Source organism: Parasphingorhabdus sp. JC815, from assembly GCF_040717415.1.
Taxonomy (GTDB): Bacteria; Pseudomonadota; Alphaproteobacteria; order Sphingomonadales; family Sphingomonadaceae; genus Parasphingorhabdus.
In genome coordinates this window covers 631,132-746,474 of record NZ_JBFEFM010000001.1, presented here as the reverse complement: position 1 = coordinate 746,474, position 115,343 = coordinate 631,132, and the positions used below count along the sequence as shown (strand labels likewise).

The 115,343-nt window shown below is 50.3% G+C and carries 113 protein-coding genes, 5 tRNA genes and 1 other RNA gene (2 of these 119 only partly in view); 57 read left to right on the top strand and 62 right to left on the bottom strand.

Annotated elements, in window-relative coordinates:
• The 3 genes in view from AB1K62_RS03570 to AB1K62_RS03560 are tightly spaced (at most 31 nt apart) and all read right to left on the bottom strand, a layout consistent with a single transcriptional unit that may run on beyond the window.
• Positions 1 to 463, bottom strand: partial view of an N-acetylmuramoyl-L-alanine amidase gene (locus tag AB1K62_RS03570; protein WP_367001308.1) — the 5' portion only. It extends 224 nt beyond the left edge of the window; 463 of the gene's 687 nt are visible here — the first part of the coding sequence; its start codon is at positions 461 to 463; the stop codon falls past the left edge of the window.
• Between the two features lie 31 nt (positions 464 to 494).
• A complete protein-coding gene (locus AB1K62_RS03565; RefSeq protein ID WP_367001306.1) occupies positions 495 to 1,136 on the bottom strand; it encodes a histidine phosphotransferase family protein in 642 nt (213 codons plus the stop codon).
• 28 nt (positions 1,137 to 1,164) lie between these two features.
• Positions 1,165 to 1,596, bottom strand: a complete 432-nt coding sequence (locus tag AB1K62_RS03560) for a M67 family metallopeptidase (protein ID WP_367001305.1) — start codon at positions 1,594 to 1,596, stop codon at positions 1,165 to 1,167.
• A gap of 16 nt (positions 1,597 to 1,612) precedes the next feature.
• On the opposite strand from AB1K62_RS03560, the gene AB1K62_RS03555 reads away from it, so the two are divergent.
• From AB1K62_RS03555 to mtgA, 3 genes are all read left to right on the top strand, one after another.
• The gene (locus tag AB1K62_RS03555; RefSeq protein WP_367001303.1) at positions 1,613 to 2,566 is read left to right on the top strand and encodes an RluA family pseudouridine synthase; all 954 of its coding nucleotides are present in this window, start codon (positions 1,613 to 1,615) and stop codon (positions 2,564 to 2,566) included.
• Between the two features lie 75 nt (positions 2,567 to 2,641).
• Positions 2,642 to 3,550: an RNA polymerase sigma factor RpoH gene (rpoH, locus tag AB1K62_RS03550; protein WP_367001302.1), complete on the top strand. Its 909-nt coding sequence runs from the start codon at positions 2,642 to 2,644 to the stop codon at positions 3,548 to 3,550.
• 85 nt (positions 3,551 to 3,635) lie between these two features.
• Positions 3,636 to 4,328, top strand: a complete 693-nt coding sequence (gene mtgA / locus AB1K62_RS03545; protein WP_367001301.1) for a monofunctional biosynthetic peptidoglycan transglycosylase — start codon at positions 3,636 to 3,638, stop codon at positions 4,326 to 4,328.
• Between the two features lie 89 nt (positions 4,329 to 4,417).
• Here the strand turns inward: mtgA and clpX are convergent, their stop codons facing one another.
• The 7 genes from clpX to gatC form a co-directional block, all read right to left on the bottom strand.
• Positions 4,418 to 5,689 (bottom strand): ATP-dependent Clp protease ATP-binding subunit ClpX, encoded by a 1,272-nt coding sequence (gene clpX / locus AB1K62_RS03540; protein WP_367001299.1) that lies wholly within the window; start codon positions 5,687 to 5,689, stop codon positions 4,418 to 4,420.
• A 140-nt stretch (positions 5,690 to 5,829) separates the two neighbouring features.
• Positions 5,830 to 6,456 carry an ATP-dependent Clp protease proteolytic subunit gene (locus tag AB1K62_RS03535; protein WP_367001296.1) on the bottom strand — a complete coding sequence of 209 codons (627 nt, stop codon included), beginning with the start codon at positions 6,454 to 6,456 and terminating at the stop codon, positions 5,830 to 5,832.
• Between the two features lie 228 nt (positions 6,457 to 6,684).
• Complete coding sequence (tig, locus tag AB1K62_RS03530) at positions 6,685 to 8,262, bottom strand: trigger factor (protein ID WP_367001294.1); 1,578 nt, start codon at positions 8,260 to 8,262, stop codon at positions 6,685 to 6,687.
• Positions 8,263 to 8,315: 53 nt separating this feature from the next.
• Positions 8,316 to 8,400 (bottom strand) — tRNA-Leu (locus AB1K62_RS03525).
• A gap of 101 nt (positions 8,401 to 8,501) precedes the next feature.
• Positions 8,502 to 9,998, bottom strand: coding sequence for an Asp-tRNA(Asn)/Glu-tRNA(Gln) amidotransferase subunit GatB (gene gatB / locus AB1K62_RS03520; RefSeq protein ID WP_367001291.1), 1,497 nt, complete (start codon positions 9,996 to 9,998; stop codon positions 8,502 to 8,504).
• Positions 9,999 to 10,089: 91 nt separating this feature from the next.
• Entirely contained in the window at positions 10,090 to 11,574 is a 1,485-nt protein-coding gene (gatA, locus tag AB1K62_RS03515) for an Asp-tRNA(Asn)/Glu-tRNA(Gln) amidotransferase subunit GatA (protein ID WP_367001290.1), read from the bottom strand.
• Positions 11,574 to 11,861, bottom strand: coding sequence for an Asp-tRNA(Asn)/Glu-tRNA(Gln) amidotransferase subunit GatC (gatC, locus tag AB1K62_RS03510; RefSeq protein WP_367001289.1), 288 nt, complete (start codon positions 11,859 to 11,861; stop codon positions 11,574 to 11,576). Before gatC ends, gatA begins: the two co-directional genes overlap by 1 nt.
• 129 nt (positions 11,862 to 11,990) lie before the next feature.
• Here gatC and AB1K62_RS03505 point away from each other — a divergent pair, with 129 nt between their 5' ends.
• The 4 genes from AB1K62_RS03505 to AB1K62_RS03490 are packed head-to-tail and all read left to right on the top strand — an operon-like array spanning position 11,991 to position 15,862.
• The gene (locus tag AB1K62_RS03505; protein WP_367001287.1) at positions 11,991 to 13,157 is read left to right on the top strand and encodes a DUF3089 domain-containing protein; all 1,167 of its coding nucleotides are present in this window, start codon (positions 11,991 to 11,993) and stop codon (positions 13,155 to 13,157) included.
• On the top strand, positions 13,157 to 13,621 hold the full coding sequence (ruvX, locus tag AB1K62_RS03500) for a Holliday junction resolvase RuvX (RefSeq protein WP_367001285.1): 465 nt from the start codon (positions 13,157 to 13,159) through the stop codon (positions 13,619 to 13,621). The genes AB1K62_RS03505 and ruvX overlap by 1 nt, the downstream gene beginning before the upstream one ends.
• Before the next feature lie 19 nt (positions 13,622 to 13,640).
• Entirely contained in the window at positions 13,641 to 14,645 is a 1,005-nt protein-coding gene (locus tag AB1K62_RS03495) for an aspartate carbamoyltransferase catalytic subunit (protein WP_367001284.1), read from the top strand.
• Positions 14,636 to 15,862: a dihydroorotase gene (locus tag AB1K62_RS03490; protein ID WP_367001282.1), complete on the top strand. Its 1,227-nt coding sequence runs from the start codon at positions 14,636 to 14,638 to the stop codon at positions 15,860 to 15,862. Before AB1K62_RS03495 ends, AB1K62_RS03490 begins: the two co-directional genes overlap by 10 nt.
• A 22-nt stretch (positions 15,863 to 15,884) precedes the next feature.
• Here AB1K62_RS03490 and AB1K62_RS03485 read toward each other — a convergent pair whose 3' ends face one another.
• The 3 genes from AB1K62_RS03485 to AB1K62_RS03475 are packed head-to-tail and all read right to left on the bottom strand — an operon-like array spanning position 15,885 to position 18,749.
• Positions 15,885 to 17,228 (bottom strand): SPOR domain-containing protein, encoded by a 1,344-nt coding sequence (locus tag AB1K62_RS03485; protein WP_367001281.1) that lies wholly within the window; start codon positions 17,226 to 17,228, stop codon positions 15,885 to 15,887.
• A 36-nt stretch (positions 17,229 to 17,264) separates the two neighbouring features.
• Positions 17,265 to 18,008: a hypothetical protein gene (locus AB1K62_RS03480; RefSeq protein ID WP_367001279.1), complete on the bottom strand. Its 744-nt coding sequence runs from the start codon at positions 18,006 to 18,008 to the stop codon at positions 17,265 to 17,267.
• 18 nt (positions 18,009 to 18,026) lie between these two features.
• A complete protein-coding gene (locus AB1K62_RS03475) occupies positions 18,027 to 18,749 on the bottom strand; it encodes a ParA family protein (RefSeq protein ID WP_367001277.1) in 723 nt (240 codons plus the stop codon).
• A gap of 306 nt (positions 18,750 to 19,055) precedes the next feature.
• Here AB1K62_RS03475 and AB1K62_RS03470 point away from each other — a divergent pair, with 306 nt between their 5' ends.
• Positions 19,056 to 20,120 (top strand): SPOR domain-containing protein, encoded by a 1,065-nt coding sequence (locus AB1K62_RS03470; protein WP_367001276.1) that lies wholly within the window; start codon positions 19,056 to 19,058, stop codon positions 20,118 to 20,120.
• 17 nt (positions 20,121 to 20,137) lie between these two features.
• On the opposite strand, the gene serB is transcribed toward AB1K62_RS03470, so the two are convergent.
• Complete coding sequence (gene serB, locus AB1K62_RS03465) at positions 20,138 to 21,019, bottom strand: phosphoserine phosphatase SerB (protein WP_367001274.1); 882 nt, start codon at positions 21,017 to 21,019, stop codon at positions 20,138 to 20,140.
• Between serB and miaA the strand changes: the two genes are divergently transcribed.
• The 6 genes from miaA to AB1K62_RS03435 all read left to right on the top strand — a co-directional run bounded on the left by miaA (position 21,012) and on the right by AB1K62_RS03435 (position 28,525).
• On the top strand, positions 21,012 to 21,950 hold the full coding sequence (gene miaA / locus AB1K62_RS03460) for a tRNA (adenosine(37)-N6)-dimethylallyltransferase MiaA (RefSeq protein WP_367001272.1): 939 nt from the start codon (positions 21,012 to 21,014) through the stop codon (positions 21,948 to 21,950). The two genes, serB and miaA, sit on opposite strands and share 8 nt — an antisense overlap.
• Positions 21,951 to 22,100: 150 nt before the next feature.
• Positions 22,101 to 23,846: an acetolactate synthase 3 large subunit gene (locus AB1K62_RS03455; RefSeq protein WP_367002054.1), complete on the top strand. Its 1,746-nt coding sequence runs from the start codon at positions 22,101 to 22,103 to the stop codon at positions 23,844 to 23,846.
• Positions 23,846 to 24,361 carry an acetolactate synthase small subunit gene (gene ilvN, locus AB1K62_RS03450; RefSeq protein ID WP_367001270.1) on the top strand — a complete coding sequence of 172 codons (516 nt, stop codon included), beginning with the start codon at positions 23,846 to 23,848 and terminating at the stop codon, positions 24,359 to 24,361. Before AB1K62_RS03455 ends, ilvN begins: the two co-directional genes overlap by 1 nt.
• A 124-nt stretch (positions 24,362 to 24,485) precedes the next feature.
• Positions 24,486 to 25,505, top strand: a complete 1,020-nt coding sequence (gene ilvC / locus AB1K62_RS03445; RefSeq protein WP_367001268.1) for a ketol-acid reductoisomerase — start codon at positions 24,486 to 24,488, stop codon at positions 25,503 to 25,505.
• 295 nt (positions 25,506 to 25,800) lie between these two features.
• On the top strand, positions 25,801 to 27,462 hold the full coding sequence (leuA, locus tag AB1K62_RS03440) for a 2-isopropylmalate synthase (protein ID WP_367002053.1): 1,662 nt from the start codon (positions 25,801 to 25,803) through the stop codon (positions 27,460 to 27,462).
• A gap of 91 nt (positions 27,463 to 27,553) precedes the next feature.
• On the top strand, positions 27,554 to 28,525 hold the full coding sequence (locus AB1K62_RS03435) for a nitronate monooxygenase family protein (protein WP_367001266.1): 972 nt from the start codon (positions 27,554 to 27,556) through the stop codon (positions 28,523 to 28,525).
• Between the two features lie 66 nt (positions 28,526 to 28,591).
• Here AB1K62_RS03435 and mltG read toward each other — a convergent pair whose 3' ends face one another.
• The 3 genes from mltG to AB1K62_RS03420 form a co-directional block, all read right to left on the bottom strand.
• On the bottom strand, positions 28,592 to 29,563 hold the full coding sequence (gene mltG, locus AB1K62_RS03430; protein WP_367001263.1) for an endolytic transglycosylase MltG: 972 nt from the start codon (positions 29,561 to 29,563) through the stop codon (positions 28,592 to 28,594).
• Between the two features lie 7 nt (positions 29,564 to 29,570).
• Complete coding sequence (gene fabF / locus AB1K62_RS03425; protein WP_367001261.1) at positions 29,571 to 30,824, bottom strand: beta-ketoacyl-ACP synthase II; 1,254 nt, start codon at positions 30,822 to 30,824, stop codon at positions 29,571 to 29,573.
• A 169-nt stretch (positions 30,825 to 30,993) separates the two neighbouring features.
• On the bottom strand, positions 30,994 to 31,230 hold the full coding sequence (locus AB1K62_RS03420) for an acyl carrier protein (RefSeq protein WP_367002052.1): 237 nt from the start codon (positions 31,228 to 31,230) through the stop codon (positions 30,994 to 30,996).
• Between the two features lie 97 nt (positions 31,231 to 31,327).
• Between AB1K62_RS03420 and AB1K62_RS03415 the strand changes: the two genes are divergently transcribed.
• The gene (locus tag AB1K62_RS03415; RefSeq protein ID WP_367001260.1) at positions 31,328 to 31,474 is read left to right on the top strand and encodes a hypothetical protein; all 147 of its coding nucleotides are present in this window, start codon (positions 31,328 to 31,330) and stop codon (positions 31,472 to 31,474) included.
• Here the strand turns inward: AB1K62_RS03415 and fabG are convergent.
• On the bottom strand, positions 31,471 to 32,214 hold the full coding sequence (gene fabG / locus AB1K62_RS03410) for a 3-oxoacyl-[acyl-carrier-protein] reductase (RefSeq protein WP_367001258.1): 744 nt from the start codon (positions 32,212 to 32,214) through the stop codon (positions 31,471 to 31,473). The two genes, AB1K62_RS03415 and fabG, sit on opposite strands and share 4 nt — an antisense overlap.
• Before the next feature lie 57 nt (positions 32,215 to 32,271).
• The gene (gene fabD, locus AB1K62_RS03405; RefSeq protein WP_367001256.1) at positions 32,272 to 33,207 is read right to left on the bottom strand and encodes an ACP S-malonyltransferase; all 936 of its coding nucleotides are present in this window, start codon (positions 33,205 to 33,207) and stop codon (positions 32,272 to 32,274) included.
• Positions 33,208 to 33,341: 134 nt separating this feature from the next.
• Between fabD and AB1K62_RS03400 the strand changes: the two genes are divergently transcribed.
• From AB1K62_RS03400 to AB1K62_RS03370, 7 genes are all read left to right on the top strand, one after another.
• Positions 33,342 to 34,742: a phosphotransferase family protein gene (locus tag AB1K62_RS03400; protein WP_367001253.1), complete on the top strand. Its 1,401-nt coding sequence runs from the start codon at positions 33,342 to 33,344 to the stop codon at positions 34,740 to 34,742.
• Position 34,743: 1 nt separating this feature from the next.
• Complete coding sequence (locus AB1K62_RS03395; protein WP_367001251.1) at positions 34,744 to 36,009, top strand: acyl-CoA dehydrogenase family protein; 1,266 nt, start codon at positions 34,744 to 34,746, stop codon at positions 36,007 to 36,009.
• 297 nt (positions 36,010 to 36,306) lie between these two features.
• Complete coding sequence (gene rpsF / locus AB1K62_RS03390; protein ID WP_367001250.1) at positions 36,307 to 36,687, top strand: 30S ribosomal protein S6; 381 nt, start codon at positions 36,307 to 36,309, stop codon at positions 36,685 to 36,687.
• A gap of 21 nt (positions 36,688 to 36,708) precedes the next feature.
• Positions 36,709 to 36,933 (top strand): 30S ribosomal protein S18, encoded by a 225-nt coding sequence (gene rpsR / locus AB1K62_RS03385; protein ID WP_108810187.1) that lies wholly within the window; start codon positions 36,709 to 36,711, stop codon positions 36,931 to 36,933.
• Positions 36,934 to 36,944: 11 nt separating this feature from the next.
• The gene (gene rplI / locus AB1K62_RS03380; protein ID WP_367001248.1) at positions 36,945 to 37,598 is read left to right on the top strand and encodes a 50S ribosomal protein L9; all 654 of its coding nucleotides are present in this window, start codon (positions 36,945 to 36,947) and stop codon (positions 37,596 to 37,598) included.
• An 89-nt stretch (positions 37,599 to 37,687) separates the two neighbouring features.
• Positions 37,688 to 38,755, top strand: a complete 1,068-nt coding sequence (locus tag AB1K62_RS03375) for a hypothetical protein (protein ID WP_367001246.1) — start codon at positions 37,688 to 37,690, stop codon at positions 38,753 to 38,755.
• On the top strand, positions 38,739 to 39,395 hold the full coding sequence (locus tag AB1K62_RS03370; RefSeq protein ID WP_367001244.1) for a Fe2+-dependent dioxygenase: 657 nt from the start codon (positions 38,739 to 38,741) through the stop codon (positions 39,393 to 39,395). The genes AB1K62_RS03375 and AB1K62_RS03370 overlap by 17 nt, the downstream gene beginning before the upstream one ends.
• A 1-nt stretch (position 39,396) precedes the next feature.
• Here AB1K62_RS03370 and folE read toward each other — a convergent pair whose 3' ends face one another.
• Together folE and AB1K62_RS03360 are read right to left on the bottom strand one after the other, a co-directional pair.
• The gene (gene folE / locus AB1K62_RS03365) at positions 39,397 to 40,017 is read right to left on the bottom strand and encodes a GTP cyclohydrolase I FolE (RefSeq protein ID WP_367001240.1); all 621 of its coding nucleotides are present in this window, start codon (positions 40,015 to 40,017) and stop codon (positions 39,397 to 39,399) included.
• 217 nt (positions 40,018 to 40,234) lie between these two features.
• Positions 40,235 to 40,663: a DUF4168 domain-containing protein gene (locus AB1K62_RS03360; RefSeq protein ID WP_367001238.1), complete on the bottom strand. Its 429-nt coding sequence runs from the start codon at positions 40,661 to 40,663 to the stop codon at positions 40,235 to 40,237.
• A gap of 381 nt (positions 40,664 to 41,044) precedes the next feature.
• Between AB1K62_RS03360 and AB1K62_RS03355 the strand changes: the two genes are divergently transcribed.
• Entirely contained in the window at positions 41,045 to 41,656 is a 612-nt protein-coding gene (locus AB1K62_RS03355; protein ID WP_367001235.1) for an outer membrane beta-barrel protein, read from the top strand.
• Positions 41,657 to 41,903: 247 nt separating this feature from the next.
• Here AB1K62_RS03355 and AB1K62_RS03350 read toward each other — a convergent pair.
• From AB1K62_RS03350 to AB1K62_RS03330, 5 genes are all read right to left on the bottom strand, one after another.
• Positions 41,904 to 41,980, bottom strand: a tRNA-Arg gene (locus tag AB1K62_RS03350).
• 61 nt (positions 41,981 to 42,041) lie between these two features.
• The gene (gene ppdK, locus AB1K62_RS03345) at positions 42,042 to 44,723 is read right to left on the bottom strand and encodes a pyruvate, phosphate dikinase (RefSeq protein WP_367001234.1); all 2,682 of its coding nucleotides are present in this window, start codon (positions 44,721 to 44,723) and stop codon (positions 42,042 to 42,044) included.
• 3 nt (positions 44,724 to 44,726) lie between these two features.
• A complete protein-coding gene (gene glyS, locus AB1K62_RS03340; protein WP_367001233.1) occupies positions 44,727 to 47,093 on the bottom strand; it encodes a glycine--tRNA ligase subunit beta in 2,367 nt (788 codons plus the stop codon).
• Complete coding sequence (locus tag AB1K62_RS03335) at positions 47,090 to 47,236, bottom strand: hypothetical protein (protein WP_367001231.1); 147 nt, start codon at positions 47,234 to 47,236, stop codon at positions 47,090 to 47,092. Before AB1K62_RS03335 ends, glyS begins: the two co-directional genes overlap by 4 nt.
• Complete coding sequence (locus AB1K62_RS03330; RefSeq protein WP_367001229.1) at positions 47,233 to 48,156, bottom strand: glycine--tRNA ligase subunit alpha; 924 nt, start codon at positions 48,154 to 48,156, stop codon at positions 47,233 to 47,235. Before AB1K62_RS03330 ends, AB1K62_RS03335 begins: the two co-directional genes overlap by 4 nt.
• Positions 48,157 to 48,421: 265 nt before the next feature.
• On the opposite strand from AB1K62_RS03330, the gene AB1K62_RS03325 reads away from it, so the two are divergent.
• The 7 genes from AB1K62_RS03325 to AB1K62_RS03295 all read left to right on the top strand — a co-directional run bounded on the left by AB1K62_RS03325 (position 48,422) and on the right by AB1K62_RS03295 (position 54,346).
• Positions 48,422 to 49,390: a TraB/GumN family protein gene (locus tag AB1K62_RS03325; RefSeq protein WP_367001226.1), complete on the top strand. Its 969-nt coding sequence runs from the start codon at positions 48,422 to 48,424 to the stop codon at positions 49,388 to 49,390.
• A gap of 54 nt (positions 49,391 to 49,444) precedes the next feature.
• Positions 49,445 to 50,359 (top strand): TraB/GumN family protein, encoded by a 915-nt coding sequence (locus tag AB1K62_RS03320; protein WP_367001223.1) that lies wholly within the window; start codon positions 49,445 to 49,447, stop codon positions 50,357 to 50,359.
• A 34-nt stretch (positions 50,360 to 50,393) separates the two neighbouring features.
• Positions 50,394 to 51,191 carry a thioesterase family protein gene (locus AB1K62_RS03315; RefSeq protein ID WP_367001222.1) on the top strand — a complete coding sequence of 266 codons (798 nt, stop codon included), beginning with the start codon at positions 50,394 to 50,396 and terminating at the stop codon, positions 51,189 to 51,191.
• 135 nt (positions 51,192 to 51,326) lie between these two features.
• A complete protein-coding gene (locus tag AB1K62_RS03310) occupies positions 51,327 to 51,995 on the top strand; it encodes a 50S ribosomal protein L25/general stress protein Ctc (protein ID WP_367001221.1) in 669 nt (222 codons plus the stop codon).
• An 89-nt stretch (positions 51,996 to 52,084) separates the two neighbouring features.
• Entirely contained in the window at positions 52,085 to 52,657 is a 573-nt protein-coding gene (gene pth, locus AB1K62_RS03305) for an aminoacyl-tRNA hydrolase (RefSeq protein WP_367001219.1), read from the top strand.
• Positions 52,658 to 52,768: 111 nt separating this feature from the next.
• The gene (gene ychF, locus AB1K62_RS03300) at positions 52,769 to 53,869 is read left to right on the top strand and encodes a redox-regulated ATPase YchF (protein WP_367001216.1); all 1,101 of its coding nucleotides are present in this window, start codon (positions 52,769 to 52,771) and stop codon (positions 53,867 to 53,869) included.
• 30 nt (positions 53,870 to 53,899) lie between these two features.
• Positions 53,900 to 54,346, top strand: coding sequence for a MaoC family dehydratase (locus tag AB1K62_RS03295; protein ID WP_367001214.1), 447 nt, complete (start codon positions 53,900 to 53,902; stop codon positions 54,344 to 54,346).
• Positions 54,347 to 54,355: 9 nt separating this feature from the next.
• Here the strand turns inward: AB1K62_RS03295 and mutL are convergent, their stop codons facing one another.
• Positions 54,356 to 56,167, bottom strand: coding sequence for a DNA mismatch repair endonuclease MutL (gene mutL, locus AB1K62_RS03290; protein ID WP_367001212.1), 1,812 nt, complete (start codon positions 56,165 to 56,167; stop codon positions 54,356 to 54,358).
• Positions 56,168 to 56,341: 174 nt separating this feature from the next.
• On the opposite strand from mutL, the gene AB1K62_RS03285 reads away from it, so the two are divergent.
• From AB1K62_RS03285 to AB1K62_RS03260, 6 genes are all read left to right on the top strand, one after another.
• On the top strand, positions 56,342 to 57,382 hold the full coding sequence (locus tag AB1K62_RS03285) for a rod shape-determining protein (RefSeq protein ID WP_367001211.1): 1,041 nt from the start codon (positions 56,342 to 56,344) through the stop codon (positions 57,380 to 57,382).
• 44 nt (positions 57,383 to 57,426) lie between these two features.
• Positions 57,427 to 58,341, top strand: a complete 915-nt coding sequence (gene mreC, locus AB1K62_RS03280) for a rod shape-determining protein MreC (protein ID WP_367001209.1) — start codon at positions 57,427 to 57,429, stop codon at positions 58,339 to 58,341.
• Positions 58,341 to 58,856 (top strand): rod shape-determining protein MreD, encoded by a 516-nt coding sequence (gene mreD / locus AB1K62_RS03275; RefSeq protein ID WP_367001207.1) that lies wholly within the window; start codon positions 58,341 to 58,343, stop codon positions 58,854 to 58,856. Before mreC ends, mreD begins: the two co-directional genes overlap by 1 nt.
• A complete protein-coding gene (gene mrdA, locus AB1K62_RS03270) occupies positions 58,853 to 60,799 on the top strand; it encodes a penicillin-binding protein 2 (RefSeq protein ID WP_367001206.1) in 1,947 nt (648 codons plus the stop codon). The genes mreD and mrdA overlap by 4 nt, the downstream gene beginning before the upstream one ends.
• A gap of 3 nt (positions 60,800 to 60,802) precedes the next feature.
• Positions 60,803 to 61,915 (top strand): rod shape-determining protein RodA, encoded by a 1,113-nt coding sequence (rodA, locus tag AB1K62_RS03265; RefSeq protein ID WP_367001204.1) that lies wholly within the window; start codon positions 60,803 to 60,805, stop codon positions 61,913 to 61,915.
• 51 nt (positions 61,916 to 61,966) lie between these two features.
• Positions 61,967 to 62,042 (top strand) — tRNA-Lys (locus AB1K62_RS03260).
• 64 nt (positions 62,043 to 62,106) lie between these two features.
• Here the strand turns inward: AB1K62_RS03260 and AB1K62_RS03255 are convergent.
• From AB1K62_RS03255 to AB1K62_RS03205, 11 genes are all read right to left on the bottom strand, one after another.
• A complete protein-coding gene (locus tag AB1K62_RS03255; RefSeq protein WP_367001202.1) occupies positions 62,107 to 62,358 on the bottom strand; it encodes a hypothetical protein in 252 nt (83 codons plus the stop codon).
• Complete coding sequence (locus tag AB1K62_RS03250) at positions 62,355 to 63,602, bottom strand: type VI secretion protein ImpB (RefSeq protein WP_367001200.1); 1,248 nt, start codon at positions 63,600 to 63,602, stop codon at positions 62,355 to 62,357. The genes AB1K62_RS03255 and AB1K62_RS03250 overlap by 4 nt, the downstream gene beginning before the upstream one ends.
• A 256-nt stretch (positions 63,603 to 63,858) precedes the next feature.
• Positions 63,859 to 64,131 (bottom strand): HU family DNA-binding protein, encoded by a 273-nt coding sequence (locus AB1K62_RS03245; protein ID WP_367002051.1) that lies wholly within the window; start codon positions 64,129 to 64,131, stop codon positions 63,859 to 63,861.
• Between the two features lie 239 nt (positions 64,132 to 64,370).
• Positions 64,371 to 66,806: an endopeptidase La gene (gene lon, locus AB1K62_RS03240; RefSeq protein WP_367001198.1), complete on the bottom strand. Its 2,436-nt coding sequence runs from the start codon at positions 66,804 to 66,806 to the stop codon at positions 64,371 to 64,373.
• 113 nt (positions 66,807 to 66,919) lie between these two features.
• Complete coding sequence (locus AB1K62_RS03235; RefSeq protein WP_367001196.1) at positions 66,920 to 67,255, bottom strand: YbaB/EbfC family nucleoid-associated protein; 336 nt, start codon at positions 67,253 to 67,255, stop codon at positions 66,920 to 66,922.
• Positions 67,252 to 69,048, bottom strand: a complete 1,797-nt coding sequence (locus tag AB1K62_RS03230; protein ID WP_367001195.1) for a DNA polymerase III subunit gamma/tau — start codon at positions 69,046 to 69,048, stop codon at positions 67,252 to 67,254. Before AB1K62_RS03230 ends, AB1K62_RS03235 begins: the two co-directional genes overlap by 4 nt.
• 75 nt (positions 69,049 to 69,123) lie before the next feature.
• Positions 69,124 to 69,218, bottom strand: an RNA gene (gene ffs, locus AB1K62_RS03225) — signal recognition particle sRNA small type.
• 86 nt (positions 69,219 to 69,304) lie between these two features.
• The gene (gene bla, locus AB1K62_RS03220; protein WP_367001194.1) at positions 69,305 to 70,201 is read right to left on the bottom strand and encodes a class A beta-lactamase; all 897 of its coding nucleotides are present in this window, start codon (positions 70,199 to 70,201) and stop codon (positions 69,305 to 69,307) included.
• 2 nt (positions 70,202 to 70,203) lie between these two features.
• Positions 70,204 to 70,545 carry a 2Fe-2S iron-sulfur cluster-binding protein gene (locus tag AB1K62_RS03215; RefSeq protein ID WP_367001193.1) on the bottom strand — a complete coding sequence of 114 codons (342 nt, stop codon included), beginning with the start codon at positions 70,543 to 70,545 and terminating at the stop codon, positions 70,204 to 70,206.
• A complete protein-coding gene (locus AB1K62_RS03210) occupies positions 70,542 to 71,660 on the bottom strand; it encodes a cysteine desulfurase family protein (protein WP_367001191.1) in 1,119 nt (372 codons plus the stop codon). The genes AB1K62_RS03215 and AB1K62_RS03210 overlap by 4 nt, the downstream gene beginning before the upstream one ends.
• A gap of 1 nt (position 71,661) precedes the next feature.
• Complete coding sequence (locus AB1K62_RS03205; protein ID WP_367001189.1) at positions 71,662 to 72,735, bottom strand: cysteine desulfurase family protein; 1,074 nt, start codon at positions 72,733 to 72,735, stop codon at positions 71,662 to 71,664.
• A 145-nt stretch (positions 72,736 to 72,880) separates the two neighbouring features.
• Between AB1K62_RS03205 and AB1K62_RS03200 the strand changes: the two genes are divergently transcribed.
• Positions 72,881 to 73,537 (top strand): alpha/beta hydrolase, encoded by a 657-nt coding sequence (locus AB1K62_RS03200; RefSeq protein ID WP_367001187.1) that lies wholly within the window; start codon positions 72,881 to 72,883, stop codon positions 73,535 to 73,537.
• 4 nt (positions 73,538 to 73,541) lie between these two features.
• Here AB1K62_RS03200 and AB1K62_RS03195 read toward each other — a convergent pair whose 3' ends face one another.
• Positions 73,542 to 73,766: a hypothetical protein gene (locus AB1K62_RS03195; RefSeq protein WP_367001186.1), complete on the bottom strand. Its 225-nt coding sequence runs from the start codon at positions 73,764 to 73,766 to the stop codon at positions 73,542 to 73,544.
• 168 nt (positions 73,767 to 73,934) lie between these two features.
• Here AB1K62_RS03195 and AB1K62_RS03190 point away from each other — a divergent pair, with 168 nt between their 5' ends.
• Positions 73,935 to 74,684, top strand: coding sequence for a hypothetical protein (locus tag AB1K62_RS03190; protein WP_367001184.1), 750 nt, complete (start codon positions 73,935 to 73,937; stop codon positions 74,682 to 74,684).
• 138 nt (positions 74,685 to 74,822) lie between these two features.
• Here AB1K62_RS03190 and AB1K62_RS03185 read toward each other — a convergent pair whose 3' ends face one another.
• Entirely contained in the window at positions 74,823 to 76,418 is a 1,596-nt protein-coding gene (locus AB1K62_RS03185) for a phosphoenolpyruvate carboxykinase (protein WP_367001182.1), read from the bottom strand.
• 313 nt (positions 76,419 to 76,731) lie between these two features.
• Here AB1K62_RS03185 and AB1K62_RS03180 point away from each other — a divergent pair, with 313 nt between their 5' ends.
• From AB1K62_RS03180 to AB1K62_RS03145, 8 genes are read left to right on the top strand one after another with little or no spacing between them, the layout of a single operon-like run.
• Positions 76,732 to 77,436 (top strand): response regulator transcription factor, encoded by a 705-nt coding sequence (locus tag AB1K62_RS03180; protein WP_367001181.1) that lies wholly within the window; start codon positions 76,732 to 76,734, stop codon positions 77,434 to 77,436.
• A complete protein-coding gene (locus AB1K62_RS03175) occupies positions 77,390 to 79,042 on the top strand; it encodes an ATP-binding protein (RefSeq protein WP_367001180.1) in 1,653 nt (550 codons plus the stop codon). Before AB1K62_RS03180 ends, AB1K62_RS03175 begins: the two co-directional genes overlap by 47 nt.
• 14 nt (positions 79,043 to 79,056) lie before the next feature.
• Positions 79,057 to 79,512: an HPr kinase/phosphatase C-terminal domain-containing protein gene (locus AB1K62_RS03170; RefSeq protein ID WP_367001178.1), complete on the top strand. Its 456-nt coding sequence runs from the start codon at positions 79,057 to 79,059 to the stop codon at positions 79,510 to 79,512.
• The gene (gene rapZ / locus AB1K62_RS03165; RefSeq protein WP_367001176.1) at positions 79,509 to 80,438 is read left to right on the top strand and encodes an RNase adapter RapZ; all 930 of its coding nucleotides are present in this window, start codon (positions 79,509 to 79,511) and stop codon (positions 80,436 to 80,438) included. The genes AB1K62_RS03170 and rapZ overlap by 4 nt, the downstream gene beginning before the upstream one ends.
• A 5-nt stretch (positions 80,439 to 80,443) precedes the next feature.
• Entirely contained in the window at positions 80,444 to 80,848 is a 405-nt protein-coding gene (locus tag AB1K62_RS03160; RefSeq protein WP_367001175.1) for a PTS sugar transporter subunit IIA, read from the top strand.
• Positions 80,845 to 81,123, top strand: a complete 279-nt coding sequence (locus AB1K62_RS03155; protein ID WP_367001174.1) for an HPr family phosphocarrier protein — start codon at positions 80,845 to 80,847, stop codon at positions 81,121 to 81,123. The genes AB1K62_RS03160 and AB1K62_RS03155 overlap by 4 nt, the downstream gene beginning before the upstream one ends.
• Before the next feature lie 37 nt (positions 81,124 to 81,160).
• Positions 81,161 to 81,973, top strand: a complete 813-nt coding sequence (locus tag AB1K62_RS03150; RefSeq protein ID WP_367001173.1) for an RNA methyltransferase — start codon at positions 81,161 to 81,163, stop codon at positions 81,971 to 81,973.
• 53 nt (positions 81,974 to 82,026) lie between these two features.
• Positions 82,027 to 82,452 (top strand): hypothetical protein, encoded by a 426-nt coding sequence (locus tag AB1K62_RS03145; protein WP_367001172.1) that lies wholly within the window; start codon positions 82,027 to 82,029, stop codon positions 82,450 to 82,452.
• 26 nt (positions 82,453 to 82,478) lie between these two features.
• Here the strand turns inward: AB1K62_RS03145 and rmuC are convergent, their stop codons facing one another.
• From rmuC to recR, 3 genes are all read right to left on the bottom strand, one after another.
• Positions 82,479 to 83,885: a DNA recombination protein RmuC gene (rmuC, locus tag AB1K62_RS03140; protein ID WP_367001171.1), complete on the bottom strand. Its 1,407-nt coding sequence runs from the start codon at positions 83,883 to 83,885 to the stop codon at positions 82,479 to 82,481.
• Positions 83,886 to 83,996: 111 nt separating this feature from the next.
• On the bottom strand, positions 83,997 to 84,554 hold the full coding sequence (gene def / locus AB1K62_RS03135) for a peptide deformylase (RefSeq protein WP_367001170.1): 558 nt from the start codon (positions 84,552 to 84,554) through the stop codon (positions 83,997 to 83,999).
• 48 nt (positions 84,555 to 84,602) lie between these two features.
• A complete protein-coding gene (gene recR / locus AB1K62_RS03130; RefSeq protein ID WP_367001168.1) occupies positions 84,603 to 85,205 on the bottom strand; it encodes a recombination mediator RecR in 603 nt (200 codons plus the stop codon).
• Between the two features lie 344 nt (positions 85,206 to 85,549).
• Here recR and fmt point away from each other — a divergent pair, with 344 nt between their 5' ends.
• Entirely contained in the window at positions 85,550 to 86,512 is a 963-nt protein-coding gene (gene fmt, locus AB1K62_RS03125) for a methionyl-tRNA formyltransferase (protein WP_367001165.1), read from the top strand.
• Between the two features lie 132 nt (positions 86,513 to 86,644).
• On the top strand, positions 86,645 to 87,388 hold the full coding sequence (gene truA, locus AB1K62_RS03120; protein ID WP_367001163.1) for a tRNA pseudouridine(38-40) synthase TruA: 744 nt from the start codon (positions 86,645 to 86,647) through the stop codon (positions 87,386 to 87,388).
• Here the strand turns inward: truA and AB1K62_RS03115 are convergent.
• From AB1K62_RS03115 to AB1K62_RS03060, 12 genes are all read right to left on the bottom strand, one after another.
• Positions 87,385 to 89,280 (bottom strand): XrtA/PEP-CTERM system amidotransferase, encoded by a 1,896-nt coding sequence (locus tag AB1K62_RS03115; protein WP_367001160.1) that lies wholly within the window; start codon positions 89,278 to 89,280, stop codon positions 87,385 to 87,387. The two genes, truA and AB1K62_RS03115, sit on opposite strands and share 4 nt — an antisense overlap.
• A 10-nt stretch (positions 89,281 to 89,290) precedes the next feature.
• Positions 89,291 to 90,847, bottom strand: coding sequence for an exosortase A (xrtA, locus tag AB1K62_RS03110; protein WP_367001158.1), 1,557 nt, complete (start codon positions 90,845 to 90,847; stop codon positions 89,291 to 89,293).
• Positions 90,844 to 92,079, bottom strand: a complete 1,236-nt coding sequence (locus tag AB1K62_RS03105; protein ID WP_367001156.1) for a TIGR03087 family PEP-CTERM/XrtA system glycosyltransferase — start codon at positions 92,077 to 92,079, stop codon at positions 90,844 to 90,846. Before AB1K62_RS03105 ends, xrtA begins: the two co-directional genes overlap by 4 nt.
• Before the next feature lie 17 nt (positions 92,080 to 92,096).
• Entirely contained in the window at positions 92,097 to 93,170 is a 1,074-nt protein-coding gene (locus AB1K62_RS03100) for a FemAB family XrtA/PEP-CTERM system-associated protein (protein ID WP_367001154.1), read from the bottom strand.
• Positions 93,167 to 94,000 (bottom strand): XrtA system polysaccharide deacetylase, encoded by an 834-nt coding sequence (locus AB1K62_RS03095; RefSeq protein ID WP_367002050.1) that lies wholly within the window; start codon positions 93,998 to 94,000, stop codon positions 93,167 to 93,169. Before AB1K62_RS03095 ends, AB1K62_RS03100 begins: the two co-directional genes overlap by 4 nt.
• Before the next feature lie 91 nt (positions 94,001 to 94,091).
• Entirely contained in the window at positions 94,092 to 95,321 is a 1,230-nt protein-coding gene (locus AB1K62_RS03090) for an XrtA/PEP-CTERM system-associated ATPase (protein WP_367001152.1), read from the bottom strand.
• Between the two features lie 29 nt (positions 95,322 to 95,350).
• Positions 95,351 to 96,955 carry a hypothetical protein gene (locus tag AB1K62_RS03085; RefSeq protein WP_367001150.1) on the bottom strand — a complete coding sequence of 535 codons (1,605 nt, stop codon included), beginning with the start codon at positions 96,953 to 96,955 and terminating at the stop codon, positions 95,351 to 95,353.
• An 8-nt stretch (positions 96,956 to 96,963) separates the two neighbouring features.
• Positions 96,964 to 97,914, bottom strand: a complete 951-nt coding sequence (locus AB1K62_RS03080; RefSeq protein WP_367001148.1) for an AAA family ATPase — start codon at positions 97,912 to 97,914, stop codon at positions 96,964 to 96,966.
• A gap of 9 nt (positions 97,915 to 97,923) precedes the next feature.
• The gene (locus tag AB1K62_RS03075; RefSeq protein ID WP_367001146.1) at positions 97,924 to 99,456 is read right to left on the bottom strand and encodes an XrtA system polysaccharide chain length determinant; all 1,533 of its coding nucleotides are present in this window, start codon (positions 99,454 to 99,456) and stop codon (positions 97,924 to 97,926) included.
• Between the two features lie 62 nt (positions 99,457 to 99,518).
• Positions 99,519 to 100,172 (bottom strand): XrtA/PEP-CTERM system exopolysaccharide export protein, encoded by a 654-nt coding sequence (locus AB1K62_RS03070; protein WP_367002049.1) that lies wholly within the window; start codon positions 100,170 to 100,172, stop codon positions 99,519 to 99,521.
• Between the two features lie 211 nt (positions 100,173 to 100,383).
• Positions 100,384 to 101,610: a pyridoxal-dependent decarboxylase, exosortase A system-associated gene (locus AB1K62_RS03065; protein ID WP_367002048.1), complete on the bottom strand. Its 1,227-nt coding sequence runs from the start codon at positions 101,608 to 101,610 to the stop codon at positions 100,384 to 100,386.
• Position 101,611: 1 nt separating this feature from the next.
• On the bottom strand, positions 101,612 to 103,168 hold the full coding sequence (locus AB1K62_RS03060) for an acyl-CoA ligase (AMP-forming), exosortase A system-associated (protein WP_367001145.1): 1,557 nt from the start codon (positions 103,166 to 103,168) through the stop codon (positions 101,612 to 101,614).
• Positions 103,169 to 103,197: 29 nt separating this feature from the next.
• On the opposite strand from AB1K62_RS03060, the gene AB1K62_RS03055 reads away from it, so the two are divergent.
• From AB1K62_RS03055 to AB1K62_RS03040, 4 genes are read left to right on the top strand one after another with little or no spacing between them, the layout of a single operon-like run.
• A complete protein-coding gene (locus AB1K62_RS03055; protein WP_367001144.1) occupies positions 103,198 to 104,238 on the top strand; it encodes a GNAT family N-acetyltransferase in 1,041 nt (346 codons plus the stop codon).
• A gap of 45 nt (positions 104,239 to 104,283) precedes the next feature.
• Positions 104,284 to 104,556: an acyl carrier protein gene (locus tag AB1K62_RS03050; RefSeq protein WP_367001142.1), complete on the top strand. Its 273-nt coding sequence runs from the start codon at positions 104,284 to 104,286 to the stop codon at positions 104,554 to 104,556.
• A complete protein-coding gene (locus AB1K62_RS03045; RefSeq protein WP_367001141.1) occupies positions 104,553 to 105,272 on the top strand; it encodes a hypothetical protein in 720 nt (239 codons plus the stop codon). Before AB1K62_RS03050 ends, AB1K62_RS03045 begins: the two co-directional genes overlap by 4 nt.
• Entirely contained in the window at positions 105,272 to 106,090 is an 819-nt protein-coding gene (locus AB1K62_RS03040) for a hydrolase 1, exosortase A system-associated (protein ID WP_367001139.1), read from the top strand. Before AB1K62_RS03045 ends, AB1K62_RS03040 begins: the two co-directional genes overlap by 1 nt.
• On the opposite strand, the gene trxB is transcribed toward AB1K62_RS03040, so the two are convergent.
• Positions 106,091 to 107,056, bottom strand: a complete 966-nt coding sequence (gene trxB, locus AB1K62_RS03035) for a thioredoxin-disulfide reductase (protein ID WP_367001138.1) — start codon at positions 107,054 to 107,056, stop codon at positions 106,091 to 106,093.
• Positions 107,057 to 107,337: 281 nt separating this feature from the next.
• Between trxB and AB1K62_RS03030 the strand changes: the two genes are divergently transcribed.
• Entirely contained in the window at positions 107,338 to 107,526 is a 189-nt protein-coding gene (locus AB1K62_RS03030; protein ID WP_367001137.1) for a DUF3008 family protein, read from the top strand.
• Positions 107,527 to 107,646: 120 nt separating this feature from the next.
• Entirely contained in the window at positions 107,647 to 107,844 is a 198-nt protein-coding gene (locus AB1K62_RS03025) for a CsbD family protein (protein WP_367001135.1), read from the top strand.
• Positions 107,845 to 107,979: 135 nt separating this feature from the next.
• On the opposite strand, the gene AB1K62_RS03020 is transcribed toward AB1K62_RS03025, so the two are convergent.
• Positions 107,980 to 108,056, bottom strand: a tRNA-Pro gene (locus AB1K62_RS03020).
• 259 nt (positions 108,057 to 108,315) lie between these two features.
• Here AB1K62_RS03020 and AB1K62_RS03015 point away from each other — a divergent pair.
• Complete coding sequence (locus AB1K62_RS03015) at positions 108,316 to 108,759, top strand: hypothetical protein (RefSeq protein ID WP_367001133.1); 444 nt, start codon at positions 108,316 to 108,318, stop codon at positions 108,757 to 108,759.
• Between the two features lie 72 nt (positions 108,760 to 108,831).
• On the opposite strand, the gene AB1K62_RS03010 is transcribed toward AB1K62_RS03015, so the two are convergent.
• The 4 genes from AB1K62_RS03010 to AB1K62_RS02995 form a co-directional block, all read right to left on the bottom strand.
• Positions 108,832 to 109,197: a hypothetical protein gene (locus AB1K62_RS03010; protein WP_367001130.1), complete on the bottom strand. Its 366-nt coding sequence runs from the start codon at positions 109,195 to 109,197 to the stop codon at positions 108,832 to 108,834.
• 309 nt (positions 109,198 to 109,506) lie between these two features.
• Positions 109,507 to 109,583 (bottom strand) — tRNA-Ile (locus AB1K62_RS03005).
• A gap of 129 nt (positions 109,584 to 109,712) precedes the next feature.
• Entirely contained in the window at positions 109,713 to 110,711 is a 999-nt protein-coding gene (locus AB1K62_RS03000; RefSeq protein ID WP_367001128.1) for a polysaccharide deacetylase family protein, read from the bottom strand.
• 36 nt (positions 110,712 to 110,747) lie between these two features.
• Positions 110,748 to 112,478, bottom strand: coding sequence for a HAMP domain-containing sensor histidine kinase (locus AB1K62_RS02995; RefSeq protein ID WP_367001125.1), 1,731 nt, complete (start codon positions 112,476 to 112,478; stop codon positions 110,748 to 110,750).
• A gap of 174 nt (positions 112,479 to 112,652) precedes the next feature.
• Here AB1K62_RS02995 and AB1K62_RS02990 point away from each other — a divergent pair, with 174 nt between their 5' ends.
• The gene (locus AB1K62_RS02990; RefSeq protein WP_367001124.1) at positions 112,653 to 113,123 is read left to right on the top strand and encodes an Lrp/AsnC family transcriptional regulator; all 471 of its coding nucleotides are present in this window, start codon (positions 112,653 to 112,655) and stop codon (positions 113,121 to 113,123) included.
• A gap of 124 nt (positions 113,124 to 113,247) precedes the next feature.
• On the opposite strand, the gene AB1K62_RS02985 is transcribed toward AB1K62_RS02990, so the two are convergent.
• Positions 113,248 to 114,570 (bottom strand): hypothetical protein, encoded by a 1,323-nt coding sequence (locus AB1K62_RS02985; protein ID WP_367001122.1) that lies wholly within the window; start codon positions 114,568 to 114,570, stop codon positions 113,248 to 113,250.
• 226 nt (positions 114,571 to 114,796) lie between these two features.
• Here AB1K62_RS02985 and yaaA point away from each other — a divergent pair, with 226 nt between their 5' ends.
• Positions 114,797 to 115,343: the 5' portion of a peroxide stress protein YaaA gene (gene yaaA / locus AB1K62_RS02980; RefSeq protein WP_367001120.1), read on the top strand. Its footprint extends 212 nt past the window's final position; 547 of the gene's 759 nt are visible here — the first part of the coding sequence; it begins with the start codon at positions 114,797 to 114,799; the stop codon falls past the right edge of the window.

Below are 115,343 nucleotides of genomic sequence, written 5' to 3'. Positions count from 1 at the left end.
CAATGCCATGTCTTGCAAGCCTGTCCCAATCAAATAATTCACCCGGGTCCTGTTTTCGGGCAGGCGCCAGATCACTATGGCCAATGACATTGGTGGGCGTGATATCATGCCGTTTGACAATTTCATGAGCAAGCCGTGTCACGGCGTCCATCTGTTCCTCAGGGAACGGTACATAGCCCCATTCATGCCCGGGATTGACGATTTCTATACCGATGCTAGCGCTGTTAACATCTTTGATACCGCGCCAATATCCACGACCTGCGTGCCAGGCCCGTTGATCTTCCTTCACCATGTGCACAATCTGACCATCTTCGGTAACAACATAATGTGCGGAAACCTTGGCATCAGGATTGGCTAGCCAGTTAATCGCGGATGCGGCATCTTTCATGCCGGTGTAATGCATGACAAGGATAGTTATCGGCAGTTTGCGTTCATCAAAATTGGGGGAAGGAGTCCAGATCATGTCCATGTTCAAAACTCTAATTCTTCACAAACTATGAAACAGATATTGCGCCGAGCAAAAGTTCGGTGTCCGATGGAGGAGATATTCTTAAGTCACCGCCATTTTCGCACGATAATTCACGCACCATCCATGCTGCCGCTGTTCGTGCAGTCAAATCAGATTGCGGTAACACACCTTCCAGCGCAGCACGGACACCCTCGTCCAGTGCGATTTTAGAGCCTTCGGCACGGACAACCACTTCAATACCATTATCACCCCGTTCGGCTCCAATATCCAGCTGACCGCCACGTACCAGCGTCTCTCTGGCAATTAGAGCAAGGTTGAGTAGTATCTTGATCGCCTTTTTGGGAAGCGTTCCAGTTTGAACTGCCCAGCCCAGGGTAATTTTGCCCTGAGGACCGACCAGACTTTCGACCAGTTGTTTCGCCTCTGCCGGGTCAACTTCATCACCGAATCCACCGGCTGCACCAAAGGCCAGACGGAAATATTTCAGCTTGTCTGCCGATGCTCTGGCGCTGTCGGCGAGTAAATCAAGACAACGATCTCGCATAGCCGGATCGGTTTCATCCTCAAGAAGCTCGAGCCCGTTATTGATTGCGCCAACCGGACTGAGCAGATCGTGACATAGTTTGGAACAAAGTAACGCAGCAAGATCGACACCGGATTGGGACATGGAAATTAGGCCTTATAACTTGTAAAACTCAACTTTCCGCTGTTTGGCCGTTTGTGCTATCGCAATCAAGGGGGATCGGGTCAAACCGTCCAAATATTTGACCATTTGCAACAGCTTGCCATGCCGCCACCTCATCTCCATTAGTGATCAGCCATATACGGCCATCCGGTGCAGCCATGGAGGCATCAGTCTGAGACGGCTCTACGCTTCCTGCAGGATGAGAATGGAAATAACCGATAATCGCTTTGCCGCCCTCCCGCATGTTCCGTTCTGCGGCAATCAGGGCTGCGGGATCAATTTCAAAAAACTTTTGCTTATCTACTGCAATATTTTTCGTCGGAGAAGCGCGTTGGATCACTCTGCCCTCACCAAATAGCAGGCCGCATGCCTCTTCAGGGGCAACAGCTTTGGCATAGCGCAGCAAATCATCCAATATCGTGCTTGATATGATTAGTGTCATAGACCACATCTAGGCGATGACAGCGGGACATTCCATCAAATCCGGCATAGTGCCCGAAATAGAGAAAAAACAACGGCTCGATGCCGCATTGGCCGGCTTGTTTGATGATCTCTCACGAGAGCGAATCAAACAGTTGATAACCAATGGAAATTTGTTGATTGAAGGTGCCACTTGCACGGACCCGTCATCTAAAAAATGTGCAGGAAGAGCCTTTGCTCTAACAGTGCCCGAACAGATTGATGGCCCGGCACAGGCCCAGAATATACCACTGGATGTGGTGTATGAAGATGACCATCTTATCATCGTCAATAAACCGGCGGGGCTAGTGGTTCATCCCGCCGCCGGTCATCGGGACGGAACGCTGGTCAATGCGCTACTTTATCACTGCAATGGACAGTTATCACGCATGGACGAACCGACACGCCCCGGAATCGTTCACCGGATTGACAAGGACACATCGGGGCTGATGGTTGCGGCCAAAACAGACAGGGCGCACGATGGGCTCGCTGCGTTATTTGCTACCCATGATATTGAGCGGCGATATCTTGCCATCTGTAATGGCCGACCCAATCCACCATCAGCAACCATTGAAGGTAATATTGGCCGCAGCAACACGCATCGCAAGAAAATGGCTGTGGTCGGCGATGATAAGGGTAAGGCTGCGATCACCCATTATACTATAAAAACACCATTAAATGGCGCTACTTTGATAGAATGTGCCCTGGAGACTGGTCGCACGCATCAGGTGCGCGTTCATATGGCTCATATCGGACATAGTCTTATCGGTGATCCGCTTTATGGAACTCGTCGAAAATCATTGCTTGCCAGCAGAAAAGATATTCAATTTTGCCGACAAGCGCTCCATGCTGCTACACTTGGATTTGTTCACCCCATATCGGAAAAAAAATTGTTATTTAACTGTAACTTTCCATCCGATATGCAGGAACTATTCAGTAAGTTGCGCGTATAGTATAATGATACTATAGTGATTACGACCAATGGGTGCTTGATGAGGCCCGGCGGTAAACAAAGAAAAGGAACAAAAATGGCTAATATTGGCAATGTTCCGGCAAAAATCCCTGCCTTAGGGGGGGATGCAAGCCTGAACCGTTATCTTTCGGAAGTTCGCAAATTTCCGTTATTGAAACCCGAACAAGAATATATGCTGGCGAAGCGCTATGCTGAACATAAAGATCAGGAAGCCGCAGCCCAGCTTGTAACGTCCCATCTACGACTCGTAGCGAAAATTGCCATGGGCTTTCGTGGCTATGGGCTGCCTGTCTCGGATCTGATTTCCGAGGGTAATGTCGGCCTGATGCAGGGCGTGAAGAAATTTGAACCCGATAGAGGTTTTCGCCTGGCTACTTATGCAATGTGGTGGATTCGCGCGTCAATACAGGAATATGTATTGCGTAGCTGGAGTCTTGTGAAAATGGGGACCACAGCGGCACAGAAAAAGCTTTTCTTTAACCTGCGAAGGATGAAGAATACTCTTGAAGCTTTTGAAGATGGCGACCTGTCCCCTGAGGATGTGAGCAAGATTTCCACCGATTTGGGTGTGTCCGAGCATGAAGTGGTCAATATGAACCGGCGCATGTCTATGGGCGGTGACGCTTCATTAAACGTACCTCTGTCCGAAGATGGTGATGCAGGTCAATGGCAGGACACATTGGAAGATGATGGACCGTTGCACGATCAGCAAATCGCTGATGCTCAGGAAGCCGATTTCCGTCATGAAATGCTCACCGAAGCGATGGGATCACTTAATGAGCGCGAGCAGCATATTCTTGCTGAGCGACGTTTGTCAGAGGACCCTAAAACGCTAGAAGACCTCAGCAAAGTTTATGATGTGAGTCGTGAACGGATAAGACAGATCGAAGTCCGAGCGTTTGAGAAACTGCAAAAAGCGATGCTCCGTATTGCAGGTGAAAAGCAGCTGCTTACAGCTAGTTAATCTCATAACTTCTTAAATAATCTAAGCATTATAACGCCCCAAAACAGCGATTGTTTTTGGGGCGTTTCTTGTTTAATCGACCATTATGACAACCAGAAAACGCAGCTTTCCCACTCGTATAATCTTGCTGCTTTTCCGGTTATCTATTTATTTCATTCTGGTTACGTTGCTGTGGGTCGGGCTATATGTCTTTCTTCCTCCACCAGTGACGGCAACTATGTTGATGGATGATAATGGCATAACCAAGGATTGGATATCGCTCAGCGATATTTCACCCAATCTGACCCGTGCAGTCATTGCGGCAGAAGATAGTAAGTTTTGCAGCCATGACGGTTTTGATAAGCAAGCCATTTTTAAGGCCATTGAGCATAACCGTCAGGGCAAACGGATCCGCGGTGGATCGACCATATCCCAACAAACCGCAAAAAATGTTTTTCTGTGGCAAGATGGCGGCTATTTTCGCAAAGGGCTGGAGGCTTATTTTACATTTTTGATTGAGAAAATATGGGGAAAGAAACGGATTATTGAGGTCTACCTGAATGTCGCGGAAACTGGAATCGGCACTTATGGAGCCCAGGCGGCTGCACAGCGCTACTTCAAGAAAGACGCATCAGCGCTAACCAAATTTGAATCAGCGCGTATCGCCGCGGCCCTACCTTTACCCAAAAAAAGAGCTGTAAATGGTGCTCGTGGTTTTACGCGGCGTTACGGCAACACGATTGCGGCACGAATCAATGTTGTGAAAAATGAAGGCTTAGATGATTGCGTTTATAAATGAATCTTTACGCGTGGTATCTGTCCACGAAATCGCTTCCATCAAATAAGCGGTTCCATCCGAATATCACTTATACAGGCATATAATGCTTCTTAAGCCGCATCCTCTTTCTTGGACTTGACGCTTTTCGCAATCACTTTCACGGGTTCCTTCGTTCCGGCAACGACATCTTTGTCGATAACAATCTCGTCAACACCGTCGAGATCAGGCAAATCGAACATCGTATCAAGAAGAATATTCTCTACAATGGACCGCAGACCACGCGCGCCGGTCTTCCGTTCAATCGCCTTATTACCAATGGCGACTAAAGCATCATCAGTGAACGTCAGTGCGACATCTTCCAGTTCAAACAATTTCGCATATTGTTTGACCAGCGCATTTTTCGGTTCTTTCAATATCTGAACCAAAGCGTCAATATCGAGATCTTCCAAAGTAGCAATGACCGGCAAACGGCCAACAAATTCCGGTATCAAACCAAATTTCAGCAAATCTTCGGGTTCACCCTGTTGTAGAGTTTTGCCAATTTTGCGTTCTTCCGGTGCAGAAACATGGGCACCGAAACCAATAGATTTCGCCTCAAGGCGATCACCAATAATTTTTTCGAGACCAGCAAACGCGCCGCCACAAATAAACAGGATATTTGTTGTATCGACTTGCAAGAATTCTTGCTGAGGATGTTTGCGACCACCTTGTGGAGGCACACTAGCCGTTGTGCCTTCCATAAGCTTCAACAAGGCCTGCTGAACACCTTCGCCCGATACATCACGCGTAATCGACGGGTTTTCTGCTTTGCGGCTAATTTTGTCTATCTCGTCAATATAGACGATACCGCGCTGTGCTTTCTCGACGTTGTAATCGGAAGCTTGCAACAGTTTCAGGATGATATTTTCAACATCTTCTCCGACATAGCCTGCTTCGGTCAACGTCGTGGCATCAGCCATCGTAAAGGGTACATCAAAGGTCTTTGCCAAAGTTTGCGCCAATAAGGTTTTACCGCAGCCGGTCGGACCAACCAGCAAGATGTTTGACTTGGCAAGTTCTATATCGCCAGATTTTGCAGCATGATTAAGGCGCTTGTAATGATTGTGCACAGCTACTGACAAAACCCGCTTTGCCCGATCCTGACCAATTACATAGTCGTTCAACACGTCACAAATTTCTTGCGGCGTTGGCACTTCACCGTCTTTTTTGCCGGTTATCGCACCCTTGGTTTCTTCACGAATGATGTCATTGCAAAGCTCAACACATTCGTCACAAATAAAGACTGTGGGTCCGGCAATAAGCTTACGGACTTCATGCTGGGATTTGCCACAAAAAGAGCAATATAATGTGCTCTTCGAATCAGATCCCGTCAATTTCGTCATAAAAAGTCCTCAAAACTAGGCTGGAAATGTCAATTTAACCTTCATGCCACAAAATGCTACAGCTTTCTTTGCTGTGTTTTCCGACAATTGCTCAATATATCAATAGCGGCTTAATTTTCATTAAGGGCAGAGCTAACAACTTATTTACTATCTTCGTCAGCAGGTTTTGGCCGTTTGTCATAAACTTCATCAACAATGCCAAAAGCTTTGGCTTCGTCCGCTTCCAGAAAAGTGTCGCGATCCATTGCTTTTTCGATTTCTTCTAACGCCTTGCCTGTATATTTCGCATAGAGTTCATTCATCCGCGAACGAATCCGCAAAATTTCTTTAGCTTGAATCTCAATATCAGACGCCATGCCCTGTGCGCCGCCAGATGGCTGATGGACCATGATCCGCGCATTGGTGGTTGCCATACGCATGCCCGGTTCTCCAGAAGCCAGCAAAAAACTGCCCATAGAAGCCGCCTGGCCCACACAGACTGTTCCTACACGCGGACGAATATATTGCATGGTGTCATGGATAGCCATGCCAGCTGTCACAACGCCGCCGGGAGAATTGATATAAAGATAAATATCCTTATTCGGGTTCTCCGACTCCAGAAAAAGCAACTGCGCCGTGATGATAGAGGCCATATTATCCTCGACCTGCCCGGTAACGAAGACAATCCGCTCACGCAAAAGACGAGAGAAAATATCAAAACTGCGCTCACCGCGGTTAGATTGCTCAATAACTACGGGAACAAGGGCATCAACAATCGGATCATGCATAGTAATTTAGTGCCTTCTGTGAAAATCAGGATATTAAAATAGGGACACCATAAACCAGAGTCCCCATATGTCGGAACCTACATCGGTGTAACTCGAACAATGTTCAAGTCGGTTAAGGATTTTTTCCCAATCAATTTGCCATTTGTAATCAATTCGGCAACCAATTTAGCACAGATATACGCAAAACTCTTTATCCGACGCGAGCTGTCTCGCGCCGGATAAAATAAATTATTTCTTTGCAGCAGATTTCTTCGCCGCTGGTTTCTTGGCTGTCTTTTTCGCCGCAGGCTTCTTAGCTTTTGCTTCATCGGTCTCTTTTTCAGCAGACTTCTTTGCAGGAGCTTTTTTTGCTGTAGCTTTTTTAGCAGGAGCCTCTTTGTCAGCAGTCTTTTTGGTAGTTTCTTTCTTGGCTGCCGGTTTTTTCGCTGCTGCTTTTTTGGCTGGAGCCTTTTTCTTGGCTGGTTTTGATTCGGATTCGTCTTCGGCTTCGATTGCCGCTTCCAATTCTTCGCGGGTTACTGTTTTTTCAGTAATCTCAGCCTTGTCAAAAAGAAAATCCACAACCTTGTCTTCATACATGGGGGCACGAAGCTGGGCAGCTGCCATCTGATCCTGTTGAATATATTCGACGAAACGCTGGCGATCCTCTTCACGATATTGCTGTGCGGCTTGCTGAATCAGCATGGACATTTCCTGCTGGCTGACTTCCACACCATTGGCCTGACCAATTTCGGAAAGAAGCAGACCCAAGCGAACACGGCGGACGGCGATATCGCGATATTCGTCCTTTTCGTCCTCCATTTCTTTTTTTGCTTTTTCAGGATCTTCATCCTGAGCCGCTTCCTGTTCCAGCTGTTGCCAGATCTGGTTAAACTCGGCCTCTACCATTGAGGGGGGCACCTCAAAATCATGTGATTCTGCCAATTGATCCAGCAGCTTGCGCTTCATGTGAGTACGCGTCAAACCGTTAAGTTCCTGCTCAATTTGCCCTTTGAGCAACTCACGCAGTTGATCAATGCCTTCAAGACCCATGGATTTAGCCATTTCATCATCGGCTTTTGCTTCTTTTGCAGTCTGCACTTCCGCAACGACAACATCGAATGTCGCATCTTTGCCCTTTAGGCTTTCGACATTATAGTCTTCCGGGAAAGTCACTTTGACGAGAACTTCGTCATTGGCCTTTTTTCCGACCAGTTGATCTTCAAAACCGGGAATCAGGCGGCCAGAGCCAAGCTCGATCGCCATGCCCTCACCTTTGCCGCCATCAAATGGCACGCCATCAACCTTGCCTTCGAAATCAATCAAGCACTGGTCGCCAATTTTTGCTTTATGGCTTTTGGGTGCAGTCTCAAACTGTTTCTGGCTCTCTGCAAATTTCTGCAAAGATTCTTCCACTGTTTTTTCGTCCGCTTCCACACGCAGGCGTTCAAGTTTCAGGCCATCAACAGACGGAGTCGGCACATCCGGCAAGACTTCCAGTTCAACCTTAACTTCGGCGTCTTTACCAGCTTCATAGCCCTCACCAAGAGTAACGCTCGGCTGCATCGCAGGGCGAAGTTTATTGTCGGCAATAGTTTTTTCGACACTTTCTTGCACTGTGCTACTCAAAGCATCCTGCATCAGGGCATCATTGTGCATTTTTCGCACCAGATTAGCTGGAACCTTGCCTTTGCGGAAACCGGGCATGTTGACCTGCGGTGCCAGTTTCTTGACCTCATTATCGACGCGGGTTTCAATGTCCTTCGCGGTGATTTTGATGTCATAGGCCCGTTTAAGACCCTCGTTCAGCGTTTCAACAATCTGCATGATTACCCTTTAATGCCTTCATAATTTCTATTTCGACCAGTTTTCTTGTGTAGTGGTGCGGGCGAAGGGACTCGAACCCCCACACCCGAAGATACCAGAACCTAAATCTGGCGCGTCTACCAATTCCGCCACGCCCGCACGAGTTACACTTTCAAACAACTATCGAATTTTGATTGACGCGTGCGCCTAGCGGATCGTTACCAAAAGGGCAAGTCGCTTTGCGCTATCGCATCTCTATTTTAGCCAGCGTCACCGAGTGACTTTTTCAACAACTCATTCACTACCTGTGGATTGGCCTTGCCTTGCATCGCTTTCATCGTCTGACCAACAAAGAAACCGAACAGCTTGTCCTTGCCGCCGCGGTATTCAGCAACCTTGTCTTCATTTGAGGCCATGACATCGAGAATAACTTTCTCAATCGCGCCAGTATCAGATTCCTGCTTCAAGCCTTTCTCTTCAACAATTTTAGCTGCACCATCACCAGTTTCAAGCATTATTTCGAATACTTGCTTGGCAATTTTTCTTGAGATAGTGCCATCTGCAACCAATCCTAAAAGCTCAGATGCTTGCTGCGGCGAGACAGGGCTTTGTTCAATAGAAAGTCCCATTTTATTTAACGCACCAAATAGCTCGGACGTAAGCCAATTGGCAGCCGAGCTAGCAATTTTTTCCGGCTCGTCTGTTGTTTCTAATAATTGCTCAAACCATAATGCTGTTTCATGCTCTGCGGTCAGCACCGCTGCGTTATAGGCGCTGAGACCTAGAACATTTTTATAGCGCGCCCGCTTTTCATCAGGCAATTCTGGCAGGCTGGCTTTACAATCAAAGATAAAATCATCTTCAAGTTCCAGCGGCAACAGATCCGGATCAGGGAAATAACGGTAATCATGTGCGTCCTCTTTGGAGCGCATGGAACGTGTTTCATTTCTATCCGGATCAAACAGCCGTGTTTCCTGAACCACGTCCCCTCCGCTTTCAATGACGTCGACCTGACGCTGAGCTTCATATTCGACGACTTGCTGGATAAACCGCAGCGAGTTGACATTCTTTGTCTCTGTCCGAGTCCCCAGTTTATCGCCGGGTTTGCGGACGGAAACATTGACATCCGCACGCATGGAGCCTTGCTCCATATTACCATCACAACTGCCGACATAGCGCAGGATTGATCTTAGCTTCCGTACATAAGCTGCTGCTTCTTTGGGGGATGTCATATCCGGCTTGGACACTATTTCCATCAACGCAACACCGCAACGGTTCAGATCGACATAGCTCATAGTCGGATGCTGGTCGTGCATCAGCTTCCCGGCGTCCTGCTCGATATGGATGCGCTCCACACCTATTGTTTTGCCATGTGCGTCGGGATCTTTCTCATCGAGAGAGATTTCGATTTCCCCTTCCCCCACAATCGGGTGATAAAGCTGGGAAATCTGATAGCCCTGCGGGAGATCGGCGTAAAAATAGTTTTTGCGGTCGAAACGCGAATATTTGTTAATCTGAGCATTGATTGCAAGGCCGGTGCGAACCGCTTGCCGCACACATTCCTTGTTCAAAACCGGCAACATTCCCGGCATCGCGGCATCAACCAGACTGACCTGCGTGTTCGGTTCGGCGCCAAACTCTGTCGAAGCCCCGGAAAAAAGCTTGGCGTTAGAGGTAATCTGCGCGTGCACTTCAAGCCCGATTACGACCTCCCACTCACCGGTTGCACCCTGTATGCGATATGTTGATTCAGTCATTCTATATTCCCGTTAAGGCTGATGCTTTTTGAAGCATCCGCAACAATCCTTAAAGCGTCCTTCGATTTGTTCAGGACGAACGGATATCCTATCACCACCACTGCTCTGGTTTCGCAACAAAACCGGCACGTTCTTCCAATGCCAGACCGGCGTTAAGCACAGTCTGTTCATCGAGAGCTTTACCGATAAGTTGTAATCCCAGCGGAAGTCCCTGCCTGTCCAATCCTGCTGGTACTGACATCGCAGGCAAACCAGCCAAGCTGCTAGGAACGGTGAAAACATCGTTCAGGTACATGGCAAGCGGATCGTCGTTTTTCTCACCCAATCCAAAAGCTGCACTGGGCGCTGTGGGCGTTAGCAGCAGGTCACAGCTTTCCCATGTTTTGTCAAAGTCCTGTGCGATCAATGTCCGGACCTTTTGCGCCTGCGTGTAATAGGCGTCATAATAGCCGGCAGACAATACATAGGTGCCTATCATGATCCGGCGTTTTACCTCTGCTCCAAAACCGGATTCGCGGGTTGCAGCATACATATCCTGAAGCCCTGCCCCGTCCGGCAAGTCACGCATTCCGTAGCGTACACCGTCATAGCGTGCGAGATTGGATGATGCCTCTGCCGGTGCAATAATATAATAAGCGGGCAAAGCATATTTTGTGTGGGGCAAAGACACTTCAACAATATTCGCGCCAGCATCCTTAAGCCACTCAATGCCTTGCTGCCAAAGGGCATCTATTTCTGGCGGCATATTATCCACACGATATTCTTTTGGAATGCCGATACGTTTTCCCGTAAGATCACTATTCAAGGCAGCTTCCCATTCGGGAACCGGCAAATCGAGTGAAGTAGAATCTTTGGGATCAAAACCAGCCATTGCTTCTAACATGATAGCGCAATCACGCACATCATGAGCCATCGGTCCCGCCTGATCAAGTGAACTGGCAAATGCAATTGTGCCCCAGCGTGAGCAACGGCCATATGTTGGTTTGAAACCGGTAATCCCTACGAATGCAGCGGGTTGACGGATGGAGCCGCCAGTATCAGTGCCGGTTGCTGCCGGACAGATGCGACCGGATACAGCCGCAGCGCTACCGCCGGATGAGCCGCCGGGCGCAATGTCCACATTACTCCCGTCATTACGTCGCCATGGTGAAATAACATTACCAAAAGCACTGGTTTCGTTGGATGATCCCATTGCGAACTGATCCATATTCAGTTTGCCGAGCATACCTGCGCCTGCCTTGAACAGATTCGCCGAAACAGTGGATTCATATTGCGGTGTAAAACCGTCCAGGATCAGGCTGCCGGCTGTCGTCGCGACTCCGTTGGTACAAAACAGGTCTTTCATGCCAATCGGAACACCGGCCATTTTGCCGAGTGTTTCGCTCGCTGCTTTTGCTTTGTCGGTCGCATCTGCAGCCGCCAGCGCATGATCGGGTGTTTCAACCAGAACCGCGTTTAAGGGTTTTGCCGCGCTAACCCGCCCGATAAATGTCTCTGCGACTTCCCTGGCGGTAAAATCGCCTGATACGATACCACTGCGGATGCCCGCGATACCCAGTTCAAATATCTCTGCCATTATTCAATCACCTTCGGAACACCAAAGAAGCCATGTTCCGCTACCGGAGCATTGGCCAATATTTTGTCACGCATATTTCCGTCATTTACCACATCTTCACGGAGGCGTAATTTATTGGGGATCACAGCAGTAGTCGGCTCGACTTTGGAACAATCTACTTCTCCCAATTGCTCGACCCATCCCAAAATATTATTAAGCTCTGGTACCAGGGCATCTGTTTCGGCTTCTGTCACGGCAATGCGCGACAAACTTGCGATTTTTTTAACGGTTTCTCTATCGACTGACATATTTCATTCTTTATCGGTTCATTTTTTTTCGGGTATTAGTGCAGAATATTGTGTACGTCGCGCCGCTAGCACTGGCGCGAGGCTGCTTCAAGTTGAATGAGCGGTTTAGCCTATAATGGAGTAAAATAATTGGCGCGTAAGTTTCTTTATTTAGTCGCTACCCTTATCATTCTTTTCATCGCTGGAGCGTTTATACTTCGCATTTATGGCGAAGACTTGGCAGAGGTGGTTTTTGTACCAAGCATCGAGTTTCAGCCACAAAAAGTGCTGGAAGACAATGTCTATGCGGATATTTCCATGTGGTATGCACACCCCAATATCAAAAAGGGCAATCCGGCTCTTTGGTTACCCAAAGACGAGGAAACAGGCGCGCCTGCCTCAAATGACACTCAAGATGGTGTAAAGCTGAAAAAACTCGCATTTAATGGCAATCAACGCGCAGCAATATTTTTTGTCCATCCGACTTCCTTTATCAACAAAGAGAAGTGGAATGCTCCTTTGGGGCACAAAGAATCTGAAGACCGCGCAAAAATTTTTCTTCGTGGGCAGGCAAGTGCCTTTAATCATGTCGGCGATGTGTGGGCACCGCGGTACCGGCAAGCTACTCTTGGTGCATTCCTGACTGATAAGATAGAGGGGCAGCAAGCATTGGATGCCGCTTATCAGGATGTGCTACAGGCTTTTGACTATTTCATACGTGAAACTCCCGATGACCGCCCGATCATTTTAGCCGGACATAGCCAGGGTAGTTTGCATCTTACCAATGTGTTGAAAGACCGGATCGCCGGAACGCCGTTGGCTAACCGGATTGTTGCTGCTTATATTGTAGGATGGCCGGTTTCGGTAGAAGCTGATGTTCCTGCTCTAGGGATTGATGTGTGCGAGGAGGCCGATCAATACAATTGTCTGCTTAGCTGGGAAAGCTTCGCTGAACCTGCTGACTATGGCCGCATTATCGATGCGTATAACACAACTATCGGCTTTAATGGTGAGCCACGCAAAGATACTAAATTACTGTGTACCAATCCGGTAAATGGTGACATCAATTCCGCATCTTCTGCGGAACAAAATCTTGGTACATTGGTCCCTAATGGCGATCTGAGCGATGCACAGCTGATCAAAGGCGCTATTCCCGCACGATGCGATGATCAGGGATTCCTTCTTATCGGTGACCCTCCTGAAATGGGTCCATATACCCTGCCCGGCAATAATTATCACGTCTATGACTATAGTCTGTTCTGGAGTAATATTCGTGCAGATGTAATGAAAAGGATGTCGGCATTTCTCGCGCGATAATGACAGAAGATCGAAAGATATTTCGCTCGGCATTGCCCGATGGGGGCCGCTTGCTTGGGCTAGATGTCGGTACGAAAACAGTCGGCATGGCTCTATGCGATGCCCAATGGATGATCGCGACAGCGGCAGAGACAATAGAAAGACGGAAGTTTTCCAAAGATCTGGAACGAATCAAGACTGTCATAACCGAACAATTTATATCCGGGATTATCGTCGGCCTGCCGCTGAATCTGGACGGAAGCCAAAGTAAGCAAACACAGGCCGCCAAGTCCTTTGCCCAGAATTTACGTCCTCTTGGCCTGCCGATATTCCTTTGGGACGAGCGTTGGAGCACTCAGGCAGTTACGCGCGATCTGATTGCCGCTGATGTAAGCCGAAAACGGCGCAGCAAAGTAATTGATCAGATGGCTGCTGCCTATATTCTGCAAGGAGCGATTGACGGGCTTGCCGCAATAGAAACCTGACACTATAGGGCTGATTTTAATGACATCACAGCAAACAGGCTCGCCGTCCACCGCCGGACATCAGTTTCCAGCCGGATCGGACGCATTTCCACATCGTCATCTCTTGGGTCTCGCAGGGTTGCAACCCTGGGAGATATTATTTCTCTTGAAAGAGGCAGAGCAATGGGTCGACCTTAATCGCAAATCTATTAAACATTCGGGGCGGCTCGATGGCTTGACAGTCATTAATGCCTTTTTCGAAAATAGCACGCGTACGCTCCTTTCTTTCGAGATAGCGGGCAAACGGATGGGCGCCGATGTCGTCAATATGCATGCCGCGCAGTCGAGCATTAAAAAGGGTGAAACCCTGATTGATACAGCCGTAACTCTTAACGCTATGAGAGCCGATGCCATTGTCATCCGGCATAGTAGTTCCGGCGCTGTGCAGTTAATTGCGGATAAAGTGGATTGTCCTGTCCTGAACGCAGGGGATGGCAGTCATGAGCACCCGACTCAAGCATTGCTTGATGCCCTTACAATTCAGCGGCGCAAAGGTGATATCAGTGGCCTGACAGTTACTATTTGCGGTGATGTCATGCACAGCCGGGTTGCGCGGTCTAATATATACTGCCTGACCACATTGGGCGCCAAAGTCAGGGTTTGTTCGCCAACATCGCTATTACCCGAGGCGTTGGACCGTTTGAATGTGACTGCTTTTTCAAATTTTAATGAAGCGCTTGACGGGGCAGACGTTGTCATGATGCTGAGGCTACAAAACGAACGTATGAACGGTGATTTCATACCTAGCCCAAGGGAGTTCCATCATCTCTATGGTTTAACTAGAGAGCGTCTCGCACTAGCGAAACCCGACGCTCTGGTCATGCATCCAGGGCCGATGAACCGTGGAGTAGAAATTAGCAGTGATATTGCTGATGATGTCGAACGATCTGCGATCACAGAACAAGTAGAGATGGGTGTCGCAGTCAGGATGGCTTGCCTTGAGGTTCTGACGCGCCGGTCCCGCGGCGTGGAGGGATGGACATGAAACAGATATTTACCAATGCACAGGTTATCGCTCCCGGACATGATATGGCCCAGCCTCTGAACTTGGCGATTGATAGCGGCCATATCACCGGTATTGGCAGCGAAGCGCCATCACCGGATCAGAAAATTATTGATTGTAAAGGTGCTATTCTGGCTCCGGGAATTATTGATCTGGCAGTTTTTGCGATTGATAAGCCCGCTTTTCATTTTGGCGGGATTACCCGTGCAGCTCTCATGCCCGATCGGTCGCCCGTGCTGGATTTGCCCGCGATGATCAAGCATAATGCTTCTGAAGGAAAGCCTGATCTATGGTCCCACCCGCTTGCTGCTGCGACGAAAGGACTGAAAGGCATCGAACTGGCAGAAATCGGTTTAATGAAAGAAGCAGGTGCGCGCGCTGTAGCAACGGGCAGAAGCTGGATCGCAGACAGCGGGATCATGCTTAAGCTACTTCATTATTGCCGGTCGCTCGATATGCCAGTGGTCGTACATAGCGAAGATAGCGGCCTTACAGCAGGCGCGGTGGCAACCTCTGGCGAGACCGCCACCCGCTTAGGGCTATCGAGCGCACCGGCAAGTGCGGAGGCATTGTCTATTGCCCGTGATATTGCCTTGGTAAGGGAAAGCGGCGCACATGTTCATTTTCGGCAGGTTACTACCACACAGGGATTAAGTTTGATTCGTTCAGCCAAAGCAGAAGGCTTGCCGGTAACATGCGGTATTACTCCAGCGCATTTATTCCTGTCCGAGATCGCAATTAGTGATTTTAGAACCTTTGCAAAAATGTCGCCGCCTTTGCGGAGTGAAGAAGACCGGCAAAGCTGTCTGGAAGCAATTCAAGACGGCACAATTGATGTCATTTCTTCTGGTCATGATCCCCGCGGTCCCGAAGGAAAACGGTTACCTTTCGCAGAAGCTGATACTGGTATGGCAGGCGCGGAGACTTTACTGGCCCTATCGCTAAACCTGGTGCGGGACGGACTACTAAATATGGACCGTTTGTTCGATTTACTGTCGGCTAATCCCGCAAAAATTTTAGGGGTTAATGCCGGACAAATCGTCAAAGGGCGTGAAGCGGATCTGATATTGGTTGATGCAGAAAAGCCTTGGCAGATTGATGCTCGCAGGATGGCAGCTTCTGCGGGCAACACTCCCTTTGACAAATTACCAGTCCAAGGCCGGGTAATCGCTATTTATAAGGGCGGAAAAGCACTGTAGCTTTCCTCGCCCTTATATAATCCTATCGTGATGCAAATTCCGTTGGCGCCCTGTCATCTATACGCTTGGGTTGAGTCTTGCTGTATTTACGTACAAAGCAACCATCGCCATTCGCTTTGATACCCTGACATAAATCTCTCGCTGACTGTTGATTGGCGAAACCAACAGCCGACAAGCGATAAAGTGTTTTTCCGTTTAGCGAGATTGTTGTGCTTGTGTGCTGGAATGCGGCCAGTGATTTATGCTTCGATGATAAAATAGACCATGCGCGTTTTACGTTTTCTGGCGAAGAATACGCCCCTACTTGCACAAGATACTCTCCGTTGGAGATCAAAGTTTTCTGCGGAGCATAGGCAATATTTTTAATCACAGCTTTAGCCGGAGCAGCTTTTTTATTTGGTATATTTATATCCTCTTGCATTGCAGCAGAGCCATTTGCAGGAACAGTCACTTTAGTAACCAGAGTGTTTTTCTCTTCTGTTAGAAAAGCCTTTTTCGACTCCATGCCGGATTCATAGTCAGCTATACTTGGCGCAGGATCACTATCAAAATTAGCAATTTCACGACTATAATCCTCTGCCGGCGTTAAAGCGGCTGCCGCTGGCATGACAGGTGCAACGTTCAATGCCAATCGAACGGGCTGACCTGGATCATGGATAGCAGGCTTAACATTCAAAATAGAAGCCACACGCATTTCATAAGCCCCGGGGCGAGCCATTTGCGCCCATTGCATGATTCGTTTGTCAACATTGGCGGGAGCCATGTCTTGTGACGCCAACAGCTTGGCTTCCCTCCATCGACCATCCAAAGCATAAGCCAACCCTAGATTTTGACGGGTCCGACCTGAAACATCGGAGGCACGAATAGCTTGTTCCAGTACAGCAATCGCAGCTTCGCTATCTCCAGCCAAAGCCAAAGCCAGGCCATAATCAGCCGTTGGGATATATTGACGGTTATTTTCGACCAATTGCTTGGCTTTATTCGCCTTACCTTGTGCGAGCTGCGCTAAGCTCAGGCTCAAAATTGTGCGGGCATCATGTCTGCCCAGATCCATTGAATCCAGAAAACTGCGCTCTGCAGAATGAAACCGACCAGCAGCCAGATAGGTTTGACCGAGCAGTGCCCGTGTGTTCGGATCATTTCCAACTGCTGCAACGGAACGCTCTGCGTAAGCAATCGCATTCTCAACATTGCCCTTTTCAAGCGCTCTTTCTGCCTTTGCTGCATATCTTGCGGCATGTTTGGGCGACACAGGCGCGCTGGATGCAGATGTGGTAGAACTACTTCCAAGTGAACTACAACCTGTCATGGTCGCAGAAATGACCATCGTGGAAGCGGCCAGTTTCAGTATCATATCGCGTTTCATATCAATGCCCTCGCAACTATATTCAATCTCATACGCTCAAACTTTGCCGCGTGACGGAATACGCTCTGCCAAGCCATCCAGTTCAGGGATGGTTTTCAAATATTCATCTAGCGCTCTGGTTACCAATTGCTGTGCAGAAGAGTTTTCTACCGCTGTAGCCAACCGCAGCTTAAGATGTCTCTCTGCGTCCAAACGAAGCGTAAACGCAATTTTGGCTTTACGTGTCCGCGATTTTTGTGCTGGCCGGCGGATTTTGGCAGATGGCTTGGTTTTGGTAACTTTTTTGCGCGGAACCAATACATCACCAGTACTGGCATTTTCTGCGCTAATTGGAGATTCCCCTACGGACGGTACTTCCTTCGGAATCGACCGAAGAACAGGAGCAGCTTGTTGTGGATCAACTGGATGTAACTCCTCTTCAGTGGAAGCTGCGGTTTTTTCATTCTCAGCCGTGGTCTGATTATCTCGCGGTGGTTGCAGGCTCAGTTTAGCCGCAATTTCTTCTTGCTGTTTACGTACCGCTGGAACAACTTCCGGAATTGCTCCGGCTAACGGGTTATATTGATATTGCCCTGTATCCTCCGATCCCTGCATTCCGGAATGGGGCATGTCATGGTCGGGATTTGTATCATATCCCATATCATTCCAACCCAGATCCTCATTCTCATCATCAGAATAGGCAGGGAATGCCATTCCCTGACGCCGCATGGCGGGTTTTGCACCGCCTTTGCGAGCCAATAGAGATGATGACAGGGAGGCCAATGGCTTAGGTTCGCTCATATTTTCTGCTCCTACCCTTTAAGATCCGAAAACCCGGCGGCCAAAATTACCTCCGGAACGCTGAATGCCGACATTCGCCGTCGGAGCCATGCCAGGGGATGAGAATACGGTTCGGCGGAAATTTTTTTCCAACCGATCAGATATATAACCCCAAAGCTGTTGGATTTCCTGCGAAGACCGTCCTTTAGGATCAACCTCCATAACTGTACGCCCGTCAATCATTGAGCCAGCAAAATCTGTGCGGTGGTGAACAGTTACGGGTGCTACGGTGCCATGTTGAGACAATGCAACTGCCGCTTCCGAAGTAATCTTTGCTTTTGGTGTCGCGCCATTGACGACAAATAAAAGCGGTTTTCCAGCACGCTCACATAGGTCGACAGTCGCACCTACGGCGCGCAAATCATGCGGACTGGGACGCGTCGGAATAACAATTAACTCAGCGACCGAGATCACTGATTGAATTGCCATTGTAATAGCTGGCGGAGTATCAATAACAGCGAGTTTAAAACCCTGTTGTCGCAAGATAGCAAGATCATTGGCAAGACGGGACACAGTGGTTTGGGCGAAAGCCGGTAATTCCGCTTCGCGCTCGTTCCACCAGTCGGCCAAAGAACCCTGAGGGTCGATATCAATCAATACTACCGGGCCAGCGCCTGCTAGTTGGGCCTGTACGGCCAAATGCCCTGACAATGTTGTTTTGCCAGAACCACCTTTTTGGGATGCCATTGCTAGAACTCGCACTCTATTCCCCTTAGTCTTTTCGCTGATATTTTCGGACGTCTGAAATTAATTCATCGTCTTCTCTGACAGAACAGCTCTAAAATAGGGTTAACAAGTGAGCAGTGTTTTTTCAGTCAAGCCGCGCCGTACTTGAAAGGACATGGAGCCTGATAGCCTTCGATAGATTTTCGGTTCTGGGAACCATAATTATCCCTATACCCGCATTTGCGATATTGATCATGGTTACCAAATATTTGTTAATTGCCATTAAGAGCTAATTACGGATAAGATGCATCTTACAAATATGCAGAAAAAAGGCCTAATTGTATGGGAAATATCAAATTGGCACATCGCCTGCTAACCACTTTCGCCGTGCTCGGACTAACATCACCGGCATTGGCTGATGTTAAGGATGGCGTAGATTTCTGGAGCCGCGGTGATTATAATGCTGCAGTTGCCGAATGGCAGGGCCTTGCTAACGCAGGTGATGCAGACGCGCAGTTTAATATGGGGCAAGCTTACAAACTTGGCCGAGGCGTGCCGATGGATTTGGCCAAAGCCGAACAATATTATAAAAGCGCTGCGGATCAGGGACATTTACAGGCCAGTGACAATTACGGACTGATTCTTTTTCAGAATCAGCGACGCAAAGAGGCTTTGCCCTATCTGCAAGCTTCCGCCAACCGCGGTGAGCCACGGGCGCAATATGTACTGGGCACAGGTTATTTCAACGGTGATTTTGTCGAAAAAGACTGGGTCAAAGCCTATGCCTTTATAACACGTGCTTCTGCGGCAGGCCTATCGCAAGCTACATCTAACATGGCTCAGATGGACAAGCATATTCCGCTGGATCAAAGACGGCGCGGCATTAAACTTGCGAGCCAGATGGAGAAAAGTGAAAGACAGACTCTTACCGCTCAAGTCGGTGGCTTACGCCCCGCAGCATCGACTGGTGCAATTCAAACAGCGGATGTACCGGCTTCACAAACTGTAACACCAGCACCCACATCTCCCTCTGAAACGTCTAGCCAGCTTGGAGCAGCGCCAGAGACAATAAAAGCAAAACCTGCGAAACCTGCAAAACCAGCGGTTACTGCGTCTGCTACAAAGCCGGCTACGAAGCTAAGTACAAAATCCGCTCAGGGCCGACCAACAACAGAAGGCAAATGGCGCGTACAATTAGGTGCATTCAGTGATAAAAAAAGGGCTGAGGCACTTTGGGAAGTCCTTGGAAAAAAAGTAGCCGCTCTCAACGGTCTACAATCCTATTTGGTTAAAGCCGGGTCCATTACTCGCCTACAAACCGGTCCGTTTGCTACGAAGGCTCAAGCTAGCGATATTTGCACCAAGGTTAAAGCTTCCGGCAACGATTGTATTGTAAAATCGCGCTGACAGTTTCTGACCAGAGGTTAACCTTTTACCCATTCGCTCGCCCCAATGCCCTGAATATAAAGTAAAGCGGTCAGGTCATTGTGGCTGATAGCTGCATCTGCGGCTTCAGCTGCTTTTGGTTTGGCATGATAGGCAACGCCCATGCCCGCCAATGCAATCATCGGAATATCATTTGCGCCATCTCCAACAGCCAAACATTGGTCGAGCGAAAGTCCGGCGGCTTGAGCGCTTTGTTCAAGCAATTCTGCTTTTCGTTCTGCGTCAACAACATTGCCGTTCAATTTACCGGTCAAACGACTATCTGCTTCTGCCAGAATATTCGCTTCTGCCATAGCAAATCCTATATCCCGTGCGACGGGGTCGGCAAATCTGGTAAAACCACCTGAAACCAATATAGTTTTTGCCCCGCGTGCAGCCATAGTCTGCACCAATATTTTTGCGCCGGGCATGATTTGGACTTTTTCATCAAGACATTGATCAATCGCAGAGAGTTCTAGTCCGGCAAGTAAAGCCACCCTGCCCCGCAATGCTTCTTCAAAATCCAGTTCGCCTAACATGGCTTGTTCGGTAATTTCAGCAATCTGCTCTTTGATACCAGCATAGCTTGCCAGTTCATCAATACATTCTACCGTGATCATTGTACTGTCCATATCGGATATGAGCAGCTTTTTTTCCCGATTGGTTGCAGATTGAACCACATAGTCAGTCTTTGCGCCCTCAAATTTTAGAGCTTGGCGCGCTGTTGCCAAATCACCGTTAAAATAAATATCAGCGGCTTTGCCATCAATAATGTCGCCAATCCGGCTAATTTCAGCACCTGAATCAGTCAACCGGTCTGCAGCCGAACTTAATTCTCCCTTTTTCAGTTGATCTGCTGCTATTAATGTAGCGATGAGCATAAATTCTCCAAAAGATAACAAGTCTAAACAGTTTAATGATGTCGTATTAATCGTTGGGCCAACGGCTAGCGGCAAGTCCGCATTGGCATTGCAACTTGCAAAAAAGCAACCCTCTGTAATCATCAATGCCGACAGTGCACAGGTTTATTCCGACCTGCGTATATTGAGCGCAAGACCTAGCAAACAAGAAATGGCAGGCATAGACCACCGGCTTTACGGTTATATAGATGGAGCGGAAACTTGTTCTGCTGCTCGCTGGGCAAGGGATGCAAAAAGCGAGATTGCAGCCGCACATGCGAATGATATTTTGCCTATTATGGTTGGCGGCACCGGACTTTATGTCCGAACATTGCTCAATGGGATTGCTCCGATCCCGAAAATCGATCCTGTCGTGCGGGCGCAGGTACGGGAATTGGATGTAAGCAAGGCCTATTCCTCTTTGGAAACAGAAGACCCGGTATCGGCGGAGCGATTAAATCCTCGCGATGTAAGCCGGATAATGCGCGCACTTGAAGTTGTACGGTCCTCTGGCAAGCCGATGCATCATTGGCATGCCCGTTTGAGTGGCGGTATTGCAGATGAGATCAGCTTGCGACCATTAGTCTTATTGCCGCCGCGAGAGTGGTTATACGAGCGGTGTGATCGTCGCTTTCAAATGATGCTTGCTGAAGGGGCGATGGATGAAGTGGAGACACTCATGGATAGAAACCTTCCGGAGGCTTGTCCGGTCATGCGGGCGATAGGTGTGCGGGAGATCCGCGCGTTGATCAAGGGAGAAATCACTCAGGAAGCGGCGCAGTCACAGGCGATGGCAGCCACACGCCAATATGCCAAACGGCAATATACCTGGTTCCGGAATCAGTGCCCCATAGATTGGCCACACTATAACATGGTAATAAATGACGATAATATTCTAGATATTGTTATATAATTACAAAATTGATGCTTGACACAACATATATAAATATGTAGCGCGCCGAGTTCGAGTGGATGTTGCTCATTGCCTTGCAGTGCAGCATCGCCTATTAAACGCCCGCCCTTCATGGGTGAACTGGGTAAATTTGTGATAATGGAGCTTAAAGTGGCCGAGAAAAGCGGTGCAGAGATATTGGTTCAAACCCTGCTTGATCTGGGTGTAGATACCGTATTCGGTTATCCCGGTGGTGCTGTGCTGCCAATTTACGACGCACTTTATAAGCATAACCAGATCAAACATGTACTGGTCCGGCACGAACAAGCTGCGACGCATGCTGCTGAAGGATATGCGCGCTCTACTGGCAAGCCGGGCGTTGTGCTGGTCACATCCGGCCCCGGTGCGACCAATGCGGTTACAGGTATAACCGATGCGTTGATGGACTCCATACCGATGATTGTTCTCACCGGACAGGTTGCAACCAATCTGATCGGCTCCGATGCCTTTCAGGAAGCGGATACTATCGGCATTACGCGCCACTGCACAAAGCATAATTATCTGGTCAAAAAGCCCGAAGATCTTGCCGATGTTCTGACTGAAGCATTCCACATCGCGGTAAATGGCCGCCCTGGCCCGGTTGTCGTCGACATCCCGAAAAACGTGCAGGTCGCGGAAGCCGAGTTTAGCGCCCATAGAAAGTTAAAAAACACACGTTATCGGCCACAGGTTGACGGCGAATTCAAAGCCGTGAACGAAGCTGCTGAAATGATAATGCAGGCCAAAGCACCTGTTCTGTATACAGGCGGCGGCATTATCAATAGCGGCCCGAAAGCCAGCAAGACTCTGCGCGAATTGGCCGAATTACTGGGTGCGCCGGTGACATCAACGCTTATGGGCCTTGGTGCTTTTCCGGCATCGTCCGATCAATGGCTTGGTATGCTTGGCATGCACGGAACATTTGAAGCCAATATGGCAATGAACCGCGCCGATCTTATTGTATGCCTCGGCGCGCGCTTTGATGACCGTATTACGGGACGGATTGACGCTTTCTCTCCGAACAGTAAAAAAATACATGTCGATATTGACCGGTCGTCGATCAACAAGACAATCCGCGTTGACCTTCCGGTTATAGGCGATGTTGGCCGCGTGATGGAGCAATTGCTCGCCGTATTGAAAGGCCGTAAATTCAAAGAACCCGACTATGAGGAATGGTGGGCGCGGATCAAGGGCTGGCGCGCGACCAACTGTCTTGCTTATCCCGACAGCAAAACCGAAATCATGCCGCAAGAGGCCATTCGCAAATTGTGGGAAGCCACGCATGAACGTAACCCGATCATCACGACAGAAGTCGGACAGCACCAGATGTGGGCGGCCCAGCATTTTGATTTCGAGCAGCCCAACAAATGGCTGACCAGCGGCGGACTTGGCACCATGGGCTATGGCCTGCCCGCGGCGATTGGTGCACAATTGGGCAATCCCGATGCACTGGTTATCGACATTGCCGGTGAAGCCTCGATCCAGATGAATATTCAGGAACTGGGCACGGCGAGCCAATATCGCCTTCCTGTAAAGATTTTCATTCTGAATAATCAATATATGGGCATGGTCCGTCAATGGCAGGAACTGACCTATGAAAGCCGCTATTCAAACAGCTATTCCGAAAGCCTTCCCGACTTCATCAGACTGGCGGAAAGCTATGGCTGGACCGGAATATTGATTGAAAGCCCTGATGATCTGGACGCGGGAATCACGAAAATGATCGAAACTGATGGCCCGGTACTGGTTGATTGCCGGGTTGCACAACTGGCTAATTGTTTCCCGATGATCCCATCCGGCGCAGCGCATACCGAAATGCTTTTGTCGGAAAAGGATGTGAAGGGAACGATGGACGATAACGCAAAGGCGCTTGTTTAATGCATATTAACGAAGAACAGGTTGAACGCCATGTGCTTGCGGTTCTGGTCGATAATGAGGCCGGAATATTAGCGCGTATTGCAGGCATGTTTACAGCTCGCGGTTATAATATCGAAAGCCTGACCGTAGCTGATATCAGCGCCGATCATGCGATTAGCCGAATCACGATAGCAACCTCTGGTCCGCCCCATGTCATTGAACAGATCATCGCTCAGCTTGATCGGCTGGTGCCGGTCCATACCGTTCGTGACCTGACCGAATCCGGCCCTCATGTCCAGCGGGAACTGGCGCTTGTCAAAGTGGCCGGCAAAGGGGATATCCGCATAGAAGCCATGCGGCTTGCCGATATCTATCGCGCGCGGGTTGTGGATGCTACGACCGAAAGTTTCGTGTTCGAAATTACCGGCGCGCCTGGTAAAATTGAAACCTTCATAAGCCTGATGCGCGAAGTCGGGCTGGTTGAGGTTGGCCGCACCGGAGTCGTTGCTATTGGACGGGGTCCGGATATCGCTTAAAATTTGTCGATTACATTATTCAATCACTCGTCATGCCGGACTTGTTCCGGCATCCAAAGCGTCATTCACTGACTGGCAGATCCCGAATAAAGTTCAGGGTGGCGAAAAATACTGGAGAAAGAAAATGAAAGTTTATTACGACGCAGATGCCGATCTTGGCCTTATCAAAGACAAAAAGATCGCCATTGTCGGCTATGGTAGTCAAGGCCATGCCCATGCACAGAATCTGCGTGACAGCGGCGTAAAAGAAGTCGCCATTGCTCTGCGCGCCGGTTCTGCGACTGCGAAGAAAGCTGAAGCTGCCGGATTTGCTGTTAAAACCAATGCCGAAGCAGCTGCATGGGCCGATATTGTCATGATCCTTGCTCCCGACGAGCATCAGGCCGCAATTTATGCCGATGACCTGCACGACAACATGAAACAAGGCGCTGCTCTCGCTTTTGCCCATGGCCTCAATGTCCACTTTGGCTTGATCGAGGCGCGTGCCGATCTTGACGTTATGATGATCGCTCCCAAAGGCCCCGGCCACACGGTTCGTAGCGAATATCAGCGCGGCGGCGGTGTCCCCTGCCTTATCGCTATTGATCGCGATGTTTCGGGCAATGCCCATGATGTTGCGCTGGCCTATGCGTCCGGTGTTGGCGGCGGTCGCAGCGGCATCATTGAAACCAATTTCCGCGAAGAATGCGAAACCGACCTGTTTGGCGAGCAAGCTGTTCTGTGCGGCGGAATCACCCATTTGATCCAAGCCGGTTTTGAAACCCTGACCGAAGCTGGCTACGCTCCGGAAATGGCGTATTTCGAATGTCTGCACGAAACCAAGCTGATCGTCGATCTGCTGTATGAAGGCGGAATTGCCAACATGCGCTATTCCATCTCTAACACAGCGGAATATGGCGATATTACAAGCGGCCCTCGCGTTATTACCAGCGAAACAAAAGCTGAAATGAAGCGTATTTTGGCTGACATTCAATCTGGCCGCTTTGTCAAAAACTTCGTTCTCGACAACCGTGCAGGTCAGCCGGAATTGAAAGCTGCCCGCAAGATTGCCGAAGCGCATCCGATCGAGAAAACCGGCGCAGAGCTTCGTGCAATGATGCCATGGATCGGTGCCAACAAACTGGTCGACAAAGAAAAGAACTAAAGCGTTACGGAGCCGCGCAGCTATGGGAGCATAGTGGCGCGGCTCCTGCTTTTGGAATGACTGGTTCCATTGCCAAAAAAATATATCTAGCTGGTTGATTTTTGCGCCCCAACGGATATGAGTGTCTGCGATGACACGTATCTCGACCCTTGAGCTACTACGACTTATGCGCCCTTAGGCGTACCTGAGCTGCTGCGCGACCGCGGCTGCATCCGTCTAAGGGTTATTTTCGAAAAAATTGAAATTTACAGGCATTTTGCGCTTTGCGTGACCTTGCTTGCAGCATAAGAGTATTATCATGCATCCTAATCCATCACAAAAATATCGTCCCTTTGGCCAGATTGATTTGCCCAATCGCCAATGGCCCTCCCGCACAATAACACAGGCTCCGCGCTGGCTCTCCACCGATCTGCGCGATGGCAATCAGGCGCTGATCGATCCCATGGACGCGCACAAGAAACAGCGGTTTTTTGATCTGCTCGTAAAAATGGGGATCAAGGAGATTGAGGTCGGTTTCCCTTCTGCTGGCGCGACCGATTTTGACTTTATTTCGGGATTGGTGAAATCCGGCAATATTCCCGATGATGTTATGGTTCAGGTACTGACCCAATCTCGCCGCGATCTGATTGAAACCAGTTTTGCCAGTCTGGAAGGGGCCAAACAGGCGATTGTCCATCTGTATAATGCTGTGTCTCCGGCGTGGCGCGAAGTTGTTTTCAAACTTGATAAAGAAGGCGTGAAGGATATTGCCAAGCAAGGCGCGACTATTTTGCGCGAACAGGCGGAAAAATATCCTGATACCGACTGGCATTTTGAATATTCGCCCGAAACATTCTCGACCGCTGAAATTGATTTCAGTCTGGAAGTGTCCGAAGCGGTCATTGATATTCTGGAACCAACAGCCGAAAAGCCGTTGATCCTGAACCTGCCAGCCACGGTTGAGGCATCAACGCCCAATATCTATGCCGACCAGATTGAGTGGATCTGCAATAATATCAGCAAGCGCGACCATGTTGTGATCAGTCTTCACCCGCATAATGACCGCGGATCTGGAATTGCGGCGGCGGAGCTTGGCCTGATGGCTGGCGGCGACCGTATTGAGGGCTGTCTGTTCGGCAATGGCGAGCGGACGGGCAATGTGGATTTGGTGACATTGGGCCTTAATATGTACACGCAAGGCGTTGATCCGAAGATTGATTTTTCCAATATGGATGAAATTGTCAGCACCGTTGAATATTGCAACCAATTGCCTGTTCCGGCTCGCCATCCCTATGCTGGTGAACTGGTCTTTACCGCATTCTCCGGCTCGCATCAGGACGCGATCAAAAAAGGATTCGCTGCACAGGAACAGCGTAACGACGACCTGTGGAATGTGCCCTATCTGCCGATTGATCCACGCGATATTGGCCGTGATTATGAAGCGGTAATCCGGGTTAACAGCCAATCCGGTAAAGGTGGCATCGCTTGGATATTGGAACAGGATCAGGGCTTGAAATTGCCCAAACGTCTGCAAGCCAATTTCAGCCGGACTGTCCAGGAGCTGGCAGATCAGACAAGCCGCGAATTGTCATCCGAAGATATTTGGGATGCGTTTCAGAAACGCTATCATCTGGACGGCAGTGGTAAATATAGTCTGATTGATTATCAGGAAAGCCAGACTGGTACCGAGCGTATCTTTGTCGGCAAAGTGAAAGGCCCGGACGGCGAGATTTCGGTTAGTGGCCGCGGCAATGGCCTTATTTCAAGCGTTGTAGACGCCCTCTCCTCTTCGTTGGGTGTATCCTTGGAAATCATGGATTATCAGGAACATGCGCTCGGTTCGGGTAAAGATGCAAAAGCCGCGACCTATGTCGAATGTAAAACCGGCGATGGCCGTGAATTTTATGGTGTTGGCATCAACAGCGATGTCGCCACAGCATCGGTCGAAGCATTATTAAGTGCGGTCAACCGGATATAGGCATAGCTTTTTAAGCAACCGATTAAAATAAGAGTGGAATCCGTCAGCGCATCGGTTATGGCGGATTACACATTTTTGAAACGGGAAATCTATGACCTTACCAGCCATATTTGATAATCTTCGCTTGCCATTAATCGGATCGCCGCTTTTCATTGTATCCGGCCCTGAACTAGTCATTGCCCAATGTAAGGCTGGTATTGTCGGTTCTTTCCCCGCGCTTAATGCACGGCCACAATCCCTGCTTGATGAATGGTTTCACCAGATCACTGAGGAGCTGGCCGCATGGAACCGGGATAATCCGGACAAGCCGGCAGCGCCATTTGCAGTGAACCAGATTGTTCACAAATCCAATGATCGTCTGGATCAGGACATGGCAACCTGTGAAAAATGGAAGGTGCCGCTGATCATCACGTCATTGGGCGCTATCGAGGATTTGAACTCCGCTGTTCATAGCTGGGGCGGAATTACGATGCATGATGTTATCAATGACCGCTTTGCCCACAAGGCGATTGAAAAAGGAGCCGACGGCCTGATTCCGGTGGCGGCTGGCGCTGGCGGACATGCCGGAACGCTTTCTCCTTTTGCTCTGATGCAGGAAATTCGCCAATGGTTTGACGGTCCGGTTGCCCTGTCCGGTGCAATTGGCTGCGGTGCATCAATTCTTGGCGCACAGGCGATGGGCGCTGACCTTGGTTATATGGGCTCTGCATTTATTGCGACCAAAGAAGCCAATGCCGACCAAGGATATAAAGAGGGAATCGTTGAAGGTCGTGCAGGTGACATTGTTTATTCCGACCTGTTTACCGGTGTCAGCGGCAACTATTTGCGCCAGTCAATTGAAAATGCTGGGCTTGATCCCGACAATCTTCCGCAGGGTGATTATAAAACCATGAACTTTGGTTCTGGCGGAAATACGGAAAAGAAAGCCTGGAAAGATATATGGGGCTGTGGTCAAGGCGTGGGTGCCGTTGACGAAGTGGTTTCGGTACAGGAAATGGTCGACCGTCTGACAACAGAATATCGTGAGGCGCGGGACAGCTTGAAAATGCGGTCCGATTATTGAGCAGGGCAAACTCTCTGCTCAAGCAGTATCAATATTATAACTAATACAGCTTAAACGGGGGGGGGACTACATTTCCCCCCGTTCACGGCGGATTGCAAACCATTTCGCGACATTGGCATTATGCTCTTCGAGCGTTTTTGCGAAAATATGCCCGCCCTTGCCATCTGCAACAAAGTAAAGATAATCACTTTTTACCGGATCGAGAACAGCTTCAATAGAAGCGCGCCCCGGATTGGCAATTGGGCCTTTCGGCAAACCGACCATCGCATAAGTATTATAGTCATTTACAGCCGCGATTTCGGACCGGCGTATTCGCCGACCCAATGGTTTGCCCTTGGTAATCGGATAAATAATCGTCGGATCTGCCTGAAGCATCATATTGCGCCGGATCCGGTTACTATAAACGGCTGCCACTGTTCTCCGCTCGCTGGCGATAGCGGTTTCTTTTTCAACAATCGCAGCCAGAATTATCGCCTCTTCCGGAGTTTTTACCACAGATTCAGCCGTTTTTTTCGGCCAGAGTTCTGCGATTGTATCCTTCATAGCCTGTTGCATCCGCCCGACAACGTCCGCGCGCTTTTCTCCGCGTTCAAAACTATAGCTATCAGGTAAAATCGAACCTTCTTCGGGAACCGGAATATCTCCGGTCAATAATTTTTCCGCCATCAGCGTTTCATGTACCATGATCGAAGGCATCCCTTCAGGCACGGTTATCAGGCGCTGAATAGTTTTACCGCTTTGCAACAGCGCCAATATATTCGCGTTGCTTGCTCCAGCGGGAACCAAAAACTCACCGGCTTTGATCGGTTCGGAACTTCCCAGAATTTTGGCGCGATTCAAAAAGCTGTCCGCTGATTTAATCGCGCCTTCTTCCTCAAGGAGTTTGGCCGCTAGGCCAAGGGTTGCTCCCCGGTTAATAATAATCTCGGTATCATTTTCCAATGGCCCGCTAGCATTCCAGCCATAAAGGAAGTTAGCCGCAAAAACGGCAAAGATGACAGCCCCGACTATGAGGACCAGGCAACCGAGGCGCCGCATGGCGGGATTATAAAGCTTTTACAATGATACTGGCATTGGTTCCGCCAAAACCGAAACTGTTGCTAAGCACTGCTTTCACTTCGCGTTTTCTGGCGACATGAGGAACCAGATCAACGCCCTCACAGCTTTCTTCAGGATCATCGAGGTTCAATGTCGGCGGGACAATTTGATCCCGCATCGCGAGAATTGAGAAAATCGCCTCTACAGCGCCTGCTCCGCCAAGCAGGTGCCCGATCGCGGATTTCGTCGAGCTCATCGACATGGTTTTGATATCATCACCGAATAAACGGCGTACTGCGGCCAGCTCCAGAACATCGGCCATGGTCGATGTGCCATGCGCGTTGACATAATCAATGTCTGCGGTGCTGAGACCAGAGCGTTTCAGCGCCATTTCCATTGACCGATATGCGCCAACACCATCGGGATGCGGCGCGGTAACATGATGCGCGTCGCCTGAGAGGCCATAGCCGACAACTTCGCCATAAATATTCGCGCCGCGTGCTTTGGCATGTTCATATTCTTCGAGCACAACCACACCGGCACCCTCACCCATAACAAAACCATCGCGGTTTTTGTCATAGGGTCTGGAGGCGGCTTGCGGATTATCATTATTAGTGGACAGTGCCTTTGCCTGAGCAAAGCCGGCAATGCCGATCGGACAAATCGTCGCTTCCGCACCACCAGCCAACATCACGTCGGCATCATCCAGCGCAATCATACGCGCAGCATCACCGATACTATGAGCACCAGTGGAACAGGCCGTAACAACCGCGTGATTAGGCCCCATCAAACCATATTTGATCGAAACCTGACCGGAAATCAGATTGATCAAGCGCCCATGAACAAAATGCGGGCTAACCCGGCCCGGTCCGCGTTCATGAAGAACGAGAGATTCTTTTTCAATTCCCGGCAATCCGCCAATACCTGAGCCAATTGAGCAGCCTGTGCGTAGCTTGTCCTCGTCACTCATTTCGGTAAGGCCGGCATCTTCCAATGCCTGTCCGGCGGCATCAATGCCGTAAACAATGAATGGGTCGACCTGACGCTGAACCTTGTGATCAACGCGTTTATCAGGGTCAAAACCATATTCATGGTCTGTCGGTTTCACTTCACAGGCAATACGGCATTTTTGATCGGAGGCATCAAATCGCGTAATTGGTCCGGCACCGGATTTTGAAGCTAGAATATTCTTCCAGCTTGTTTCCACATCTCCGCCCAAAGGCGTTACCAGTCCTAGTCCGGTCACCACAACACGACGCATGCTATACTCCTTTTATCGGGTCTGCCTCGACCCTAATTCCTTCAGCCCTAATTTAAAAGCGGCTCCCGGTTCAGGAAATACTTCCCAGGCCGGTGAGCCGCTTTAAAGTTATTTAGCGTTCATTGGCCCCGGAATGCTGCCTTTCATAGGGGCCGCATTCCAAAATCAATTAACCTTTGTTTTTATTTATGAAATCAATCGCATCTTTAACAGTAGCGATTTTTTCCGCTGCATCGTCAGGAATTTCAACGCTGAATTCTTCTTCGAAAGCCATTACCAGCTCAACAATATCGAGGCTGTCAGCGCCCAGATCATCGATGAATGCTGCCTCTTCGGTCACTTTGTCGGCTTCTACGCCAAGGTGTTCAACAACAATCTTTTTTACGCGGTCTGCAGTCTCACTCATGAGAGTTCCTTCTTCTTTGATATTAATTTCCATTTTGTCCTACTGGCATGAAGCCCTGCTTGCAAGAGGGGACGCGCAGCTTTGTGCATCATATAATATGAATGATGGCACGTGCCACTATCAGATATTTTCATTTACCAACCCCGCCATACTGGCGGCTATCGGCAAAAGCAAACAGGCAGGGGCAGTAAGACCCGAATATTCACTGACTATTCCTGAATTACAGATGATTAAGCCTGCTTAGCTAATCATTGCCATTCCGCCATTAACATGCAGGGTTTGGCCTGTGACATAGGATGCCTCGTTACTGGCAAGATAGGTAACGGCAGCGCCAATATCATCGCCTGTTCCCATTTTCCCAGCAGGAATCTTGCGATTGATTTCATCTTTTTGCGCGTCGGTCAGCGCGTCGGTCATCGGCGTGGCAATAAACCCGGGCGCTACACAGTTCACGGTTATACCACGCGAAGCGACTTCTTGAGCCAATGCTTTGGACATGCCGACCAAACCGGCTTTGGAGGCGACATAATTAACCTGCCCCGGATTGCCGGTAGCCCCGACCACCGAAGTGATCGAAATTATCCGTCCGTGACGTGCTTTCATCATGGGACGTGTCGCGGCGCGGACAAGGCGGAAAGCGGATTCCAGGTTGACATTCATCACATCAGACCAGTCTTCATCGGACATCCGCATGATCAAACCATCGCGTGTAATTCCGGCGTTATTGACCAATATATCAAGCTTGCCGAGCTTTTTAATCACATCAGGAACAAGTTCATCCACTTGCTGGGCATCGGAAAGGTCGCACGGAGCAATGACATGCCCGTCGCCTTCCAGTTCCGAAATCATTTCTGTCAGCGCGAGCTTGCGTGTGCCGGACAAAGCTACTGTTGCGCCGCGACCGGCTAATGATTTGGCAATGGCAGAACCAATTCCGCCGGATGCACCCGTTACCAGCGCGGTCATTCCTGTGAGATCAAACATTTTTGTTCCTGTCTATAAAATCAGAATAGAAAGTCAGAAGATAGTTGGAGAGAATGGCTAAATAGAAGCCAAAAAGCTGTCGATATCGTCCCTTGAGATCAGGCTCTTCGTTTCGACTTCTTTATTAATCCGCTTTACCATGCCGCCAAGCACTTTACCGCCAAATTCGACAAATTGCTCTACACCCGCTTCGGAAAGATTGATTACAGATTCGCGCCAGCGGACAGTTCCCGTCACCTGATCAACCAGCAACCGTCGTATTTCATCGGTGTCACTAACCATATCAGCAGTAACATTGGCAAAAAGCGGAACCGAAGGCGGCAGAATATTTGCCTCATCCAGCGCCTCTTCCATGGCCTCCGCCGCTGGCTGCATCAACGAACAATGAAACGGCGCGGAAACCGGCAGAAGAATACCGCGTTTTATCTCATGCTCTTTTACCAAGGCGATCGCGCGTTCTATTGCAGCCATATGTCCTGATATGACCACTTGTGTCGGGTCATTATCATTGGCGATAGTGCAGACATCACCTTGAGCCGCAGAATTTGCTAAGCTGGAGGCTTTCTTTTTATCCGCGCCCAGCAACGCCGCCATGCCGCCTTCACCCACAGGCACAGCTTTTTGCATGGATTGACCGCGTAATTTCAGCAATTGCGCCGTCGTTGTCAGGTCAAATGCTCCGGCAGCACATAGTGCTGTATATTCCCCCAGGCTGTGCCCCGCGACATAAGTGCAAAGATCTTCAAGCGACTTTCCGCCTTCTTTTTCCATGACCCGTAATGTTGCAATTGCGTTGGCCATGATTGCCGGTTGTGCATTTTCGGTAAGGGTAAGCTCGTCCTCCGGGCCTTCGCACATCAGCTTGAACAGATTTTGTTCCAGTGCGTGATCGACTTCCTGAAACACTTCGCGCGCTGTGCTGCTGGACTCGGCCAGTGCTTTGCCCATGCCAACCGCCTGACTGCCCTGCCCCGGAAAAATAAATGCCCTCATGTCGATCCTTTACCGATTTATTGATCTGTAGATGCCGCAGCTAAAAGGGAATGACCCTGCTTGCAAGCCTTGCTGCCCAAATAGCTTGCGGATGCGGGATTGCCAAACTTTAATTGACCGATTAAACTCTTGCAATGGATCAATCACTTTCCGAGCAGAAACTTTCCGATTTTTGTAACAGAATATTAGGATCTGGTAGCGCGCCCTCCGGTTTACGGCGCTTATCTGGCGGAGCCAGTATGGAAAGCTGGGCCTTTGAATATGGCGGTGAAGAGTTTGTGCTCCGCAGATTGCCCGTCGGTATCTCTTCCGATGATGAAGGCCTGAGTGGTATTCCGCTAGCGACTCAGGCAGATATTATTGATCTTGCAGTATGTTCGGGAGTGACAGCACCGATTGTTCGCGCTCGCCTGACACCAGAAGACGGCCTTGGCGAAGGATTCGTAATGGAAAAGGCGGACGGGGAAACTCTTCCCCACAAAATTCTCGGCAACCCTGAATATGCTGAAGCCGAAAGTAAGCTGACCGACCAATGTGCGGCTGAACTCTGGAATATCCACAATATTGAACTTGAGGATTTACCCGATAATCTGGAATATTTGCCACCACTGGAACTGATTGGAAAGCAAAAAGACAAATATGACGAGATTGGCGGCGCCATTCCCATTTATGAATATGCTTTTCGCTGGTTGAGGGAAAACATACCATCAGATCATATAAAAACACTGGTCCACGGCGATTTCCGGATGGGCAATCTGATGATCGTGCCATCAGGCATATCGGCTGTGCTGGATTGGGAGCTTGCGAGACTAGGCGACCCAGTGCACGATCTTGCCTATCTGTGCACACCTAGCTGGCGTTTCGGCCATTATAAGAAGGTCGCAGGCGGATTTGATAGTGCAGAAGCTCTTTTGACTGCCTATGCTCGCCATAGCGGCAAAGCTGTTGATCCTGACCGCTTCCGTTTCTGGCTTATTTACTCAACGCTCTGGTGGGGCGTCACATGTTTGGTCATGGGTGAAATCTGGCGCAGTCACGGCGACAGATCATTGGAGCGCACGGTCATCGGCCGCCGGGTTTCGGAAGTAGAGATTGACCTCGCATTGCTATTTGAAGAAATTTTACCCCCCGAAACATGCACGCCGCTTGATTGGCATCCTCCTGCCCTGCCTGCAAATCGGGGAGAAATCGTCTATGACGAATTGCTTACCGCACTGGGCGAATGGAATCAGGAAATTGTGCAGCCCGACCTGAAAGGCCATGACCGTTTTCAGTCCAAAGTTGCGGGCAACGCACTTGGCATCGCGCGGCGACAGGCCAGCTATGGTCCCCGTTTTCAGGCTGCTGCGAAAGAACGATTAGCCGCTATTGGATTTGACCATGGACAGCTCTGCACGCGGCTTTCACAAGGAGATATAGACGCACAATATCCTGGCCTGTGGGACCATCTCAGGCTCTCTGCCCTCGAACGTCTTACTATTGACCAGCCCAAATATGCGGGTCTGAAGGTCGCACTCAGCAAATGGAGCCAATGACATGAGTTTTGACATTCCCCAAGAGATTGAAGACTATCTTAGCGTCCTTGACGATTTTATCGAAACCGAGATCAAGCCGATTGAACAGCGTGATGACAATATCCGCTTTTTCGATCATCGCCGGGAGAATAGCCGGACTGATTGGGATAATCAGGGCCTTCCGACAAAAGAATGGGAGGATTTGCTCGGTGAAATGCGCCGCGCTGCCGATGCGGCAGGGCACTTTCGCTACGCCCTGCCAAAGGAATTTGGTGGTCAGGACGGAACCAATCTGGGCATGGCGCGAATCCGCGAACATCTGGCGCACAAAGGCCTTGGCCTGCACAATGATCTTCAGAATGAAAACTCGATCGTCGGCAATCTTGTTCAGCCGTTGATGCTCCGTGATTTTGGTACCGAGCAACAGAAACAGGAATATATCCCCGCGATGCTGAAAGGGGAGATGAGATGGTGTTTTGGCTTGACCGAGGAAGAGCATGGCTCTGACGCTACGTGGATGGACACGACGGCCAAACCGGAAAAACGTGATGGCGTGGACGGCTGGTTGATAAATGGCAATAAAATGTGGACCACGGGCCTGCATGTCGCCACCCATGTGATGACCTTTGCCCGGCACAGCGGCAAAGATGGCGATGCACGGGGTATTGGCTGCTTTATTGTCCCTGTTGATGCCGAAGGCTTTGAAGTTGGTGAATATATGTGGACGTTCAATATGCCCACAGATCACCCGAAATGCTCCTATACAAATGTCTGGATACCCGCAGACGCGATTTTGGGCGATCTCGATAATGGACTTTCTGCCGCTCAGCATTTTGTCCATGAGAACCGTATTCGTCAGGCTGCATCCTCTCTTGGTGCAGCGCAATATTGCATCGACGAAGCGGTTAAATATGCTCAAACCCGCAAACCGTTCGGCAAACCGCTTGCAGTCAATCAAGCGATACAATTTCCGCTGGTAGAGCTACATACCGAAGCGGCAATGCTGCGTCAGCTTATATATAAAACAGCATCACAAATGGACGAAATGGCAAAGGTAGACGTTGCCAAATATTTGTCAGCGCAAGTTTCCATGTGTAACTATCGCGCTAACCGTCTGTGCTGTGACGCCGCTGACCGCGCAATGCAGGTCCATGGTGGTATCGGTTATTCCCGCCATAAACCTTTTGAGCATATTTACCGCCATCACCGCCGTTACCGTATTACCGAAGGAGCAGAGGAAATCCAGATGCGTAAAATAGGCGGACATATGTTCAAATTTATCAAATGAGCATGGCTTTGGCCGGTGATTTTGGCCAGTTGCTTTATATGGTTTGCATCAAAAATGGATAAACGCGCCTCAATTGCAGCCATATTTCCGTGCTTATAGTTCGTAATATTCAGACTTCCCCGGACTACCACTTGCATTCACGAGAAAAATCCTTCATAGGCGCCGCTTCCACGTCATTCGGCACAATCATTTGTTACGACAGGGATTTGTCTCGACAGGCGCGGAAATTACAGAAAGCCGGAGGGGCGTGTCTGCATGGTGCGGCGTCAGCGATCGGTAACATGAAGGAAATACTACATGCCTATGTATGAGCATGTCTTCCTCGCGCGTCAGGATTTGAGCCAGTCTCAAGTCGATGCACTGGCCCAGGAAGCTACTAAAATTGTTGAAGCCAATGAAGGCAAAGTCGTTTTGACTGAAACCTGGGGTCTGCGTACGCTGGCTTACAAGATTCAGAAAAACCGCAAAGCCCATTATGTGATGTTGCGTCTCGATGCGCCAACCAACGTGGTTGCGGAGCTTGAGCGTCAAATCCGTATCAACGAAGATATTATCCGGTTTCTGACCATCCGCGTGGATGAGCATGAAGAAGGCCCGTCAGTAATGATGCGTAAGCCTGACCGTGACACGCGCCGTGGCGGCGGAGATCGCCCTCGCCGTGAACGCGCCGACAGTTAAGCTAGAGAAGGAGTAAATAATATGGGACGTCCATTTTTCCGTCGCCGCAAAAGCTGCCCCTTTTCCGGCAAAAATGCACAGCCAATCGACTATAAAGATGTAAAGATGCTGCAAGGATATATTTCCGAACGTGGCAAAATCGTACCAAGTCGTATCACCGCAGTTTCCGCGAAAAAACAGCGTGAATTGTCCAAAGCAATCAAACGCGCTCGCCATCTCGGCCTGCTGCCTTACCTCGTGAAATAGGAGCAAGAGACATGGATATTATTTTGCTCGAACGAGTAGAAAAGCTGGGTGGAATTGGTGACGTTGTTACCGTGAAGAACGGCTATGCCCGTAACTTCCTGCTGCCCAATAAAAAAGCATTGCGCGCTAACGAAGCCAATAAAAAGGTTTTTGAAGCCAACCGTGCACAAATTGAAGCAGACAATGAAGCAAAGCGTAAGGAAGCTGAGAAAGCCTCCGGCAATGTTGATGGCAAACAGATCGTTCTGATTCGCGCATCTTCGGCCAGCGGCCAGCTTTATGGTTCGGTTTCGGTTCGTGACATTGTTGAGTCACTGAATGCCGATGGTGCCAATGTTGAAAAAAGCATGGTGATCCTCGAAAAACCAATCAAGACACTTGGCGTTTTCGACGTTCGTATCCGCCTGCATCCCGAAGTTTCTGTCACCGTACAGGTCAACGTGGCCCGTTCCGATGATGAAGCGGAGTTGCAGAAAGACGGCATCGACGTGATCGCCCAGATGTTCGAAGAAGAGCAGGCTGAATTGGCTGCTGCAGCTCTTGAAGTCATCGAAGATGGTGAAGAAGGTGACGAAGAGTTAAAAGCTGAGCTGGAAGGTGAAGCGGAAGCTGTTGAGACAGCAGAATCCGAAGAGTCTGAGGAAAGCACCGAAGACAAAGCATAATTGTCAGTAAATGATTGAAAAGCCCGAGGCTGGTGCGTTACAGATGGTAACAACCCGCTTTCGGGCTTTTTCATTGGGATGAGGCCATATTGACCAATAGCTGGCAAAATCTATACATTCAGGATGCCGGCCTCTTGCCGCATTTGGTCGATCTTCCGACCGATCAGATATTATTATCCCGTCTGACCGAAGAAGATTATCGTAAAGCCAGCTTTCTTGACCAGCGCATTGTCACACCGCAATTGCGACGACAGTTTGTCCCGTGGTCAGAAGTTTCTCAATTATCCGTCGCCAAAGCCGATCCTCCCCAATATATATTTCACACCGGACATGTTGGATCGACATTGCTCTCACGGCTGTTGGGAGAGATTGATACGGTTCTCGCACTACGGGAGCCGCAATTACTAAGAACTTTGTGCGAAATCTCGCAAATCCGCGATGAGCCCGAGAGCCCTTGGTCACCGGACGTTTATAAATATCGCTTTTCCGAAGTTATCCGCTGGTTATCGCGAACTTTCCATGCAGATCAACGGGTAATGGTCAAAGCAAGCAGCTTTGTCAGCGAACTAGCGCCCCAATTATTGACGGGCTCAACAGATGCGATGATATTATACGCGCCCTTAGATCGCTATATCCCTACGATATTGGCTGGTGAAGCCTCGGTTCAGGAAACCCACGCCATGGCTGGCGCCCGGCTAAAAAGGCTGACCCGCCATCTCGGCAACCCGCCTGCCCGCTTGTGGGAATTATCATTGGCCCAGCGTGTCGCCATGAGCTGGATTTGCGAACTGGTCACAATTTTCGCAGCGCACAAAGCAAGCTCTTCCGCCAATATAATGTGGATGAATTTTGAATCATTCCTCCAAAATCCAACCGAAAATTTAGTGAAGGCCGCAAGGCATTTCGGGCATAAACTTTCCGATAATAAAGCGGATGAATTGGTCTCAGGCCCAATCATGGCAACCTATTCCAAAGCACCCGAACATGATTATAGTCCAAACCTGCGAAAAGAATTATTGGAACAAGCGAACCGCAATCATGCCGCCGATATTCTTGCAGCACTGCGATGGGCCGATACTATTGCAGCAGAGTTTCCTTTGGTAACCCAAGCCATGCAATGGATTGATGAAACGGAAAATAATGTTCAAACAGCTTAAAATACTGGACCAAAGCCAGATCAATGAAATCAAGTCTATTGCCCAAACGGGGAAATTTGTGGATGGGAAAATCAGCAACCCCCATTCTAAAGTAAAAAACAATCTCCAGCTTCATGATATGGAAGCATATAACAAGACTTCCAAGCTCCTGCATGATGCATTGATGTCAAATCGGGAATTTAACGACTTTGCTTTTCCCGAACGGGTCGCACCGCCGCTTATCACCCGTTACCAACCGGGCATGCATTATGGCCTACATGCGGACAGTGCGATTATTTCACTAGCAGACGGTCCTATTAGATCGGACCTAAGCTGCACAATTTTCCTCAATGATCCTGATGATTATCAAGGCGGCGCATTACATGTTACACAAGGCGAAGCAGGAATGCGCTTCAAGGGACTGGCTGGTGCTGGAATTGTATACCCTTCCCACACTTTGCATGAAGTTGAACCAATATCCAAAGGGGAAAGGATGGTGGCCATCACCTTTATTCAAAGCAAGATTGCCGACGTAATGAAACGCAACCTGCTATATGAATTAAATGAAGTCGCCGCTCTGGAGGGGTTAAATATGAAATATGAAAATTACACCCGTATGCAGGCTGTGCAGTATAACCTCATGCGTATGTGGATCGATTAACCTAATAACCCATAAGGCTGAGAACTTCTTTCCGGCTGCGTGAATCATCCAGAAAACATCCCAAGAGCCTGCTCGTCGTCATACCGACACCTGGAGTCCGCACACCGCGCGCAGTCATACAGCTATGGCTGGCTTCAATCACCACCGCTACCCCTTGCGGTTTCAAATTATCCCAAATGCATTCGGCAACTTCAGCGGTTAAACGCTCCTGCACCTGTAAACGCCTTGCAAAGCCGTGGAGTACGCGTGCCAGTTTCGAAATGCCGACAACGCGGTCGGTTGGCATATAGGCGATACTCGCCTTTCCAATGATAGGTGCCATATGATGTTCGCAATGCGAATGGAACGGAATGTCTTTAAGCAGGACTAGCTCGTCATAGCCTCCGACTTCTTCGAAAGTGCGGGCCAAATGGATCGCAGGATTTTCTTCATATCCTTCGCAATATTCTTTCCACGCACGCGCTACCCGTTTTGGAGTATCCCGAAGTCCTTCGCGCTCTGGATCTTCACCGGCCCAACGCAACAAAGTTTTTATAGCATCCTGCACATCATCCGGCACGGGAAGTTTAGAGGCCTCCCGCGCAGCGAGAGCATCTTCAAAAGTGTCAGAATAGTCAGCCAACAAATAATCCTTTACGGGTGGAGCAAATATACAATAGCAATAGATTAAGCACACCCGTAGCTCAGCGCAAGGGCGGCTGAGATTATATCGTCAATATGCTGATGGTAAAAGGTCGCACATGCCCAAGAAGATTTGTCAGCTTTTCAGCGGGCTATAAGAAAATTTCGAAGGAGGGGATGTTAGTTACACCCCCTCCGTTTCCGAATAGAAACTCTGTTTACTCAGAGCTTGCCTCAGCTGGCTCTGCTGCTTCTACAGGCTGTGCATGCTTTGCCGCTGCCAATTGAACCCGCTCGTTCAAAGCCTGATCTGTTTGTAGAGCGATAGCAATTTCATTGAACCGCTGTGGTGCAAGGCCGGTATCCTGCACAGCAGAAGACATAGATGCCTGCTTTTGCGTCTGGTCCAAAGTCTCGTCAGCGGCAATTTTTTCGACTTTCATGGCTGCAAGAGCGAAAAGATCAACTTCGCTATCGGTCACACTGGCAGAATTCGTGGTAGGCGTTGCTTCGGCGGCCTGGGGTGCTTCAGTGGCTGATGTTGCAGATTGAGCCTGATTATCGGCTGCGGCAGGTGCGGTGTCTTGAGCCACTGCGGCACCAGCTACAAAGAGCGAGCTAGCAGCAAAAATGGAAGTGATCTTCATATAATTTCTCCTTAAACTTGAGAGATACAGATAGTCATAGGAAGCGTTCTGTTAAGGCCAATCGGACAGACCGTTTTTCATGTAAGATGCAGTGATAACTCGCATGGATATTTTAAGCATCAGCTATATTGGCATATTACAGAATAGTCAGGCATTCTGGAAATAATAGCGATCCACATAAATCCGGTCAGACCAGAAGTTCAACGCGATGGCTAATCCCGTTGCATGGCTGACCCAGACAGATTGCTGTAATTTTACAACACCTTGAAGCAAAGCGATGAACTGAGCGCTTCTGTCCGTGACAATGGAATGTACAAAGCCTAGCCGCTCCCTCGCCTTGATTAAGGCAATTTCCCCCAACTTATACAACGAGGATTTTTTATGAAAAAATGCGTTTTAGTTTTAGCAGCAATAGCGGCTTGCGTATCGGCCCCAGCACTTGCTCAGGACGCGACCCCATTCACCGGACCTTATGTAGGCGGCGTCCTTGGCTTTGATAGCGTTGAACAGGAAGTAGCCGGTCAAAAAGGCGACGATAATGGCACTGTTTATGGTGGCGTTATCGGTTATGATATGAACCTGGGCGGCGTTATCGTCGGTGCCGAAGCTGAATATACAGAGTCCGCCGTAGGATATTCTACCAAAGATATTCTGGTTGAGGGCGACGAAGCACGTTTGAATGCCGGACGCGATCTTTATGCCGGAGCACGTATTGGGTATCAGTTTGATCCTAACGCAATGGTATATGTGAAAGGCGGATATACAAACGCCAAAGCAAAATTGCATTATGATGATGCTGAATTGATCACTTCCTATTCTGATGAATTGGACGGTTTTCGCGTCGGTGGCGGTTTAGAGGCTTCCGCAAAGAATATGTTCGTGCGCTTGGAATATCGTTATTCCGATTATGGTTCATATTCCACAAATGGATTGCTTCCAAATATTGACACTTCGCGCCACCAGGGCGTTGTAATGGCAGGATTGCGTTTCTAAACATCGCAACCCAATGCAGGGTTAAATCCTGCGTAACGAATCGGCCGGGGACAATCATTGTCTCCGGCTTTTTAGTTTTCGGCCAAGCCCGTCAACGAATCTGATAATTGCTTGTGATAGCCTGTAGGCAAGTTGGCAAAAGCGTTAAATGCTATGACAATGAGTTACCCTTGCTCTGTCTGCACCATTAGATGCAGGAAAACCGCATCTGTAATAAGGCTGCGTGGGAAAACAATCTAAGGGAAAATGGCGCGCCCGGGAAGATTCGAACTCCCGACCCCTTGATTCGTAGTCAAGTACTCTATCCAGCTGAGCTACGGGCGCGTACTGAAGGCCGTCAGATAGGAGGTGAAGTCTTATCTGGCAAGCCATTTTATATGTTTTTCTAAAGGTTTTTTGTAAGTGCCGCCTGTGCTGCTGCAAGCCGGGCTATCGGAACGCGATATGGCGATGCACTAACATAGTCCAAACCTGTTTTTTCACAAAAGGCAATTGATGCCGGATCACCGCCATGCTCGCCGCAAATGCCCAGTTTTATATTATTGCGCGTGGCTCTGCCGCGTTCAGCAGCCAGTTCAATCAACTGACCAACGCCGTCAATGTCAATGCTGACAAACGGATCGCGCGGGAAAATGCCTTTATCGACATATTGGGTTAGAAAACGGCCAGCATCGTCACGTGACACGCCCAAAGTGGTTTGGGTAAGGTCGTTGGTGCCGAAACTGAAAAACTCGCCATGTTCGGCAATTTTTCCGGCCATTAGAGCTGCTCGTGGCAATTCGATCATGGTGCCGACCAGATATTCTATCCGACGTCCTTTTTCTGCAAAAACCTCTTCAGCCATGCGATTGACCACAATTTTCATCAATTCCAGTTCGCGCTCGGTAGCGACCAGCGGAATCATCACTTCGGGAATCGGAGCCTCGCCGCTGGCTTGCGCGACGTCGCACGCAGCCTCAAATATAGCGCGGGCCTGCATCTCGTAGATTTCGGGATAGGTAACGCCCAAACGGCAACCACGATGGCCCAGCATCGGGTTGAATTCATGCAATTCATTTGCGCGCTGTTTCAATGTCTCGACACCTACACCCGCTGCATCGGCTACTTCCTCAAACTCCGACTGATTATGAGGCAAAAATTCGTGTAGCGGCGGATCAAGCAGACGGATAGTTACCGGCAAGCCAACCATGACTTCAAAAATCTGGCGGAAATCTTCACGCTGCTCCGGCAATAATTTGGCCAAAGCCTCGCGCCTGCCCGCTTCGTCGGAGGCCAGAATCATCTGGCGCACGGCAGTAATCCGTGAACTGTCAAAAAACATATGCTCGGTCCGGCAAAGGCCAATACCTTCTGCGCCAAAGTCCCGTGCTATCTTGCAATCGAGCGGGGTTTCAGCATTGGTGCGAACACCCAGACGGCGGACTTTATCGGCCCAATCCATCAGGATAGCAAAATCTCCAACCAGTTCGGGCTGAATCGTTTTCACCCGCCCGGCCATCACCTGACCATTGCTACCGTCAATCGTCAGGACATCGCCTTCTCTCAGTTCGCGATCACCGATTTTCAGCAGCTTTGTCTCTTTATTGATGCTGAGGCTGCCAGCACCGGAGACACAAGGCCGCCCCATGCCACGCGCAACCACAGCCGCATGTGACGTCATGCCGCCACGTGCCGTTAATATGCCCTTGGCAGCGTGCATACCGTGAATATCCTCTGGCGAGGTTTCTACCCGCACCAATATGACGTCATCACCCATTTCCGTCCGCCGTTCAGCAGTATCGGAATCAAAAACAACTATGCCGCAAGCCGCCCCCGGAGAGGCCGGTAATCCTGTTGTCAGAACATCACGCTTTGCTTCGGGATCAAGCGTGGGGTGGAGCAACTGGTCAAGCGCCATCGGATCAACCCGGGCGACCGCTTCCTCTTCGGTAATAAGGCCGTCCCCCGCCATATCCACAGCGATTTTCAGTGCTGCCTTTGCAGTCCGCTTGCCCGAGCGGGTCTGCAACATCCACAGTTTGCCGCGCTCTACCGTAAATTCAATATCCTGCATATCGCGGTAATGACGCTCGAGAAGGTCGAAAACTTTAGTAAGTTCTCCATAAGTTTCCGGCATGGCCTCTTCCATCGAAAGCGGCTTCGCATTGGCTTCCTCACGCGCGGCTTTGGACAGATATTGCGGGGTGCGGATACCGGCGACGACATCTTCGCCCTGTGCATTGATAAGCCATTCGCCATAATAAGCGCTGTCGCCGGTTGACGGGTTGCGCGTAAAAGCAACACCGGTTGCCGATGTTTCGCCCATATTGCCGAAAACCATCGCCTGCACATTGACGGCGGTGCCCCATTCGGCGGGAATATCGTTAAGCCGGCGATATACTTTCGCCCGCTCGGCCTGCCAGCTACCGAATACAGCGCTGACCGCGCCCCAAAGCTGATCATTCACATCCTGCGGAAATGGCTTGCCCCATTGTTCTTCGACAAGGCCTTTATATTCCGTGACCAGCGCCTTCCAATGTTGAGATTCCATCTCGGTATCCGTGAAAAAGCCATTATCTTCCTTGGCAATTTCCAATGCTTCTTCAAAAGCATCATGGTCCAGTTGCAGCACCACATCGGAATACATCTGGATGAAGCGGCGGTAGCTGTCCCACGCGAAACGCTCGTCACCGGAGGTTTTAGCCAGCCCTTCAACGGTTTCGTCGTTCAGGCCAAGATTAAGCACCGTGTCCATCATGCCAGGCATAGAAGCGCGCGCACCAGAGCGCACCGATACAAGCAGAGGATCGGCTGCATTGCCAAATTTCTTGCCAGTCACAGCTTCAATATGCGCCACGCCCTGCGTGACTTCCGCGGTCAGGCTCTCCGGATAGACGCCATTGTCCTGCATAAAGCGGGTGCACATCTCGGTGGAGATCGTAAACCCAGGAGGAACCGGAAGTCCGATATTCGCCATTTCGGCAAGATTGGCACCTTTCCCGCCCAAAAGATTGCGGGCCTCGGTCTTATCAGATGGCGCTCCATCCGCGTCCATACCACCGCCAAAACGATATACATATTGGGTCATTTTTCAGCCTTCAATCTTGGAAAAGTCAGCAACCGTGTGAACCGCTTCGCGAACCCGGGCCAGCATGGCTAACCGGGCGGTGCGCTTGGCGGGGTCGTCATCATTTACAGTAACATTGTCGAAAAACGCATCAATGGGTGCGCGCAGTGACGCCAGCGCCGCCATAGCGCCCTCGAAATCTTCCGCTTCAACGGCGGCGGCAGCCTTGGGTTCGGCGGTATCAAGTGCTTCGATTAGTGCGGTTTCGGCGGGTTCTCTATCATAATCGTCATGCTGAACTTGTTTACCTTCGGTGGCCTTGCGGTTCAGCATCTCGTCAGATGTTGTGCCTGCCTCGGGAGATCCTGAAACAAGTTCAGGATGACGAGTGTTGGATAAGGTATCGCCCTCTTTCTTCAATATATTCGATGCGCGTTTGTAACCGGCGAGTAAATTAGTGCCCTCTTCCGTTTCCACGAATGCCTGCAAAGCCTTTACACGGGCGAGTAAGCGGACGAGATCATCTTCGCCGCCAAGAGCGAACACAGCGTCGATGAGGTCGTGACGAACGCCAGCTTCGCGTTGTTGAACTTTGAAGCGGTCGGCCATGAATCCTAACACACCATGCGTAACATCATCTAGTGGTAGGAGCATAACTTCTGCATAAGCATCCGTTTTTTCCACTTCTGCTCTAGAAGTTGCCACTTGCCTCCCTTCATGATCTCTGGGCAAATATTGCAAGTAGATTGGGCGAGATGCATCATATTTTATCGGTCGATTATACAAGGTTTGAAATTCTAAGCCATCTAGATAACTTATCTGTTCGGGATATAGTCGAATTGACAACTGATCGCATAGTAAGTTGTAAACAAACTTTATTATATGACTTAAATTAAATCTTAAGCCATTGTTCATGATGAGGGCTACTATCGCCAAAGCAGCACGCCTCAGAGCAAAAGGATCTTTTGAACCTGTAGGCTTTTCACCAATTGCGAAAAAACAAGCCAACGTATCCAGCTTATCCGCCAAACTCACGCACACCGTTACCGGATCGGTCGGCACATCATCACCCTGCCCGACCGGTTTGTAATGATCTCTGATCGCGTGTGAGACCTCAACCGGAAGCCCTTCTTTCTCTGCATAATAGCCGCCCATCAAGCCTTGCAGCTCGGGGAACTCGCCGACCATTTCGGTGACGAGATCAGCTTTGCAGAGACGTGCGGCCTGCTTGGTCTGTTCCGGGTTGGCATGGAGTAACCCGGTCCCTTCTAAAGACGCCAACCACTCAGCCAGCTTAGCCACACGCTCTACCTTGTCGGCAACGGTTCCCAGTTTTTCATGGAACACAATGTTGCTCAATTTCTTGGCATGATCTTCCAAAGCCGTCTTCTGGTCAAGCTCCCAAAAGAATTTGGCGTCGGACAATCTTGCCGCCAGCACTTTTTCATTACCCGCAACAATCGCCTTGCCGCCATCAGTGGCGTCAATATTGGCGGTGCAGACAAAATTCGGTGCGAGATTACCGTTTTTATCACGGCAGATAAAATATTTCTGGTTCACCCGCGCGCTGAGCTGGATAACTTCTTCCGGAACATCCAGAAACGCCGGATCAAAACTGCCCAAAAGCGGCACCGGCCATTCGGTCAGGCCGGCATTTTCGATAACCAGCCCTTCGTCAGCCACCAGTTCCAGCCCCGCATCCGATGCCGCCTTGGCCGCGCCGTCGCGAATAATCGCTTCCCGTTCCGCTTGATCGACCAAAACGTGGCAGGCATGCAGTTTTTCCGCATAATCCCCGGCATTACCGATGGTAATCTTGCCATCATGGTGAAAACGGTGGCCTATGGTTTCATAGCCTGACGCCACGCCATCAATCTCGCACGGGACAAGGTCATCACCTAAAATGGCAACTATGCCCGATAGAGGCCGCACCCAGCGCAGGCTTTCGGTCGATTGGCTGGCATCGCCCCAGCGCATGGATTTTGGCCATGGGAAGGCTTTTATAATTGCCGGTATCGCTTGGGAGAGCACATCGCTGGTCGCCCTGCCCGGCTTATTGATCACGGCGAACAGGGTCGCTCGCCCCTTGACGTCGCGCACTTCCAATTGGTCGCGGGTTACACCATTTTTGCGGCAGAACCCGTCAATCGCCTGATCCGGTGCGCCTTCTGGCGGTCCTTTGGCTTCCTCGCTGACGGCCTTGGTCTGTTCCGGCAAATCTTTTGCGATCAGCGCGAGCCGCCTTGGCGTCGAATATACGGTGATTTCGCCAGATTTCAGGCCCGCTTCATCCAATTGCGCGACAAACAGCCGCTCCAGATCAGTACGCGCCTTTGCCTGCATGCGTGCAGGAATTTCTTCGGAGAGTAGTTCGAGGAGGAAGTCAGTCATTGGCCTACCCCTGTTTCTTCCGAAATTTCGTCATGCTGAACTTGTTTACCTCCGGTGGCCTTGCGGCTCAGCATCTCGTCAGATGTTGTGCCTGCCTCGAGAGATCCTGAAACAAGTTCAGGATGACGGGTTGAATGAGTCATGCCGCGCTCCATTTTGGATGGCGCGCCTGCCAGTCTTCGGCGTTTTTCGTCATATAGGCTTCACAGCTACCTTTGGCGAGATCACGCACGCGGCCCATATAGCTAGCCCGTTCCTGCACACTGATAACGCCGCGCGCTTGCAGCAGATTAAAAACATGGCTCGCCTTGATGGCCTGTTCATAAGCGGGAATGGGTAATTTCGCGTCGAGGCAATTTTCACATTCTCCAACTGCCTTATTGAACAGATCAAACAGCGTTTCGGTATTCGCAACCTCGAAATTCCATTCCGACATCTGCTTTTCATTATCCAGGAAGATATCGCCGTAACTTACGCCATTGCCATTATAATCCAGATCATAGACGCTATCAACGCCCTGAATATACATAGCAAGACGTTCCAACCCATAGGTCAGCTCGCCGGATACCGGCTTGCAGTCAAAACCGCCCATTTGCTGAAAATAGGTGAACTGCGTCACCTCCATGCCGTCACACCAGACTTCCCAGCCCAATCCCCAGGCGCCAAGCGTGGGGCTTTCCCAGTCATCCTCGACAAAGCGGATATCATGAAGCATCGGATCAATACCGATGGCGGTTAGACTGTTGAGGTAAAGCTGCTGAATATCGGGCGGGGACGGTTTCAGAACCACCTGATATTGATAATAATGTTGGAGCCTGTTGGGGTTTTCACCATAGCGACCATCCGTCGGACGGCGGCAAGGCTGCACGAACGCGGCATTCCAGGGATCGGGCCCAAGCGAGCGCAAGGTGGTCGCAGTATGGAATGTGCCTGCGCCCATTTCCATATCATAAGGCTGCAATATCGCGCATCCCTGATTACTCCAATAGTCATGGAGTTTAAGAATGATCTGTTGGAAGCTGAGAGGCTTCTGGTCGGTCAATGTGATAGCTTTCTTCGCCAATGAAATTCGATGTGCAGAAGTTTCGCGCTTGCTTTGGCGAATGCGACTTAAAGGGTCAAGCCGTGATTGGCGTTTTTCCGCTATTCGATCATGTCGTGATTTACCATATATTGTTTCTGCCCCTTAACCTGTGACCGTGAACATCATGTTAAACTCTCAAACAATACTATCGTCTGGACGGGTTTATTCGCAAACTGAAAAAATTGCTGGGATTATCTCTCCAAATGCCCGATGAACCAGCTTCTATCAGGCCTTTGGTCTTTCAATGAAAATGGAATATTTGCCCATGTTGCGCCGCTGGATTTCTTCATTAATTTATTTGCCTGTCGCTTTGAGTCTGCTGGCGTGTCAAGCAGACCGTCCTCTGGCTGCTCCGCAATCTGCCAGTCAAAGCGCGCCTTTGGAATCAGGGATTGCCACGGTTGAGGATGCTCCCAAGCCGGCACTCTGGGTCATAAAGGATGAAGACACGAAGATATATCTGTTTGGCACAGTCCATATCCTCAAACCCGGCCTTAACTGGTTTGATTCTGCCGTAAAAGATGCATTTGACGAGTCGGACGAGCTGGTGGTTGAAATGATTCAACCTGACCCGGTGACAATGGCCAGCATTGTCAATGATTTAGCAATTGATAAATCCGGCGTCAGTCTGCGTGACAAGCTGAGCGAAGAGGACAGGCTTAATTATGAAGCAGCGATGACAGCGCTGGACCTGCCGGTGAACAGCTTTGATCCCTATGAACCCTGGTTCGCCAGTGTCAGCATGTCACTCGTTCCCCTTATGAAAAGCGGCTATGCTAGTAGTAGCGGTGTGGAAAGCTCCCTTCTCTCCAAAGCCAAAGCACAAAATAAGAAAATCGTCGGTCTGGAAACGCCGCAGCAGCAGTTGGGCTTTTTCGATAATCTGCCCGAAGAGGTTCAAATCCGCTTTTTGAATTTCAACGTCGCAACCATTAGCGATATGTCAAAAGGCATGGAAGATATTATCACGCATTGGTCCAATGCTAATATTAGCGCGCTAGCTGAACTGATGAATGCCGGACTGGAAGAAAAAATTGTTTACGAGGCACTGCTTTCCAATCGCAATGCCAATTGGGCTGCGTGGGTGGATGAACGGATGAAAGAACCAGGGACTCTTTTTCTGGCTGTGGGGGCCGGACATTTAGCCGGGCATGACAGCTTGCAAGAAAAACTCAAAGAACGGAACATTACAGTAAAGCGTGTAAAATATTAGACTAATGCGTATAAGCATCTTCCCATTTAACATGCTCATTACCAGATAATAGCTATGAAATATTTTCAAATCTTGCTGAGTTTGATCGCCGCAGTTAGTTTAAGCGCCTGCTCTAACGCGTCACAAGTAGTCCAACTGGACACAGTCACCGAAGGAAAGCCAGCGCTCTGGAAAATCACGGGAACCAAACCGGAGCAGACGGGCACCGCTTTTATGTTCGGGACAATCCATATATTGCCAAAAGGTGTAAATTGGCGAACGCCGATACTGGAAACAGCGCTCAGCGAGTCCGATACACTTGTCATCGAGGTGTTGGGCCTTGAGGACACAGCCAATGCGGCAAGAATATTCAGTAAGCTCGCAATATCACCGGACCAGCCCGAAATTGAAAAGCGCGTCAAGCCGTCGCTCCACGCCGATCTTGATACAGTAATCAATAACAGCAAAATACCCACATTCGCCTTGAACCGTATGGAAAGCTGGGCTGCGGCATTGTCCTTGGCATCGGCGCAAACCAATAATCTCGGACTGGAATCAAGCGAAGGCGTAGAGAAAAAGCTAGTCGCACAGTTTGAAGGTTTCAAAAAACCGATCGAAGGGCTTGAGACTATCGAGCAACAGCTTGGCTATTTTGATACGTTACCTGAAACACAACAACGCGCCATGCTGGCCAGTGTTGTAGAAGAAGCCGGTGAGGCCAAAACATCTTTTGAAAAGCTGTTCAATGCCTGGATTTCAGGGGACACTGATACCATGTTAGAGCTTTCCAGTGGCGGAATATTGGAAGATCCCCAGACTCGTGAGAAATTGCTCGTTTTGCGAAACCGGAACTGGGCAGAGCAGTTGGATAAAAAGCTGCGAAATCCACAAATATATTTTGTAGCCGTGGGAGCAGCACATTTGGTAGGACCGGATGCTGTTCAGACAATGCTAGAGAAGCGTGGCTATAAAATACAAAAAATACAGTAGTTTGATTAGTAATTTTTGATTCTGGGGTAAGTTCATGACATTTGTGTTTGATCGTGAAACCGCGCTTGTCTCGCGGGGTGACGGTTCGCTTTATATTGAGGCCAGCGAGATATATCGCAATCCTACCGGCGCGGCATTTGGCGGCTGGGTGGCAGCAATTATGACCAAAGCGGTTCAGGATCACGAAGAATGTTCGGGGCCGGTAGTCTCTGTGCAGACCACCTTTATCGCAGGGGTTGGCCCCGGTGAAGTAAATGTGACAGTCCGCTTGCTGAAATCAGGTGCATCAACCCAGTTTTGGCGGGTGGAATTATCACAGACAGTAGGCATTGTTGCTGTTTCGGATATTGTCTCCAGCAACCGGCGACCTACGGACTTAAACTACCAGATTCCCATGCCGGTGGCTAAACCGGCTTCGGAGTCGCCCACTCTGCGTCAGGGAGAAGATAATCCCCCTTTCTGGGTCAGCACATACGAACAGAAAATTGCCAGAGGCGTTCCGTTCAGCGTCAATGAAAATCCGGAATCCCTGGTCTGGATAAAAGAAACGGATGGCCGACCGCTGGACCGGCTAAATATTGTATCAATATGCGACACACCTATGCCCCGCACATTTTTCCTTTCTGATGAATTGCGAATGGGTGCCACGGTTTCCATGGGCACTTATATTTACGCCAGTGAAGAGGATATTGCTGCTGCGGGTTCAGATTATCTCTTGCTGCGTGTTGATGGCGCGACGTCACGAAATAGCGCGACTGACCAGCGTGTCGAGCTTTGGTCTCAGAACGGAACCTTGCTCGCAACCAGCAATCAAATCGGCTTTTTCCGTTAGTTCATTGACAAACCCGCAAGCGGCAATTTGCCTTGCTTTTATCCTGCCTGATGCCTATAGCGCGCACTTTCCTGCCATGAGCAACCCTGGAGGCGTGGCGGAAAATCGTAAAAACTAATATATTGGAGCAACATTATGAGTGATCAGCTGACACTATCAGCCGAGCCTCGCGAACGGGCTGGCAAGGGAGCCTCCCGTGCACTACGTCGCGAAGGCCGCATCCCCGCTGTGATTTATGGCGATAAAAAAGAACCCGAATTAATTCATGTGGAAGAACGCGCGCTGGACAAGCTGCTTGGCACGGGAGTTTTCATGAACTCGCTGGTCATGGTTGAGCTTGATGGCAAAAAAACACGCACGCTCCCCAAAGATCTTGCTCTGGACCCGGTAACTGATCGCGCGCTCCATGTTGACTTTTTACGTCTTGCAAAAGGCGCAAAGGTACAGGTCAATATTCCGGTTGTGTTCGTAAACGAAGAACAATCGCCTGGCTTGAAACGTGGCGGCGTGTTGAACGTTGTTCGCTTTGAACTGGACCTGATGTGTGATGCAGACAAGATTCCTGACGAAATCGAAGTCGATGTTACCGGCCTTGAGATTGGTGATTCTGTTCACATTTCCCATGTTACATTGCCAGAAGGTTCCGAAAGCACGATCACGGATCGGGACTTTACCATTGCTGGTGTGACAGCACCATCCGCGCTGAAATCTTCCGATGATGAATCTGAAGAAGCCGAAGGCGAAGAAGCTGAAGGCGAAGAAGCTGAAGGTGGTGAAGAAGCTGAAGGCGGTTCGGAAAATTGATTCTTAGCCCCTGCGAAAGCGGGGGCTATTGGAATTGAGGAATAGCGCTTCCTTACTCGGGCCCTTTCCCCTGAACAGGAGAAAGATTGATGCAACTTTGGGTCGGCCTTGGCAATCCCGGCGCGCAATATGCGCTGCACCGCCATAATGTCGGCTTCATGGTGCTCGATGCCTTGGAACAAGTGCATGGATTTCCGTCGCCTAAACAAAAATTTCAGGGTTGGGCCGTCGAAGGGCGGCTCGGCTCAGAAAAGCTCCTGCTTTTGAAACCAGCAACTTTCATGAACGAAAGCGGGCGCAGCGTTGGTGAAGCCATGCGCTTTTACAAGCTGGAACCTGCGGACGTTACAGTTTTCCATGATGAGCTTGATCTTGATCCGTTCAAAGTCAAAGTCAAAATGGGCGGCGGTCATGCCGGGCATAATGGATTGCGATCTATTGACGCCCATATTGGCCCGGACTTTCGCCGTGTGCGAATTGGAATAGGCCATCCCGGTCATAAAAGCCGGGTGCACGGGCATGTGCTGGGTAATTATACCAAGGCCGAATTTGATCCACTGGCCCATATGCTCGGCGCTATTGCATCAGAAGCCGATTGGCTGGTCAAGGGCGATAATCCAAGGTTTATGAGCGAATTGGCGCTTAGAATGAAGGATGATTGATCCAGCAAGCGTTTCGGGCGGGAAAGTCGCCCTGATTTAATGTGTAACAACAGGTCGAACGGGACTCCCCCGTATTTCGGCCTCTCCTTTTAAGAGGAGCGGGAGTTAATAATGGGTTTTAAATGCGGTATTGTTGGCTTGCCCAACGTCGGAAAATCAACTTTATTCAACGCGCTTACCGAAACACAGGCGGCGCAAGCGGCCAATTATCCTTTTTGCACCATTGAACCCAATGTCGGCCAGGTGGCTGTTCCGGACCCGCGGCTGAACCAGATTGCCAAGATCGTCGGTAGCCAGAAAATCATCGAGACACAGTTGGCCTTTGTTGACATTGCCGGCCTTGTCAAAGGCGCGTCGCAGGGTGAAGGACTGGGGAACCAGTTTCTTGGCAATATCCGCGAAGTGGATGCGGTCGTGCATGTTTTGCGCTGCTTTGAAGATGACGATATCCAGCATGTGTCAAACAAAGTCGATCCGATTTCCGATGCAGAAGTAGTCGAAACCGAATTGCTGTTATCCGATCTCGAAAGTCTTGAAAAACGCGTCCCGGCCTTTGAAAAGAAAGCCAAAAGCGGTGACAAGGAAGCAAAAATTGCGGCCAATGTGCTTGGACAGACGCTGGAATTGCTTCGTGAGGGTAAGCCTGCGCGCCTTACCCAGCCCAATGATGATGAAGAACAACGGATTTTTGACCAATCCCAATTGCTGACTGCCAAGCCAGTGCTATATGTTTGCAACGTCGATGAAGCCGATGCGGCCAATGGCAATGAATTGAGCGCTGCCGTTTTCGAAAAAGCCAAAGCCGAAGGCGCTGAAGCGGTTATTGTTTCGGCGGCGATAGAATCCGAACTGGTCGGAATGGAACTCGATGAACGTGCCGAATATCTCGCTGAGCTGGGTTTGGAAGAATCTGGTCTCGCCCGCGTGATACGTGCTGGGTATCAACTGCTCAACCTTCAGACATTCTTTACCTGCGGGCCAAAGGAAGCGCGCGCATGGACAGTGCATAAAGGAGCAAAGGCTCCCCAAGCTGCTGGCGAGATCCATTCGGATTTCGAACGCGGGTTCATTCGCGCGGAAACGATAGCCTTTGATGATTATATATCACTCGGCGGGGAAAGCGCAGCGCGTGAAGCAGGTAAACTTCGTCAGGAAGGCAAGGAATATATTACCCAGGACGGTGATATCATGAATTTCAAATTTAACGTCTGATTAGCATAAAAGCCCTTAGAAAGGTCATCCATGCTCTATTACGAAGATATTCAGCTGAATGTGCCCAAAACATTCGGGAAATATGAAGTCACCCGCGAAGAGGTAATCGACTTCGCATCAAAATATGATCCACAGCCTTTTCATCTCGACGAAGAAGCCGCCGCCAAAACCCATTTTGGCCGCCTGTCCGCCAGTGGATGGCACAGCGCGGCGATGATGATGCGGATGATGGTCGATGAGATGAGCGCCAATAAACAAGCTGGACTTGGCTCACCGGGAGTTGAGAACCTGCGCTGGATTAAACCGGTTTATCCGGGCGATACATTATACTGCGAACAAATAACATTGGAAAAGCGCCGGTCCGAAAGCCGCCCGGAAATGGGCCTTATGAAAGGACGTGTAACGGTGTTTAACCAGCATGATGAAAAAGTCATGACGATGGAAAGCACGGGGCTAATTCAAGTGCGCGGAGACTAAACAGCCGCGTCACTTTCTGCCAAAGAGTTTTTCAATATCACCATGGGCCAGTTTCACCCATGTCGGGCGACCATGATTGCATTGGCCCGAATGGGGCGTCACTTCCATTTCGCGTAACAGCGCATTCATTTCCGCAACATTGAGCACCCGCCCTGCCCTGACTGATCCGTGACAGGCCATTGTTGACGCAACATGGTCAATCCGTTCCTTTAACGAGAGGGCTTCATCATAGGCGCCCAGTTCATCGGCCAGATCGGTAACCAAACCTTTAACATCACCCGAACCAAGCATGGCCGGCGTCGCCCGCACTAGCATGGCCGATGGTCCAAAGCGCTCCAATATCAACCCGAATTCGGAAAGCTCGGTGATACGGTTTTCCAGACGATCACAGGCGTTTTCGTCCAGTTCAATCACTTCTGCCATGAGCAGCGCCTGAGAAGGGACAGCGCCGCCATCTACCGCTTTTCGCATACGCTCCAGCACCAATCGTTCATGGGCGGCATGTTGATCGACAATCACCAACCCGTCCTCTGCTTCCGCGACAATATAAGTTTTCGATACCTGCCCGCGTGCGATACCGAGCGGATGGTTTACCGCATCGGGAACCGGCTCTGCGGCCTCTTCGGCGCGTCCCATAAGCGGGGCCAGATCGTCAGGGCGCATCGCACTAAAACTGCTGGCATTATCCCGGACTGCTGATGGATAGGGTTGGGATTGAAAGGTTTCCCTGCTCCCGATTGGCCCCTGCGCCGTGAAAATACTAGATTGAGGATCAGGCGCTTGCGGTTCTGTTTGCCAATTGGCCAGGGCAGATTCCGCCGGACGCTGAACCGCGCGGAAGCCTCCCTCATCCAATGCCCGGCGCAGTCCGCTGACTATCATACCGCGGATCATCGCGGGTTCACGGAAGCGCACTTCAGTTTTGGCCGGATGGACATTTACATCAACTTGCTCAGGCGGCATGTCGATAAATAAAGCAACAATCGGGTGGCGATCCCGCGCCAGCATTTCGGCATAGGCCCCGCGAACCGCGCCAACCAAAAGCCGATCCCGCACAGGCCGCCCATTTACGAATAAAAATTGATGATCCGCCACTCCGCGATTATAGGTTGGCAGGCCCGCGACACCCGTTAACCGGACATCTTCACGTAATAGATCAACAGCCACACTGTTGTTGCGTAACTCTTTGTTGGTCAATGCGGCAACCCGGTCAGGGCCGCTTTCTCCCGCTTGCACGGCTATGGATTTGCGGTTTTCGTGAGTTAGTATAAAACCAATATCGGGTCGCGCCATCGCAAGCCGCCGGACAACATCTACACAAGCGGCATATTCGCTGCGCGCTGTGCGTAAAAATTTCCGCCGGGCTGGCACTTTGGCAAAAAGCTCTTCAACCCGAACTTTTGTGCCGGGCGGTATCGCGGCGGGGCCATCATTTTCCAAAACGCCATGATTGACGATTCGCGACCAGCCATCCGCACCATTCTCCCGGCTTTCAATGGTTAGTCGCGCAATACTGGCAATAGATGGCAGCGCTTCCCCGCGGAAACCCAGCGTAGCGACCATTTCAATAGCCTCATCGGGTAATTTGGATGTTGCATGACGCTCTAGCGCCAGTGCAATGTCATCCCGTGCCATACCGCAGCCATTATCGCTGACCTCAATCAGGTCAAGACCGCCCTGTTTCAGGCGAATATTGATTTGATTCGAACCGGCATCAATCGCATTTTCTACCAGCTCTTTTAACGCACTGGCCGGACGTTCCACCACTTCACCGGCGGCTATACGATTGATAAGATTATTAGGGAGTCTTCTTATTGACATATCAGTATTCCTAGCCCAAGCGAACATGCTAGGCGACCCTTGTTTATGACTTAGTTTTGCCGGGTCATACGCACGGCTGTTTCAAATGGTTAACTTCACCTACCATTCGGCCAAAATGTCGCTATGAATTGAGGGAACAGCTTTCGCTGTAAATACAACAAAACGGGTAGTACTATGGTATTTGGAAATCTGTTCAAGTTCAGGTCTCAGGACATGGCCATCGATCTGGGGACAGCGAACACTGTTGTTTATGTGCGTGGTCAGGGAATCGTTCTGAATGAACCATCGGTTGTAGCAATCGAAACCCTTAACGGGGTCAAACGGGTCAAAGCCGTTGGTAACGATGCCAAGATGATGATGGGTAAAACACCTGATAGCATCGAAGCGATTCGCCCCCTGCGCGACGGTGTGATTGCGGACATTGATGTCGCGGAACAGATGATCAAACATTTCATCCAAAAGGTAAATGGCAAGAGCAGACTTTTCAGCTATCCCGAAATTGTGATCTGTGTGCCCAGTGGCTCGACCTCTGTTGAACGCCGCGCAATCCGCGATGCCGCATCCAATGCCGGAGCGAGCCAGGTTTTCCTGATCGAAGAACCAATGGCCGCCGCTATTGGCGCCGATATGCCTGTCACTGAACCGATCGGGTCCATGGTTGTGGACGTCGGCGGTGGTACGACCGAAGTAGCTGTCCTGTCCTTGCGCGGTCTGGCTTATACGACCTCAGTTCGAACCGGCGGGGACAAGATGGACGAGGCCATAGTTTCTTATGTCCGCCGTCATCACAACCTGTTGATCGGGGAAACCACAGCAGAACGAATCAAGAAAGATTTTGGTGTAGCGCAAGCACCTGCCGATGGCGTGGGCCATACGATCCACATTAAAGGCCGCGACCTTGTAAACGGTGTTCCCAAGGAAATTTCGATCAATCAGGGGCAAATCGCAGAAGCGTTAAGCGAACCGATCGGCACTATTATCGAAGGTGTCCGGATCGCTTTGGAAAATACGGCGCCTGAGCTGGCCGCAGACATTGTGGATCAGGGCATTGTTCTGACAGGTGGCGGTGCGTTAATCTCTGGTCTGGACGAAGCATTAAGCGATGAAACCGGATTGCCGGTTTCTGTGGCCGAAGACCCCCTTGCCTGTGTGGCAATTGGCACTGGCCGTGCGCTTGAAGACGAGATGTTCCGCGGCGTTCTGACGACAGCTTGATGGATCATCGGTCCGGAATGATGAAAGCGGAAGGATAAGCAAGAATGGCGCCGTCAAATCACCGGCGCCCAGGATTTTCCAAGCGGGCGCAATATAGCATATTCGCAAGCTATTTACTGGGCATATTGGGAGCCATAGTCGGGCTTCTCCTGCTGCTTATATCCATTTTTGATCCGCATGGTTTTTCAGCCCTTCGTACTATCGGAGCTGAGATCACTGCTCCGGTTAGCAGAACTCTCGCCAATATCGGCGGCGTGACCGGCAATGCCACAGAGAATATCTCCGCTTATATTAACGCGGGTTCCAAAAATGCTGCGATGAAACGCGAGTTGGAAAAGAACCGTATAGAAATATTGGAAGCCCGCGCCCTTAAACAGGAAAATGAACGATTAAAGCGGCTGCTTGGCCTTAACAAGGAAGTTCCTGAATCAATCGGCATGGCGCGATTGATAAGCTCTACATCATCGAGTTCCCGGCGTATTGCCACTTTGGGGCTGGGATCCACTGACGGAATATTAACCGGCCAACCTGTTCGCGCACCCGAAGGCCTGGTGGGGCGTGTTTTGGAAACCGGGCCAACCACAGCACGGATATTGCTGGTTTCTGACGGGCAAAATGTAACACCGGTCAAAAGAGCCAGCGATGAACTGCCTGCTTTTGCAACGGGCCGTGGCGATGGCACAGTAGAAGTACGGCCCATTAACGTCGGCAGTAATCCGTTTAAAGGCGGCGATTTATTTATTACATCGGGCAGTGGCGGGTTATATGCGCCGGGCATTCCCGTTGCTGTGGTTATCCGCAAAACCGATACCGGAGCTATTGCCAGAATATTGGCGGATTCAGCAAAAGTCAGCCACGTCATCGTGCAGCCGATATTTCAGGCAGAAACCGTAGCAGCCATCAAGCAGGAACAGCTTGATGAAACCGAAGCTGAAACCGATACTACGGGCGGTGAATAATGGCGAGATCCTATCGTTCTCGTATTAACCGGCGTCCCTCGCAATTCCGGATTAAATTTATCCCGACCATCACGGTTATATTGGGGTCAATGATTACCGCACTGCCAATCATCACAGACTATCCCATATTACCTCCTATGGGGCTGTTAATCCTGCTCTCATGGCGATTGATCCGCCCCGGTTACTGGCCGGTCTGGGCGGGTTTTCCACTTGGCTTGGTTGATGATATATTCAGCGGGCAACCTTTTGGTAGCGCCGCATTCTTATGGTCATTGATTTTCATTGCTCTGGAAGCTCTTGATCGACGAATCGTCGGCAGGGATTATTGGCTGGACTGGCTTATCGCCTCCCTTTCGATTATTTTTGTGCTAATATGCGGCATGTTAATCATTGACTTTCAAAGCAATTTATTAAGGCTCGAGATATTAATGCCGCAAATTTTGCTCTCTGTTTTACTCTATCCATTTGTCACGCGTCTGATCGGGGCGATTGATAACTGGCGGGTAGCGTCATGAGTATATCGGGCGGAAAAACCATTAGCAGCGCCGTTCAGGCCATGACCTTTTCCCGCCGTGCGACCATTGTCGGCGGTCTACAAATGGGCATAGGTGTGCTTCTCGCGGGACGTATGGCGTATATTACGGTTGCCGAGAATGAGCGTTATCAACTTTTATCCGAAAGCAACCGCGTTAATCTGACACTGGTGCCTCCGCGGCGCGGTTGGCTGATCGACCGCAATGGCAAGCCGATTGCCAATAACAAGACCGATTTCAGGGTTGACCTTATTCCTGACCGGATGCGTGACAAGAAAAAGACCGTTGCTACGCTGGCTCAATTATTGTCACTCAATCAGGAAGAAGTCGACCGCATAAACAAGGAATTGAAGCAGGCCAGCAGCTTTCAACCCGTTCAGGTCGCCACCGGGCTGGACTGGGAACGTTTTGCCGCTGTCAGCGTCCGTCTGCCGGATTTACCCGGAGTATCACCTCGACAGGGCTTCTCCCGGTTTTACCCCACCGCAGAGGCCGTGGGTCATCTGGTCGGCTATGTCGGCATTGCTTCGGCGGAGGATTATAAAGCAAAGCCCGATCCCATTCTGGTTACGCCGGGATATAAGATTGGCAAGGCCGGCCTGGAAAAAACATTTGAGGATCATTTGCAAGGGAAGCCCGGTGCGAAACGGGTCGAAGTCACAGCACGCGGCAAAATTGTCCGGGAACTGGATAGCAGACCGGATACACCGGGCAAAGCGTTACAACTTACACTCGACATAGATTTACAGGAATATGCCGCTCGCCGTCTTGGTCCGGAATCCGGCTCTGTCGTAGTGCTGGATTGTAAGACCGGCGATATATTGACCATGACATCCATGCCTTCTTTCGATCCCAACAGTTTTTCGGATGGCATCGGTCAAACCGAATACGGGATGCTACGGGATGATGATCATGTGCCCTTGCGTGACAAATCCCTGAAAGGTCTTTTCCCGCCCGGATCAACAATTAAACCCATGGTAGGGCTAGCCTTTCTGGAAGCCGGGTTAAGCCCTAATGATACAGTAAATTGCAACGGCGGCCTGCGAGTAGGGAACAGGGTTTTCCGCTGCTGGAACCGGCGTGGTCACGGGCGTGTCGATCTAGCCAAAGGTATCTATCAAAGCTGCGACGTCTATTTCTATTATTTCGCGCAAAAAATAGGAATGAACCCGATTGCGTTAATGGCCAACCGGCTGGGTCTGGGTCAGGAATTTCCTATACCAGTGCCTAGTCAGTTTTATGGAACAGTCCCCGACCCGCAATGGAAGATGAAGAAATTCAATAAATCATGGCAGGCGTTTGACACCGTTAACGCGACCATTGGTCAGGGCTATATGCTTGCCAACCCATTGCAACTCGCTGTTATGTCTGCGCGTATTGCGACAGGTAAAAAGCTGATGCCGAATCTTATAATGGGCGGAAAACGCAAGCCTGCAGAGACGCTTAACATTGATCCAAAGCATATCGCTTATATTCACGATGCTATGAATCAGGTCGTTAACGGCGGGGGCACAGCCGGTCGCGCCCGCTTGCCATTGAAGGATGTAAAACTGGCCGGAAAAACCGGCACGGCGCAAGTCGTCAATCTTGATTTTGGCCGTGGCGGCAGGGATGTTGCGTGGAAATTTCGTGATCATGGCCTGTTTGTCAGCTTCGCTCCCGTGGACAACCCCCGTTATGCTTCAGCCGTGGTGGTACAACATGGCGGCGGGTCCAGCTCCGCTTATCCGATTGCACGTGACGTCATGACGTTTCTTTACGACAAAGAAAAAGCAATGAATATACTAACGGATCTTGAGGAAAGCTGGGGCGGAACCATTGCTGAACGCATGGCCAGAAAGCTGGCGGCATATCGTTCCAATCTGAACGCTCAAAAAAATGCGAAAGAGGCTGGCAATAATCCAGATGGCGAAACAGGGCAGTAAGCGTTGAACGATTTTATCCCCGCACCTATCGCGCAATTACCGTGGAAAACAATATTATTGTTGCTCGTCATGGCCAGTTTTGGCTTTGTCGTGTTATATTCCGCTGCGGGCGGAAGCCTGACCCCATGGGCTGGATTGCACATGGTTCGCTTTCTGCTTTTTCTGATGATGGCGATTGTTTTTTCCCGGTTAAAGGAACATTTCTGGAAGTCGGTTGCCTTTCCGGTCTATATCGTTGTGGTTATCATGTTGCTGGGCGTCGAACTTATCGGCGCAGTTGGCGGCGGAAGCCAAAGGTGGCTGAATTTTGGTTTCGTGCGGATACAGCCTTCGGAACTCATGAAGCCTGCGATCATTCTTGCGGTTGCGCGTTTTTATGACATTTTACCAGCCAACCAGATCAAGACATGGAGCGCGATCTGGCCTTTGCTTGTCCTGCTCGTTGTTCCTTGCGGATTGATTTTACTTCAACCGGATCTGGGCACGACAATTACTGTTTTCGCTGGCGCCATGACTGTAGCTTTTCTGGCTGGATTACCTATGCGGTTGTTCGTGGGCGGTGCTGCGGCCATTGCCGTAATAGCGCCTCTGGCCTTCTTCTTCGGGCTGGAGGAGTATCAACAGCGCCGCGTTACTACTTTCCTTAATCCGGAGAATGACCCTCTGGGCGCCGGTTATCATATCAGCCAGTCCAAAATCGCAATCGGTTCCGGCGGAGTCTTTGGCAAAGGTTTCATGAACGGAACGCAAAGTCATTTGGATTATTTACCCGAAGGACATACAGACTTTGTTTTTGCTACCATGGCGGAAGAATGGGGACTGATGGGCGGTGTCGCCGTTTTATTCGGTTTCTTTTTACTATTCCGCTGGGCCTTTGGTGTGGCCATGAAAGCCAAAACCCGTTTTTCACAACTTGTGGCTGTCGGTCTCTCGACAACGATTTTTTTCTATGTAGCTATCAACCTGATGATGGTTATGGGCCTTGCGCCTGTCGTTGGTATCCCCCTGCCCTTTCTAAGTCATGGCGGTTCCTCTATGATGACGATTATGATTTGTATCGGGATCCTCATGTCAATAGACCGGCATCCAGGTCGTCGCAGCGGGACTTTCGGTTAAAGACAATATTCCGCGCTTGAGAGAGCATAGTCACTATAGCGCCGGAACAATGGACGCTTAGCTCAGTTGGTAGAGCAGCTGACTCTTAATCAGCGGGTCACAGGTTCGATCCCTGTAGCGTCCACCATTTTCAATGATGAACGGTTTTGCGAAAATTGCATCTTTTTGGAGTTTTACGGGAAAAGGCACTTTCACGAAATACCTCCAACAAAGCCGCTGGTTTCCCCTTGCGCCGGCATGGATAGTCGCATCAATCCCTTGCATCCGCGCTGGGTGCAGCGGGCACGACTCTCGATTTCGTCAAGATAGAGTTGCGCCGCTCCTTTGTGGGCAAGAAGTTCTTTGGCAGTCAGGTAACGCAGATGGCCACATTTGCGGCAAATTAGCTCCAGTCGGTCTTGCCGATCAAGATCGCGTAGCTGAATGGCGGTTTTCCAGCTCATAGAAAATCTTCCGCTGAAGGAATGCGTGTGAAGCTGATCTTTCCGCCAATATTACCACCTTTGGGCGGAGCCCATTGACCAAAGCTAGCCACCGTACGGCCATAACGGCTATTAAGGCTGTCTATGGCCTTGCCAATCCGCTCCCATTTTTGCCGCTCTTCATCATCATCCAGCAGCATATCGAGCTGTCGCATAGCCGCGGGGGTGAGATCGCATAAGGTTACACCGACCCGCATGGCTTTTGATCGTGGCGAGACTTGGCGCTCCATATCCGCCCACATTATTGTCAAAGCGCTGAGCAGCGCCTGATCATCCTGTACTTGCGGCAGGGTGCGGATCCGTGAATATGGCCGGTCAAACAATTGTAACCAGAACATCAGGCCGCTTGCATAATAGCCCCCACGGCGCAAGCGTCGCGCTGCCTTGATAAGCAATAATCGCGCTATCTTCCGGGCTTCGGGAAGACTGCGGCTTTCTGGAGGTAACACGCGTGTATGGCCAATCATGCCGCGCTGCGTTGCAGGTGCTTCGATAGCGTAACCATGCAGCGCATACCAAAGACGCTCGCCTGTCACGTTACGCCAGATAGCCCGCATCTGTTTGGGCTGTGTGTTGTAAAGATCTTCTGTAGAAATAATCCCGCTGGCCCATAGCTTGCGCTGCATTCGCTTGCCCACGCCGGGAATATCCTTCAGCGCAACCTTGAACAAAGGTGCAGGCATGATATCCGGCGACCAGATGGTCGTGCCATCAGGTTTTTGCGTGGCGCAAGCAATTTTGGCCAAATGGCGATTAGCAGCAAATCCGATGGAGCAAGTAATTGATGTTCCGATATTTTGACGGATGGTTTGTTTGATCCGCATGGATAGCGAAACCGGATCGCGTCGATGATTAGCATCCAGTCGGCAGGCCAATTCATCAATAGATTTAACCGTATCAATAGGCAGCACCGAACCTATTTCTGCGATCAGGGCATTATGTGCACGCCGGTACAGATCGGGCTTTTGAGGGACAAGGATCAGGTCAGGGCAAATCTTTTTAGCTTCATCAACCATCATGACATTTTTAACGCCGCGCACCTTGGCTTCCCGGCTACACGCTATGACACAGGTGCGCCCGGCCCCTTCATAGGGGATCACCCCTACCGGACGCTTACGCAAACGAGGGTCGCGCTGCTGTTCAACGCTGGCAAAAAAACCGTCAAAATCTAGGTAAAGATGCTCAATGATGTCAGGCTTATACATATCTCATACCAAATCGTAGGGGGATTCGGTATAGAACATATAGAGAACAGATGGGCAAGCAGGTTATTACCCTATGATCCTACATCACATATAACCGCTTCTAAAATGGGCTATATTTCGACAAACTGACATGGACCATTGTCAAGCGGAATCCATAGCCCATGAAAAAGGCGAGCTCCACCGGGAGCCCGCCTGCAATTTTCAAACAAAGAACGAAAAAAGAAGGGCACTATCAAGCGCCCCTCTGGATCATTTATTAATTAACGGCGTCTTTCAAGCCCTTGCCGGCTTTGAATTTAGCTTGAGTAGATGCAGGAATCTGCATTGGCTCACCCGTGCGTGGGTTACGGCCTGTCGAAGCTTTACGCTTTGATGTTGAAAAAGTACCAAAACCAACAAGACGGACTTCATTGCCGCTCTTGAGCGAATTTGTGATGGAATCGAAAACGGCGTCCACGGCTTTGCCGGCATCGCTTTTGCTGAGACCACTGTGATCTGCAACGCTACTGATAAGATCCTGTTTATTCATATTGGGAATCCCCCCTTCTCTAAAAGCAATAATTGGTTGAATAACGTCTTTGTCCGGAGGCAGTAACAACAAGAATGGCCCTTGAGTCAAAGGAAAATAGCCAATTTTGGTTCAAAGATGTAATATTCACGGAAAATCGTGAAATTTCATCCGCAATCAGGCGGTTTCAGTGCAACTTCATGGCCGACTATCATTTCTCATAGGGCATGAACACAGTGACGACTCGCGCTGATCCGCCATTAATGCCGCGCTGCAGACCCCGTATCTTCTGGAACAGGGGCCGTAGCATGACTCGCCAATTCATCAGCATCGCTCCATTCAATCGGCTCGACCTTCTCCGTCAATGCCTCTGCAAGAACTTCGTCAGCATGTTTGACCGGAATGATTTTCAGCGATGAGGTGATATTATCCGGAATTTCCACCAGATCCTTCTCATTCTCCGCCGGTATCAATACAGTCGTAATGCCACCGCGTAGCGCCGCGAGCAGCTTTTCTTTCAAACCGCCAATCGGCAGGACACGGCCCCGTAATGTCACCTCACCAGTCATGGCGACATCGCGGCGGACAGCAATGCCCGTTAACGTCGAGACAATAGCGGTCACAATACCAACGCCGGCAGACGGGCCATCTTTGGGCACAGCCCCTTCGGGCAAGTGGATGTGAATATCTTTCCGGCGAAATACGCTGGGCGTGATACCATAGGATGGCGCCCGCGCCTTTACAAAGGACAGAGCGGCCTGAACCGACTCAGTCATGACTTCGCCCAATTTACCCGTGGTCTTGATTTGACCTTTTCCCGAAACCGTCACAGATTCGATGGTGAGTAATTCACCGCCCACTTCTGTCCAGGCAAGCCCCGTTACTGCGCCGACCTGATTTTCTTCTTCACCAACACCGTGACGGAATTTGCGAACTCCGGCATATTCGGAAAGGTTTTCCGGCGTAATTTCAACGCTTTTATATTCACCTTCCAATATCCGGCGCAGCGCTTTACGGGCCAGCTTTGCTATTTCGCGTTCCAATGTTCGCACACCGGCTTCGCGCGTATAATAGCGGATCAGATCACGCAGCCCGTCATCATGCAGGGAAAATTCGCCCTTTTTCAGGCCATGTGCATCCACCTGTTTTTCGATCAGGTGACGTTTTGCAATCTCGACCTTTTCATCTTCCGTATAGCCTTCAAGCCGGATAATCTCCATCCGGTCCAGCAAGGGTTGTGGTAAATTCAATGAGTTGGCCGTAGTAACGAACATCACGTCTGACAAATCGACATCGACTTCCAGATAATGATCCTGAAACTTATCATTCTGTTCCGGGTCAAGCACTTCAAGTAGCGCTGACGCCGGATCACCGCGGAAATCCTGTCCCAGCTTATCAATCTCATCGAGCAGGAACAACGGGTTGGAAGTCCCTGCTTTCTTTAGATTAGTTATAATCTTACCCGGGAGCGAACCAATATAGGTCCGGCGATGCCCGCGAATTTCGGCCTCATCCCGTACCCCGCCCAGTGACTGGCGAACAAATTCGCGACCTGTTGCGCGCGCAATAGACCGGCCAAGCGAGGTTTTGCCCACGCCGGGAGGTCCAACAAGACAAAGAATCGGGCCTTTCAGCTTGTTCGTCCGTGTTTGCACGGCAAGATATTCAATGATCCGCTCTTTCACTTTTTCCAAAGCAAAATGGTCATCATCCAAAACCTTCTCGGCTTGCTTGATATCTTTCTTGAGACGGGATTTCTTGCCCCATGGCAGGCCAAGCAGAACATCAAGATAATTACGCACGACCGTGGCTTCCGCTGACATAGGCTGCATGCCTTTCAGCTTTTTATATTCTGCAGTCGCTTTGGCCTTGGCTTCCTTGGAGAGCTTCATCTCCTCGATTTTCTTGCCCAGCGCCGTCATTTCATCGACTTCGCCTTCTTCACCGTCGCCAAGCTCGCGCTGGATCGCTTTCATCTGTTCATTCAGATAATATTCGCGCTGGGTTTTTTCCATCTGACGCTTCACGCGGCCACGAATTTTCTTTTCAACCTGAAGAACACCAAGCTCGCCTTCCATGAAGGCAAAGGCCATTTCCAGACGCTTGACCGGATCAGCTTCGATCAACAGGCTTTGCTTATCGGCCACTTTAACATTGATATTGGCCGCAACAGCGTCCGCCAGACGGGATGCTTCATCAATCTCGCCAAGCTGCACCACGGTTTCCGCAGGCATTTTCTTGTTGAGTTTGGAATAATTTTCAAATTGCTCGACCACAGAGCGCATCAGCGCAGTTGCTTCATGCCCTTCTGCGGATTGCTCTTCAATCAGATCGACATTGGCCAGAACAAAGCCTTCATCCTGATTATCCATGGAGATATGTTTGGCGCGCTGTTTCCCCTCGACCAGAACACGAACTGTGCCATCGGGCAGCTTCAAAAGCTGTAATACCGTCGCGACCACGCCCAGATCATAGAGCTGCTCACGCGAAGGATCATCTTCCGCAGGATCAAGCTGGGCAACCAGAAATATTTCCTTGTCGCCGTCCATCGCCTTTTCCAGAGCGACTACCGATTTATCACGTCCGACAAACAGCGGAACGATCATATTCGGAAACACGACAATGTCGCGTAGCGGTAATAGCGGCAGTGCTTTTGATTCAGGGGTGACGGGCGGTGTAGATTCAGACTGGGACATTGATACTCCAAACTATGGCGCAGAGCGCTTCACAAGCTATATGGGGGCCGCGCAAATGACTTCAAGCATTTTGAAATCACTATAAAGAGCGGCCCAGCGAGTCATCGATGTCATTAGAATGGCAGCTTGAAACCGGCTGGCAATCCCATTCCGCTAGACATTTTGCTCATTTCTTCATTGCTGACAGCATCGGCTTTGTCGCGAGCGTCATTAAATGCAGCTGCGACGAGATCTTCCAAAATGCCTTTTTCTTCGGGCTTTATCAGACTGTCATCAATGCTGATGCCAAGAATACGGCCCTTGGCAGTCGCTCTAACAGATACCAGTCCGCCACCGGATTTCCCCTCGACCTCAATAGTGTCGAGTTTGGACTGGGCTTCCTCCATCTGGGTTTGCACTGTCTGTGCAGCTTCCTGAGCTGCTTTAATCATTTCTTCCATAGATTTCATGCTTGTGAGCTCCTTGCTTCAGGAATGACATTATCTATGTCATTCTCTAATAATTCTGCATCGGGAAAAGCTTCAAATGCAGCTTTTACCAATGGTGTATCCAATATGGCCTGGGTGGCGGCATCACGGTCAAGCTGGACCTGTTCTGCCATGCTGGGCTGCGCTCCACCCTGTCCTTCTTTCATAGTCCAGACGGTGCCGGTTGCATCTTTCAACGCATCGGTAATTTTTTTAAGGTCCGATGCGGCGATAGGCCGAGCAGGTTCATATTCTATCACTGGCGCAGAGAAATTGATAATACGGACGTCCGCTATCAATATGCTTTCCAGCACAGGTGATATTTTCCCGATAATATTAACCACATCCTGAAAATCCTGCGGCAACGCATTTGGCGTGGCATCCTGTAATCTGACAGGCTCGGCTGAGGCTTCAACCGCCGGAGCAGCTACTGCCTCATAAGACTGGGTGGTTGTTGATGCAGGTTCAGTTTTTGACGTAGTTTTTGGCGCCGGTATTGATTGCGGAGAAGCCTCGGCAGCCCCGCGTTGTAACAATGCCGCCAATTCACCCGGATCAGGCATTTCTGCGGCGCAAAGCACTCGCAGCAATGCCATATCACACGCTTCTCTTGGCATATGCGCCTGCTGCACTTCTTCATAGCCTTTGAGAAGAAGTTGCCATAACCGATGGAGAACAGGGTAAGATAATTGCTCGGCCCATGAGCTTAATTGCGCTTTTGCTTCATCGGACAGGCTGGGGTCATTGGCTCGCCCCACTTTGAACAATGTCACTTGATGGCAAAGCGACAATAGTCCGTTCATCAGCGACAATGGTTCAACACCGACACGATATTGTTCGTCAATGGCGTCAAGAAGCGCTTCCGAATTTGCCTCTAACAACACTCCAAACAGGCGGCGCACCGCGCTGCGGTCGGAAAGCCCCAGCATTTCACGAATTTGTGATGCCTTGACGTCACTTTTACCCTTTTCGCCATTGTTGGCTTCATTGACGCTCGCCATATCAGCGTGGGCGATTGCCTGATCGAGAATAGACAGGCCGTCCCGGACCGATCCTTCCGCCGCCTGAGCAATCAGATCAAGGGCTTCCTGTTCGGCGTGAACGCCCTCTTGCTCGACGATATAGCCAAAATGAGCCGATAGCTGCTCCGCCTTGATGCGTTTCAGGTCAAACCGCTGACACCGGGACAGCACCGTGATTGGCACTTTATTGACTTCTGTCGTGGCGAAAATAAATTTCACGTGCGCGGGTGGTTCTTCGAGTGTTTTCAACAGCGCGTTAAACGCATTTTTCGACAACATGTGGACTTCGTCGATAATGTAGATCTTGTAACGGGCAGAAACAGAGGAATAGCGTACGGCTTCGATAATCTCGCGCACATCATCGACGCCAGTGTGGCTTGCCGCATCCATTTCGATAACGTCGATAAAACTGCCCGTGGCAATTGACTGGCATGGCTCACATTTACCGCAAGGATCAATGGTCGGGCCGCCCTGCCCGTCTTCTCCGATGCAATTAAGCGCTTTGGCAATCAAACGGGCAGTCGATGTTTTACCAACCCCGCGCACACCGGTCATCAAAAAAGCATGGGCCAGTCGGTCACGCTTTATCGCATTGCCAAGTGTCTGAACCATGGCATCCTGCCCGATAAGTTCATCAAAGCTGGAAGGCCGGTATTTACGTGCAAGCACGCGATAGGGTTGCGCCGCAACCGGAGCAGGATCAAGAGGCGCTTCCACGCCTCCAGCAGCGAATATGTCAGGTGAATCGGACATGTTTTTTATGTTAAGCCCTCACTGCCCGCTTGTCGAAGCCTAAACATCGGTTGGGCCTAAAAGCCTGTATTATATTGAGTAGGAGACGGGCGACCCGCAGAAAAATCGTTACGGCTGCTTCCTTCCGGATCTGACCGGGTTGGCGAACTCTACGTCCGCCCGACTCCCGCCCTGCATATGGCGATAGTGGGAGCGAAATGCAAGTGGTGGAAATATCGATCACAGCAAATTCAGCCGTCTTATTATGCTCACCAATTTACTGGGCAATAAGACGCATAGCGGCCTTGGCCACGTCTGCAATAGCCGCATCCACCCGCTTGGCCGATGCTTTGGGACGATCTGTATAAACGGCTAATATAACGGGCTTAATTTCAGGATTTGAAGCTGAAGGCCAGATAATAGCAACGTCGTTATATGCGCTTCCGCCCGGTGCCGTGCCGGTTTTGTCACCAACCGGCCAGCCAGCGGGTAAGCCCGACCTGATCCTCGCTCCGCCTGTTACGCTTTCTTTCAACCATTTTTGCAATGTCAGACCATTCTCATCATTCACTGCCCCTTCAATGGCCAGTGATTGCATCAACCTCGCCATCGCAATTGGCGTGCTTGTGTCTCGCGGGTCGCCAAGTGCATTTTCGTTCAGATCCGGTTCCATGCGGTCAAGGCGTGTTACAGCATCGCCCTGTGTACGGACAAAATCGGTAAAGCCCGACGGGCCGCCAATAGCCTCTAGAACAAGGTTCGCTGCCGCATTGTCACTTGTTATGATCGCCGCGCGTGCCAGTTCATACAGTGTAACCGGCTTGCCGTCTTTCAGTCGCTGTTCGACAAATGGCATATAGGGCACAGCATCTTCTTTCTTGAGCGTAAATTGTGCGTGCATATCAACCCTGCCCGCCTCATGTGCGGCGAACAATGCCGATGCGAGTGGCGCCTTGAACGTCGAACACATAGCGAACCGTTCTGTGCCGCGGTGCGAGGTTATCAGGCTGCCCTCCCAATTGACCAGCGCCGCACCAAGCCGCCCGCCTATGCGCTTTTCTATGGATGCAAATTCCGGATTAGTCATGATGCTCGCCTGATTTCGCCCCGCCATCATGCAGCCACTGGCAAGAAGCAAGCTGCTTGAAAGGAGCAAGGTCCGGCGATCCAGCATGATTATAATCCCTGCATATTATGGCTTTCGGACGGGATACGGACTGTCAGCCCATCCAGTGCCGGAGTCAGTATAATCTGGCATGCCAGACGGCTTGTTCGCCGCGCTCCGGCTGCAAGATCAAGCATATCCTCTTCCATCTCTGTCGCTTCGGGCAAATTTTCAAAATCTTTTGCATCGACAATGACATGACAGGTGGAACAAGCCATCTGCCCCTCGCATGTGCCTTCAAGGGGCTGGTCATTTATCTGGGCGATCGTCAGAAGATCATCGCCCTCGGATGCTTTTGCGGTCACAATATGTTTGCCGTCGGCACTGATAAAATTCACTGTGATGTCACTCATGCAAGCTGTACCTCAACCGCTTCGTTAATATATTTTGCTGCTATCTCAATATCTTTCAGGCTGTTGTAACGACCAAATCCCAAACGGATAGAGGCTTTTATCCGGGCTGGTTCAAGACCCAATGCCGCCAGAACATGACTAGGGCTGCCCGATCCGCTGGCGCAGGCTGATCCTGCTGAAAATGCCACGTTACGCACATCCGACATTAACCGTGCGACGTCTAAGCCGTCCCTGCGGATATTCAGATTGCCCGGATAGCGATGCGCGATTGAGCCATTGACTGTCCAGTCCGCAAAACAGCTTCGTGCTTTGTCTGCCAGCGCAGCAATATGCGCGGCATCACTGTCCCAGCGTTTCTTGCAAAGCGCCGCCGCTTGCCCGAAACCGGCACATAAGGCTGGAGATAATGTTCCGGAACGTATGCCCTCCTCTTGCCCGCCGCCATATATGAGCGGTGGCAAATCAATTCCGCCTCGCACCCACAACGCCCCTATTCCCTTGGGGCCATAAATCTTGTGGGCGGAGATTGCGGCGATGTCGATATTGCCCGGTATAGCGATCCGGCCATAGCCCTGCACCACATCGCACAGCATGAGCGCCCCGTTTTGATGCGCCAGTTCGGCAATTTCCTCAACCGGCTGAATGACGCCAATTTCATTATTCACCAGCATAGCCGCGACCAAAGCCGTTTTATCGTCAATCGAAGCGCGCAATTGCTCCAGCGACACTATGCCGTCAGGCCCAACGGCATGTCTTTCAACCATGAATCCACGCTTTGCATAGGACATGGCGGTATCACGAACCGCTGCATGTTCGCTTTCCAGAATGATTATTTTATTGCGTCCCTTGGCCTTCGCGGCATGGACGGCGCCGAAACCCGTATTCAGGGCTTCTGTCGCAGTGCCGGTGAACAGGACCGTTCCGTCTTTTGGCAAAAGCCCGGCAACCTGATCGCGGGCAAGATCAACAATCGCCGCCGCTTTGCGACCCAGGATGTGAGAGCTATGCGGATTACCGAAATTGTCACGCAGCCATGGCACCATGACGTCAAAAACTTCCGGCGCGAGGGGGGTTGTGGCCTGATTATCCAGATAAATGGGGGTATTTGCCATCATATCAAACGCGATTGGCCGAGTGAAAAATAGACTTCCACTGCTCAATAAATGCGCGAATATCCTCACGCGTTGTGTCTCTGCCTATGCTCACGCGGATCACTTCCTTCGCGGTTGTTTCATCAATACCCATAGCGCCCAACACATGGCTCTGCTTTAATGTTCCGGATGAACAAGCACTGCCCGCGGACACCGAGAAACCGGCCATATCAAATTTAATGAGCTGTGCATTGGCGGCTACTCCGGGCATATGATAGCTACCAATGGTCGCTATGCGCGGTGCATCTTCGGCAATGATAGCGCCGCCTTCCGACTTAATAGCATCGTCCAGCAGCGCGCGCAGTTCCGCTGCGTGATCCAGCCAATTGTTCGGCGTTTCCAGCGCTGCAACCATCGCCATGATATAGGGCAGGTTCTGGGTGCCAGAGCGATAGCCCTGCTCCTGACCACCTCGGGGATCAAGCACTTGCAAATCCTTTACCAGCAAAGCCCCGACCCCCGGCGGCCCGCCAAATTTATGCGCGGCGATCACAATCATATCCGCATCCGGCAATGGTATTTTCCCCGCAGACTGCGCGCAATCTGCTAGCAGGACAGCTCCCCTGTCCTGCGTTACATTGGCCAGCATTTCCATATCCTGCATCACACCGGTTTCATTATTCACCGATTGCACCGCGACCAGCATTTGCTCCTCGGTATCTTTGAGCATCTCATCAAGCCGTGTCGCCACGATCAAGCCGTTGGAATCGACCGGAATCACAGTGGCACCTTTAGAGAAACGCAAAACCACATCATGTTCGACCGGGGAAACCAATTGCCGCGACGGTTTCGTATGATTGAGCGCAATTGCAGTAGATTCACTGGCTCCGCTGGTAAAAATAACGTCCCCTTCCCAATTCAAAGCGGTTTTGAAACGCTGTCTTGCATTCTCGAGCAATGTGCCAGCAGCGCGCCCGTCCGCATGTGGCGATGACGGATTTGCCCATTGCTCAAATCCCTCCAGGCAAGCCTGACGGGCAGTGTCCAGAAGCGGCGTGGTCGCAGCATAATCAAGATAGATGCGTTTTTTTTCGAACATAAATGCTGTCAAACCCCTTTACGGTTGCCGGATAGAGTTGCGAATTACCGGATTCTCCCTATATAGGCGCTTCAATCAGCGTAAAAGCTAAACCGCCTTTTGCCGCCATTCATATAGTAATCTTGACCGTGGAGTCGATAAAACCATGCCTGACGTAATTTTTGCCGGACCCGAAGGACGCCTGGAAGGCCGTTTCAGCCCCGGACCACGGGACCGTGCACCAGTAGCTATGATCCTGCATCCCCATCCTCAAGCAGGGGGAACGATGAATGATCGTATCACACAAGCGATGTATAAAACATTTGTCCGCCGCGGATTTGCGACATTACGCTTTAATTTCCGGGGGGTTGGCCGTTCACAGGGCACTTTTGACAATGGCATAGGTGAACTTTCCGACGCAGCTTCCGCTCTGGATTGGGTGCAATCTATTCACCCTGAAGCCCAGACCACATGGATTGCCGGATACAGCTTTGGCGCATGGATCGGTATGCAGCTTTTGATGCGCCGCCCCGAAGTGCGCGGATTTATCTCTGTGTCACCGCCTGCCAATATGTATGACTTTAACTTTTTAGCCCCCTGCCCGTCATCCGGGATTATTATTCAGGGTGTGAATGATGAAGTAGTCACCCCGGCTGCTGTCCAGAAGTTAGTCGACAAGTTGCGGACACAAAAGCATATTACTATCCATCACGATGAAATCCCCCGCGCTAACCATTTTTATGAAAATGAAATGGATTTGCTGATGGGGTCGGTAGACAATTATCTGGATATGCGTCTGGCACCTGATTCACCGATTAAATAGGCTGCTATTCGATTTTATCGGAAAGCCCGCTGTCGCCCTGTGCCGTATCATCCGGCACAGGATCAGCCGTTGGCACAGTCCATATTGCGACATTGATAAACATGACCGCTGATGCTGCCAGCATGAGAGCGCCCTGTTTTTTGTTTCTTCCGCTACGGATCAAATATATGCCGCCTGCCAGTAATCCTGCACCGGCCAGCATCAATACAGACAATATCCAATCAGCCAATAGTTCGCTCCTTTCTTAGAACATTGCATCCATATTATATTGATTTCAAGCAAACATAGTTAAAGGTCCGATAAGGATGATTATCGACAACTTATATCATTGTGCTATGAGTAAAAAAGTCGCAGAACATAAATAGAACACAATGATTGTTACAAATAAGGACCAGAGATGCAAAGAGATCTACCCTTATTGATTTTGGCTGATATCCCAAAGGATTTCTCCCTGACGGACCTGGCCCTATCAGAACAGGCGACTAAAACTATTGAACTGGCTCCGTCACAATATCAAAATCTGGACAAGTTACGGGCGACAGTTAGCGGCATGACGTTTGATTTGATCTGCTATAGCGCGCCGGAAACAGAAACAATTCTTGCTACAAAGGATTTGCAACAGGTTTTTTGCGAACCACCCGTGGAACAAATATCCGGAATCGGCATCAGCCTTTCTGAACATATTACCGTGGGGCGTCAGGATGGGACAGTGAATCGCGCTCTGCTGCATCTTGCAAAGCATATCGGACAAGCGATCAAGGCAAGCAGCATTATCTGGCAACCGGCACAGCTCCATATTGGTTTTGATTATTTTGCCGGAGCGATTGAGCATTATATTTCGGACGGCCCATTTCCCGTTTTGGTGCAAATAGCCATTTCGGAAACTCCCGAAGGAGAGATGGAAACCTGTGGTTTATCCTATTTCGCGGATCAGGAAATTCGGCTTCGCGCACCTGATAACTATGCTGCAAATGAAGTAGCGAAACGGTTAGTACGCATTGCCCATGACATGGCCACAAATGGCCGGATTGAGGAAAAAAGCGTACAGGACGGTTTTATTCCCGGCGAAAAACTGTCCATCATGCCCGGTGAAGATGGTCAATGGGTCGAGATAGCGATCATCAGCAAACCACTGCATGACCTATAGTGAATATTCACTTGCTTTGCTAAGCCATTAACCCCCAGTCCCGAACAAACGGGACTAAGGGTATAATGGTTTATTTACATAGCGTCTTTACGATTGAAACGGCGCTATGCAGGTTTTCTGCTCACGCTGAGCGTTAGCTCATGCCAAGGTAGGAGCGGATTCCCTGACATTCTGATCAACATGCTCAGCAAATTGTTCAAAATTGTCGATGAACAATTTGACCAGTTTTTGCGCTGTTTCATCATAAGCCGTGGCATCCGACCAAGTGGAACGCGGATCAAGAATAGCGCTATCCACTCCGGGAACCGAGACCGGAACTTCAACGCCAAAATTGTCATCAATACGAAACTCGACATTGTTCAGGCTGCCGTCAAGCGCTGCGTTGAGCAACGCGCGAGTTGCTTTAATCGGCATCCGGCTACCTTCACCATATTTGCCGCCGGTCCATCCGGTATTTACCAGCCAGCAACGCACATTGCCTTTAGCAATACGCTCTTTCAGGAGATTACCATATACGGAAGGATGACGCGGCATGAAGGGTGCGCCAAAACAGGTTGAGAAAGTTGCTTCCGGTTCTGTCACACCGATTTCCGTGCCCGCTACCTTAGCTGTGTAACCGGAGAGGAAATGATACATTGCCTGCTCTGGCGTCAACCGGGCAATGGGAGGCAATACACCAAAGGCATCCGCTGTCAGCATGATGATATTCTTGGGCACTGGCCCCATATTTTCTTCGGAACTATTGGGGATAAAATCAATCGGATAGGCACCGCGGGTATTTTCCGCTTTGCTGCCATCGTCAAAATCCAGTTCCCGTGTTTCCGGGTCCATCACAACATTTTCAAGCACGGTACCAAAGCGCCGCGTGGTTGCGAAAATTTCCGGCTCCGCTTCTTCGGACAGGCGGATCATTTTGGCATAACAGCCACCTTCAAAATTGAACACGGCGGTGTCGGACCATCCATGTTCGTCATCACCAATCAAGGTGCGGCTGGCATCAGCGGACAAAGTTGTTTTGCCTGTACCGGACAGACCAAAGAAAATCGCGGTGTCCCCATTGGGCCCGATATTGGCCGAACAATGCATCGGCATGACCGAATCAAGTGGCAACAGATAGTTGAGGAGGCCGAATACCGACTTTTTCATCTCACCGGCATAAGCAGTGCCACCGATCAGGATCAGTTTTTCCGTCAGATTAACCGCAATAACTGTCTCGCTGCGTGTTCCGTGGCGATCGGGGTCGGCTTTGAAACTTGGCAGATCAATAATTGTATATTCCGGCTCGAATGCAGCGAGTTCATCGCCGGTAGGCCGGACCAGCATCGTACGGATAAACAGGTTATGCCACGCCAGTTCATTGATTACGCGAACATTCACGCGGTGCTCGGGCTGAGAACCACCGAAAAGATCCTGAACAAACAGATCATCTTTTTCAGCAACAGCTTTAAGAAAATCCTCTTTCAGGGCAGCAAAATGCTCCGGTGTCATGCTAACGTTTGTCTGTCCCCACCAGACGCTGTTTTCTGTCTCATCATCACGGACAATGAATTTATCCTTGGCAGAGCGGCCCGTATGCTTTCCTGTTTCAACGACAAGTGGGCCGTCCTTGGCCAAATGCCCTTCGCCGCGCGATACAGCCGCTTCAACCAATGCGGGAGTACCAAGGTTCCAGTGCTGTTTTGCCGCTGTGGCAAAGCCCTGATCTTTTAATGTTACGGACGAAACTTGTGGCACGATTATTCCCCTAAGGCTGGAATTAGGACTGGATGATTACCGGATTCGGCAGGTTGATGCAGCGCTTATCCTACCATAAGGCGTTGGTCAAATCACCAGATCGGGATGTCATAAATCTATCTGGAATTGCCATCTATAGAATCCTGATACTCTATGGCAAAACAGCTGCTTGATAACTTGTCTCCTTGTGCAACAGCTGCGATTCATTTAATCTGCGAGATTCAACAAACATTCCGATAAGCTCGATAAGTTTTTGAATTTAACCAATGATAACGGCCTGAGTCACAGGCAAGAAACAGGATGAACATATTCGATGGCTGCAAATATTGCTCTTGTTGATGATGATCGGAATATATTAACATCTGTATCCATCGCGATGCAGGCCGAAGGCTATGTGACACGGGTTTATTCCGATAGTGAAACAGCTTTACAAGCAATCCTCGACAATCCACCCGATCTGGGGATTTTCGATATTAAAATGCCCAAAATGGACGGACTCGAGCTTTTGCGCCGGGTACGGGAGAAGAGCAATCTGCCCGTTATTTTCCTGACGTCAAAAGACGAAGAGCTGGATGAGGCGCTTGGCCTCGCGATGGGTGCGGATGATTATATCAAAAAACCGTTTTCACAGCGTTTGTTGATTGCTCGAGTCAAGTCCATTCTCCGTCGTGCCGAACTGGTTAAGCTATCGGATGAAGAAGCCGATACCGAAGGACTTGAGCCACTGGTGCGCGGTGCACTGGAGATGGATCCGGCACGGCATTTGGTAAAGTGGAAGGGCGACAATGTAACGCTGACCGTTACCGAATTTATGATATTGGAAACGCTCGCCAATCGTCCCGGAGTGGTTAAAAGCCGCAACCAGTTAATGGATGCCGCCTATCAGGACGATGTATATGTCGATGACCGCACCATAGACAGCCATATAAAGCGTCTGCGCCGTAAATTCCGCGAAGTGGATCCGGAGTTTGATGCCATTGATACGCTATATGGAGCCGGATATCGCTATCAGGAATAAGCCTGTAAGAAATGGCTCTGCCCTAGAAAAGCCTGATGGGGACAAACCTTTGGCCAGCATCAGTGATTCTGATCTGTCCCTGCGCTGGTCCGCGCGATTGTCGCTGACGACCCGGATATTGGTAGTCAATATTCTGGCAATCGCTTTGCTCGCGGGTAGTTTATTCTATCTCGATAATTACCGCGATGAGCTGACCGGGGAACGGTTGCATCAGGCCCATTTGCAAACCCAGATTATCAGTGACGCCTTGAGCCGGCAAACGCCCGCTAACCGCAAGGATTTACTGATTGATTTCGCCGGATATCTCGAAGGCCGTTTGCGGCTTTATGATGCTGATGGAACTAAGATTGCCGATAGTTTTGCACTGGCAAAACCCACCTATGATTTCCGCGATCCCGAAGCGGAGCCCTGGCAAAAAGATGTCGCCCGGATGCTCGACAAATCTATTGATTTTCTGGTGCTTAGCGAACCGATCAGCGATTATGAGGAGCCAGAGGAAGATATTGCCCGATTTTGGCCGGAAATAAGATTATTGTCGAAAAACCCTGAGCCAAATAGTGCAGTGCGCTATGCTCCCGATCGCACACCGGTCATCATTGCCGCTGCGCCGGTGCCAAACAGCGGCCACACATTATTGCTCACCAGTAACGCACGGGATATCACCCGGATCGTAAGAGCGGAACGCGCCAACGTCGTTTTTGTCATTTTCCTTACTGCCATAGTCTCGATATTATTATCGCTGTTTCTTGCTCGCACCATTGTCCGTCCAATCCGCAAATTGGCACGCGCAGCCATTCGTGTGCGTTTAGGCCGGGCACCGGAAATCACCGTGCCGCGGATGCCCGACAGACGCGATGAAATCGGCCAGCTTGCCCGCGCTCTGGCGGACATGAGCGCCGCATTGCGCTATCGCATAGATGCGACCGAAGCATTTGCCGCAGATGTCAGCCATGAAATCAAAAACCCGCTTGCTTCTCTGCGATCCGCTTTGGAAAGTCTGGAACGGGTTGATGATCCTGACTTGCGAAAACAGCTATTGGACGTTGCCAGTGATGATGTGCGGCGCATTGACAGGTTGATTAACGATATTTCCGAAGCATCCCGGGTCGATGCCGAACTCGCGCGTACTAAATTTGAACAGGTTGATATCGGCAAGATGATGGACCAGTTGCTTGCCGCTCGCGAGCAACGCGACACAAACGAAAGCGCTAAAATCGCCTTTGCACGTCCGGGCCGCGGTGTAGCCATGGTTATGGGGGATGATGACCGTCTGGAACGGGTGTTTAGCAATATTCTGGATAATGCGGTGTCTTTTTCACCACCAGACGGGCTGATCGAAATTCTTGCGACTCCGGACGCCGAAGAGGTCGTGGTTCAAATTGCCGATCGCGGACCGGGTATTTTGCCTGAGCATCGGCAGAATATTTTCAAACGCTTCCATTCCGACAGACCGGCAGGTGAAGCGTTCGGAAAACATAGCGGCCTTGGACTGGCAATCGCCAAAACCATTATCGAGGGCCATGACGGAACGATAAACGTAATTGATCGTCCCGATGGCAAGCAAGGCGCATGTTTTGAAATCCGCCTGCCCAAAGCCGAAATATGATAAGCTGACTTGGGATGGAAAAAGAAACACGCCATGCAAGCGGAGTCGCGATTAACGGAGCCGGCATATTGATAACCGGCCCGTCAGGGTCCGGAAAATCCGACCTTGCCTTACGGCTCATCGACAGGGGCGCCACCCTGATTAGTGATGACTATGTTGAACTTTCCCGCGATGATGACCACCTGTGTATGGAAGCACCTGTTAGTATCGCAGGAAAGATAGAGGTGCGTTCACTTGGTATTTTTAACTGCGAGCATGTTTCAAATATTCCCTTGAGATTGCAAGTAAAGTTAAAAGCAAAAACAGAGCGCTATCCGATGGATAGCCGGACAGAGACAATCATGAAAATGAGTATTCCGACAATAAGCCTTAACCCTGTTGAGGCCAGTGCGCCGATTAAGGTGGAAATGGTTTTGGACCGGCTTTTACAATTATCTGCGACACAGATGCCGAAGGATAGATCATTATGAGCAAAAAACATGTTCTGTTGGTTACCGGCCTGTCCGGTGCAGGCAAAACCACGGCGCTTAAAACGCTGGAGGATATTGGCTGGGAAACCGTAGATAATTTTCCGATCCGGTTGGTCGAGGGTTTGTTAAATACACCGCCGTCCAGCTCGCGAAGCGATGGCGACCCGCCGCTCGCGCTTGGTTTTGATAGCCGTACCCGCGGCTTTGATCATGATAATCTGATCAAAAGTATCAAAAAATTACAGGAAAATGAAAATTATCACATTTCGACACTTTATCTCGATTGTGCAGGAAGCGAACTGGAACGCCGCTATGACGAGACGCGGCGACGCCACCCCCTCGCCCTAGATCGTCCGGCCAAGCAAGGCATTGCCGCAGAGCGCAACCAGTTTGAATCGATCCGCCGCTGGGCAGATCATCTCATTGATACAAGCAGCCTGTCCGCCAACGACTTGCAGAAACGGATCAGGGAAGAATTCAGCATCAATTATGGTGACATCACGACTGTCACGATAACCAGTTTCGGTTTTTCTCGCGGCGTGCCCAATAATATTGATCTGCTTTTTGATGTGCGCTTTCTGTCTAATCCATTCTGGGATTCCGGCTTGAAACATATGACCGGACAGGATGCGCCGGTCGCAGAATATATTTCCAAAGATCCGGCCTATGACGAAGCATTGGAAAAATTTGAAGATATGCTGAAATTCTTGCTTCCCCGCTATATCAAAACGGGAAAAGCCTATGTCAACATAGGTATAGGATGCACCGGCGGACGTCACAGATCGGTACATATTGCCGAAGAGCTTAGCAAAAGGTTGCATGAGGCGGGGTTTTCGCCCACTGTCCTCCATCGCAATCTGGCGTCGCGCCCCATGGAAGCATTAGAAGCCATGCATGACTTGAACGGTAGAAATAAGGGTATTTAATAGCAATGATCGGTTTGGTTCTTGTTACCCATGGCCGCTTGGCTGTGGAATTTATCACGGCCATGGAACATGTTGTAGGCCCGCAAAAAGCGATTTTATCTGTCTGCATCGGCCCTCATGATGACATGGAACAGCGGCGTCAGGACATTGCCGACTCCATCGAAAAAGTCGAAAGCGGGGACGGCGTTATTATTCTGACCGATCTGTTCGGTGGTACGCCATCCAATCTCGCTATCTCCTTGATGGACAAGCGCAAGGTCGAGGTGATTGCAGGGGTAAACCTGCCTATGCTCATCCGGCTTGATGGCGCGCGTAAATGTATGGACGTGAAAGATGCTGTTGCCGCTGCCAAGGAAGCGGGTCAAAAATATATCAGTGTCGCCTCGGAAATATTGGGCAGCGACGCGTGAGCGAGCATCGCAAGACTGTAACCATTTCCAACAACCGCGGTCTGCACGCCAGAGCCAGCGCAAAATTTGTGACCTGTGTGAGTAAGTTTCCTGATGGCCTGTCCGTCAAAGTGAGCAAGGACGGTGTTGAAGTAACCGGCACATCCATCATGGGGCTTATGATGCTGGGCGCAGCCAAGGGCGATAATGTTGACATCATTGTCACCGGAGAAAATGCCGAAACCGCGTTGGAAAAGCTCACCGGATTGGTCGTCGATGGCTTTGGTGAAGATTAAGGGCTGATATAGTCCATCCCGAAAGGCCCACTCCGATATGATCCAAACAGAACGTCGCCAGATTACCGGCTTTTCCAACCCGACGATCAAACGGCTGAGAAGCCTGCGCGAGAAGAAACATCGCAAACGGGAAGGCCATTTTCTTGCTGAAGGCTTGCGTATCCTGACCGAAGCACTGGACGCGGGAAAAACCCCGAAGCTGTTGATCGTTGTCGAGGATACAGAACTTCACCCCCTCGCACAGAAAATTGAGCAGGCAACTTTTGAAAGCGGCGGCGAAGTCATTGAAACCAGCGAAGCGATTATTGCCAAATTGTCCGGCAAATCCAATCCGCAATCCATTATCGGCATTTATGAAGACCATCCAACTGCTCTGGATACTCTGGATCGCAGCGCGTCGGGCATCTGGATGGTAGCGCAGGCGCTGCGCGACCCGGGTAATCTAGGCACGATTTTACGCACCGGAGATGCCGTGGGGGCTGGCGGATTGATACTGATTGACGATTGTGTCGATCCTTTTTCGGTTGAAGCTGTGCGCGCCAGCATGGGGGCGATATTTACCCAGAAAATTGCCCAGGCGCCGTGGGATGATTTTCTGGAGTGGCTGCGAAGCGGAGAGGGACAACTTATCGGGACCAGCCTGAATACCGACAAAGATTACCAGTCCGTTCAATATAATGCTCCGGCCTTTCTGTTGATCGGAAACGAAGCGCAGGGCCTGCCACAGGAATATGAAGCGGCTTGCGATCTGCTGGTCAAAATACCGATGATGGGCAAAGCAGACAGTTTGAATGCCGCTATTGCAAGCGCTGTCATGGCTTATGAAGTGCTTAATCAAAGCAGAAAATAATAATATATTTTAATATTTCTCTATATGCTATCATGTCACCGGGAGAAAGTGACATGAAAAAGATTTTATTGACTATATCAGTTCTGCCTTTTTATTTGACTGCTTGTGGCGCAGAGCCACAAACACCTCCGGCAGCAGAAGAAATACTGACTGATTATAAAGCTCTTGGAACAGAACCATTTTGGGGCGTTGAGCTCAAGGATGGTCAAATCATCTATACATCGGTTGAGGGCACGAATGACTTTTCTCTCCCTGTCGAACGGATGAAGAAAACCGCAACCGGATGGGAAATCAGAGGTTTTAGCGATCAGCATAATATCACCCTCACCATCGCATCGGATGAAAAATGCAGCGATGGTATGAGTGACCGCCAATATGCGGACTCGGTGAAAGTAGCAGTCAGCAATGCCGGTTATCTTACCGGTTGCGGCGGCGATATATTATCCGGTCCCGAAACCAGTGCGGATAGCCCTAGCTAAAAACCCGGCTATCCACAGAAAACCGCCTATTCGCTTGCTTCATTTTTGGACGTCGGACTATCTTTATCGCTGTCATCTTCGATCATCGCGGTTTCGGCTTCGTTCGAATAACGCGGTAGAGCCTCAATCTCGGCGACGGGGTCGAGGTCTTTCTTGCCCGTTTCAATGTTCAGTTCCGCAAATTTGCGGCCTGTTGCCATGACATTCCGTTCAAAACTGCCAACAAATTTATTATAATTGCCAACCGCGCTGCCCAGTCCCGACCCCATGCGTTTAAGATGCTCACCCGCCACGGCAAGCCTATCATACATTTGCTTGCCCAATTGGCCAATCTGCTTGGCCTCTGCGGCCATTTTCTCTTGCCGCCAGACACCAGCGACAGTCCGTGCAATCGCGACCAGATTAGTAGGCGTTGCAAGTAGCACCTTTTTCTCAAAAGCATGATCCCAAAGCGCCGGTTCATGTTCCAGCGCAGCAGAAAGAAAATGCTCACCCGGAACAAACATGATCACATAATCGGGCGCATCTTCAAACTGGTCCCAATATGCCTTTTTAGACAGGCCATCGATATGCGCTTTCATCGAGGTGCAATGCCGGGCCATTGCAAAATCGCGTGCGGTATCATCCTCTGCTTCAAAGGCATCCTGATAATCATTAAGCGATACTTTCGCGTCAATCACCAGCTTGCGGCCACCGGGCACATTGATTATCGCATCCGGCCTTAACCGCCCTTCATCGGTGTCGATGCTATGCTCTGTGACAAAATCGGTATGTTCCGCCAAACCACAGGTTTCGAGCACATTTTTCAACTGTTGCTCGCCCCAGCGGCCACGCGATTTCGGCGCGTTACGCAAGCTGTTAACAAGTCTCGCCGCCTCTTGCTGCACCCGGTCCTGCCCCTGTCGCACCTGTTCAATGGTCGCAGTGATCCCGGCATAGGATTCGGTGCGCTCCTTTTCGATTTTGCGGATGCTTTCTTCATAGGCGGTCAGACGGTCGTTCACCGGCTGTAACAGCTTTGCTATTCTTGCTCCGCCCTTCTCATTGGCTTGGTCAAACCGCTGATCCGCGCGCTCCAGGAACTGGCGCTGCGCTGTTTCAAGCATTTTTGCACCCACCTCGGAAAATTGGGCTGACAACGCTTCTTTCGCTTCAACCAGTTGCTTCAATTGTTTGTCATGGTTGCGGGCGTCTGCTTCCAATGTTGCGATTGTTTGCCGCGCGGTATCGCGGTCTTCACGGATCGCGTCGCGTTCTGCACGGGCTTCATCACGTTCCGCCTGTACGCCGTCCAGCATCGTTCGCAGCGACGCAATGGTATCCTCCGCCGCTTTGGTCGCAGAGGCAGCCATACGGCTACCGGCAAACCAGCCTGCCCCCAGACCGATAACCAGCGTGAAAACAGCAATAAGCAGTGCAGTGATAGCGTCCAAGACAACCCCCTTTAAGCGGAACGAAACAAGAACCTACATTGGAATTGCACCACTTGCAAGAAGGCTTTTTGGTTCAGAAGTTTAGGGGTCGCAGGTTTGCAAACCGAGCGGTCAGGCCGCTTCTTTGCGGTATTTCGCCAGTTTTTTCAATACCATCTGCCGTTTCAGGCGAGACAGATGGTCGATGAACAATATCCCTTCAAGATGGTCCATCTCATGCTGCAAACAGGTGGCAAGCAGGCCGTCCAGCTGTTCTTCATGATGTTTGCCCGTTTCGTCCTGCCAGCGCGCGGTGATGGTGGCGGGGCGCTCAACATCGGCATATTGTTCGGGCACCGACAGACAGCCTTCGCTATAGACGTTCAGCTCTTCCGAAGGGTCAATAATTTCGGGATTGATGAAAACACGCGGATCGCGCACTACTTCATGGTCATGGTTGCAATGCTCGCCATGCTCGTGGTCATGCTCCACCGGCTCTTGAAGGTCGATAACCAGTATCCGTTTGGGCACGCCCACCTGAATCGCGGCCAAGCCGATGCCCGGCGCATCATACATGGTTTCAAACATGTCAGCGATCAGCGTTTTCAGATCATCGTCAAACGCGGTAACCGGCTCTGAAACAGTTTTCAGACGCGGGTCGGGAACTTCAAGGATCGGTAAAATGGCCATGACCTAAATTTAGGCATTGTGCCCGATTTCGTCAAGCTCCTCTATTGCTCAACCGCTGATTATCGGCCTTCGTGAGCGCAGCGCCTGCGCCAATGTGCCCTCGTCCAGATAATCCAGCTCTCCGCCCACCGGAATCCCGTGGGAAAGCTGGCTGAGGCGGAGCGGATAATTTTCAAGCCGTTCAGCGATATAATGCGCGGTCGTCTGTCCCTCCAGCGTCGCATTCATCGCCAGAACCACCTCATCGATGCCGCCCGATTCCACTCGCTTTATCAGCTTGTCTATCGCAATATCTTCGGGCCGCACACCGTCAAGCGCTGACAACCGCCCGCCCAGCACATGGAACTTGCCGGGAAACAGCCGCGATTTATCGAGTGCCCAAAGGTCCGAAACCTCCTCTACCACACAAAGCGATTTTTCATCGCGGCGCGGATCGTTACAAATCTGGCAGGGGTCCTGCGTATCGACATTGCCGCAAACCGAGCAAGTGACCAGATTGGCGTGAACCTGTTCCATAGCTGCCAAGATCGGCTTCATCGTCGCTTCGGGACGCTTGAGCAGATATAGCACCGCGCGCCGCGCAGAGCGTGGCCCCAAACCGGGAAGTCTGGAAAGGGCCTGAACCAGATTTTCAATCTCTTGTGATGCCATGGTTTGACCATTAGGGCCATGGCCCCTGCACTGCCAACAAAAAACGCTATCCACTGCTTGGAAGACAAAATCATGCTGTCCTACAGCGGCATGTTTCGGTAGGGAGGCGACATGAGACATTGCATCAGCAAAACCGTTATATCCAACGAATTAAAAATGGATTCCGCGCCGGATGCCCCGGCTAGAGGGCGTGTGAAATATGTGAACTTTGGATTGCCTCCGCGTCAAAATCGACCTGTGAATTGTGTGAACTTTGATGAAGGCAAAAGCGGGAAGTTGCACAAAATACCACCTGTGAATTGTGTGAACTTTGAAGCTCTGAATAATTTACAACGGGTAGCATTATGACGACAGAATATCCTGGAAAGCGGCGGATTGCCTATATGGGCACGCCCGAATTTGCGGTTCCCGCCCTTCGCGCACTGCATGAGACGGGGCATGAGATTGCTGCCGTCTATTCACAGCCTCCGCGCCGTGCGGGACGGGGAAAGAAATTGACCCCCTCCCCCGTGCAAAAAGCAGCTGAGGAATTGGGCCTGACCGTTCGCGTGCCGGTTTCGTTGAAAGACCCAGATGCACAAGCGGAATTTGCAGCGCTAGATCTGGATACTGCCATTGTTGCCGCTTATGGTCTTATTTTGCCGCAGGAAATATTGGACGCGCCGCGGATGAGCTGTTTGAACATTCACGGATCGTTGTTACCGCGCTGGCGTGGAGCGGCCCCGGTCCAGCGGGCTATATTGGCCGGTGACGAACAAACCGGCATTACAATCATGCAAATGGAGCGCGGGCTAGATACCGGACCAATGCTGCTTAAGGCACAAACTCCCGTGGCCGAGAAAACCGCTGGCGAGCTGACCGATGAACTCGCACAAACCGGCGCAGACCTGATGGTGCAATATCTGTCGGACCCAGCCAGATATTCGCCCGAAACACAGGATGACGCACTGGCCACCTATGCCAAAAAAATTACCAAAGAAGAGGCACGGATCGACTTTGCCCAAGGCGCGGAACAGGTGGTGCGTCAAATACGGGCCTTTAACCCCGTGCCGGGCGCTTTTTTTGAATATGATGGCGCGCGCTACAGAATACATAGTGCCATAATCCACAGCACACCGCCCCACGGCGAACATGGCGAGGCCCACGATAATAGCGCACCGGGCACCGTAATTAACGACAAGCTCACAATCAAATGCAGTACCGGCGCGATTACACCGGCCCTGATCCAGAAAGCCGGAAAGCCCAAAATGGCTTTGGCGGACTTTCTTCGCGGGACAAATATTCCTGAGGGCGCAAAAATTGGCTGATTTTTTCCTGATAATAACGTCCGTTAGCGGTACATCCGCCAATGTATTAACCGTTAGTGGCGAGCCTGTCGAACCACGCCTGTCAACCGCGAAACACCCTTCGCCAAAATCAGTATTAACGGAGCAAAGCCGATGACCCGCTTTGCGCTGACGCTTGAATATGATGGCCGCCCGTTCATGGGCTGGCAACGGCAGGACCATGGCCCCAGTGTCCAGCAGGCAGTGGAAGAAGCCATATTGTCCATCACACAGCATAATGTGCGCGTCCATGCCGCGGGTCGCACCGATGCGGGCGTCCATGCTTTGGCCATGCGGGCGCATTTTGATCTCGATACTGCGTTAACGCCCTTTCGCCTGAAAGAAGGGATAAATGCCGGACTACGCCCGCATCCGGTAGCGGTGCTGGCTTGCGAAATTGTGGATGATGACTGGCATGCCCGCTTTGGCTGTACGGGTCGGCGGTATATGTATAAAATTACCAACCGCCGCGCACCGTTAACGCTCGACAAGGGGCTTAGCTGGCAGGTAGCACCTGCGCTGGATGCGGGTAAAATGCATGATGCAGCGCAAATATTGGTCGGACAGCATGATTTCACGACTTTCCGGTCGACCCATTGCCAGGCGCAAAGTCCGGTCAAGACATTGAGCAATATCTCCGTGACCCGCTTTGGCGAAGAAATAGAAATCGAAGTCGCGGCGCGATCATTTCTGCATCATCAGGTGCGCTCAATGGTCGGATGCCTGAAACTGGTTGGTGGAGGGCGATGGACCCGCGATGATTTGCACAAGGCGCTGAAAGCCAAAGACCGCGGCGCACTGGGCTTTAACGCGCCGCCCGACGGGCTATATTTTGTCGAGGCGGTTTATCCCGATTAGAGCGGGAATAAACGCGAAAGCGACTTGTCGAGCATCAGCAATTGCCAAAGCAAACGGCTGTTATCGGACTTTCCGGCAATATGGTCATCGGCAATTTTATATAGTGCTTTTTGGTCAAACCAGCCTGTTCGGGACAGCGCCCCGGCACCGGAAATCTGACGCGCTTCATCGGCCAGCGGCCCACGAAACCACTGCGCGATCGGTGTCACAAAACCCATTTTCGGGCGATAGAGAATGTCCTGCGGCAAATAGCGCTCCATGGACTTTTTCAGCAAATATTTGCCCGTCCCGCCGCGAACCCGCAAGTTGGTTGGCAGACGGGCAGCAAATTCCATCAGCTTGTAATCCAGCAAAGGCTCCCGCGCTTCAAGGCTTACAGCCATGCTGGTCCGGTCCACTTTGGTCAGTATGTCCCCGGGAAGCCACATTTTCATATCGGCATATTGCGCCTGATCCAGCCCGTTACGCGCGGGGGCTTGCTCCATCAGCGCTATCATGCGGGACTCCCCTTGATAGCCGGAGAGCTGCTGCGCCATGCTGTCGGAATATATCGTATGTCGCCGCGCAGGAGTGGTCACACCAACAGCTTCGGCATAGCCCTGCGCTCCGGTGCGGGCGAGTGACAGTAACGTCGATTTCGCGCGCAAGGGGCGCGGTGCCCAATCGGCCTTGGGATACATCCGGCCTAGCCATCCCAAAGCGGGCCCGCGGATGGATTGCGGGATCAGCCCCCTCACCCGCTCCTCCGCATGGTGAAACACGTGGCGGCGATATCCGGCAAGCGCCTCGTCCGCTCCGTCGCCTGACAGAGCCACGGTCACATTCTCGCGGGCCAATTCCGCCACCCTATATGTCGGCAATGCCGATGCATCGGCAAAAGGTTCATCAAAATGATCGGCCAATATATCGATCAAGCCAAAATCATCAGCCGCAACCATGCGTGAGCGGTGATCGGTCTGAAACCGCCGGGCCACCTGTTCGGCATAGCCGGTTTCATCCAGTGAGGCCTGATCAAAGCCGATGGAACAGGTTTTGACAGGATGACGGCTTTCCTCGGACATCAGGGCGACAACCGCGCTACTATCTACCCCGCCGGACAGAAACGCGCCCAGCGGCACATCTGCTATCATCCGCGATCTAACCGCATCGCGCATCAACGCTATCAACTCTTCTTCGAGTTCCGCCGCCGAAGCCTTGCTTCGTCCGCTGAAATCCATGTCCCAATATTGGATCGGGGCCGGTTCGCTCTTGCCCTGTTGCAGCAACAGATAATGGCCGGCGGGTAGTTTTTTCACGCCCTTAACCAGCGAAGTCTGATCCGGCACATATCCAAACGCCAGATAGTCGTCGACCGCGCGAACATTGGGTTCCCGTCGCAACAGGGGATTGGCAAGCAACGCTTTCAGCTCGGACCCGAAAATTATGCTGCCATCCGATACTGGCGCATAGAAAAGCGGTTTTACGCCCAGCCTGTCCCGCGCCAGAAACATCTGTTTGGTGCGCTGGTCAAATATCGCAAAGGCAAACATGCCATTAAGCCGTTTAAGACAATCGGTTCCCCATTGCCGCCACGCATAAAGAATAACCTCTGTATCGCCACTGGTCGAGAATCGGTGGCCAAGCGATTCGAGCTGGGCGCGAACCTCGTGGAAGTTATAAATCTCTCCATTATAGCTGATAACCTGCGCCTCGTCGGTGGTCAGCATCGGCTGTGCGCTGCCTTCCAGATCAATGATCGACAGGCGGCGATGGCCCAAACCGACACCCGGAGCGGTCCAGATACCCGATCCATCAGGGCCGCGGTGCGTCAGGCTATCGGTCATTTTACGCAGGCGCGAGGGATCAACCGGCTTGGCCGTTTCCAGATGAAATATTCCCGCAATGCCGCACATGAATTGCGCCCTAGCGCAGCCCCGCCATTTCGTCAGCCAATTTATCAATCCGACCAAGTGCTTGCCGGAAACTATCCATTGCCAGCCTTGGCCCCTTCTCATCGACCTTTTCAGCCGAGACCAGCACAGCCACTGCCTGTTGGTTGCCCCCAAACAGTCTGGATTTCAGGGTGGCGACCTTCACAGCCGTTCCGCTGCCCGTTAATATGCCGCCAACGCGGTAGAAGGATTGAACATCGCGAACCACCGGCCCCGGAGCGGTAATCTGGATCGCATTACCAGATACCGGATTCGGCAAGTTACGCGTCCACGACCATTTGGTGCCGGGATCAAGAGCGCCTTGCCCATATCCTACTATTTCGCGCCCCTCTTCCTGACGATCATAAACAGCTATGGCCAGATCAACCTCATCGCCGCTAGTCTTGTTACGGTAGCGGCCCAGCAAGTGATGGTCCGCTCCGTCAAAACGCGGTGCCCAATCATATCGCGGTCGATAGTCTACACGCTCCCAGCCTGCCACTTCTGGCAATGCGATTTGATCCGGCACCGGAGAGCTTTGTGTAGCCAGAGCAGAAGTCCAGAGCACCGGAACCGCAATAATCACAGCCATAGCGATCATTGCCACGGCGGGTTGCAGTTTCGACTGGCGGAAACGGCTTTGCTCTATCGCATCACCATCAATCATCTGTTCATCAACTTTACGGTCAAAAAAAGGCCAGCCAATCGCCATCAACAACACCAATATGAACGCAAAGAAAAACCAGCCATAGAAGATATGATCAAATCCCGCCGCAAAATCCGTGCTGGTGTGATGGGCTATATAGATTGTTCCAAACGCCCTGATGCCATTGCCGATAATTGGCACTATAAACGCCGCAATCATAAACAAGACGCGCCGCCGCCAGCTTTTGAAGCAGATATTGCTAACGAGCGCACCATAAGCAATCATCGCAATCAGAAACTCAATGCCCGAACAAGCCTCCGCCACCTCAAAATAGCCCGTCGGAGTCGAGATAAAAATGCCGTCAATGAAGGCTGGAATATTTACCCAGCCCAAAAGGAACATCGCCATATCCGCGGTGACTGTCTGCAGGAACGGAACAAACTCCTCTCCGAAAGGTACAAGAAAAAAGCTGTAAAACAGTGGGAAAATAAGACCACGTACAACCTTGGCCCCAAGTAAAGTCATAACCGCGCCTTGCAGCATCATTACAAGCCCAAGCTGGCGCGCAAAGGAAACACCCGCCGCTTCTCCCAGCAACCAACCCGTAGAGGCAGCTCCTATCCACAGCAATCCTGGGGTCCAAATCGTCGGAGTAATTTTTGCCAGTTCATTCCGCCGCTGGAAAACTAACCAGATGATGATCGGAAGGATCAACAAGCAATGATTATAGGTCGAAATATTCCACCAGTTATCAATCATATTCAAAGCATCACGCGAGAACAGAATGAGGATTCCCGCTGTCGCAAATCCCAGTAGACGTAAATGCTTTGTCCAGAGATCCGAACGACTGGAAACAGGCGAGTCTATTATATTTGCTTGCTGGCTGACCACTGCGTTGCTCATTTCGCCGTTTCGCTCATATCGCGTGCATCAATGCCACACAGACTATTTATGTCCGCTAGCCTGCTTTCCCAGCAATATTTTGCTCGCATAAGCGCAAAGGCATTTCGGCCAAGGGACGCTGCCTTTTTGTGATTTGCCAACAATTCACACACCAGCTTAGCTTCATGATCGGGATTTTGGGCGATACAAAAATCTTTGCCATCCACCGCTTCAATCCCCTGCGCTGCTGCGACAGAGGCGACGACAGGCTTGCCCAAGGCCATCGCTTCAAGCACCTTATTCTGAATACCGCGCGCAATGCGTAGCGGGGCGACCACTATGTCCGCAGCTTTTAACCAACAGCGAATATCATCAACCCCGCCTGTCACTATCGTGCCATTCACTCCATCGAACCGAAGCACATCAGCACTCGGCGCTCGCCCGGCTATGATAAAATGGGCATCCGGATAATGATTCAATATCTTTGGCATCACCTTTGCCGAGAAACTGGTGACGGCTTCCACGTTCGGGCGATAATCCATCTGCCCGGTAAATAATATCAGCGGGCCATTCTGAACATGGGCCTTTTTCCGCATGATGGCTTCTACTTCATTAGACGCATCTGGCACTATATCCGGATCGTAAAAATCAAGATCAATACCGTTGCCAATTGCCTTCACCTTGTCATCCAGACCCGACCGCGACCGGAACAACTGCGCTTCGGCTTCGCTAACAAAAAGCGAATAGTCAGCCGCTATCGCTATTTTCTGTTCAAAAGCACGTAGCAATCTTCCTTCACGCTGGTTGATCCACCCCATCGGGCCGGAACCTGCTTCCGCATAGCTTTCAAATTTCGCGCTATCGACATCGGCAAAATCCATTACCAGACGGCCCGAATATTCCGCAGGGACAAATTGCGCCATTTGTCCGGAAAACACGAAAATGCAGTCAATCGTCCCGATATTTAATGTGTCGCGCACATAATTGCGGATCTTTGCACTATCGAATGACGTCAATGAGACCGGCTTTCCGGTAGCAAGAGCTTCAATCCCCGCTCGCCAATTCGCCTTGTTACGCCGGACAATCTGCACTGAAGCCAATGATGATTTTATATCGCTATCTGTCAGCGCTTCCGCTTCGTCATCGGCGAAACAAGCCAGATGCACCGACGCATGTTTGACCATCTTTCGCAAAATATGATGTGAACGAATCTTATCTCCGCGATTTGGTGGCCACGGGACACGATGGGCCAAAAATAATATTTCTCCCACTAGCCAAGACCTTTGGCAATGAAGGGGCCAAGACGATTGGCTACAGAAAGCGGAAGCTTTTGCCAAAGAGCGACTTGCAGCCGATATTTCGGACTCATCGGGTTAACATCCCGCGCGGCCTCTCCATCTGCTGTGCGAATGGCATAGGTTAATGGCTCCGGTTCAAAGCCCCAATTCTTCTTGAATGCATAAGCGCCCGTCCCAATCTTGGAGCGCCCGAAATCAAACCGCCGGCAACCGCGCCGCCGGGCATGGTTCATCAGCGCATAATACATAATATCATTGGCCCGTAGGCGCCGTGCATCATATGTACCACCGCCCCAATAAGGCATGACAGTTCCGCCATGATAAAGGCTCAAAACGCTGGCGACCGGCTCCCCCCCGCTCAGCACAGTCAATATGTCAGCATCCTGGCCGAAAGCATCCATGACTTTATCAAACAGGGCTTTGGGGAATACAGGTGTGCCAAGATTGCGAACACTTTCCGCATAAATACGGTAATGATCTAAGCGATCAACTTCCTGCGTTCCCGTCCGAACGACCAGATCGTTTTTTAACCCCTTGCGGACTTCTGCCCGCTGTTTACGCGGAATAGCCAGTAATTGCTTTTCGTCATCATCTTCCAGTTTCGCGGCAAAGCCTGCATAGACACCCGCATCATTCTGCCATTTACCGCGCGGTATCGGCCCGCCGCGTAGCTCAACGGTCGGAAAACTATGTATCTCTGCAAAATCCCACACAGCATCGGCTATTATTTGTGCCGCCTTATCAGTAAGACTCAATATTCCGCCGCCAACAGCAAATCCCGATGATACCAGCGCCCGACCGAACAAAGCGGAGTGGATCAGGGTTAGCGGAACTATGCCTTGTAATACTCCCTCAATATCTTCGACCATCATATAACGCCAGTCATGGCCGCATGCTTTTGCGCTGCTCAACAGCCAAGCCGGGCGATGGAAAGCCGTGCCGTCTGCATGATCGTTGACGAACTTATCAATCCGGGCCAATTCATTGCGATCTTCCCGGTCCAATATGCGAACCGTCATAGCATTTGGTGTGAAAGGCATATTCATTGTATCCGCCCGGCTTCTGATGCGGCCAGCTCATCCATTCTGCCCCAGATATGGTCCTTACCCACACGAACCAGCTTGGAGTGCATCGCGCTTAATCTGCTATAATGGCGCAGCTTTGATTTGATCGGTGCATTACCAACTCGCGGTTGGCCGGGATCTATTTCCCATGGATGGAAATAGAATATCGCACTGCGGCCATCTTCCTTTTGCATCTTGCGGATGGCCCGATCATAAAGACCATAAGGGAGCAGACGAAAAAAACCGCCCCCGCCTGCCGCCAATATCCTTTTTCCAACCCTTACCGTTGTCACGGGCAGTTCGATCAAATCCGATCCCGCAACCGGCTTCCACGCAAAACGCGGTGATCCGTTCCAGCCATAATGATCATGTCTGATCGGTGCGACACTTGAAGAATAACGATAGCCCTGCTCTGCCAGTATTTCATGCGCCCACGGCGTGCGCTGGTCGATTGAAAAGCTTGGTGCGCGATAACCTGTCACCGCCTGTCCTGAACTGTCTTCCAAAATCTTGCGGCTGCGGTTCAGGTCGTCGCGGAACTGGTCCGGCGTCAGTGTATATATACGCGCATGGTCATAGCCATGGCTGGCTACCTCATGCCCTGCCGATGCAATGCGCTGCATCAACGCCGGATAGCGTTCCGCCACCCAACCTAGCGTGAAAAATGTGGCTTTTATTCCCGCTTCTTCAAACAGATCGAGAACGACGTTGCTGTTGCGCTCGACCCGGTGCTCCAGATTGTCCCAATCGGCGCGGCTGATTACCGTTTCAAACGCACCAACCTGAAACCAGTCCTCAATATCCACGGACATAGCGTTACACAGTGCGCTTTCTGATTTCCTGTTATCTTTCGCGAAATCAGAACTTATAGGCTGAGGGATACTGGATTTAGAGCCAGTGGTTTCAAGCCGCGCGTCCTGCATTAACATAGCTTTCTTTGCTGCGGATATCATTTTCGACCCAATCGACCAGCATAGTCAGAACGCGGTGCACATTTTGTTCATGATCACCCATTCGCGATTCCAACGACGCCAGTTTGCTGTTTATACTGTCTAATTGCGCCATAATTTTATCATCCGGTTCTGCTATGGCAGCAGCTACCGGCTCTCCATCTGGCTGAGAAGCATTTTGCGAGACAGCCGCGGTCTGATCGATCAGTTCCTCAGAAGCCTTAGCATCGGGCACATGTGCTGGTTCTTTCCGCTCGGGTTTTTTCCATAACGGGCTTTTCCCGGATATTGCGTCATCTGAAATATCTTCTACGCTCGCCGTATCGAACGCATTTGTATCAATAGCGTTTTCAGGATCAGCGATATCGACTTCTTCACCGTTTAGATCCGCCAGCACGCGGCGGACGAGCGCCTGATCAATTAAGTCCGCATGCTCAACCGCACCCATCAACATAACACGGCTCATCAAAGTGTTAATTTTGCGCGGAACACCTTTTGTTTCATCATAGAGCAAAGCGAATATATCCGAAGTTATTTTCGGGCTACCGGACCAACCGCTTTTAGACAATCGATGAGTGATATATGGTTCTACCTCATGCGCTTCCATCGGGTCGAGATGGTGATGCGCGATCACTCGCTGACGCAATTGTTCCAGCCGGTCGGATTGTTGAAGCATATCACGAAATTCAGGTTGGCCGAGCAGGAAGATTTGCAACAGCGCCTGACCACCGAGTTGAAAATTCGATAACATACGCAATTCTTCCAATGCGCCGGTCGGCAAGTTTTGCGATTCATCCACAATTAACAGGCATCTGCGTCCGGCGCGGGCTTCATTGTGCAGAAATTCTTCAAACGCGTTCAATAACTGCGCCTGATTCATGCCCTCTGTATCAATATCAAAATGATTCGCTGCGACCCGGACAATATCTTTGCTATCCAGCTTTGTGGTTACAATATTGGCAGCGGTCAGGCGTTGCCGGTCTATGGTTGCCATCAGATGGCTGACCAATGTCGTTTTACCAGCGCCAACATCGCCTGTAATGACAATAAAACCTTCTCCTTGTGCCAGACCATAGCCAAGATAGGACAGCGCCTTCCTGTGGGTCAGGCTTTCATAATAATAATGCGGATCCGGTGTCAGTTGGAACGGCCTGCTTTTCAGTCCATAAAAGGTTTCATACATACCGATGTCTCCCACTAGCGGTGATTGGGTTAAAATTCATATTGCAGGCCTAACAGAGCCGAAGCCGTAAGCTCGCTGTCAAAGCCCTTCTGCCGAAAGCTATCAATGCCGATCGCCGCGGTTCCATTGAGCCGGGGTATTATCCGGCGATAATAAGCCGCGTTCATGCCAAGTCCTAACACATTAGCTGCACCGGCGAAGCCGCTATCAAGCAAATTGGCGTAAACATTTGTACCAAAACTCGACCGGGCATCAATTTGGCGACCGATTGAAAGGTTCACGAAATAATTTTGGTCAACCAAGCCATCCACTCCTGCCAATCCACCCAATTGCGAGGCAAAAAAGCGACGGCGGGCATATCCGGCAGCGACCGAGCTATTCCAGCCGTTATAATTATAGACTAGCTGAGCATTTACCCCGCGAGTGCGAAAGGATGCTGATGATGCTGATTGTAGCGCATCATTGAAACACAAGTTGCTCGTTTGGCCATATGCACAGCCGTTCAGCTCCCCGCTAAGCGGATTGCGGACGCTCGAAAAGCTGGTTCCCAAGGATGCCAGATTGTCGTTCAGCAAACTGCTGAAACCCGATACCGTGTCATATACTGCCACGTTCAACGATGTATATTCATTCGGCCTGTAACCAAGGCTTCCGGTATATGTTGTGCTGCCATAGCGTCGTCCGATCCGGGCTTCCAACGACGTCCGGCTGCTAGGGCGCCATAATACGCCAGTATCCCAGATAAGCCCGTCCTGATCATAAGACAGCATGCGCGGGGATGCCTCATCTGTCACCAGCCGCCCGTCATCATCCGTTATCGGATCGCCGTTTATGTCACGCAGAACATCGCGTTCGGTAATCTCAATATCTTCATAGCCAATGCTGCCAACCACTGCGAGAGTGGGTGACACGGGTAGCGTGATATTGCCGCTTATATATTTACCCTCGAACCGCTGATCCAATTGACCGGCATCCTCGCGCTCATATCCGGCTCCGACACTCCATCCAAAGGGGAGTTCGCCAGGGCGCATGCCCACGCTGACACTGGCTGAATGGCTAACGCTGTCATCGAAAATGTCTATCGGCAATTGGCCAGGTGGCAATAGACCGGAATCTTCGCTCTCCACTTTGGTATAGCCGACCCGGTAATTGGCACTGACACCTAGCATACCGATATTGGTCGTCAGCGACGGACCAGCATAAAGCGAATAAACCTGAGTAACATTGTCGACATTTCCGACCGTATTAGTTGGCGCACTCCCGCGTAGATCAACACGGCTACGCGTTGCCAGTCCACCCGCCTCTATCGCCAGAACATTTGGCACAATCTGTACCTGTCCCCGCGCCAGTCCGCTTATGATGTCATCATCACCAATATCATCCTGATAGAAAAACCGGCGTTCATAGCGCAAGTTCACCTGCGCCTCTGCCTGACGGGTCTGGATGGATGATTCAACCCCGGCAGCAACAGTGCTATAAGTCAAAACGTCCGAACCATCTTTCAGGTCCGCGACCAATATCTGCTGCACTTCCAGATAGGGCACCACTTCAACATTGCGGTCACGAGCCTGCAATGGCTGCACAGCCGCAACCATCAGGGCTGCCGAAACTGCTCCGGCTTTCAAAACGTGCATAGTCTTAGTCAAGACTCCCCCCCATAACCATAATAGGAACCAAAATTCCGTCCGGTGGGAGAGAATTTCGTGCCGTTCAAAAGCAATTGTATATTGTCACAGACCGCCAGTAGGCCCAGCGCATCACGCAATGCGGTTTCTGTAGTTTCATCCGCTTTGACGACCATCACCACTTGACCGACATGGGCCGCAAGAGCGGACGCGGGAGAAGCGGATAGCGCAGGCGGCGAGTCAAAAATTACGATCCGGTTCGGATTGTTGCGGGTTAATCGGTTAAGCACTTCACCTGTTCGCGAAGATGCCAGATATTCTGTGTCGGCATTGGTCTGTTCCCCCGCAGGGAGGATTGCCAAACCGGCAATATCAGTATGGATAATGCAATCCTCTATCGACAATTGCGGATCGGCAAGTACATCCATCAATCCCTTGCTGCCCTCCAGACCAAGGCTCGACAATATGCTTGGCTTGGCGAAATCAGCATCGACCAGCAAGACTTCATGATCTTTCTCTGCCGCAATGGATAGCGCCAAGTTCAGTGCACAAAATGTCTTGCCCTCATTGGGATGGGCCGAGCATATCAATATACGCTCACCATGGCGAACCGGCTCGTGTTTCGCACTGCCTTTTGCCATCAATAGCAATTGACGTTTGATGATACGAAATTCCTCTGAGATTGAGGTAACAGGACCATCCGGCACCACAAAACCGGCCTCGCGCAGTCTATCACGATCAACGATAACGCGCGGACCATCATAAGCACTGGCGTGATCGGGCGCGCGCCAAGATGTGGTCGGCACAACCTGGCCTTCCCCGCTTTCTGGTGACAAAGTTTCGGGCGGTAAAATTTCGGGACCATAGTTTTGATTTGGTCCGCCTGTTTTTGACGGCACATAATCATAAATCTGTGCTGCGCGTTCAAGCAACGATCCGGATTTACTGAGGGGTTTATATTTATTCATCTGCTTTCCTCAGGCGACCATGCCGCGTTGGATAAATTCAACGACCATTAGTAGTGCAAATACGCCCAGCAGGCCTCCGCCTGCACTGTAAAACAGCCGCATTTTCTTTTGTCCGATGGCGCGTTGTTCACTTGTCATAACCTGCGATACTGACCCGATAACCGGTAATCCGCTGGCTTTCTCCAGTCGTCCGGCAGTCGGATAAGTGGTCTGCAATTGACCCATGGCAAATGCCGCACCCACACCTCCGCCCAATCCGACGAACAGGACCAGTGCAAGCAATAATGGGCGGTTCGGCGCAGCAGGCGTGCGGGGACTGGACGGGGGATCAATAACTTTAAACTTTATTGCATCCGTTTCCGTTTCTACCTGTCCGCGCAATTTAATCTGCTCCCTATCCTGTAGCAATTTATCATATTGGGCCTTCAGGACATCATAATTGCGATTAATCCGTGCCATTTCAGCAGCCACGCCCGGTTCCAATGTCTGCTGGGACGCATATTGCGCCATATCCGCTTGAATGGCGTTTTTCCGTGCTTGCAAGGCCGCGACAGCAGCTTGACGCTCCGCACGCATAGATTGCAAACTGCTATAAGCGGGATTGGGAGTTCCATAATTGGCCCCACTACCTTTGGGGGTTGCGGCAATTTGTTTATTCAGCGCAGCAATCTGGTTTTTCAGGGCAATGATGTCCGGATGGCTATCGGTCCATCCACGCGCGCGCGCCGAGGCCAATTCGCCCTGCGCTTGCGCCAGTTGGCTTCGCGCGCCGCCAGTAGAGCCAGAAGTGGCAATGGTCGCAGGTGTGCCGGATAGCTGACCATTTAATGCGGCAAGCGCACTGGAAGCCGAAACCAGTTGCGATTCAATCTGCTGTAACTCTGCGCGTGATGCCTCCATGCGCTGGCTGATCGATCCAACCCCGGGCAGCAATCCCAGATTTTCTGTCTCGAACTGCACCCTTTTCTGTTCTGCTTCCTGCAAGGCTTTTTCCCGGGCAGCGAGTTGTTCATCCAGAAATTTTAGAGTTTCCTTGGTTTCATTCCGATCACCGGAGAGGTTGGTTTCTACAAAAATATCAATGAGCTTCTGGACAATTTTACGCGATAGAACGGCATTTTCTGCATCCGAAAAATTGCTGGCCGATGATGTAGCTATTATTTCAAACAGATTGTCTTTTTCTGATTTTATTTCAATATTCTTGCGTAGCATCTCGACCTTGCCTGCCATTTCGCGGTCACTTTCCACTGAAAGGTTCAGGTCTGTTCCACGGACAACTTTTTCCAGGTTTATTGTCGAGGTCAGTGTTTCTTGAATCCGGTCCAAGTCCCTTTTACGATCGCGCGATTCAATCCCGACTTTGTCAGAAAGGATTGATTGCATCTCGACAGAAATCCGTGCCCGCGATTCATAGCTATTCGGGATCAGCGCAACCACTAGCCAGCCAAGCAGACAAATGCCCCATGCCACGGCCAATGCAAGCCAGCGCCTGTTCCAGACGCTGTGTATTATTACCCGAAATTCATCATAAAGGCCGTTCATTGGTCTTTTCGATCCCTGTCTGTTAAACGATCCTGTTTAGCGAACCCTGCTTAAAACCGCCGTTAAAACATACTCTTAGGTATGATAATCACATCACCGGGACTCAGCATGACATTCGCCTTTGTCTGACCACGATCCAACAGATCGGAAATACGCAGCGCATATTCTTTTTGCTTGCCTGTCTCCTGGCTATAGCGAACCAGACGCGCTTTGTTTCCGGCGGCAAATTCGGAAAGGCCGCCAACCGCAATCATGGCATCCAACAAAGTCATATTGGCACGATATGGTATGGATGCCGGCTTTTCGGTCGCACCAACAATCCGGATTTGCTGTGAAAATGTACCGGAAAAATTGTTGACGATTACCGACACCAATGGATCATTAATATATTCCGACAATTGTAGTTTCAGGTCTTCGGCCAGCACTGCCGGGGTTTTGCCAACTGCGGTCATATCGGTAATTAGCGGCGTAGTAATACGCCCGTCAGGCCGCACCTGTACCTTTGCGCCCAATTCCGGATTGCGCCATACAAATATTGTCAACTCATCCAGCGGTCCGATGACATATTCTTCACCGGGGCCTTGCTGTTCCGAAACAAAAGACGCGGGCGGAAGCTCTGGTGCTGAAGCCGTGCTCGAACATCCGGCGAGCAGGATAGATAGCAGGCCTGCGCCAATCATATATTTTGGCCCGGACAAAAATTTCTTCTGGGTCATTTTCTTGAACGCAGCAGTCATATTTATTTCCTCACAAACAGCTCGTCACAAATGGCCAATTCCATATAGAATCTGGGCCAGTCGCGCATGATCATGGGAAAGCTATCAACGAAAATAGTGAAGATAGCGTTAGTAATGACTGAAATTTGAATAGATGGCCGCTGTCCAGACGGTCTGAAACAATGCAGAATATCGATTTTATTTTGCCGATTTAGCGAACGATTATCTCTTTTGCCGGTCCCTGTCCGAGGAAATTAGCCGGACTTGCAGTAGCGCCATAAGCTCCGGCACAGAAAATCGCGACGATATCGCCAACCTGCGCTTTTGGCATCTCTACATGGTCACTTAACAGGTCAAGTGGCGTGCAGAGGCAGCCAACAATAGAGACAACTTCCTCGGCTGGCTTTCTATATTGCGTGGCAATTGCGGCGGGATAATTGCGGCGAATGACCGTCCCGAAATTTCCGCTAGCCGCTAGCTGATGATGAAGCCCGCCATCCGCAATTAGAAATATTTCCCCCTGACTTTCTTTGCGATCAACTATCCGGGTCAGGTACACACCAGCTTCACCGACAAGATAACGGCCCAGTTCAATGGCAAAAAGCGTATTGGACAATATTTCCGGCAATTCAGCGAACTGTTCTTTCAATGCCACTCCGACCTGAGCAACATCGACCGGCGTATCTCCGGGAAAATAGGGTATGCCAAAGCCGCCGCCCAGATTGACATGTACCGGACTTTGCCCGATCTGCTGCGCCAGACGCGCGGCAAGTGCAATGGTCTGCGCTTGTGTTTCAATGATAGCATCGGCCTTTAACGCCTGCGACCCCGCAAAAATATGAAAGCCGCGCCAGTCTGCGCCTGCATCTAGAATCTGGCGCACGGTCGGCGCGACCAGATCGACATCCATGCCAAATTGCTTTGCGCCGCCGCCCATTTTCATGCCCGAACCTTTAAGGTCAAAATCCGGATTCACGCGCACGACAAGGCGCGGTTGAAGCCCCTCTTTTGCACCTATCGCCAAAGCGCGGTCACATTCTGTGGGCGATTCAATATTGATGGTCACACCCGCTCGAATAGCTTCCAACAATTCATCGTCGCGCTTTCCGGGACCGGCAAAGCTGATATGTTCCGCGGCTGCTCCCGCTTCTATCGCCATGGCCAGTTCCCCGCCCGACGCAATGTCAATCCCGTCAACAAGCTCAACCATTTGCGAGAGCAACGGCGCAAAGGGGTTGGCTTTCATGGCATAATGAATATTCAATTGCTCTGGCATAGCGGCGCGTAAGGTGGAGATGCGCGAACTTAACAGACTTCGGGAATAAACGAACAACGGCGATCCATGTTCCGCGACCAGCGCGCTGGCTTTTGCCCCGCCGATGGAAAGCTCACCATCCCGGCTTTCATAGCCATCAGGTATCGGACCAATGGGTTTTATTTTACTCATATTTTTGTTTCTTAACCAGAGCATTGCGGTCTAGTTTGCCATTAGGGTTTTTGGGAAATTCGTTCAGCACAATAATATCGCGCGGGTGCATAAAATTGGGTAAATTCCGTTTCAGATATTTGCCTAATTTTTGTTCTACAGTGCCGTTTTCCTGCGATTTCACCGGGCGAACATAAAGGCAGATCGCATGTCCCAAACGCTCATCCGGCACACCAACGGCCACCGCTTCTGCAACGAAACCCGACTCCACGGCAACCTCCTCAACTTCCGTCGGACTAATGCGATTGCCAGAGCTTTTGATCATATTATCAGTCCGCCCCACAAAATAGAGTAGCCCATCCTGTTCCCGACGAACAGTATCCCCCGACCAAACGGCTATTCCGCCATATTGTGACGCCGCTGGTGCCGGTTTGAACCGTTCGGCAGTGCGCTTCGCATCCTGCCAATAGCCTTTTGCGACCAGCGGGCCTGCATGAACAAGTTCTCCCTCTTCACCAATTTCCGCGACCTCACCATCAGCGCGTACCACCATGATCTCGGCAAAAGGTATAGCTTTGCCCATACTTGTCGGGTTATCATCAATCAGGGCTGGATCAAGATAGGTAGAGCGAAAAGCCTCGGTCAGCCCATACATCGCATATATATCTGTCTTACTGCCAAAAATTCCGCGTAACTGCCCAACCAATGAGGGGGTCAGCGCCCCGCCGCTATTGGTCAATCGCCGCATTGATTCAATTGCTTCCTGTGACCAGTCCTGATCAACCAATTGCACCCAAAGCGGCGGGACAGCGGCCAATGTCGTAATCTGGTTATGGGCACAGGCTTTGATAACATCGCGTGGCATAAGATAGTCTAACGGATAGGCACATCCTCCGGCATACCACGTGGAAAGCAATTGATTTTGACCATAATCGAAGCTTAGCGGGAGGACACATAATGTCCGATCATCCGGTTCCAGCTTTAAATATTGTGCAACACTAATCGCACCGAGGCCTAGATTATCATTGCTAAGCATAACTCCCTTGGGTCGTCCGGTTGAACCGCTTGTATATAAGATCGCCGCCAAAGCCTCTGTATCCGGGGTTAGCGCAGATGGTTCGAGAGGGTTTCCCATCTGCTCAATAATAGCCGAAACACCGGCCTCGTCCCGGATCTCACAATCCTGACCGAATGGCTTGTCTTGAGTGGATTCGGTAACGGGCTTTATTCGCCCGGCGTTCGCTATCATTAGTTTTGCACCGCTGTCTGCGATAATATGACGCACTTGCGCCGGTTTCAGCACCGGATTGATTGGCACATGTACCAAGCCCGCTCTAACTGTGGCCAGAGGCATGATACACGCCAGCTCCGTCTTTGGTAGCCAAGTAGCGACCCGCTCGCCCTTGGCCAATCCCTGATCCATCAACCAACGCGCCAATATTCCAACACGATGATTTAACATTTCATAGGTAAGAGCACCCGAACGCGTAACCAGTGCCGGGGCTTGTGGGTCTTTGCCAATGGCAAGATGGTCCAAGGGAAATGCCGCGTTTGTAAATTGAGTGTTCAAATGTTTAGCCTATGGGAAATGAGCAAAATATGAAAGATACGACCTTAAAGGTGAACAGTGAATATCATGATAATTTCCAGTCGGTGCAAGCAGTAGCTGGCGAAAAACTTGGTAGAGCTGTTCAAAAATCACTTTTTGATCGGTTAGAATGGTTAAAATATCTCCATGAGCTGTGTCTGCCAGAAAAACAGCCCGTCATTATTCAAAGCACCGACAATGAAACGCAAGCCTGGTTGTTTCTGATGAAAAAGGGTGCGGGACATTTCACCGCCCTCGCCAACTGGTATAATTTTACCTATCGCCCCGTTTTTGCTGATGACTATGACGAAAACACTAAATTGGCATTGCTTACGGGCTTAGCCAAAAAACTCAGGTCCTTCTCCCATCGTATAGAGATTTCACCGGTGCCAGAAGAAGATTTGTCGGCAAGTCTCGTCAAACAGGCGTTTGAGCAAGCCGGATGGATTGTTTTTAAATCGAAGGCAGATGATAATCATATTTTACCAGTAAATGGCCGAACGTTTGATCAATATTGGACTGAGCGTCCGGGACGGCTGCGTAACACTGTTCGCCGCAAAGCAAAGAAGAATATTGTTTCTACCCGCATTGAAACAATTTTTACCGAAGAACATTGGGCCGACTATCTTAAAGTCTATGCACAAAGCTGGAAACCGGAAGAAGGCAATCCGGATTTCTTGAAAAATCTTGCAAAACAGGAAGCACGGGCAGGATGTTTGCGACTGGGACTTGCTTATATTGATAGCGAGCCGGTTGCGGCCCAATTCTGGACCGTCGAAAATGGTGAAGCACTTATCCACAAACTAGCGCATGTTGAGGATGCGACAAAATCATCGCCGGGTACTTTGCTTTCTTTCGCTATGTTTCAGCATGTCATTGAAAAAGATGGCGTCAGTCTAATAGATTTCGGAACGGGTAATGATCCTTATAAACGCGAATGGATGGAAGATGTTCGCACAAGATATCATCTCGATATGCTCAGACCGATTAATCCCTTTTCATGGCTACCTATTCTGCGATACTTAATGTCAGCTCTTGTAGGAAAGCGCTGATCGTTTTAGGGATGCGCCGTTTATCCGGATTCGGGGGTTTTATTGATGGCGGAATATCTTAATTTGACACCTGAGGCCGCCGTGCGGGCTGTAATTCAGGACATTTTAGGGCTGGGCGCTGATCAGGTCAGTGGCTTTACCGCAGAGACTGAACTTTTCGGGGCCTTACCCGAATTGGACAGTATGGCTGTTGCCGGTTTGTTGACAGAGCTTGAAGATCGCCTCGATATAATGATCGAGGATGAGGAAATTGACGGAGAGCTGTTTGAAACATTTGGCAATCTTGTCGCCTTTGCCGAGATGAAAGTTGCTGCGTGACGGCCACGCTCGATTATTCGGGTTACAAGTTTAAAGGCTATGATGAGCTTTGCCTGAGAGCAGGAACTGGCCATCAGCAAACAATTTTATTCATCCCGCCCCTTTTCGATGAAATGAACCGTATGCGGCGGATGATCGTCGATGTTATGCGTTTGCTGGATAAGGGCGGCGTGGGTAGTATCTTGCCTGATCTTCCCGGCACGAACGAAAGCATTTTCCCACAAGAGGGAGCCAACCTCACTATCTGGAAGGAAGCTCTTCTCAGTTGCTCTCTAACAGACAAGCGATATGTCGCATCGTTTCGCGGAGGGTGTTTGCTCGATAATTTTGCTGATGAATCATGCAATCAAATAGTAGAAAAATGGAGATTTGCCCCTGCTAAAGGCTCCAGTTTGCTCCGAACCATGATGCGTACACGCATAGCGTCTGATAAAGAGGCGGGCGTGGTAACAAACATGACGAACCTCTCTGCTGAAGCGGAACGCGGGAATGTCAATCTGGCTGGTAACGCAATTGGTTCGGCAATGTTTGCTGAGCTGAAAACTGCGATACCGGCGCAATCAACAAACATTCGCACCGTCCAACTGGCAAATAACTCACAAGCCGCAGATGCAAAGCTACCCGGCTCCGCTTTGTGGTTACGTGCAGAACCGGATGATGACACTATATTATCCGCAGCGATAGCCGATGATATATTGGCATGGGTTGCCGTATAATGCGGTCGTTTCATCAATTTGACTGCCATGGCGAAATATTGGCCGGAACACTGGACGGGGGGCACAACTCTTGCGGGCTATTGATCGTTAGCGGTGGAAACGAGATACGAGCCGGTGCTCACGCAGGAATGGCAAAACTGGCCCAGAAATTATCAGCGGAAGGCTACCCGGTTTTCCGATACGACCGCAGAGGGATCGGAGACAGCAGCGGTATCAATCAAGGCTTTCTGGAATCCAGCGCGGATATTCACGCTGCGACACAATATTTTCGCAAAACGTGTCCCGGCATCACGAAACTAGTAGCATTTGGCAATTGTGATGCCGCATCGGCATTGACGTTATTTGGTAAAGGTCTGCCCGTTGATCGGTTCATACTCGCAAACCCCTGGGTGATTGAACAAACCGTAGCAGACAACCAAACAGCAACGGCTCCGCCTCCCTCTGCCATTCGCTCCCGCTATTGGCAGAGGATTAAAAACCCCCGGTCGATAATCGACCTGCTGACAGGTAAAATAGATTTGGGGAAACTGGTCAAAGGCCTCAAGCAAGCTAGTCAAAAGCATGAAAATACGGAATTATCCATCCGTATCAAAGACGGGCTTGCCGGGCTGCACAAACCTTGCAGAATCTTGCTAGCAAACCATGATACCACCGCCCTTGCTTTTCTTGCAGCATGGAATAGCAAAATATTTGCGAATATCAGAAAAATGCCAGACATCACCACAGGCACCATAGAGAGTGCGTCTCATGGTTTTGCCGATGACACTTCCCGAAAATGGCTGGAAAACCAGATTCTGGAAGTGCTCAAAAAGGCCTGATTATTCGGCAGCCACCAGCTCGAACTCTTGGGCCGCAAGGAAGCGTTCCGCATCCAAAGCCGCCATACAACCTGTGCCTGCCGCGGTCACTGCTTGTCTGTAGACATGATCCATCACATCCCCGCACGCAAATACTCCCGGAATTTTGGTTTTGGGCGTTCCCGGCTCCACTTCAATATAGCCGCCGTCGATCAGGTCGAGATGATCCTTGAAAATCTCTGTTGCCGGAGCGTGGCCAATGGCGACAAAAGCACCATCGGTTGCCAAATGGCTTTTTTCACCGGTTTGCGTATCGACCAGATCAACTCCGACCAGTCCGGCAGGGTCGCCGCCACCGACAAATTTTTCGACAGTTTTATTCCACAAGACGTTTATTTTGGGGTTCGCAAATAGCCGGTCTTCCAAAATCTTTTCCGACCGCAGACTGTCCCGGCGATGGATAAGAGTGACATCATCGCTGTGATTGGTCATATAAAGCGCTTCTTCGACTGCCGTATTACCGCCACCGATCACGACTACTTTTTTTCCGCGATAGAAAAAGCCGTCGCACGTCGCGCAGGCCGAAACACCCTTCCCGCTCAGATCTTCTTCGCCCGGCACTCCTAGCCATTTGGCCTGCGCTCCGGTCGCGATGACAAGCGTATCACCTTCATAAATGGTACCGCCATCGCCCGTCATACGAAAAGGGCGCTGGGACAAATCAACATCAACGATCGTATCAAATATCGTGCGCGTACCAACATTTTCTGCCTGCGCCTGCATTTCCTCCATCAACCATGGCCCTTGCACGACGTCACGAAATCCGGGATAATTTTCCACATCCGTAGTGATGGTTAATTGGCCACCCGGTTGCAGACCCTGCACCACTATTGGCTCTAATCCTGCTCGTGCACCATATATAGCGGCACTTAATCCGGCAGGACCGGAGCCAAGGATCAACATTTTTGTACGATGTGTTTCAGTCATTTTATATCCCGGAATTACCAATTTCGTTTATCCTCACATAAGGATGGAAGGCATCATTCGGCAAGTAGAGAAGCGAGAAGAATCGCTGTTCACCCGTATAATGCAGCTATCTCCCCATAGATTTGAAACCAGATATATTTGCGCCTGAGAAAATGATGATGGTTTCGTTTAACCGTTTGGCTGGCTTTACGCGCAAAGCAGAATCTGTCTCTTCCTGACAAAATTGCATCTAAATCGTGTTTTTGGCGTTGGTTCTGTGCAAACAATTCAGGAGATTAGCAATGCCAGCCAAATCAAAAGCTCAACAACAAGCAGCGGGAGCCGCTCTCTCAGCAAAACGCGGAGATACTAAAGTCGGTGATTTGCAGGGCGCTTCCAAAGAAATGTACGACAGCATGACGGAAGATGAACTGGAAGAATATGCCAGTACCGACCGCAAAGATTTACCGGATAAGGTTGATGACGATTGAGAAGCATCGTTGAACAACTTCCACGGATCAACGTGGATTTTTCCAATGCACCCGGTCCAATGGAACCAAATAGATAGCAAGCGGTTGATGAAATACCCCCAACAAAAATGGAGATCTAAAGTGAATAACAACACTATCAAAGGAAACTGGGAACAGGTCAAAGGTAACGTCCAGAAGAAATGGGGCGAGATTACCAATGATGAGCTTGACCAGATCCAAGGAGATCGCAAAATTCTAGCCGGGAAAATTCAGGAAAAATACGGTCGTAGTCAGGAAGCTGCTGAGCGTGAAATCGATGAATTTGAACGGACTTACTAAATTAACAGCCCTTTCTGGACCCTCTGGTCCGGAAAGGGGCTTTTTTATAGCGGGAAAGAATAGGGCGCATGTTTCAACAGTTTTCAACCATGTATATTCGGCTGAAAATTACAAAAATTGACCATTTTTGAAAAATGGTCGGGGAGACAGGATTCGAACCTGCGACCCCCTGGTCCCAAACCAGGTGCGCTACCAGCCTGCGCCACTCCCCGACGCGCGCCTCCCCTAGGACGTGACTAAAGGAAAAGCAAAGAGTTTTTATGTCTTTTTTAGCATAATTTAAAACTATGTCCTGCCGGGCCGCTTCAGCAAAGGTTGTAAGCTTATTGGATCGTGCTGTTTTTAAGATGTGATTTTAGTGCGGGAGTTAAAAATATTCTACAATATGCCCCTATCCCGCTTAGTTTTATGAGGGCTGAAAATCCTGATAGTCAGGTGACAGAATGAAGATAGATAGAGAAAGGTGTGCTTGTGAAATACTCCCTAAGTCTAATCATAGCTACATTAGCTATAACTGTAACATCACCGCTGCAAGCGCAGCCACTTACGCCATCATCCGTAGAGAATCCCTCTGCTGAAACTGTAGCAAGTTGCACAGCAGAAGTAACCTCCCGCTATGCTATGCTTGACCCACAAGAAAAAAAGCGGCTGACGATGGCAGAAATGATCAAAACCTGCTCGATAAATTCAAGCATGATAGCTTTTGCGAATGCCCAGAATGAAGCCTTTGCCAACAATCAGCGCGCCCATGAAGCGGCTGTGGCAGAATATGAAGCGAGCAAGGCCGCGTATAAGCAGCAGGTTCTGCAACAGCAGGCTGATTATGAAAATGCCCGGGACCAATGGCGTAAGGATGTGGAAGCATGCGAACGAGGAGACATGAGCAAATGCGCTCTGCCCCCTGTGGTTGACTAATATTCTGGACTGACGAAGGATTAGAATGTCTGGACGCCGATTAAGGCATTCCGCCTTTGCTAATTTTGCTTATCAACTGTGGATTGAGGGTGTGCGAAACTGTCTATAGATAACTCGCACCGCGCCAATCATCACCAATGCCAGAATTATAGCCACCATATCTGCAATCCAGTCAGCAAAACTGCTGTCGCGATTCAATGCAGGAATAGCCTGTATAAGTTCAATCACAGCGCCAAACACTGATAATAGCAGGAACAGATGGAACCAACGCAGACGCGGATAGGCAATCGCCATCATTATGCAAAGCACCATGAAAGCAAATCCATGCTGCAACTTGTCCCCAACGGCGATCTGTGGCGGATGGGGAGAAAATGCAAACCACGAAACAACGGCCAATGTAGACCAAAACCCGATTTGGATCAGCCGTTGCAATGTCATGGAAACGTCCCTTACAGATTAAATCTTAATCGTATCTAGTGCGACACAGCAAATGCTGTCCAGCTTTCATATATAAATTAAAATACCGTAGGACGGATTCTGAACGAGCCATTCACGGGCGATTCTTTCAGCCTTGAGCGCTGGGCTGACGAATCAACACATCAAACCAAGGACGGATAGAAACAGCGATGAGATTGTTACTTCTCGGCCCTGCGATCTATCAAGCTCTCCTCGCATGGGCGATTGGCTAGAAATTAGATGTCCAGTCTCGCGATAGCACGCGCAAAGCTATAGCAATGCGGGGGGTAATGGTGGGCCCGGAGGGATTCGAACCCCCGACCTAGCCGTTATGAGCGGCCAGCTCTAACCAACTGAGCTACAGGCCCCGGAAAAACCGTGTTTCAATGAAACTTGGCTCTTCAAGGACCGACCCGATAGCGGATAGGCGGATGATTTGGCAAGCAACTAAACGAAAAAAATCCCTCTGCTATAATCATCTGATAATCTGGCAGTCATTACTGGCCGTTCAGGCCCGCCGCTTCAATTAACTGATCCACGCTAATCGGTGCAGCCTCGCGCTCCAGCAGATGATCAATAACCTCACGCCACCAATCATAAAAGCGGTCAAGATCTGCGTCCGTCTGAACATAAGGCGTATGTCCGGCAGAAAGCGACGGCGAATGAAAAGAAAAAACAAGCAATTTGAGCATGTCATCCAGAGCAACATCTATTGCTTCCTTGGCTTCGCGGGCAGACACGCCTTCTGGCGTCAACGGAATACGCTGTAACATTTTTGATTTTGAAAGGAGCGCGCTTGCCGTTTTCGACCGGTTGAATAAAGGTGAGAGCATATCCCCTTGTTTGCGAAAAATACCAGAATATACGGTTGTCAGAGGCACTTCCAACAGGCTTTCTGGCCTAAGCCAAAATGGTTCTGGACCTATATTTGAAAAATCTGGCCCTGATTGATCGTGATAATCAAAACGGGAGCGCACACTGCTATCAATAAGGAAGCCATGTTTTGCCAGAATTTCGATGCTGTTTGGCCCCACGCCATAGCGCCCTGCCCGATAAATTATCGGCTGCGCCCCTGTTGTATCCTCAATCAAATCTCGTAGCGCGATAATTTTTGCTTCTTCCAGTTCCTTCGGGAGATTACCCGCAAAGCTGTTGTGAGAATTTACTTCTTCTTCAAAAGGAGGATTGATCCATGGATGCAAATGAACACCAACTGATGCAGTGTTTTTAGCGATAACAGATTTCAGAAATGCAGCCGCTTCATCATTTTCAACGATGGAATAATCTACAAAATACACCGGCTTAATATCATATTTTTCAATAAATGACTGGAATCGTTGTAGCTTCCCAACCGAAATATTGCTGTGGCCCGTGCGACTGAAAGGACCATCCCAATCAAATTCTTCTTCGGTGTCAACACTGATGAGGAAGCGACGACCAAAATCCATTGGTAAATCTACGCGATTCTCAGAGGCTAGTTCCGACTTTGTAAACATAGCAGCCCCTTATGTCAGATCGCACTTATTGTTCGATTATTCGTATTCTGTTTCTTTATCAGCCATTTCGCTAGTCTCGGCAGCTGGAAGGGTCAAGCCTATCCTGTCATCTGTTATGATGAGTTTTCCATTTGCCGATTTGACTAAATTGCGTACCAGACGGAGCGAAAATCCAAGCCCTAAAAGAGGGGCGTCGCTAATGTCCCCGTCGATACCATAGGAAGGATCGAGCAGATTCTCTTCAGATATTTCGCGGATACGCGATGGGCGATTCAGACTAAGATAATTGACCGGCGATGATCCGAACCGGGTCTGCAATTCCGCTTTCAATTCTTCCCCGTTTTCACAACCCAGAATTGCAGCCGATAATAATCGTGTAAATATCCGCTCCACCGAGTCACTATCGGAAGCAAAAGACAACATCGGCTCGGCAACAGAAAAGTTGAAGTCCACACCCCGGCTTACCGTTAAACTTTGCAAACGTTGTTTCAGGCGCTGAATCAGCCAATCGGGATCGGTTAGCCCGGACTGGCTTTCCATTTGGCCTGCATCAATTTTCGCAGCGATATCCAAATCCTCGAATCCGGTCAGCAATCGTCGCGCTTCTTGCGTTATATTATGTGAAAGACTCCGGTATTCTGCCGATGCAGGACCAAAAATCTGTTGCTCGATGATCTCGCTAAACCCCATGATTGCATTAAGCGGAGTTCGCAATTCATGAATTAATTGCTGTAACTGTTCGCGCCGCTCTACATCCACGCTGTCAGGGGCTACATCTTCCGCAGCATTAGGCCGCTTCATAATACCGCGATATCCTCTGAAACGGCCAGTTTCTTCACCGAAATACGGAATTGCGGTAATCCGCCAATCCCCGGCAATGACTGCGGCTCCGCAAAGGCGCATACGCGCATTTTCAAGTGGCATTCTTTGCCGGAATGCTGCGGCACCATAAGCATCAGGACCAGGACCGTCATCGAACGTCGGTTCTGCTATTGTTACGCCGACAATTGCGCCCTTCGGCGGACCTTCTGCCCAGATGATAGTGCCGCTGTCGTCTGTTTCAAAGCGGATTATATCAATCGTTTCGGCGAGATAGTCGTGCAGTTCAGAATCAGAAACAAGGGATCGAGGGCTTTTACCTTCGCGCTTGCGTTGATAATCCGCAATTTTCGTTACTAAATTACTGATTTGGGAAATCTCGCCCATATCGGGATCGACGATTTCCTTCTCTGCCAATGGGTCCGAAACTATATTGTCGGCCTCTGAAACATCATCCTGTGTATCCTCAGGCGTATCCTCCGGTGTATCGTCATTTGCCGATGACAGAAGAAAGGGCAATTCTACCCGCGCTGACGCGTGGCGCGTTATCGCATCCCTCGTTAATGGCCCCAAGTCTGATCTGGTCTGCAAGCTGTTGCGCCCTTGTTGCGGCAATCGCGGGATTACATCCCTCCATTCACCGTCGGTCAAATCCGCTGCGTGAATGGCAGCATCGCATATCGGGTCACTATCGTTACAAAGATAAACCAGAAGCGTAGCAGATCGCAAACGGCCATGGAGCGCTTTTATCGCAGAAACCCTCTCAATCTCAGGAACCCGTTCATGTAATTCATGTAATCGGTCAAATCCCGAACGAATATCGTCATACGTCAGGCGTTCAGGGTTTTGAGCCAGGAGATCAACGATCTGACACCATTGCAACGAAGCAGTATTCCCTTCTGGAAGGGGACCTTTTAGCACTGTTTTCAAGCGATCATCGTAGCGCACGAACTATTCCGGTGTGTAGGGTTAAAAATCATTAACAAGTTGATAACCGCGATATCGACTTATCGTAAGTCCTGAATATTTCTCGTCACAATGTGGGACAAATGAGCAGCTATTGCTTGCCGCACTAATTATATTATAACAATATATTGATTCGTGAATGGAAATTGCAAAATAATGTCTGATATAAATCTGGATGAAATTGATCGACAGATTCTGGAACGTCTACAAAATGAAGGCCGCGTTACCAATGTAGAACTGGCGAATAGTGTGGGATTAACCGCTCCGCCTTGTTTGCGGCGGATGCGCGCATTAGAGGACAGCGGGATCATTACCTCTTACCATGCTGCGATTGACCCCGCGAAAATGGGATTCACGATCACCGTTTTTGCAATGGTCAGCCTAAAAAGTCAGGCTGAGGAGGATCTGAAAGCCTTTGAAGATCATGTCGATCAATTACCCGAAGTGCGTGAATGTTATATGCTCAACGGTGAAATTGATTTTATGCTAAAAGTTGTCGCAAAAGATCTTCAGGAGTTTCAGAGTTTTTTGACAAGAAAATTAACATCTGCCCCCAATGTCGGCAGTGTCAAAACGTCATTGACTATAAGGTCAGCGAAAAATCTACCGGGTGTGCCCATCCTATAGCAGTTGGTTAGCCTATCTGGTTAACAACTATATAGAAAGATGCGCCCTGCTGGCTTTCTGGATGCTTCAGAACGGAACATAAAAAAGGGCGCCAGAAGCGCCCTTTTCCATATCTGTATCATATTTATTCGGTCGTGGGCGTTTCTTCTCCCGCAACCGCTGCATCTGAAGCAGGAGTTGTTGCAGGATTAGCTGATCCCGCTGCCTGCTGATCAATCCACAATGACCAAAAATCAGCAATCGTCTTGCGGCTGCCAGTCACACCTGCAAAAGCCTGCTTTGCTTCGGCCCAGTTCTTTTGACCGACATTGGCTATCCCCAGGCCCATCTGTGCGCGTGCCACGTCTACGCCGCCCTTGGATATCGCAGCTTCATATAAATCCGCTGCTTTTGCATAGTCTTTATAGCTGAGCAGGGCATCGGCAGTGGCCAAAGCGATTTTACCGTTAGCCGAGCTTTTTGCGTCACGTTCGGACGCAGGCAGACTGGCTTTATCTGCCGAAACAGCACCGCGGGCAGCAGCCAGAGTTTCTTTCACATAGGTGCTGGATGGCTTAACATTACCTTTGGCAAGTCCCTCTTCCAACAGTGAAACGACTTCACCTGGCAATCTGCGTGGATCTGCGGCATCCGCATATTCAAAATAATCCCGCTCGCTCTCCATTGCATCAGCTTTACGCATCAACCGCATCAACTCCAGATTTTCCTGGTTTGACAGCTTCGGGTTTGCTGAATCACGATATACCGACAATGCGGCGCGCCAATTTTCACCGGATGGATAGGCTTCAACCAGATTATAGGTCCATTTTGCAGCAGCACCGTTGGTGTTATTCTGCATCGCTATGCCTGCGCCGCGGCGATACCAGTCTTGGGGAGCCTTGGTACCTTTGCTTTTTTCCAGTTCAATCGCGCGGTCCAGCATGGACAGGCCTTCTGAAAACTTATTCAGTTTGAAATTGGCTTCAGCGGCCAAAGCGCCAACGCCATTATCGGTATAGCCGGCATCAAATGCTTGCTGCAATTTTTGAGCAGCGTCATCAAAACGTCCTGCGCCATAAGCAAAATTACCGGAATAGAATAAGAAGGCAGGTTTTTGTTCTTCAGGTGTCCTGCCGCTGGCCAAAGAGGCATTTATGCCTTTTTCCTGTAAATCTGTGTCTTTCAGGGTCGATCCAAGCTGTATTGCAAGCTGACCGGCAACATATTGGTCATCACCCGTCAGTGGTTCGGCCAAAAGTGCCTCGACAAGCGGTTTTGCCGTAGCCGGTGTATCAGTTCCCATAGCTTTTTGAATAGCAGCAATTTTTGGCTTAATTTCATTACTGATCTTGAGTTTGGGGGCTTTCTTCTTTTTCTGGGCATGTGCATCTTGCGGCATGGCTGAAACGGCTAGTGTTCCAGCAGCAGCAAGTGCTACAGCCATAGAAAAATTAGATAAAAAACGCATATAAATCCTCCGATTAAAACTCTGTTGTCATCAGACCAACGTCGCTGGCCCGAATATGGTTGCACCATTAAGCGTCTTGGCCTTATTACCAAGTTTCACTCGCTTTTATAGGGTAAATCCACTGAATGAACCTTGAACGAAGCCGTCCCCAACCTGTAAGCTGATATGGCTTACATGTATAAAAGTGTAAATTCCCAATCTTATCCCAAACTTATCGAGGTTAGCCGTGATCGCCATTATCTCCCCTGCCAAATCGCTGGATTATGATAGCCCCCTTCCCGCACATGAACTGACCGAGCACCGCTTTCCCGAAGAGACGGCACGGCTTGCGGGGGCAATCTCAAATCTATCCAAGAAAAAGCTCAAAGAGATAATGCCCGTATCAGATAATCTGATTGCGCTTAACCATGGCCGGTATAGCGCATTTTTCGAACAGCCGGAGCGCGCAGCAATTTTTGCATTTGATGGTGATGTTTACACCGGCTTTGAAGCCCAAAGCCTGTCGGCAGAGGGATTGAATTTTGCCCAGAACCATTTGCGTATATTGTCCGGACTATACGGGCTGCTGCGGCCATTGGACCCGATCAGACCCCACCGCCTTGAGATGGGGACAAAATGGGCGCCACGCTACAAAAAACTGACTGACTTCTGGAAAGATAAAATAGCCAACGCGCTTGCCAGTGATCTTGATGATATGCACGAACGTGTAATTATCAATCTGGCCAGCAACGAATATTGGGCCGCGGTCAAACCACACACCGATAAATTAAACG

Coding starts and splice junctions, on each gene's coding strand:
- AB1K62_RS03210 (WP_367001191.1), bottom strand. CDS start 71,660: ATGATGGCAAATACCCCCATTTATCTGGATAATCAGGCCACAACCCCC.
- AB1K62_RS03160 (WP_367001175.1), top strand. CDS start 80,444: ATGATCGGTTTGGTTCTTGTTACCCATGGCCGCTTGGCTGTGGAATTT.
- AB1K62_RS03355 (WP_367001235.1), top strand. CDS start 41,045: ATGAAAAAATGCGTTTTAGTTTTAGCAGCAATAGCGGCTTGCGTATCG.
- ilvN (WP_367001270.1), top strand. CDS start 23,846: ATGCATATTAACGAAGAACAGGTTGAACGCCATGTGCTTGCGGTTCTG.
- gatB (WP_367001291.1), bottom strand. CDS start 9,998: ATGACTGAATCAACATATCGCATACAGGGTGCAACCGGTGAGTGGGAG.
- mutL (WP_367001212.1), bottom strand. CDS start 56,167: ATGTCAATAAGAAGACTCCCTAATAATCTTATCAATCGTATAGCCGCC.
- ppdK (WP_367001234.1), bottom strand. CDS start 44,723: ATGACCCAATATGTATATCGTTTTGGCGGTGGTATGGACGCGGATGGA.
- AB1K62_RS03170 (WP_367001178.1), top strand. CDS start 79,057: ATGGAAAAAGAAACACGCCATGCAAGCGGAGTCGCGATTAACGGAGCC.
- AB1K62_RS03250 (WP_367001200.1), bottom strand. CDS start 63,602: ATGTATAAGCCTGACATCATTGAGCATCTTTACCTAGATTTTGACGGT.
- xrtA (WP_367001158.1), bottom strand. CDS start 90,847: ATGAGCAACGCAGTGGTCAGCCAGCAAGCAAATATAATAGACTCGCCT.
- AB1K62_RS03360 (WP_367001238.1), bottom strand. CDS start 40,663: ATGAAGATCACTTCCATTTTTGCTGCTAGCTCGCTCTTTGTAGCTGGT.
- AB1K62_RS03335 (WP_367001231.1), bottom strand. CDS start 47,236: ATGACTCATTCAACCCGTCATCCTGAACTTGTTTCAGGATCTCTCGAG.
- ruvX (WP_367001285.1), top strand. CDS start 13,157: ATGACAGAAGATCGAAAGATATTTCGCTCGGCATTGCCCGATGGGGGC.
- AB1K62_RS03070 (WP_367002049.1), bottom strand. CDS start 100,172: ATGACCCAGAAGAAATTTTTGTCCGGGCCAAAATATATGATTGGCGCA.
- AB1K62_RS03555 (WP_367001303.1), top strand. CDS start 1,613: ATGACAGCGGGACATTCCATCAAATCCGGCATAGTGCCCGAAATAGAG.
- AB1K62_RS03470 (WP_367001276.1), top strand. CDS start 19,056: ATGGGAAATATCAAATTGGCACATCGCCTGCTAACCACTTTCGCCGTG.
- mrdA (WP_367001206.1), top strand. CDS start 58,853: ATGAGTATATCGGGCGGAAAAACCATTAGCAGCGCCGTTCAGGCCATG.
- rpsR (WP_108810187.1), top strand. CDS start 36,709: ATGGGACGTCCATTTTTCCGTCGCCGCAAAAGCTGCCCCTTTTCCGGC.
- AB1K62_RS03085 (WP_367001150.1), bottom strand. CDS start 96,955: ATGCACGTTTTGAAAGCCGGAGCAGTTTCGGCAGCCCTGATGGTTGCG.
- fabG (WP_367001258.1), bottom strand. CDS start 32,214: ATGTTTGATCTCACAGGAATGACCGCGCTGGTAACGGGTGCATCCGGC.
- miaA (WP_367001272.1), top strand. CDS start 21,012: ATGAGCATAAATTCTCCAAAAGATAACAAGTCTAAACAGTTTAATGAT.
- AB1K62_RS03010 (WP_367001130.1), bottom strand. CDS start 109,197: ATGACATTGCAACGGCTGATCCAAATCGGGTTTTGGTCTACATTGGCC.
- AB1K62_RS03490 (WP_367001282.1), top strand. CDS start 14,636: ATGGACATGAAACAGATATTTACCAATGCACAGGTTATCGCTCCCGGA.
- mreD (WP_367001207.1), top strand. CDS start 58,341: ATGGCGAGATCCTATCGTTCTCGTATTAACCGGCGTCCCTCGCAATTC.
- mtgA (WP_367001301.1), top strand. CDS start 3,636: ATGACAACCAGAAAACGCAGCTTTCCCACTCGTATAATCTTGCTGCTT.
- AB1K62_RS03535 (WP_367001296.1), bottom strand. CDS start 6,456: ATGCATGATCCGATTGTTGATGCCCTTGTTCCCGTAGTTATTGAGCAA.
- AB1K62_RS03480 (WP_367001279.1), bottom strand. CDS start 18,008: ATGAGCGAACCTAAGCCATTGGCCTCCCTGTCATCATCTCTATTGGCT.
- AB1K62_RS03400 (WP_367001253.1), top strand. CDS start 33,342: ATGGATCAATCACTTTCCGAGCAGAAACTTTCCGATTTTTGTAACAGA.
- mreC (WP_367001209.1), top strand. CDS start 57,427: ATGGCGCCGTCAAATCACCGGCGCCCAGGATTTTCCAAGCGGGCGCAA.
- gatA (WP_367001290.1), bottom strand. CDS start 11,574: ATGGCAGAGATATTTGAACTGGGTATCGCGGGCATCCGCAGTGGTATC.
- AB1K62_RS03180 (WP_367001181.1), top strand. CDS start 76,732: ATGGCTGCAAATATTGCTCTTGTTGATGATGATCGGAATATATTAACA.
- rpoH (WP_367001302.1), top strand. CDS start 2,642: ATGGCTAATATTGGCAATGTTCCGGCAAAAATCCCTGCCTTAGGGGGG.
- AB1K62_RS03370 (WP_367001244.1), top strand. CDS start 38,739: ATGTTCAAACAGCTTAAAATACTGGACCAAAGCCAGATCAATGAAATC.
- AB1K62_RS03030 (WP_367001137.1), top strand. CDS start 107,338: ATGCCAGCCAAATCAAAAGCTCAACAACAAGCAGCGGGAGCCGCTCTC.
- AB1K62_RS03175 (WP_367001180.1), top strand. CDS start 77,390: ATGCCATTGATACGCTATATGGAGCCGGATATCGCTATCAGGAATAAG.
- AB1K62_RS03320 (WP_367001223.1), top strand. CDS start 49,445: ATGAAATATTTTCAAATCTTGCTGAGTTTGATCGCCGCAGTTAGTTTA.
- AB1K62_RS03285 (WP_367001211.1), top strand. CDS start 56,342: ATGGTATTTGGAAATCTGTTCAAGTTCAGGTCTCAGGACATGGCCATC.
- AB1K62_RS03295 (WP_367001214.1), top strand. CDS start 53,900: ATGCTCTATTACGAAGATATTCAGCTGAATGTGCCCAAAACATTCGGG.
- ychF (WP_367001216.1), top strand. CDS start 52,769: ATGGGTTTTAAATGCGGTATTGTTGGCTTGCCCAACGTCGGAAAATCA.
- AB1K62_RS03255 (WP_367001202.1), bottom strand. CDS start 62,358: ATGAGCTGGAAAACCGCCATTCAGCTACGCGATCTTGATCGGCAAGAC.
- AB1K62_RS03560 (WP_367001305.1), bottom strand. CDS start 1,596: ATGACACTAATCATATCAAGCACGATATTGGATGATTTGCTGCGCTAT.
- AB1K62_RS03310 (WP_367001221.1), top strand. CDS start 51,327: ATGAGTGATCAGCTGACACTATCAGCCGAGCCTCGCGAACGGGCTGGC.
- AB1K62_RS03150 (WP_367001173.1), top strand. CDS start 81,161: ATGATCCAAACAGAACGTCGCCAGATTACCGGCTTTTCCAACCCGACG.
- AB1K62_RS03080 (WP_367001148.1), bottom strand. CDS start 97,914: ATGAATAAATATAAACCCCTCAGTAAATCCGGATCGTTGCTTGAACGC.
- AB1K62_RS03415 (WP_367001260.1), top strand. CDS start 31,328: ATGAATGATGGCACGTGCCACTATCAGATATTTTCATTTACCAACCCC.
- rpsF (WP_367001250.1), top strand. CDS start 36,307: ATGCCTATGTATGAGCATGTCTTCCTCGCGCGTCAGGATTTGAGCCAG.
- AB1K62_RS03200 (WP_367001187.1), top strand. CDS start 72,881: ATGCCTGACGTAATTTTTGCCGGACCCGAAGGACGCCTGGAAGGCCGT.
- AB1K62_RS03435 (WP_367001266.1), top strand. CDS start 27,554: ATGACCTTACCAGCCATATTTGATAATCTTCGCTTGCCATTAATCGGA.
- glyS (WP_367001233.1), bottom strand. CDS start 47,093: ATGACTGACTTCCTCCTCGAACTACTCTCCGAAGAAATTCCTGCACGC.
- AB1K62_RS03395 (WP_367001251.1), top strand. CDS start 34,744: ATGAGTTTTGACATTCCCCAAGAGATTGAAGACTATCTTAGCGTCCTT.
- AB1K62_RS03000 (WP_367001128.1), bottom strand. CDS start 110,711: ATGTTTACAAAGTCGGAACTAGCCTCTGAGAATCGCGTAGATTTACCA.
- AB1K62_RS03235 (WP_367001196.1), bottom strand. CDS start 67,255: ATGAAATCTATGGAAGAAATGATTAAAGCAGCTCAGGAAGCTGCACAG.
- AB1K62_RS02990 (WP_367001124.1), top strand. CDS start 112,653: ATGTCTGATATAAATCTGGATGAAATTGATCGACAGATTCTGGAACGT.
- AB1K62_RS03485 (WP_367001281.1), bottom strand. CDS start 17,228: ATGAAACGCGATATGATACTGAAACTGGCCGCTTCCACGATGGTCATT.
- fabD (WP_367001256.1), bottom strand. CDS start 33,207: ATGAGGGCATTTATTTTTCCGGGGCAGGGCAGTCAGGCGGTTGGCATG.
- AB1K62_RS03315 (WP_367001222.1), top strand. CDS start 50,394: ATGACATTTGTGTTTGATCGTGAAACCGCGCTTGTCTCGCGGGGTGAC.
- ilvC (WP_367001268.1), top strand. CDS start 24,486: ATGAAAGTTTATTACGACGCAGATGCCGATCTTGGCCTTATCAAAGAC.
- AB1K62_RS03420 (WP_367002052.1), bottom strand. CDS start 31,230: ATGAGTGAGACTGCAGACCGCGTAAAAAAGATTGTTGTTGAACACCTT.
- rplI (WP_367001248.1), top strand. CDS start 36,945: ATGGATATTATTTTGCTCGAACGAGTAGAAAAGCTGGGTGGAATTGGT.
- AB1K62_RS03095 (WP_367002050.1), bottom strand. CDS start 94,000: ATGTCCGTGGATATTGAGGACTGGTTTCAGGTTGGTGCGTTTGAAACG.
- AB1K62_RS03495 (WP_367001284.1), top strand. CDS start 13,641: ATGACATCACAGCAAACAGGCTCGCCGTCCACCGCCGGACATCAGTTT.
- AB1K62_RS03055 (WP_367001144.1), top strand. CDS start 103,198: ATGAAAGATACGACCTTAAAGGTGAACAGTGAATATCATGATAATTTC.
- AB1K62_RS03215 (WP_367001193.1), bottom strand. CDS start 70,545: ATGAGTGACATCACAGTGAATTTTATCAGTGCCGACGGCAAACATATT.
- AB1K62_RS03205 (WP_367001189.1), bottom strand. CDS start 72,735: ATGTTCGAAAAAAAACGCATCTATCTTGATTATGCTGCGACCACGCCG.
- tig (WP_367001294.1), bottom strand. CDS start 8,262: ATGCAGATTGTTGAAACGCTGAACGAGGGTCTTAAACGGGCCTATGAC.
- AB1K62_RS03090 (WP_367001152.1), bottom strand. CDS start 95,321: ATGTATGAAACCTTTTATGGACTGAAAAGCAGGCCGTTCCAACTGACA.
- AB1K62_RS03050 (WP_367001142.1), top strand. CDS start 104,284: ATGGCGGAATATCTTAATTTGACACCTGAGGCCGCCGTGCGGGCTGTA.
- AB1K62_RS03040 (WP_367001139.1), top strand. CDS start 105,272: ATGCGGTCGTTTCATCAATTTGACTGCCATGGCGAAATATTGGCCGGA.
- AB1K62_RS03565 (WP_367001306.1), bottom strand. CDS start 1,136: ATGTCCCAATCCGGTGTCGATCTTGCTGCGTTACTTTGTTCCAAACTA.
- pth (WP_367001219.1), top strand. CDS start 52,085: ATGCAACTTTGGGTCGGCCTTGGCAATCCCGGCGCGCAATATGCGCTG.
- bla (WP_367001194.1), bottom strand. CDS start 70,201: ATGCTGGATCGCCGGACCTTGCTCCTTTCAAGCAGCTTGCTTCTTGCC.
- fmt (WP_367001165.1), top strand. CDS start 85,550: ATGACGACAGAATATCCTGGAAAGCGGCGGATTGCCTATATGGGCACG.
- AB1K62_RS03115 (WP_367001160.1), bottom strand. CDS start 89,280: ATGTGCGGCATTGCGGGAATATTTCATCTGGAAACGGCCAAGCCGGTT.
- AB1K62_RS03100 (WP_367001154.1), bottom strand. CDS start 93,170: ATGAATATGCCTTTCACACCAAATGCTATGACGGTTCGCATATTGGAC.
- def (WP_367001170.1), bottom strand. CDS start 84,554: ATGGCCATTTTACCGATCCTTGAAGTTCCCGACCCGCGTCTGAAAACT.
- AB1K62_RS03075 (WP_367001146.1), bottom strand. CDS start 99,456: ATGAACGGCCTTTATGATGAATTTCGGGTAATAATACACAGCGTCTGG.
- rapZ (WP_367001176.1), top strand. CDS start 79,509: ATGAGCAAAAAACATGTTCTGTTGGTTACCGGCCTGTCCGGTGCAGGC.
- AB1K62_RS03325 (WP_367001226.1), top strand. CDS start 48,422: ATGAAAATGGAATATTTGCCCATGTTGCGCCGCTGGATTTCTTCATTA.
- AB1K62_RS03190 (WP_367001184.1), top strand. CDS start 73,935: ATGCAAAGAGATCTACCCTTATTGATTTTGGCTGATATCCCAAAGGAT.
- recR (WP_367001168.1), bottom strand. CDS start 85,205: ATGGCATCACAAGAGATTGAAAATCTGGTTCAGGCCCTTTCCAGACTT.
- lon (WP_367001198.1), bottom strand. CDS start 66,806: ATGTCCCAGTCTGAATCTACACCGCCCGTCACCCCTGAATCAAAAGCA.
- fabF (WP_367001261.1), bottom strand. CDS start 30,824: ATGCGTCGTGTTGTGGTGACCGGACTAGGACTGGTAACGCCTTTGGGC.
- AB1K62_RS03145 (WP_367001172.1), top strand. CDS start 82,027: ATGAAAAAGATTTTATTGACTATATCAGTTCTGCCTTTTTATTTGACT.
- clpX (WP_367001299.1), bottom strand. CDS start 5,689: ATGACGAAATTGACGGGATCTGATTCGAAGAGCACATTATATTGCTCT.
- truA (WP_367001163.1), top strand. CDS start 86,645: ATGACCCGCTTTGCGCTGACGCTTGAATATGATGGCCGCCCGTTCATG.
- AB1K62_RS02985 (WP_367001122.1), bottom strand. CDS start 114,570: ATGCGTTTTTTATCTAATTTTTCTATGGCTGTAGCACTTGCTGCTGCT.
- trxB (WP_367001138.1), bottom strand. CDS start 107,056: ATGACTGAAACACATCGTACAAAAATGTTGATCCTTGGCTCCGGTCCT.
- AB1K62_RS03230 (WP_367001195.1), bottom strand. CDS start 69,048: ATGTCCGATTCACCTGACATATTCGCTGCTGGAGGCGTGGAAGCGCCT.
- AB1K62_RS03245 (WP_367002051.1), bottom strand. CDS start 64,131: ATGAATAAACAGGATCTTATCAGTAGCGTTGCAGATCACAGTGGTCTC.
- serB (WP_367001274.1), bottom strand. CDS start 21,019: ATGCTCATCGCTACATTAATAGCAGCAGATCAACTGAAAAAGGGAGAA.
- gatC (WP_367001289.1), bottom strand. CDS start 11,861: ATGTCAGTCGATAGAGAAACCGTTAAAAAAATCGCAAGTTTGTCGCGC.
- mltG (WP_367001263.1), bottom strand. CDS start 29,563: ATGCGGCGCCTCGGTTGCCTGGTCCTCATAGTCGGGGCTGTCATCTTT.